The 103,640-nt window shown below is 38.7% G+C and carries 101 protein-coding genes; 51 read left to right on the top strand and 50 right to left on the bottom strand.

Going from position 1 to position 103,640, the window contains the following annotated elements; translation table 11 throughout:
- From V4596_04845 to V4596_04820, 6 genes are all read left to right on the top strand, one after another.
- On the top strand, positions 1 to 303 hold a 303-nt coding region (locus V4596_04845; GenBank protein ID MES2768454.1), incomplete at its 5' end, for a DnaJ C-terminal domain-containing protein.
- A 20-nt stretch (positions 304 to 323) separates the two neighbouring features.
- Entirely contained in the window at positions 324 to 2,324 is a 2,001-nt protein-coding gene (locus V4596_04840) for a penicillin-binding protein activator (GenBank protein ID MES2768453.1), read from the top strand.
- 129 nt (positions 2,325 to 2,453) lie between these two features.
- Positions 2,454 to 2,825 carry a TraR/DksA family transcriptional regulator gene (locus V4596_04835; protein ID MES2768452.1) on the top strand — a complete coding sequence of 124 codons (372 nt, stop codon included), beginning with the start codon at positions 2,454 to 2,456 and terminating at the stop codon, positions 2,823 to 2,825.
- Positions 2,826 to 2,939: 114 nt separating this feature from the next.
- The gene (locus tag V4596_04830; protein MES2768451.1) at positions 2,940 to 3,290 is read left to right on the top strand and encodes a TraR/DksA family transcriptional regulator; all 351 of its coding nucleotides are present in this window, start codon (positions 2,940 to 2,942) and stop codon (positions 3,288 to 3,290) included.
- A gap of 73 nt (positions 3,291 to 3,363) precedes the next feature.
- The gene (gene lon, locus V4596_04825) at positions 3,364 to 5,781 is read left to right on the top strand and encodes an endopeptidase La (GenBank protein ID MES2768450.1); all 2,418 of its coding nucleotides are present in this window, start codon (positions 3,364 to 3,366) and stop codon (positions 5,779 to 5,781) included.
- Between the two features lie 143 nt (positions 5,782 to 5,924).
- Positions 5,925 to 6,566: a hypothetical protein gene (locus tag V4596_04820; GenBank protein MES2768449.1), complete on the top strand. Its 642-nt coding sequence runs from the start codon at positions 5,925 to 5,927 to the stop codon at positions 6,564 to 6,566.
- 180 nt (positions 6,567 to 6,746) lie between these two features.
- Here V4596_04820 and V4596_04815 read toward each other — a convergent pair whose 3' ends face one another.
- The gene (locus tag V4596_04815) at positions 6,747 to 7,187 is read right to left on the bottom strand and encodes a hypothetical protein (protein MES2768448.1); all 441 of its coding nucleotides are present in this window, start codon (positions 7,185 to 7,187) and stop codon (positions 6,747 to 6,749) included.
- 168 nt (positions 7,188 to 7,355) lie between these two features.
- On the opposite strand from V4596_04815, the gene V4596_04810 reads away from it, so the two are divergent.
- The 3 genes from V4596_04810 to V4596_04800 are packed head-to-tail and all read left to right on the top strand — an operon-like array spanning position 7,356 to position 9,407.
- Positions 7,356 to 8,543, top strand: coding sequence for a patatin-like phospholipase family protein (locus V4596_04810; GenBank protein MES2768447.1), 1,188 nt, complete (start codon positions 7,356 to 7,358; stop codon positions 8,541 to 8,543).
- A gap of 55 nt (positions 8,544 to 8,598) precedes the next feature.
- The gene (locus tag V4596_04805; GenBank protein ID MES2768446.1) at positions 8,599 to 8,934 is read left to right on the top strand and encodes a winged helix-turn-helix domain-containing protein; all 336 of its coding nucleotides are present in this window, start codon (positions 8,599 to 8,601) and stop codon (positions 8,932 to 8,934) included.
- A complete protein-coding gene (locus V4596_04800; GenBank protein ID MES2768445.1) occupies positions 8,931 to 9,407 on the top strand; it encodes a hypothetical protein in 477 nt (158 codons plus the stop codon). The genes V4596_04805 and V4596_04800 overlap by 4 nt, the downstream gene beginning before the upstream one ends.
- Here the strand turns inward: V4596_04800 and V4596_04795 are convergent.
- The 3 genes from V4596_04795 to V4596_04785 form a co-directional block, all read right to left on the bottom strand.
- Positions 9,391 to 9,666: a hypothetical protein gene (locus V4596_04795; protein ID MES2768444.1), complete on the bottom strand. Its 276-nt coding sequence runs from the start codon at positions 9,664 to 9,666 to the stop codon at positions 9,391 to 9,393. The genes V4596_04800 and V4596_04795 overlap by 17 nt on opposite strands.
- 169 nt (positions 9,667 to 9,835) lie before the next feature.
- On the bottom strand, positions 9,836 to 10,501 hold the full coding sequence (locus tag V4596_04790) for a helix-turn-helix transcriptional regulator (GenBank protein MES2768443.1): 666 nt from the start codon (positions 10,499 to 10,501) through the stop codon (positions 9,836 to 9,838).
- Positions 10,491 to 11,396, bottom strand: a complete 906-nt coding sequence (locus V4596_04785; protein ID MES2768442.1) for a HipA domain-containing protein — start codon at positions 11,394 to 11,396, stop codon at positions 10,491 to 10,493. The genes V4596_04790 and V4596_04785 overlap by 11 nt, the downstream gene beginning before the upstream one ends.
- Before the next feature lie 425 nt (positions 11,397 to 11,821).
- Here V4596_04785 and V4596_04780 point away from each other — a divergent pair, with 425 nt between their 5' ends.
- Positions 11,822 to 15,223, top strand: coding sequence for a hypothetical protein (locus V4596_04780; protein ID MES2768441.1), 3,402 nt, complete (start codon positions 11,822 to 11,824; stop codon positions 15,221 to 15,223).
- Between the two features lie 3 nt (positions 15,224 to 15,226).
- On the opposite strand, the gene V4596_04775 is transcribed toward V4596_04780, so the two are convergent.
- Genes V4596_04775 through V4596_04745 form a run of 7 tightly spaced genes read right to left on the bottom strand, consistent with a single transcriptional unit; the run spans position 15,227 to position 22,658 of the window.
- Positions 15,227 to 16,681, bottom strand: a complete 1,455-nt coding sequence (locus V4596_04775) for an NADH-quinone oxidoreductase subunit N (protein ID MES2768440.1) — start codon at positions 16,679 to 16,681, stop codon at positions 15,227 to 15,229.
- Positions 16,682 to 16,698: 17 nt separating this feature from the next.
- Entirely contained in the window at positions 16,699 to 18,255 is a 1,557-nt protein-coding gene (locus V4596_04770; GenBank protein MES2768439.1) for an NADH-quinone oxidoreductase subunit M, read from the bottom strand.
- 56 nt (positions 18,256 to 18,311) lie between these two features.
- Positions 18,312 to 20,234, bottom strand: coding sequence for an NADH-quinone oxidoreductase subunit L (gene nuoL, locus V4596_04765; GenBank protein MES2768438.1), 1,923 nt, complete (start codon positions 20,232 to 20,234; stop codon positions 18,312 to 18,314).
- A 28-nt stretch (positions 20,235 to 20,262) separates the two neighbouring features.
- Positions 20,263 to 20,583, bottom strand: coding sequence for an NADH-quinone oxidoreductase subunit NuoK (gene nuoK / locus V4596_04760; protein MES2768437.1), 321 nt, complete (start codon positions 20,581 to 20,583; stop codon positions 20,263 to 20,265).
- Positions 20,567 to 21,097 (bottom strand): NADH-quinone oxidoreductase subunit J, encoded by a 531-nt coding sequence (locus V4596_04755; protein MES2768436.1) that lies wholly within the window; start codon positions 21,095 to 21,097, stop codon positions 20,567 to 20,569. The genes nuoK and V4596_04755 overlap by 17 nt, the downstream gene beginning before the upstream one ends.
- A 9-nt stretch (positions 21,098 to 21,106) precedes the next feature.
- Positions 21,107 to 22,261, bottom strand: a complete 1,155-nt coding sequence (locus V4596_04750; GenBank protein MES2768435.1) for a complex I subunit 1 family protein — start codon at positions 22,259 to 22,261, stop codon at positions 21,107 to 21,109.
- 25 nt (positions 22,262 to 22,286) lie between these two features.
- On the bottom strand, positions 22,287 to 22,658 hold the full coding sequence (locus V4596_04745) for an NADH-quinone oxidoreductase subunit A (protein MES2768434.1): 372 nt from the start codon (positions 22,656 to 22,658) through the stop codon (positions 22,287 to 22,289).
- A 147-nt stretch (positions 22,659 to 22,805) separates the two neighbouring features.
- Here V4596_04745 and mfd point away from each other — a divergent pair, with 147 nt between their 5' ends.
- Positions 22,806 to 26,291, top strand: a complete 3,486-nt coding sequence (mfd, locus tag V4596_04740; GenBank protein ID MES2768433.1) for a transcription-repair coupling factor — start codon at positions 22,806 to 22,808, stop codon at positions 26,289 to 26,291.
- Between the two features lie 9 nt (positions 26,292 to 26,300).
- Here the strand turns inward: mfd and V4596_04735 are convergent, their stop codons facing one another.
- Positions 26,301 to 27,632, bottom strand: a complete 1,332-nt coding sequence (locus tag V4596_04735) for a hypothetical protein (protein ID MES2768432.1) — start codon at positions 27,630 to 27,632, stop codon at positions 26,301 to 26,303.
- Positions 27,633 to 27,774: 142 nt separating this feature from the next.
- On the opposite strand from V4596_04735, the gene V4596_04730 reads away from it, so the two are divergent.
- Positions 27,775 to 29,442 carry a glycoside hydrolase family 3 N-terminal domain-containing protein gene (locus V4596_04730; GenBank protein ID MES2768431.1) on the top strand — a complete coding sequence of 556 codons (1,668 nt, stop codon included), beginning with the start codon at positions 27,775 to 27,777 and terminating at the stop codon, positions 29,440 to 29,442.
- A 30-nt stretch (positions 29,443 to 29,472) separates the two neighbouring features.
- On the opposite strand, the gene V4596_04725 is transcribed toward V4596_04730, so the two are convergent.
- The 12 genes from V4596_04725 to V4596_04670 form a co-directional block, all read right to left on the bottom strand.
- Positions 29,473 to 29,901 carry a hypothetical protein gene (locus tag V4596_04725; protein ID MES2768430.1) on the bottom strand — a complete coding sequence of 143 codons (429 nt, stop codon included), beginning with the start codon at positions 29,899 to 29,901 and terminating at the stop codon, positions 29,473 to 29,475.
- A gap of 126 nt (positions 29,902 to 30,027) precedes the next feature.
- Positions 30,028 to 30,729, bottom strand: coding sequence for a hypothetical protein (locus V4596_04720; protein ID MES2768429.1), 702 nt, complete (start codon positions 30,727 to 30,729; stop codon positions 30,028 to 30,030).
- A gap of 3 nt (positions 30,730 to 30,732) precedes the next feature.
- The gene (atpC, locus tag V4596_04715; GenBank protein ID MES2768428.1) at positions 30,733 to 31,140 is read right to left on the bottom strand and encodes an ATP synthase F1 subunit epsilon; all 408 of its coding nucleotides are present in this window, start codon (positions 31,138 to 31,140) and stop codon (positions 30,733 to 30,735) included.
- Between the two features lie 16 nt (positions 31,141 to 31,156).
- Entirely contained in the window at positions 31,157 to 32,569 is a 1,413-nt protein-coding gene (atpD, locus tag V4596_04710) for a F0F1 ATP synthase subunit beta (GenBank protein MES2768427.1), read from the bottom strand.
- A 4-nt stretch (positions 32,570 to 32,573) separates the two neighbouring features.
- Entirely contained in the window at positions 32,574 to 33,437 is an 864-nt protein-coding gene (gene atpG / locus V4596_04705; GenBank protein MES2768426.1) for an ATP synthase F1 subunit gamma, read from the bottom strand.
- Between the two features lie 40 nt (positions 33,438 to 33,477).
- The gene (gene atpA, locus V4596_04700) at positions 33,478 to 34,986 is read right to left on the bottom strand and encodes a F0F1 ATP synthase subunit alpha (protein MES2768425.1); all 1,509 of its coding nucleotides are present in this window, start codon (positions 34,984 to 34,986) and stop codon (positions 33,478 to 33,480) included.
- Between the two features lie 59 nt (positions 34,987 to 35,045).
- A complete protein-coding gene (atpH, locus tag V4596_04695) occupies positions 35,046 to 35,588 on the bottom strand; it encodes an ATP synthase F1 subunit delta (protein MES2768424.1) in 543 nt (180 codons plus the stop codon).
- Positions 35,588 to 36,142, bottom strand: a complete 555-nt coding sequence (locus V4596_04690; protein ID MES2768423.1) for an ATP synthase F0 subunit B — start codon at positions 36,140 to 36,142, stop codon at positions 35,588 to 35,590. Before V4596_04690 ends, atpH begins: the two co-directional genes overlap by 1 nt.
- A 2-nt stretch (positions 36,143 to 36,144) precedes the next feature.
- A complete protein-coding gene (locus V4596_04685; protein ID MES2768422.1) occupies positions 36,145 to 36,585 on the bottom strand; it encodes an ATP synthase F0 subunit B in 441 nt (146 codons plus the stop codon).
- Between the two features lie 116 nt (positions 36,586 to 36,701).
- Complete coding sequence (locus V4596_04680; GenBank protein MES2768421.1) at positions 36,702 to 37,073, bottom strand: polymer-forming cytoskeletal protein; 372 nt, start codon at positions 37,071 to 37,073, stop codon at positions 36,702 to 36,704.
- A 16-nt stretch (positions 37,074 to 37,089) separates the two neighbouring features.
- Positions 37,090 to 38,070 carry a ParB/RepB/Spo0J family partition protein gene (locus tag V4596_04675; protein MES2768420.1) on the bottom strand — a complete coding sequence of 327 codons (981 nt, stop codon included), beginning with the start codon at positions 38,068 to 38,070 and terminating at the stop codon, positions 37,090 to 37,092.
- On the bottom strand, positions 38,063 to 38,956 hold the full coding sequence (locus tag V4596_04670; GenBank protein ID MES2768419.1) for an AAA family ATPase: 894 nt from the start codon (positions 38,954 to 38,956) through the stop codon (positions 38,063 to 38,065). Before V4596_04670 ends, V4596_04675 begins: the two co-directional genes overlap by 8 nt.
- Positions 38,957 to 39,131: 175 nt before the next feature.
- On the opposite strand from V4596_04670, the gene V4596_04665 reads away from it, so the two are divergent.
- Positions 39,132 to 39,632 carry a hypothetical protein gene (locus V4596_04665; protein ID MES2768418.1) on the top strand — a complete coding sequence of 167 codons (501 nt, stop codon included), beginning with the start codon at positions 39,132 to 39,134 and terminating at the stop codon, positions 39,630 to 39,632.
- On the opposite strand, the gene V4596_04660 is transcribed toward V4596_04665, so the two are convergent.
- The 8 genes from V4596_04660 to rpmH are packed head-to-tail and all read right to left on the bottom strand — an operon-like array spanning position 39,629 to position 46,499.
- Positions 39,629 to 40,267: an RsmG family class I SAM-dependent methyltransferase gene (locus tag V4596_04660; GenBank protein ID MES2768417.1), complete on the bottom strand. Its 639-nt coding sequence runs from the start codon at positions 40,265 to 40,267 to the stop codon at positions 39,629 to 39,631. The two genes, V4596_04665 and V4596_04660, sit on opposite strands and share 4 nt — an antisense overlap.
- A 9-nt stretch (positions 40,268 to 40,276) precedes the next feature.
- A complete protein-coding gene (mnmG, locus tag V4596_04655) occupies positions 40,277 to 42,163 on the bottom strand; it encodes a tRNA uridine-5-carboxymethylaminomethyl(34) synthesis enzyme MnmG (GenBank protein MES2768416.1) in 1,887 nt (628 codons plus the stop codon).
- A gap of 48 nt (positions 42,164 to 42,211) precedes the next feature.
- Positions 42,212 to 43,585, bottom strand: a complete 1,374-nt coding sequence (gene mnmE / locus V4596_04650) for a tRNA uridine-5-carboxymethylaminomethyl(34) synthesis GTPase MnmE (protein MES2768415.1) — start codon at positions 43,583 to 43,585, stop codon at positions 42,212 to 42,214.
- A complete protein-coding gene (locus tag V4596_04645; protein MES2768414.1) occupies positions 43,578 to 44,117 on the bottom strand; it encodes a R3H domain-containing nucleic acid-binding protein in 540 nt (179 codons plus the stop codon). The genes mnmE and V4596_04645 overlap by 8 nt, the downstream gene beginning before the upstream one ends.
- Before the next feature lie 43 nt (positions 44,118 to 44,160).
- Positions 44,161 to 45,765 carry a membrane protein insertase YidC gene (gene yidC, locus V4596_04640; GenBank protein ID MES2768413.1) on the bottom strand — a complete coding sequence of 535 codons (1,605 nt, stop codon included), beginning with the start codon at positions 45,763 to 45,765 and terminating at the stop codon, positions 44,161 to 44,163.
- On the bottom strand, positions 45,766 to 46,008 hold the full coding sequence (gene yidD, locus V4596_04635) for a membrane protein insertion efficiency factor YidD (protein ID MES2768412.1): 243 nt from the start codon (positions 46,006 to 46,008) through the stop codon (positions 45,766 to 45,768).
- A complete protein-coding gene (rnpA, locus tag V4596_04630) occupies positions 46,001 to 46,360 on the bottom strand; it encodes a ribonuclease P protein component (GenBank protein ID MES2768411.1) in 360 nt (119 codons plus the stop codon). The genes yidD and rnpA overlap by 8 nt, the downstream gene beginning before the upstream one ends.
- Positions 46,350 to 46,499: a 50S ribosomal protein L34 gene (gene rpmH / locus V4596_04625; protein ID MES2768410.1), complete on the bottom strand. Its 150-nt coding sequence runs from the start codon at positions 46,497 to 46,499 to the stop codon at positions 46,350 to 46,352. Before rpmH ends, rnpA begins: the two co-directional genes overlap by 11 nt.
- Before the next feature lie 231 nt (positions 46,500 to 46,730).
- On the opposite strand from rpmH, the gene dnaA reads away from it, so the two are divergent.
- The 10 genes from dnaA to V4596_04575 all read left to right on the top strand — a co-directional run bounded on the left by dnaA (position 46,731) and on the right by V4596_04575 (position 58,143).
- Positions 46,731 to 48,134, top strand: a complete 1,404-nt coding sequence (gene dnaA / locus V4596_04620) for a chromosomal replication initiator protein DnaA (protein MES2768409.1) — start codon at positions 46,731 to 46,733, stop codon at positions 48,132 to 48,134.
- Positions 48,135 to 48,394: 260 nt separating this feature from the next.
- Positions 48,395 to 49,537, top strand: a complete 1,143-nt coding sequence (gene dnaN, locus V4596_04615; protein ID MES2768408.1) for a DNA polymerase III subunit beta — start codon at positions 48,395 to 48,397, stop codon at positions 49,535 to 49,537.
- 9 nt (positions 49,538 to 49,546) lie between these two features.
- Complete coding sequence (recF, locus tag V4596_04610) at positions 49,547 to 50,668, top strand: DNA replication and repair protein RecF (GenBank protein ID MES2768407.1); 1,122 nt, start codon at positions 49,547 to 49,549, stop codon at positions 50,666 to 50,668.
- A gap of 40 nt (positions 50,669 to 50,708) precedes the next feature.
- Positions 50,709 to 53,177 carry a DNA topoisomerase (ATP-hydrolyzing) subunit B gene (gyrB, locus tag V4596_04605; protein MES2768406.1) on the top strand — a complete coding sequence of 823 codons (2,469 nt, stop codon included), beginning with the start codon at positions 50,709 to 50,711 and terminating at the stop codon, positions 53,175 to 53,177.
- Between the two features lie 29 nt (positions 53,178 to 53,206).
- Positions 53,207 to 55,684, top strand: coding sequence for a DNA gyrase subunit A (gyrA, locus tag V4596_04600; protein ID MES2768405.1), 2,478 nt, complete (start codon positions 53,207 to 53,209; stop codon positions 55,682 to 55,684).
- Positions 55,656 to 56,480, top strand: a complete 825-nt coding sequence (locus V4596_04595) for a hypothetical protein (GenBank protein ID MES2768404.1) — start codon at positions 55,656 to 55,658, stop codon at positions 56,478 to 56,480. Before gyrA ends, V4596_04595 begins: the two co-directional genes overlap by 29 nt.
- Positions 56,481 to 56,494: 14 nt before the next feature.
- A complete protein-coding gene (locus V4596_04590) occupies positions 56,495 to 56,689 on the top strand; it encodes a hypothetical protein (protein MES2768403.1) in 195 nt (64 codons plus the stop codon).
- Between the two features lie 4 nt (positions 56,690 to 56,693).
- The gene (locus tag V4596_04585) at positions 56,694 to 57,056 is read left to right on the top strand and encodes a hypothetical protein (protein ID MES2768402.1); all 363 of its coding nucleotides are present in this window, start codon (positions 56,694 to 56,696) and stop codon (positions 57,054 to 57,056) included.
- Between the two features lie 42 nt (positions 57,057 to 57,098).
- On the top strand, positions 57,099 to 57,812 hold the full coding sequence (gene atpB / locus V4596_04580) for a F0F1 ATP synthase subunit A (protein ID MES2768401.1): 714 nt from the start codon (positions 57,099 to 57,101) through the stop codon (positions 57,810 to 57,812).
- Between the two features lie 25 nt (positions 57,813 to 57,837).
- Positions 57,838 to 58,143 (top strand): ATP synthase F0 subunit C, encoded by a 306-nt coding sequence (locus V4596_04575; protein MES2768400.1) that lies wholly within the window; start codon positions 57,838 to 57,840, stop codon positions 58,141 to 58,143.
- Positions 58,144 to 58,227: 84 nt separating this feature from the next.
- Here V4596_04575 and V4596_04570 read toward each other — a convergent pair whose 3' ends face one another.
- The 11 genes from V4596_04570 to V4596_04520 all read right to left on the bottom strand — a co-directional run bounded on the left by V4596_04570 (position 58,228) and on the right by V4596_04520 (position 69,643).
- Positions 58,228 to 58,518, bottom strand: coding sequence for a DUF3011 domain-containing protein (locus V4596_04570; GenBank protein MES2768399.1), 291 nt, complete (start codon positions 58,516 to 58,518; stop codon positions 58,228 to 58,230).
- Positions 58,519 to 58,774: 256 nt separating this feature from the next.
- Positions 58,775 to 59,296 (bottom strand): hypothetical protein, encoded by a 522-nt coding sequence (locus V4596_04565; GenBank protein ID MES2768398.1) that lies wholly within the window; start codon positions 59,294 to 59,296, stop codon positions 58,775 to 58,777.
- A gap of 122 nt (positions 59,297 to 59,418) precedes the next feature.
- Positions 59,419 to 61,968 (bottom strand): excinuclease ABC subunit UvrA, encoded by a 2,550-nt coding sequence (uvrA, locus tag V4596_04560; protein MES2768397.1) that lies wholly within the window; start codon positions 61,966 to 61,968, stop codon positions 59,419 to 59,421.
- A gap of 32 nt (positions 61,969 to 62,000) precedes the next feature.
- A complete protein-coding gene (locus V4596_04555) occupies positions 62,001 to 63,368 on the bottom strand; it encodes a phosphomannomutase/phosphoglucomutase (protein MES2768396.1) in 1,368 nt (455 codons plus the stop codon).
- Between the two features lie 63 nt (positions 63,369 to 63,431).
- On the bottom strand, positions 63,432 to 64,379 hold the full coding sequence (locus V4596_04550) for a 4-hydroxythreonine-4-phosphate dehydrogenase PdxA (protein MES2768395.1): 948 nt from the start codon (positions 64,377 to 64,379) through the stop codon (positions 63,432 to 63,434).
- A 6-nt stretch (positions 64,380 to 64,385) separates the two neighbouring features.
- Positions 64,386 to 65,330 (bottom strand): peptidylprolyl isomerase, encoded by a 945-nt coding sequence (locus V4596_04545; protein ID MES2768394.1) that lies wholly within the window; start codon positions 65,328 to 65,330, stop codon positions 64,386 to 64,388.
- Positions 65,331 to 65,332: 2 nt separating this feature from the next.
- Positions 65,333 to 66,319, bottom strand: coding sequence for a peptidyl-prolyl cis-trans isomerase (locus V4596_04540; GenBank protein ID MES2768393.1), 987 nt, complete (start codon positions 66,317 to 66,319; stop codon positions 65,333 to 65,335).
- A 39-nt stretch (positions 66,320 to 66,358) separates the two neighbouring features.
- Complete coding sequence (locus tag V4596_04535) at positions 66,359 to 67,186, bottom strand: peptidylprolyl isomerase (protein ID MES2768392.1); 828 nt, start codon at positions 67,184 to 67,186, stop codon at positions 66,359 to 66,361.
- A 63-nt stretch (positions 67,187 to 67,249) separates the two neighbouring features.
- The gene (locus V4596_04530) at positions 67,250 to 67,909 is read right to left on the bottom strand and encodes a lysophospholipid acyltransferase family protein (GenBank protein MES2768391.1); all 660 of its coding nucleotides are present in this window, start codon (positions 67,907 to 67,909) and stop codon (positions 67,250 to 67,252) included.
- Positions 67,909 to 68,871 (bottom strand): electron transfer flavoprotein subunit alpha/FixB family protein, encoded by a 963-nt coding sequence (locus V4596_04525; GenBank protein ID MES2768390.1) that lies wholly within the window; start codon positions 68,869 to 68,871, stop codon positions 67,909 to 67,911. Before V4596_04525 ends, V4596_04530 begins: the two co-directional genes overlap by 1 nt.
- 1 nt (position 68,872) lies before the next feature.
- The gene (locus V4596_04520; GenBank protein MES2768389.1) at positions 68,873 to 69,643 is read right to left on the bottom strand and encodes an electron transfer flavoprotein subunit beta/FixA family protein; all 771 of its coding nucleotides are present in this window, start codon (positions 69,641 to 69,643) and stop codon (positions 68,873 to 68,875) included.
- A 318-nt stretch (positions 69,644 to 69,961) separates the two neighbouring features.
- Here V4596_04520 and V4596_04515 point away from each other — a divergent pair, with 318 nt between their 5' ends.
- Complete coding sequence (locus V4596_04515) at positions 69,962 to 70,261, top strand: hypothetical protein (GenBank protein ID MES2768388.1); 300 nt, start codon at positions 69,962 to 69,964, stop codon at positions 70,259 to 70,261.
- 1 nt (position 70,262) lies between these two features.
- On the opposite strand, the gene V4596_04510 is transcribed toward V4596_04515, so the two are convergent.
- The 3 genes from V4596_04510 to V4596_04500 form a co-directional block, all read right to left on the bottom strand.
- A complete protein-coding gene (locus V4596_04510) occupies positions 70,263 to 71,855 on the bottom strand; it encodes a hypothetical protein (protein MES2768387.1) in 1,593 nt (530 codons plus the stop codon).
- A 305-nt stretch (positions 71,856 to 72,160) separates the two neighbouring features.
- On the bottom strand, positions 72,161 to 73,036 hold the full coding sequence (locus V4596_04505) for an alpha/beta hydrolase (GenBank protein ID MES2768386.1): 876 nt from the start codon (positions 73,034 to 73,036) through the stop codon (positions 72,161 to 72,163).
- Entirely contained in the window at positions 73,033 to 73,719 is a 687-nt protein-coding gene (locus V4596_04500) for an FHA domain-containing protein (GenBank protein ID MES2768385.1), read from the bottom strand. The genes V4596_04505 and V4596_04500 overlap by 4 nt, the downstream gene beginning before the upstream one ends.
- A 130-nt stretch (positions 73,720 to 73,849) precedes the next feature.
- Here V4596_04500 and rpsF point away from each other — a divergent pair, with 130 nt between their 5' ends.
- From rpsF to V4596_04475, 5 genes are all read left to right on the top strand, one after another.
- On the top strand, positions 73,850 to 74,284 hold the full coding sequence (gene rpsF / locus V4596_04495) for a 30S ribosomal protein S6 (protein ID MES2768384.1): 435 nt from the start codon (positions 73,850 to 73,852) through the stop codon (positions 74,282 to 74,284).
- 9 nt (positions 74,285 to 74,293) lie between these two features.
- Entirely contained in the window at positions 74,294 to 75,151 is an 858-nt protein-coding gene (locus V4596_04490; protein ID MES2768383.1) for a DUF2232 domain-containing protein, read from the top strand.
- A gap of 52 nt (positions 75,152 to 75,203) precedes the next feature.
- Entirely contained in the window at positions 75,204 to 75,647 is a 444-nt protein-coding gene (gene rplI, locus V4596_04485) for a 50S ribosomal protein L9 (protein MES2768382.1), read from the top strand.
- 32 nt (positions 75,648 to 75,679) lie between these two features.
- Positions 75,680 to 77,095 (top strand): replicative DNA helicase, encoded by a 1,416-nt coding sequence (gene dnaB / locus V4596_04480; protein ID MES2768381.1) that lies wholly within the window; start codon positions 75,680 to 75,682, stop codon positions 77,093 to 77,095.
- A 96-nt stretch (positions 77,096 to 77,191) separates the two neighbouring features.
- Entirely contained in the window at positions 77,192 to 77,383 is a 192-nt protein-coding gene (locus V4596_04475; protein ID MES2768380.1) for a hypothetical protein, read from the top strand.
- Positions 77,384 to 77,504: 121 nt separating this feature from the next.
- On the opposite strand, the gene V4596_04470 is transcribed toward V4596_04475, so the two are convergent.
- Together V4596_04470 and V4596_04465 are read right to left on the bottom strand one after the other, a co-directional pair.
- Positions 77,505 to 77,849 (bottom strand): helix-turn-helix domain-containing protein, encoded by a 345-nt coding sequence (locus V4596_04470; protein ID MES2768379.1) that lies wholly within the window; start codon positions 77,847 to 77,849, stop codon positions 77,505 to 77,507.
- A gap of 78 nt (positions 77,850 to 77,927) precedes the next feature.
- The gene (locus V4596_04465; GenBank protein MES2768378.1) at positions 77,928 to 78,563 is read right to left on the bottom strand and encodes a radical SAM protein; all 636 of its coding nucleotides are present in this window, start codon (positions 78,561 to 78,563) and stop codon (positions 77,928 to 77,930) included.
- A 76-nt stretch (positions 78,564 to 78,639) separates the two neighbouring features.
- Here V4596_04465 and V4596_04460 point away from each other — a divergent pair, with 76 nt between their 5' ends.
- The 11 genes from V4596_04460 to V4596_04410 all read left to right on the top strand — a co-directional run bounded on the left by V4596_04460 (position 78,640) and on the right by V4596_04410 (position 89,550).
- Complete coding sequence (locus tag V4596_04460) at positions 78,640 to 81,009, top strand: DNA translocase FtsK 4TM domain-containing protein (GenBank protein ID MES2768377.1); 2,370 nt, start codon at positions 78,640 to 78,642, stop codon at positions 81,007 to 81,009.
- 69 nt (positions 81,010 to 81,078) lie between these two features.
- Positions 81,079 to 81,987, top strand: a complete 909-nt coding sequence (locus tag V4596_04455; protein MES2768376.1) for a tetratricopeptide repeat protein — start codon at positions 81,079 to 81,081, stop codon at positions 81,985 to 81,987.
- Complete coding sequence (locus tag V4596_04450; protein MES2768375.1) at positions 81,987 to 82,217, top strand: hypothetical protein; 231 nt, start codon at positions 81,987 to 81,989, stop codon at positions 82,215 to 82,217. Before V4596_04455 ends, V4596_04450 begins: the two co-directional genes overlap by 1 nt.
- The gene (gene dapF, locus V4596_04445; GenBank protein ID MES2768374.1) at positions 82,204 to 83,016 is read left to right on the top strand and encodes a diaminopimelate epimerase; all 813 of its coding nucleotides are present in this window, start codon (positions 82,204 to 82,206) and stop codon (positions 83,014 to 83,016) included. Before V4596_04450 ends, dapF begins: the two co-directional genes overlap by 14 nt.
- Positions 83,001 to 83,867 carry a 4-hydroxy-tetrahydrodipicolinate synthase gene (gene dapA, locus V4596_04440; protein ID MES2768373.1) on the top strand — a complete coding sequence of 289 codons (867 nt, stop codon included), beginning with the start codon at positions 83,001 to 83,003 and terminating at the stop codon, positions 83,865 to 83,867. The genes dapF and dapA overlap by 16 nt, the downstream gene beginning before the upstream one ends.
- Positions 83,864 to 84,499 carry a dihydrodipicolinate reductase C-terminal domain-containing protein gene (locus V4596_04435; protein ID MES2768372.1) on the top strand — a complete coding sequence of 212 codons (636 nt, stop codon included), beginning with the start codon at positions 83,864 to 83,866 and terminating at the stop codon, positions 84,497 to 84,499. The genes dapA and V4596_04435 overlap by 4 nt, the downstream gene beginning before the upstream one ends.
- Positions 84,496 to 84,987 carry a hypothetical protein gene (locus V4596_04430; protein ID MES2768371.1) on the top strand — a complete coding sequence of 164 codons (492 nt, stop codon included), beginning with the start codon at positions 84,496 to 84,498 and terminating at the stop codon, positions 84,985 to 84,987. Before V4596_04435 ends, V4596_04430 begins: the two co-directional genes overlap by 4 nt.
- A gap of 53 nt (positions 84,988 to 85,040) precedes the next feature.
- Positions 85,041 to 85,685, top strand: coding sequence for a fructose-6-phosphate aldolase (gene fsa, locus V4596_04425; protein MES2768370.1), 645 nt, complete (start codon positions 85,041 to 85,043; stop codon positions 85,683 to 85,685).
- Positions 85,660 to 86,157 (top strand): hypothetical protein, encoded by a 498-nt coding sequence (locus tag V4596_04420; protein MES2768369.1) that lies wholly within the window; start codon positions 85,660 to 85,662, stop codon positions 86,155 to 86,157. The genes fsa and V4596_04420 overlap by 26 nt, the downstream gene beginning before the upstream one ends.
- A 97-nt stretch (positions 86,158 to 86,254) precedes the next feature.
- Positions 86,255 to 88,471, top strand: coding sequence for a carboxypeptidase-like regulatory domain-containing protein (locus tag V4596_04415; protein MES2768368.1), 2,217 nt, complete (start codon positions 86,255 to 86,257; stop codon positions 88,469 to 88,471).
- A gap of 89 nt (positions 88,472 to 88,560) precedes the next feature.
- Positions 88,561 to 89,550: a 2-oxoglutarate and iron-dependent oxygenase domain-containing protein gene (locus tag V4596_04410; protein ID MES2768367.1), complete on the top strand. Its 990-nt coding sequence runs from the start codon at positions 88,561 to 88,563 to the stop codon at positions 89,548 to 89,550.
- Between the two features lie 121 nt (positions 89,551 to 89,671).
- Here the strand turns inward: V4596_04410 and V4596_04405 are convergent, their stop codons facing one another.
- Entirely contained in the window at positions 89,672 to 91,066 is a 1,395-nt protein-coding gene (locus tag V4596_04405; protein ID MES2768366.1) for a lytic transglycosylase domain-containing protein, read from the bottom strand.
- 185 nt (positions 91,067 to 91,251) lie between these two features.
- Here V4596_04405 and V4596_04400 point away from each other — a divergent pair, with 185 nt between their 5' ends.
- The 3 genes from V4596_04400 (at position 91,252) to V4596_04390 (ending at position 93,645) form a co-directional block, all read left to right on the top strand.
- Positions 91,252 to 92,769, top strand: a complete 1,518-nt coding sequence (locus V4596_04400) for a metallophosphoesterase (protein ID MES2768365.1) — start codon at positions 91,252 to 91,254, stop codon at positions 92,767 to 92,769.
- 165 nt (positions 92,770 to 92,934) lie between these two features.
- Positions 92,935 to 93,129 carry a hypothetical protein gene (locus tag V4596_04395; GenBank protein MES2768364.1) on the top strand — a complete coding sequence of 65 codons (195 nt, stop codon included), beginning with the start codon at positions 92,935 to 92,937 and terminating at the stop codon, positions 93,127 to 93,129.
- A 210-nt stretch (positions 93,130 to 93,339) separates the two neighbouring features.
- Entirely contained in the window at positions 93,340 to 93,645 is a 306-nt protein-coding gene (locus tag V4596_04390; GenBank protein ID MES2768363.1) for a hypothetical protein, read from the top strand.
- Positions 93,646 to 93,667: 22 nt separating this feature from the next.
- Here the strand turns inward: V4596_04390 and ligA are convergent, their stop codons facing one another.
- Positions 93,668 to 95,683: an NAD-dependent DNA ligase LigA gene (ligA, locus tag V4596_04385; GenBank protein ID MES2768362.1), complete on the bottom strand. Its 2,016-nt coding sequence runs from the start codon at positions 95,681 to 95,683 to the stop codon at positions 93,668 to 93,670.
- A 156-nt stretch (positions 95,684 to 95,839) separates the two neighbouring features.
- On the opposite strand from ligA, the gene gatC reads away from it, so the two are divergent.
- The 8 genes from gatC (at position 95,840) to V4596_04345 (ending at position 103,518) form a co-directional block, all read left to right on the top strand.
- Positions 95,840 to 96,127 carry an Asp-tRNA(Asn)/Glu-tRNA(Gln) amidotransferase subunit GatC gene (gene gatC, locus V4596_04380; GenBank protein MES2768361.1) on the top strand — a complete coding sequence of 96 codons (288 nt, stop codon included), beginning with the start codon at positions 95,840 to 95,842 and terminating at the stop codon, positions 96,125 to 96,127.
- A gap of 2 nt (positions 96,128 to 96,129) precedes the next feature.
- Positions 96,130 to 97,599, top strand: a complete 1,470-nt coding sequence (gene gatA, locus V4596_04375; protein ID MES2768360.1) for an Asp-tRNA(Asn)/Glu-tRNA(Gln) amidotransferase subunit GatA — start codon at positions 96,130 to 96,132, stop codon at positions 97,597 to 97,599.
- On the top strand, positions 97,589 to 99,022 hold the full coding sequence (gatB, locus tag V4596_04370; protein ID MES2768359.1) for an Asp-tRNA(Asn)/Glu-tRNA(Gln) amidotransferase subunit GatB: 1,434 nt from the start codon (positions 97,589 to 97,591) through the stop codon (positions 99,020 to 99,022). The genes gatA and gatB overlap by 11 nt, the downstream gene beginning before the upstream one ends.
- A gap of 3 nt (positions 99,023 to 99,025) precedes the next feature.
- Positions 99,026 to 100,054, top strand: a complete 1,029-nt coding sequence (locus V4596_04365; protein ID MES2768358.1) for a hypothetical protein — start codon at positions 99,026 to 99,028, stop codon at positions 100,052 to 100,054.
- Positions 100,051 to 100,947, top strand: a complete 897-nt coding sequence (locus V4596_04360) for a Ppx/GppA phosphatase family protein (GenBank protein ID MES2768357.1) — start codon at positions 100,051 to 100,053, stop codon at positions 100,945 to 100,947. The genes V4596_04365 and V4596_04360 overlap by 4 nt, the downstream gene beginning before the upstream one ends.
- A gap of 1 nt (position 100,948) precedes the next feature.
- A complete protein-coding gene (locus V4596_04355; GenBank protein MES2768356.1) occupies positions 100,949 to 101,419 on the top strand; it encodes a DUF192 domain-containing protein in 471 nt (156 codons plus the stop codon).
- Between the two features lie 161 nt (positions 101,420 to 101,580).
- On the top strand, positions 101,581 to 102,891 hold the full coding sequence (locus V4596_04350; GenBank protein MES2768355.1) for a hypothetical protein: 1,311 nt from the start codon (positions 101,581 to 101,583) through the stop codon (positions 102,889 to 102,891).
- A 120-nt stretch (positions 102,892 to 103,011) separates the two neighbouring features.
- Positions 103,012 to 103,518 (top strand): hypothetical protein, encoded by a 507-nt coding sequence (locus tag V4596_04345; GenBank protein MES2768354.1) that lies wholly within the window; start codon positions 103,012 to 103,014, stop codon positions 103,516 to 103,518.
- The last annotated feature ends 122 nt before the right edge of the window (positions 103,519 to 103,640 follow it).

Here is a 103,640-nt window from a genome sequence, read left to right as displayed (position 1 = left end):
AATGATATTTGGGTAGATTTTCCTATCCCACTTCCGGCCGCTATACTTGGCGGAAGTCTAGAGGTTCCCACATTAACTGGACGCGTGATGCTCACAATCCCACCAATGACTCCATCTGGTAAAGTTTTTCGACTCAAAAACAAGGGCTTTCCTAATGACAGCGGTCCCGAAAGTGGGTCACAATATATAAAAGTCCTCGTGGATATCCCGAGCGATCTTAACGAAAAAGAGCGAGAGTTTATCGAATCTCTTTCAGAAAAAGAATATACACTTTCTAAAGAGTTCAAAAGTAAGCTTTCATAATTCCGAAAATAGGTGAACTCATGAAATCTATAACAAGATTATTTTTATTTTTTTCTATCAATGCAATTCTTGTATCTTGTACTTCTCAGCCCGTAAAAAAAGATCCACCACCTCAGGCTGATCAAAGCGTACAAAAAGAGTTTGCTCTGGCAAAAGGAGACTTTGCGAAAAATCCAGCAAGAGCTCTAAAAAGAATTGAACTTCTAATTCAAAAGCATCCAAAAACAGCGACTGCCTCTGAAGCGGCAAAGGTTGCTGGAGATTATTACCAAAAGAATGGACGCTCTGATCAAGCTGTAAATGCATACTCTTTTATTTTAAATAACGAATACCAAGAGCCTTACGAAGGTGAGACTTATACAAAAGTCATTCGTGTTTACCTCTCTCAAAGAAAAAATGACCAGGCTAAAAATCTTTTAAATCAAGCCTTGAGGTCAGGAGCATTGACTCCTAACGAAAGAGCCGAGCTTTTAAATTATAAAATAGAATTTTTAAAACTAGAACAAGATGTGATGGGCCAGCTTGAAACTCTAGCTGAAATGCATAGAGTTTCTGAGGACCCACAAAGTAAAATGACCTATAAGATCAGAGCCACTTCAATTACTGATTCTCTAGTTCGACCACAAGATCTAGATGCTGTTCTTGATAATTCAAAATTGGAATTTGTACATTCGAGTATTCACTTTAGACTTGGAAGCGTCGCTTTCGAACAGTCTGATTTTTCTAAAGCCCGATCACATTTTTCAAGAGTGATTTCTCTAAATCCAGAAAGTGATCTTGCAGAAAACTCAAGAGAATTTCTGAAACAATTAGATGCAAGATCAAGTGTGGATACAAAAACTATTGGTGTTATTCTTCCACTGAGCGGAAAGAATGCTGATATCGGAAGAAGTGTTTTGAATTCGATTCAGCTTGGACTCGGTATATATGATCGCAAAACAAATATTCGCCTAGCTGTGATTGATAGCGAAGGAAAATATCTAGATGCAAGACGCGCAGTAGAAAAACTTGTTGTTGAAGACCAAGTTGTTGCAATCATCGGCAGTCTACAGAGTAAAACCGCAACAAATATTTCTTCCAAGGCGCAAGCGCTTGGTGTTCCTACGATTGTTCTTTCTCAAAAATCAGGTATTACTCAAATTGGCGATTTTATTTTTAGAAATGCTCTAACAAGTGAAATGCAGGTTCAGTACATCGTTAAGACAGCCGTAGAAAAATTAGGATTCACAAAATTTGCAATTCTCTATCCCGAAGATGCCTATGGTGCCGAATATGCAAATCTTTTTTGGGATGCTGTTCAGTCCGCAGGCGGACAAATTAAAGCTGCTCAATCGTATGATCCAAAAGAAACAGATTTCAGGGGTTCAATACAAAAATTAGTGGGTACATACTATACAGATGATCGCGCTCTAGAATATAAAGCGAAGTTTGAAGAATGGAAAAAGAAAGTTCCTCAGGCTACGGCTAGAAATGAAACTCCAAAAGATTTGCTACCTCCCATTGTCGACTTCCAGGCTCTTTTTGTTCCAGACAATACGCGTGCTCTGGGTCAAATCGCCGCTATGCTTTCTTTCCAAGAAGTAAAAGACATTACGCTTTTAGGAACAAATATTTGGAACACTCCTGGAGTAATAGAAAGAGCCGGATCTTTTGCAAAATCGATTGTTTTTGTGGATAGTTTCTTGGGACAAGATCAAACTTTTACTAACTCTGATTTTTATAAGAAATATTTTCAAGCTTTCGGCAAAACTCCTTCTCTATTTGATCTCCAGGCCTATGATACGGCTCTTATTTTAAAAGATGCTGTCTCTGGAGTTAGCTCTAGATCAGAATTACAGATGAGATTGGCGGGTTTACGCTCGGTTAAAGGTGCTTTAAATACCCTTGATAGCCAAACTACTCGCGACTTCTCACGCCCAATTGTGGCTCTTACTGTGAATGACGGTAAGATTTTAACTCTAGATCAAGCTCAAGCATTGCCGGCAGCGAGTACGCCTAATAGTTCCAATAAAAAGAAATAATAGATTTTAATCTAACCGTTATCGACAGATCCCCCGTCTTATTCTCGTGATCTGGACGTCTGGTCCAGGTCGCTTACCAAGGACAGGATGTCCGTAAACATAAAGGAATTTTAACGGGGGAGAAACGTTATGCTAACACCGGAACTGGTGCAGATTTGTAAGAAGAAGTTGATAGAGGCTAAACAAGATATATTAAATCGTTATAAGGATGCTCAGAAAATGTTGTCTCAGCATTCAGACGATAAGGGGGGCGACGAGGGTGATCAGACAATGAGAATCCTTGCCGAAAAAGAAGCCTTGCTAGCACAAAAAAGACTTCGTGAAGCACTTCTGGAAATCGAATCTGCACTTTATAGAATCGAGGCTGGCATGTACGGAGTATGCGAAGAAACCGATGAACCAATCGAGTCCGAGAGATTGTTGGTTATCCCTTGGACTCGATTGAGTATAGAAGGTGCAGAAACTAGAGAGGCACCAAATTATCAAAAGAGAGTTGATTAAAATTTGATCAAATGAATTTTCACTGAGCTTTCTCTAAATTTTTTCTAAAACAGAGTGCGTTAGGCACTCTGTTTTTTTATTGCCTTAAATACAAAGCCAAATTAAATCTCACTCATGTTTTCATCTAAAATTCTTAAAAGTTGCAAAGAACGTTTACTCTCAGAAAAAGAGGAAGTACTTAACACTTTGAAAGTGAATGGCAAACCTCCTGAGAGTGAAGAAACTCTTGGAGACTTTGGAGATCAGAACATTCGCGCCATCAATGAGCATCAATGGTTTCTTTTTCAAAATCGCCTTAGAAAACAATTGCTCGAAATCGAATCCGCACTGCACAGACTTGAGTCTGGAGAATATGGAATTTGCGAAGAAACCGAGCAACTTATTGAGGCCGAAAGAATTTTAACTCTACCTTGGACAAGGTTATCACTCGAAGGTGCTAAACTAAGAGAGAGTTTACAAAGATAGTCTTAAAGGCACACCCAATACCTCCGATAAATCATTTGTGAGACTAATGTTTCACAAATCAGTGGAGGATTGAATGAGCGCCGATGACAACAAGCTGCTAGATGTACCTGAGAAAATACCACTTCTACCTGTAAGAGATATAGTTGTATTTCCTTACATGATTCTTCCGTTATTCGTGGGAAGAGAAAACTCAATTAAAGCAGTTGAAGAAGCTTTAGCAAAAAATAGATTTATCTTCTTAGCTTCTCAAAAAGAACTTACAGAGGAAAACCCTACAGAAAACACAATTTACGAAGTTGGAACAATAGCAATGATCATGAGAATGAGAAAGCTATCGGACGGCAGAGTTAAAATTCTTATCCAAGGTGTGGGAAAAGGTAGAGTTAAAAAATATTCTAAGACAGAACCATACTTTGAAGTTTCAGTAGAGAAAATCGAAGAAACAGCAGTTCAATTGCCAGAATTAGAAGTAGAGGCAATGATCAGAACCGTAAAAGAGCAATTAGAAAAAATTATCGCACATGGAAAACTTTTATCACCAGACATCTTGTTGGTATTGGATGAAGTCACCGACCCAGGAAGACTTGCAGACCTCATCGCTTCTAATCTAGGACTTAAAGTTTCTGATGCACAAAACATCTTAGAAACATTTGATCACAAAGCTAAGCTCAAACTTGTTAGCAACATCTTAACTAATGAATTAGAAGTTCTAGCAATGCAAAATAGAATCAAGAACACTGCCAAAGAAGAAATGTCTAAGTCACAAAAAGAATATTTCTTACGAGAGCAATTGAGAGCTATTAAGAATGAACTTGGTGATACAGATTCTAAATCTGAAGAAGTTGATGAAGTAAGAGAGAAAATCTTATCTGCTGAAATGCCGACAGAAGTTGAGCAAGAAGCTATCAAGCAACTTGGAAGATTAGAAAGAATGCACCCAGATGCTTCTGAGGCTTCAATGATCAGAACATATTTAGATTGGATGACAGATCTTCCATGGAATATCGAAACAGAAGACAACTTAGAGTTAAAACACGCTAAAATTGTTCTCGATGAAGATCACCATGAATTAGAAAAAATTAAAGAAAGAATTTTAGAATTCCTTGCAGTGAGAAAACTCAAGAACTCTATGAAGGGACCAATCCTTTGTTTCAATGGACCTCCTGGAGTTGGTAAAACCTCACTTGGTAAGTCGATCGCAAGAGCAATGGGACGAAAGTACTTCAGAATTTCTCTCGGCGGCGTGAAAGACGAAGCAGAAATTCGTGGTCACAGAAGAACATATGTTGGAGCAATGCCTGGAAAAATCGTTCAAGCATTAAAGCAAGTAAAATCAAAGAACGCCGTGATCGTACTCGATGAGATCGATAAATTGGGTTCAGATTTCCGCGGCGATCCATCGGCAGCAATGCTTGAGGTATTGGATCCGGAACAAAATGCAACTTTCAGAGACAACTACCTGAATGTAGACTTTGATTTGAGCAATATCATGTTCATCGCTACATCTAACGTACTAGAAAATGTTCCAGCTGCTCTTAGAGATAGAATGGAAGTGATTAATCTTTCTGGTTACACAGAACACGATAAGGTGATCATTGCTAAGAAGCACGTTGTTGAAAGACAAATTGAAGCCAACGGTATCACTGCTGAAAATATCGAGTTTACGGATGAGGGCCTTGCTCACTTAATTAGTGCTTACACTAGAGAGGCAGGACTGAGAAATCTAGAAAGAGAAATTGGAAGTGTTTGTAGAAAAGTGGCTAAAGACGTTGTGCTACAAAATGTGAAGAAAAGAGTTATTACTGCAAAAGTTGTCGAAGAATTATTAGGTCCAGCTCGTTATCAAAGAGACGAAGATATGGACCAAAATAGAATCGGTGTAACAAACGGTTTAGCTTGGACATCTGTGGGTGGTGAAGTTCTCTTTATCGAAGCCATCAAGATGAAGGGTACGGGAAAACTAGTTCTTACAGGCCAAATGGGCGATGTGATGAAAGAATCTGCGACAGCAGCTATGTCTTACGCCAAAGCCAATGCGAAAGAATTAGGAATTGATGATAAGATTTTTGACACTTATGATTTCCACGTCCATATCCCAGAAGGCGCGACTCCTAAAGACGGTCCATCTGCAGGCATCACGATGGCAACATCACTGATCAGCTTGTTCACAGACGTGCCCGTAAGAGGCGATGTGGCGATGACGGGTGAAGTGACGATCACAGGTAGAGTATTGCCAATAGGTGGCTTAAGAGAAAAAGCTCTTGCAGCCCTCAGACTTGGAGTAAAAGACGTGATCATTCCATACGCAAACGTGAAAGATCTTAAGGACATCCCTGAAGACTTCAGAAAAGAATTGAATTTCATTCCAGTGAAATACTTAAACGATGTGATTGCGATTGCCCTAGATAAAACGAAGGCTAAGAAAACATCGACTAAGGCAGGCGGTGGCGGTCACAAGAAAGAAAAGATCGCTTCTTCCCCTGCTGCTTAATCCAGAATAATGGTGAGGTTAGATTTGTTTTAACCTCACACTGTTGCTCAATTGTTACCAAAGTGTTGCATTGAAAACTATTTTCCTAAGTAATTTCAATTTTGACTAAGGTCCAGTCTGCTCCATACCGATACATTCTATAGATGAAAAAAAGAGATATATTTTTATTTTTAAGCTTCGCCACACTATTTGTGCTCTTCGCTATCTTTCAAAATTTTTCATTCCCCACAAAACAACTTCAGCAAATTACAAATAAAGATTTTTTCCCAGGAAAGCTTCATAAGTTTATTCCCACTTATGCTTTTAAAAATTACATAGGTAACAGCGAAGATATCGAAGCTCCTTATGGATATAAAGAGGAAATCAATAGAAGAATCGCCAGCCAAGATGCTCCTATTATTTTTGATGATAGAAAATTTGTGAAAGATGAATTAAAAGCTTTGCCTGTTTATAAAAATATAAAAGACATGATCGAAACAAGCTCGAGTGATAATACTGCTCCTTGCATTGATAACCCTATCGAGCCACTAAACAACTGCTTTACAGAATATAATGGTGAACATTCTAAATCCGATTCTGGCTCCTTAAAAATAAAAGCAAATCCTCTTAGAGGAACTGCAAGTATTTCTGTGCCTGGAGATATCGAATCAAAAATGATGTATGATGGTGATCGCAATAGCGTGAATGTTCAGTTCAAAAAATCTTTAAATCCAGATGCAGGTTTAAAAGTAGAATTGGACTCTGAACAACAATCTGGATCCATCAACATCGACGTGCGCTGGTAAAAATTCAAGAGGCAGTATTCTTTCCGGATCCTCCTACGCAATTTATTACGCATCATGACCCGGAAAGGGAAGCTGGTACCTTTACCATGTGCTTCTTGTATGGCGCTGAAATTTTTAAATCAACAGATTTGAGAACAAAGTGTGCCAAAATACTGGCACACCGGCTATCACATGCTCATTTCAAAAATGATTTTTTCTCGATGAAAATCCATTGATATTTTCTAGTTCTTTTTTAAGTCTTTCATTATCGAATTCCAAAACTCGAACCAGTGTTTTCAAATCAGAAACTTCTTCTTTCAGTTGAAAGATTTGTTCTTCTTTGCCTTGCAGTGAGGCAAGATATGCTTTTTTAAGTTCTTCTAGGATCTCATTTTTCTGTACAGTTTTTGGCTGAGGATCAAGAGCCCAGTCTGTACTTGAGGATTGAGCAAATTGGTTTGGCATCACAATTGGTTTGCGGCCTCTGGTTGCTTTTTCAACAGAATCATCGACGATAAAGTATTTTCCATCTTCCAACTTAAATAGAATCGAATTGTCTTTGATGCGTCTTCTTAGCGTAGAAATGCTAATTTGATGTTTGTTTGAGTATTCAATTAACGGAAGCCAGTTTTCTTGTTCCATACTAAAACCCAGATTACTTCAGCCCCCCAATTAAGCAAATAAAAAGGTACCAGCTTCCCTTTCCGGGTCATGCTGCGTAATTTTATCGCGCACAATAAGCCAGATAAAGGTTGGTGCTTCGCGATTGGCCGCGTTGCATCCGTAAGGGGAACCTGATACCTTAGAAGAATGCGTTTCAAAAACAAGAAATCAGTGGCCCTTGTTTTAAGTGGTGGCGGTATTAAAGCTGCCGCTTTTCATATTGGTGTATGCCTAGCTCTTGAGGAAAAAGGTTTTAAATTCCGTGGCGGATTAAAAAAAGACTTTCCAGACAATGACATAAATCCAGAACCTCTATCAATCAATACCTATGTGGGCTCTAGCGCCGGTGCAATGATCAGCACCTTTCTTGCTGCAGGATATACCGTAGAAGATTTAATTATCGCTTTTGAAATGGGGATTAAAAAAATATCTCAAACAAATCCCAAACTAAAGCCTCTCACCTATTGGGATATCTTTGCGCTGAATTCTCCTGGATTTTTAAGAGCAATCCCTACAAAACTCAGAACTAAATCTTTGGTGACGGGCGGATTTGAATCTTTCCTAAAAAATGGATTTAAATTGAACGGATTATTTTCTACGCGTGGTTTAGAAAAATACTTAAGAAATCACGTTCTACCGACAAATGATTTTAAAGAACTCGCAAGCAAGCTATTCATCGTTGCCACAGCTCTCAATAGTTCACGCAAAGGTGTCTTCGGCGCTCATGAAGCTAGTAGTCATGACGATAAAATCATGAATATAAATTCTAGCTCTATCAGCGAAGCGGCAGCAGCGTCGATGTCTCTTCCTCCCGTTTATTGTCCATACGGAATAAAAAACGATAAGAATGAAACTGTCTATTTTTTTGATGGAGAAATTAGAGATACTCTTTCCACTCACGTTGCCTCAGACAATGGCGCGGACCTCGTGATCGCCAGTTATTCTATGCAACCCTATAATTATAATGAAAAGATGGGGAGCCTACATGAATACGGTATTCCTCTAATATTGAACCAAGCGCTCTATCAATTAGTGGAACAAAAAATTCTTAAAAACATGGAATATCAAGATAGCCTCAAGGCAGTCTACAAAGCCATCGATGGTTATTTCAAAGAGGCGAATCTGCCTGATGAACACCGACAAAAGATTTTAGAGATTGTAGAAAAAAGAACGAACGTAAAAAAAGATGTGGATACTCTTTATATTCATCCAAATCCTCAAGACTACGAGATGTTTTTCGTGGATCACTTTTCGCTCAATAAAGAAATTCTAGAAAGAATCGTAAAAATCGGATTCAAAAGCGCCCTAAGAGTCTTAAGGCGCTATGATATTTGATTTTAATCTTGATAATTACCTAATTTAGGTCTATACTTACCTAAAGTAGGTAATTATGCTATTTGAATTATTTGGCAGTCGAACAACGGAAAAATGCCTTATTTATCTCGCAGCACAGGGAGAGGGCTATCCTCTAGAAATATCAAAAACCTTTAATATTAGTAATACACAGGTAAATAGAACTCTTAACAAGCTAGAGCAGGCGGATATCTTGGTTGGAGTTCAAATGGGGCGCGCGCGAATCTATTCATTAAATTCTTTATGGTTTCTCGCTAAAGAGCTGAGGGCGTTGCTTGATAAGGTAATACTTAATATGTCTCTAGAGGATCAGGAAAAATACTTTATGAAAAGGAAACGCCCTAGAAAAAAAATAAGGCTATCTAGCAGATGAAAATCAGTCGTAAAATGAATCGTAAATTATTTGCTGCTGCTGTGGTGAAACAGCTCGGAATTCATGGTATTTCCTGTGTTCTGGTTGGGGGAGCTTGTGTTTCAATTTACACAAACGAAAAATATGAGTCTAAAGATTTAGATTTTATATCTCCATATTCTTTGGAAGTTATTTCTAAAGCTCTAAAAGAAATTGGCTTCACAAAAAACGGTAGATATTTTGTTCATCAAAATTCCGACTTTTATGTCGAATTCCCAAGCGGTCCTTTAGCTATAGGAAATCAAATTTCGATAAAGCCTGAAGGAAAAATGAAGATAAAAGATATTACTATAAAAATGCTTTCTCCTACACAATGTGTGATGGATAGGTTGTCTGCATGGTTTCATTGGAGCGACAGAAGAAGCTTGATTCATGCACTCTGGGTTTGTAAAAAACATCCTGTAAATTTAGATAAAATTAGTAAAAGCCTATAGCTCCCATTGAACACCCTGAAGGAATCAATACTGCTTCGTCATTGCCTAAGTCTGGTGGTGTGTGAATTCCTACACCCTCTGGCAAAAACTTGTGCTTGGTATTTAATTCTGCCATAGCTTTCTTCAAATCTGATTGTAAACTAAAATCAAACTGAAGTTTGCTTAGCGCCACTTCGATTTGATCTGGATGTGATATCTGTAACTCAGGAATTTCTAAATCATCGTTGATTCTTTCCTCATAAATATCTAGCATTTGCACAGCTGGTTGATTACATTACTCCTCGGTGATCACCATTGATCAAGCAGACAGATATAAGGTTAAAGAGATTCTAATTAAAGCAATTGAGGAAATCCGCTCTGTTGTGAAAGATTCTAAGGAAAATTCTATTTTTTCTTACAGTTTGGATTTTTGGGAGCTGTAATTAAATTTACAGTGCTTGCTTCTTCTTCCGTTTTTGAGTTTCAAAATGTTGCCATAGTCTATTGAAGGTATTGGAGTGCAGCTTACCTATAGATAGTGACAATTGCCAGAGTGCCACTTGCGGAAATTGTAAATAAATCTGTAGACGCCTTAAGGTTCCCATCTCCACTTTTTTCCCCGCTTCTAGTCTTTGCAATGTCGGCCAATTCATATCAAAAGCAAGAGCCACATCCTGAATGGAAATATCCAATTGCTCTCTAAATGCTTTTAAATCAGAAGTGGAAAATTCATTCTTAACAATCGGCTCAAATATAAAAGTAGAAGGGCCTTTTCTGCCAATCGACACCAATAATACTATGGGATTTTTTTCTTCCGGCGATATTCCTTGCGCTAAACAATAATCTTCATAGGCAGGATTATCTTGATCTGGAATTCTATCTGCAAATGATGGGAAAAGTTTTTTAGAAATATTTGTCTTCTTAAATAAATCTAATTCCTTACCTACAGGGATTGCCTTTTTCGAACGAGCATATTTGGGATCATATTTAAATTCAAACTGAGACTTAGATTCGTCCCACTTCAAAGTTCCCACAAAAATTCTTCTCTTACGACTTTCCGCAAACACATGAAGATGATTTTTATCAATGTTATTGAAATCAGTTTTATAGGCCATCTGCGAGCTCCTTATGTCTTTTTAAAAGCAAACGTTTCATTGCCGCTTTCATCAGCGGTGTGCAGTAGCTGTTTTCGATGAGCTCTTCAATTTTAGGAACCTTTACTTTATTTGCAAATTCTTCCACTAAACTGCCCTGCCCCAAGCGCTTTAACTCTTTGACGTAATCTTTCATTGAAGGCTCTTTGGTTTCTAAGGTTGCTATGCGACCTGTTGGATGAATATCTGCATTGAGTATGGGTCCTGCAAACAATCCAAGATTAGAGACGTTATCATAAATGGGAGAAAGCACGGTCTTCGATGGAGTAACAATAAATGCTAGATTACCTCCATGGCGGTCATTATTGCCGATCAATGCATCAAAAAGTACGGTGTTGTAAAAGACATCCACATCGTACGGGCGCTTTGTTGTTTCTTCGATTGTCTTTGCTAATGTTTCGCAGTCATGTTTATCGTCAGGGCGATATTTGTGTATAGGATCTAGATTGGCGGTTGCGCTTCCTTTTTTTATAAAAACTTTTGTGACGAACACTAACTCTGAATAAAAATTAATATAAAAATGATCCGCAACAGGTAAGCCCACTAGGCTTCCAATTTGATTACACAAATATTCTACTTCCGGAAGCTCGGGGCCTTCTTTTTCCATGCGCATTTTTAAGATGTAATTATCCGTTCCAAGATCAGCAGAATATTTCTTGAATTTTCCATGATAAAAAGATGTGTTATTGGGAGAATAATTTGGATTTTTTTGAGACGAGCTCTGAGCGGATCGTTGAGTTAAACTTAAGAAATCTGTATCTGCATCCACCTTGAACCACGCCACAAAACATTTAGGGTGCAATCCATATCTATCTGCCTCATTACTAACTTCGAGTTTACATCTCAAACATAACATAAAGATATATTGCATTACATATCATATGATATCAATATATATTTAATATCATATGATATTATTAATTTGTGCATATCATATGATATCAATTTATATGATAGAGATTTCAAAGGGTTACGTTTTGCCTCTTGAATTAGAACCTCTTTTAAATTCTGATGATGAAAATTTTATATGACTAATAACTAGCTCTAACTCACCGACTTTGATCCCTCCCGCCGCCAATTGTTGCACAAATGTAGCTTAGAAAATTCAAAAAAGACTTTTTATGACGCCAAAACCTCCTCTTAAACACATGTTATCGCACGAGTTCCAATAGCTTTATTTTTAGCTGGCACAAAAACTGCTCATTAAGCATCTGAATACGCTCAGGTGTTTGATAACCTTTGGAATAAATCCAACAAACTTCCTGGCCTATTTTTTAAAATATGAAAACACCATTTTTTTTAAGATCTTTAATCATTACCGTTGTTGCCATACAAATTTCTTTTTTCCCTTTGGTTCAAGCGCAACAGCTTTCCAATATCGATGTCTCCGGTCAAAAAGGGGAAGATGGGAAGCATGGAACTTCTTATGATGGGGAAGCCTCTAGACAAACAACGGGGCGAGATGGTGAGAACGCTACAGAGGCTACTGCTGGAAAAAATGCAGGCAGCATTGATATAAAATTAAAACAGTCCGGAAACCCTTTAGAAGGACAGCTTGTCCTTGAGGGCGTGGCCAAAACTACATCGGGTGAAAGCAAAAAATCTGTTCAATTAAATATTGGAGACAATGGTTACATTCACTTGGTGGCTAAAGGTGGAAAGGGTGGAGATGGCGGCAATGGCGGTAACGGTGAAAGAGGAGGCAAAGGAAGAGATGGTTCGGATGCCACTCGCTATAGCTCTGGCGATAACGGAGGTACCGGTAGCACTGGCGGGACCGCCGGAGAAGCCACTGATGGAAAAAAAGGTGGGGATGGCGGGCAAATTCGTTTGAGAGTTCATGCCGATGAAACTCACCTTGCAATGTTGGTAAAATCAGATGTCACTGGAGCATCCGGTGGTAAAGCTGGAACACCGGGCACTCCCGGAAGCGGAGGTCCTGGAGGAGATGGCGGCAGTAGCTATTCTTGGACCGAACAAGAATCCAGAACAAGATCTGTTCCCGATGGAAAAGGCGGAACAACCATTGAAACTTACTACGAAACTACTCATCACTCAAATCCTGGTGGCAGCAGTGGACCCAAGGGTAGCGATGGCCGTAGAGCTTCTAAAACTCCCACCGCCGGCGCCGACGGTAAAGACGGTCGATTCATTATCGAAGTGGATGAAGGCTCAGGTAAAACATCAGAATACAAATCTGTCTTTGATATTGAAATTTTAAACTACGATTTAAAACCCCTTGATCAAAATGATATCTATGAACCCAATAGAAAAGTAGAAGTTCGTGGAATCAGAATTCGCAATCGCGGAGGCATGCCGACGCCCTCAAAAATGGTAGTACTCGTTACGCTCGCACATGCAGACTGGGTCGTTGCCGAACCTATCAAATTGGAACTTCCTTTTTCTCTTCAGCCGGGCCAAGAAATTGTTTTAGATAAACCTTTACGATTTACCGTTAAAGACGTCGTGATAAATAAGTCTGGTGCCAGGTTCACCGAAAGATCTGCCACTCGAGTAGATGCATTTCAAACTGGTGCAAACCGATATTTCACCGGCGCAAAAGAAATGCCCTTCCAAATCACTTTTCCCGTAGAAATCACGCCGATCACCGTTCTTAGATCCGTGGCTCCCGGAGAAGCTTCGCATATCATTTGGGAAGTTAAAAACATATCTAACAGAGACTTCGGAAGTGAAACCGAATTAAAAAGACAAATCATCACAGACCTAAACTTGGCCGGAGGAGATTTGCCCGCAGATCAATTAGAAATTTTAGATGAAAACGGTAATAGATTTGAAAATTCAAATCCTTTCGCCCGCGCGATTTTATCTCTGGGACCTAAAGGTTCTGGCAGAGACACCGCAATAGTAAGAGCTATTGTAAAAGTAAAGCCTGAGGCCGCAGAAAATGTCCACCGCTCGCACAAACTGCAAACCAGACTTGCGCTCTCAGATGAAAATGGAAAATTTAGAGATGTACAGTTTCACGAGCAAGAAATACGAGTTTTGCAATACTTTAACTCTAAGGAACAATTAGACTGGCTGGTGGTTATAAATAACGACACCACGAGAGAAGAAGTGGACGCATGGAAAAAATTAGCCAGATCTAGAGGAAAAAGATTAGATGTTTGGGATCTCTCTAGTTATGGAGTACTTGATTTACAGAGTAGAATTTTGGATAACAAGTCTTTAGCTGATTTATTAGGTGGAAAGCTTGTAATCCTTCTAAATAATTCTTTCGACCCCGGAATTGGTTCTACCAAAGGGCAGTTTTTCTTAGCCCAAAAGGATTTTTTACTTTCTGCTTCAACCAAAGGAATTAACTTTTATATTCCTGGACAATTCAGTGAAGACCGCTCAGAAAATATTTTAGAAAGATTGCTGGTACCTCACGGAGACATCCTTATTAATGAGCATGGCAATCAAAAACAATTTTTTAATTACGTACGAGATAGCTGGGATAGTTTTAGAAAAGGACAGCGTGGTAAAAACGAAGTATCTATGGATGAAACTCATGTGATTACCGAAGAAGATTTTTTATCTATTAAAGGCAGTGATGTTCGTTTTAGACATTTTGTAGAGGGCTTTTCATATTTCTTTGCTACCCGCTTTATGGTTTGGGGAAAACCCAGCGAAAAATACATTAAAAAAATTGCCGAAAAAACAGGTAATCTTTTAAATTTCTATTTTCCCAATAGAAAGTTTGTGGTGACCTATGAATTTGATCCTCAATTGAAACAGGAATCCAATTTTTTATTTTTTAAGAAATGGAATCTAGGCCGCATTGAAGTACGAAGAACAAATGACAAAAATCTTGGGGCAGCCGTTGTTCTCGATGTGAAAGATGACAAGCTACACTCTCAGGATTTTGTTCTCGGCAAAGAGAATTTTGCGGCCCTTGGCTTATCAGAAAACTTTGAATCTTTGACCAGAGAATTTATAGATTATCTGAAAGACAAAACTTGGGTCGATCTACCTGAAACCGAGAAACACGAACGCGCTCTACTCCTCGCAGACGTTCTACTAAGTCACATCGTAGATGATCAAATCATGCTTAGAACTCAAAAAATGAAGGGCGAAGCCCAAGATATAGAATTCGAAATGAAAAAAATGAGATATTTAAAAGAGGCTCTTCATGAATCTTCAGAAGAGTTGGTAAGAAACTCACTCATAACGCCGGCGAAAAAAAATGTTTTCATTCACTTTATGTCAAATATTGAGACCTTTGAGGCAACACAAATGTCATGGTGGCAAAAAGGTGTTTCACTGTTTGTAACAAGCCAAAATGATGCTACCGGAAAAATCAGCAAAAAACTTAGATTAGCGATGATGTCGAGCTTACTTTCAGAAGAAGAAATTTCTTCTAAAAATGGTGAATATAAAAAAACAGTTCTACAGAAAATTCAAAATTTTAAAAAAGATTACAAAACTCAAAAATCTCTAAGCAGACCCGAGCTTGGACAAAAGAGAGCTGCCCTTCAGTCCAATAAATCTATTACAAGCCAAACAGAATTAACAAGGGTAGGGCAAAACTTAGTGATGCCGAGAGCTAGGTACAATGAAATCAGAACCCGCGAACAAGAAGCCGCCCGCGCTCAGCAAAATTTAAGTGCATCCATTCATGCTCAAAGGGATCAGTTAACCGTTAAGCCAGGTGCAAATACTTGCGCCACTCTTTTTAACTAGAAACTAAACTCCGGTATGGATGATTTTAGCTAAAAAGGGTTGAGCTGCAAATCCAAGAAGAATGATCATGACGACAGAAAATACGACTGTCGCTATGGCTCCGGCGCTATGATTTTGCACAAATTCTTCCTGAATTTCTTTTTCTTTCATGTACATATAAACAATCGGTCTTAAGTAGTAGTAAACGCCAATGACAGAACTGATCACTGCCCATACCACCAGCCAGAATTGCTCTGCCTGAATTGCGCTGGAGAACAAGAATAGCTTCGCAAAGAATCCGCCGAAGGGAGGAATTCCCGCAAGGCTCAAGAGAAGTACGCTCAAGGCTGCTGCCAGCCAGGGATTAGATTTCGCTAAACCTTTTAGATGATCAATTGTTAACTCTGAGTCTTCTGATTTTTCATAAAGACAAACGATCGCAAACGCTCCCAATGTCATAAACAAGTAAGTTAGAAGGTAATACATAATTCCATGAACACTTGCATCGTCCACACCTAGAACTGCGGCGATGATACCTAGGAATAAATATCCTGAATGAGAAATACTCGAGTACGCGAGCATTCTTTTGAAATTGTTTTGTTTTAGCGCAATCAAGTTTCCAAAGAACATTGTAAGAATTGCGACCCATTGAAGAACATAAATCACCGCGTGTGATTCTACCAATCTGATTACCGGCACAAATCCTAATAAGAAAACAAAAATAACAATCTTCACCGATGTAGCCATGAATGCTGTAATCGGTGTTGGCGCCCCCTGATAGACATCCGGCAACCACGCATGGAATGGCACCAACGCCACTTTGAAGAATAATCCAATTAAGAAAATCATCACACCCATCGTAAGATAAAGTTGATTTGATTTTTCACCATTCTCTAAGATTGTGGAAATATCTGTACTTTGAGTTGCACCATAAATAAATGCCGTACCAAAAAGTAAGAATGCCGAGGCAAAGCTTCCCAACACAAAATACTTAAACGAAGATTCTTTTGGAATGACAGAATTGCCACCAATGCCGATCAATACGTATAATGGCAAAGATAAAAGCTCGATCCCAACAAAAGTTAAGATCAAATCATGGGAGTAAACTAGAACGAACATTCCAAGTAATGTGTTTAGAAATAAAAACATGTGTTCAGAGTATTGATTCTTAGGAATTGCGGGATGTCTGTATGCTAAAAGCGCAGTAAACAGTGCCGATAAGATTAAGAATACCGTCGTGAGCTTGATGAGCGGACTATAAACAACGGTGTTTTCAAAAGCTAACGTGATTTCGTTTGTCGCTCTTAATGAAACGGCAACGGCTGTTAGCCCAATTGCCGCAATCCCAAATATGAAAGTCATTAGTGGTCGTGGCTCTTCATTTCCACCAATAACTTTTACGGCCACTGGAACCATGCTCAATAAAAACAGCACCACAAGTGGAATTGTTAGACTGATATCTTGTATGTATACACCCATGTTTGCCTACTCCTAACTTATTCGGCTATTGCTGCGACTGCTTGTTCTTCACCCTGGATATGCAGTTTATAGTCAGCTTTGTTTTCAATTAAGAATTCAATACTAGTTTTTGTATATTTTAAAAAATGATTCGGAAAAATTCCCATCCAGAAAATAAGTACAATCAATGGAGCAAGAACGACCACTTCTCTTAAAGACACATCTTTTAATACAGGATTAGAGGTTTCTGATGTGGCGCCCTTAACAAGTTCACCCTTAGGGCCGAAAAATACTTTCTTCACCATCCAAAGCATGTAAGCAGCACCAAGAACAACGCCCAGAACTGCGATAGAACCTAAAGCCTTATTTTTCATAAAGCTACCCATCAAAATAAAAAACTCACCTACAAATCCATTGGTACCTGGAACCGCAATGCTCGACATAGTTACGATCAAGAAAAGGATTGTATAAATTGGCATTACCGAAGCCAAGCCACCGTAATTTTTAATTTCTCTAGAATGCGTTCTTTCGTAAATCATTCCCACCATCAAGAACAGAGCGCCCGTGCTTACCCCGTGGTTTAACATTTGATAAAGAGCGCCTGTCACTCCATATGTATTTAGAGCAAATAATCCAAGAACAACATAACCCATATGCGAAACAGAAGAATACGCTACAAGTTTTTTAATGTCGGGCTGAACCATCGCCACCAAAGCGCCGTAAATAATTCCTATCACTCCGAGCAACATAAATACCCATCCCCAATACTGAGTCGCCTCTGGAAAAAGTGGCATTACAAATCTTAAGAATCCATAAGTTCCCATCTTAAGCATAATTGCTGCTAAAACAACGGATCCTGGTGTTGGAGCTTCAACGTGCGCATCAGGCAACCATGTGTGGACCGGAAACATCGGAACTTTGATTGCAAATGCTAAAGAAAAAGCCAAGAACATCAATGTCTGGCTGTTTAAGAACTCATTTGCTACAAAAGGAATATCCAATTTATAGAAATCAAGAAGTGATGCACTCATTGTTCCTAGCTGTGCTTTTGTCATCAACATCATTGCAATGATCGCTACCAACATAAGCAATGATCCTGCCATTGTGTAGATGAAGAACTTCATAGTTGCATAGATTCTTCTTGTCCCCCCCCAGATACCAATCATTAAGTACATTGGAATAAGTGATGCCTCAAAGAATATATAGAAAAGAACGCTATCAATAGATAAGAACGTCCCAAACATAAACGCTTGAAGTAAGAATAAATTGATATGGAACATCTTAACTCTAGATTCAATCGCATGCCAGCTACCCAAGATCACAACTGGTAAGAAAAATGCCGTCATCATTACAAGCCAAAGAGAGATTCCATCAATACCCACAAAGTAATTGATTCCAAAACTTTCTACCCACAGATACTTTTCAACAAGCTGTAATGCCGGCGTTGATGTATCGAAAACAAAAAGTAAATTCAAACTCACCAAAAATTGTAAGACCGCAAGAAATACGGAGGTCATTCTTGTTTTACCCTCTGGTAAAGCAAAAACTATAAGTGCACATACCACTGGCAGCGCTATCAATAAACTCAAAAACATTTCGTACCTCTTCCTGTAGCACCGAGAGCCCTGGCTCTCAGTAAGTCACATTTGGACTAAAACAATATTACCGAGATCATCGCTATGAACCCAACAACAATATAAAGTGCATATCTTTGTAAGTTTCCTGTTTGTAAGGACTTTAAACCTTCCGCTGAATTCTGTACAAATCCAGAAAGTTTATAAGTCGCTTTATCAATAAACTCGACGTCCATGTAAAGCCACAACGCTCTACTCAATGAAACGATCGGATTTAAAATAAATTTTTGATAAATTTCATCAACGAAATATTTGTTGTAAACCACGTCGTAGAATTTTTTAATTTTAGAAACCACAACCGCGGGTTTTGATGGATCTTTAACATAGAAAATATACGCTAATGTTGCCGAAGCTGCTGCAACCAAAACAGAGATCAACATCAAAAGAATTTCTTCAATCGCGTTGGCTTGAGTAATACCTGGAATTGGAAGAATTTTTCCATGGAACCATTCTTCTAAAATATTAGGAAGATGAAACGGATGTCCCAGAACATGCGGAATTCCAATGTATCCACCTACAACCGACAAAATCGCCAGAATGATCAGTGGAATCGTCATCACCGGAGAAGACTCGTGGGGATGAATGTCTTTTGGAACTCTAGATTTTCCCCAGAAAGTTAAGGCCATCAATCTTGTCATATAGAACGCTGTCATTCCTGCGCCAAGAACTCCCGCCAGCCAATATAAGAAATGGCCTCTTGGAGAATGCCAAGCCATCCACAAAATTTCATCCTTACTGAAAAACCCTGAGAAGAAAGGAGTTCCGATGATCGCAAGCCATCCCACAAAGAAAGTTGCGTGCGTGATCGGTAAATATTTTTTGAGGCCACCCATTTTCCTGATGTCTTGTTCTTCATGCATTGCATGGATCACAGATCCCGAGCCCAAGAACATAAGAGCTTTAAAGAATGCGTGAGTCATAAGATGAAACATGGCTGCTCCGTAAGCACCAACCCCCGCCGCTAAAAACATATAACCCAATTGTGAAACTGTAGAATAGGCTAGAACTTTTTTGATATCCCATTGAGTAAGACCGATGCTTGCCGCAAAAACCGCTGTGATTGCGCCAATTGTAGCGACGACCATCATGGCAGTTTCCGAAGCTAAGAACAGAGGATTCAATCTTACGATCATATAAATCCCGGCTGTTACCATCGTCGCAGCATGGATAAGGGCAGAAACTGGAGTTGGACCCGCCATCGCATCTGGCAACCATACGTAGAGTGGAACTTGCGCAGATTTACCAGCAGCACCCACAAACAAAAGCAAACAAGCTGCGGTGATCAATGAAAGAGGAATCCCTGCAACATCTAACATTCTCGCATTGATCTCTTGAAATTCGAAAGTTCCAAATAACATAAAAATAATAAAAATCCCAAGCAAGAGTCCCGCATCCCCAATTCTATTGGTGATGAAGGCTTTCATTCCGGCATTTGCTTTTTCGACGTCTTTAAACCAGAACCCGATCAACAGATAAGAACAAAGGCCCACGCCTTCCCACCCAACAAACATAACGATCAAGTTTGAACCTAAGATCAATAGCAACATATTGAATAAGAATAAATTTAAGTATGCAAAGTACTTTGATGGTCTTTCATCGTGTGACATGTAGCCAACACTGAATAAATGAATGAGAGTCCCTACGCCTGTTACAATTAGAGCCATCAAAATGCTGATGGTATCAAACATAAATGAAACATTGATCTTGGCACTTTCAATATTCACCCAAGTGAAGAAGTTAACTGAAATCTCTCTTGATTCGTGAGGAAGATCCAAAAGTCTAAAGAATATTACCACTGAACAAACAAAAGAAACAAAAGCCGCAAGTGTCGCGACTCCGCCAGCTACGTATGCTTGCTGATTTCTAAATCTTAAACCATTAAATATAAAACCTATTACTGGTGAAAGAATTAGAATGGCTACAATCAATGAGTTACTCATATTATCCCTTTTCGCGCCTAGCCCTTGGCTAGCCTTTTAAATTCTCAAACAGTTTAATTTCTACGCCGTTGAATTTTCTAAATACTGCAACCGCAATCGCAAGACCAATTGCTGCTTCCGCCGCTGCAATGGCCATCACGAAAAATACAATTACTTGTCCGTTAGCATCACCAAAATATCTTGCAAAGGCGACAAACGAAAGATTCACAGCATTCAACATCAATTCAATGCTCATTAAAATTACAATAACGTTTCTTCTTACCAATACTCCAACCATCCCGATCACAAAAAGAATCATCGAGAGCGCAATAAAGTGATTTATAGAAATTTGATTAATGATGCTTAGCATGTGTTCCACCTTTAGATTTCGCTAGCGTTACGCTTCCAACCAGCACTACAAGCAAAAGTACGCCGATCACTTCAAATGTAAAAACGTGTCGTGCAAATAGAGTCAAAGAAAGATCTTGAGTTGGCAACCCCGCCTGATCTAACCAAGCTGGCTTAGCATCATTAAAGAAAACAAAAACTGGGGTTAAAAGGATAACCAAAGAAACCAATGAAATTAAAGTCTTCGCGACATTCGTTGCCCAATTTCCAGAAAATCCGGCTTTTTCCTTTCTTAAATCAAACATCATGAGAACCATTACAAAAAGTACAACAACCGCTCCGGCATAAACCATCAATTGAATTGCCGCCAAGAAATACGCCTCAAGGACAAAGAATATTGCCGAAAGCAGCAACATGGTAATGGATAAAAAAAGCGCCGAATAAATCGGGCTTGTTACCAAGATTACGCCAAGACCCGAGAGCAGCAGAAGTCCACTCAAAACATAAAATACTATTGGCATCATACTCAATTCCATCAATCTCTCCTAGCTTTTCGCAAAGTACAGAACAATTGCAGTGATAATTGCGTTTCCAAGTGTCCAAGGAAGCAATGTTCTCCAGCCTAAATCCATTAAAGTGTCATATCTAAATCGTGGAAGCGTCCATCTTACCCAAATGAAGATCCAAAGTAAGATGGCGACCTTAGTAACGAAACATCCTAAGAATATTAACGAGGTGAGTACGCTGGCAACAGTTCCGCCTGCAACATTGGCCGTGAAAAATTCGTTTACCATTTGCGGAGTTATTCCAGGAATATGATAACCGCCTAGATAGAATACTGCGACCAATCCTGATGACACCATCATGTGACCATATTCGCCCATGAAGAATAATAACATTTTAAATCCACCATACTCTGTGTGGAATCCGGCAACTAATTCCCCCTCTGATTCAGGTAAGTCGAATGGTAACCGGTTGCTTTCTGCAAAAGCTGCGATGAAAAATAAAAGTGCGCCGATAGGTTGAAAGAATATTCCCCAGTTGGGAACGAATGAAGGGGCGATAAATTCCTTACCCATAAATACGAAAGAAAGTGGACCTGCTTGCATGTCGATCATTTTGTTCAAATCAAATGTTCCATAGATCATTAAAATTCCAACAATTGAAAGCCCAAGTGCAAGCTCATAAGAGATCATCTGCGCACTCGCTCTTAAGGCTCCAAGCAATGAATATTTATTTCCAGATCCCCATCCTGCGATCAGAAGTCCGTAGGCCCCCAAAGAGGAAACCGCCAAGATATAAATAATCCCAACTTCCATCTTCACGGATTGCATGTTGATAACGTAAGGTCCCCATGTTTGACCCATTGCTTGAAAGGCATCGATATTGATCGCCGTGGAGAGCGGAATTGCGGCAAATGCCAGCGCCGCGGGAACAAGTGCAATCACCGGTGCGGCCAAGAATAAAAATTTAACCGCATTTCCCGGAATGAATTGTTCTTTAAAGATAAACTTTACCGCATCTGCCAGAAGTTGCATAAGACCCAGAGGTCCCACTCTATTTGGACCCAGTCTGTTTTGGATAAAAGCAGATCCTCTTCTTTCTAGCCAAACCAAAAGAGGAACCATTTGCACCATCATCAAAAAGATAACGGCAACTTTTACGAGATTGATTGTAATTTCTAAAATATCTTTTCCCATGACTTACTCTGCCTTTATCCTAAGGTTAATCCCATTCCAATGCGCCGGCTTTTAATTCGTAAATTAAACCTACAATAAGAATGCACATGAAGATGCCCATAGCCCCAAGAAGGTAACCACCAAATGCTTTGATGTTCTCCATATAAATCAATGTCCATGGGTAAAGAAAAACAACTTCAATATCAAAAAGAATAAATGAGATGGCCGTGAGATAAAATTTTACCGGAATCTTTGTGGTGCCGGGATCTTGCCCGGGAATTCCACACTCATAGGGCATGTCTTTAACAGAGTTCTTTGGAGCTTTGAATCCTGCAAGTTGCGTGAGCGCAATCATCCCCGCACCAAAAGCGATAACGACGATGAATAAAAATATAATCGGCAATAGCTGATCTAACATGGCTGCTTCCTCTTACCGTTTAGGTTCTTGTGTATACTCTTTAAAATATTCTAATTATTTAGAAAAATGGATCTTTATTTTCAGCACCAAGAAATTTTCAGTTTCAATTGACCCTCCGCATCTTATTCGATTAAGCTAGCCCTCCTCATGAAGTCATTTCCTCATAATATTTTATCTGACCTAGAGACTACTTTTGCAAAGGCGATGGGTTCATCTGTGCATATTGTGGGCTCTCAATCCACTGTGGCTTTGGCCAGTATTCTTGGCTCGCCCGACTACATTGACCTTCACAAAAAACCACAAGTGGTGGTAGTTGCCAGTGACGCTCATGCTCAGGACTTAGAGCAGGCTCTGTTGTTTTTTAATCCACATTTAAAAATTCATACACTCGAAGGTTTCGATGTTTCTCCCTATTCTGGTCTTTATCCAAACTTTCGTAGCATCGCTCAAAGAATTTATTGGCTCTATCGCGCCCAGTATTCGACTGGAGGCGAAGTCTTCATTGCTCCAATTCAATATTTAATTCAAAAAACGCTGCCCAAGGAATTAGTTGATCAATTTACAACCACATTAAAAATAAACGACGAGATTTCTCCTGCATTTTTAAAAAAATTGATCGATCTCGGATATCAAAACTCTCCGCGCGTGGAAGACGTGGGACAGTTTTCTATCAAGGGTGGTTTGGTGGATATATTTTCACCTGCACATGAACATCCAATCCGCATTGAGCTTTTTGGTGATTACATCGAATCCATGAGGTTCTTTAATCAAGAAACACAAAGAACGCTGGATCAGACAACAGAGCTGGTGGTCCTTCCTGTTCGCGAAACTCTATTTCATGACAAAACACAAGAGCTTGTTTTAAAGCAATTGAACGAAAAATATAAATCTGGAAACTTCTCTAAGGAATTCAAAGAGCAAATCTATGAAAGCCTGATGATGAAAAGATTTTTTCATGGAATTGATTTTTTAACTCCTTATTTTTATGAAAATCTTAATTCTCCTCTGGATTATTTTGATTCCGCGATTTCTCTTTACCAACTGGATCCTTTAGAAATCACCAGACAGTACGATAAATTCATTTCGGATATAAAATCAGATTACGAGGCCTCCAAAGAGGAATCTATTTCTCCGTCTCCCGAGATGATCTATGAGAAATTTGAAAAATTAAAGCCTGCCGCCGGCTCTACAAATATTTCCCTTTCTTCTATTGAGCTTTTAGAAGCGGACCAAGAAAAGAGTGACCAAGAGCATACTGTTTATTTCAAATCTTCGATGATCAATATTCGTGGAGTTGAAAATCAAGAAATTTTTGAAGAACTAAAAAAGAAAATTTCAGAGCAACATCAAAATAAAAGAAAAGTTATTATTTCGACACACACCCAATCCCAAGCCGAAAGAGTTAAGATTCTTTTGGATAAGTTTGAGTTTTCACACCATTTGCATGCGGAAGATTTTTTTGATTTTTCAAGCTTGCTCGAGTCCAGATCTGACGTCATCGATATTATTCCAAGGCCACTTCCTGAAAGTGTCATTTTAGAAAACGAGGGTTTGGCTTTTTTGAGAGAAGAAGATTTCTTCGGAAAAAAAGAAATTAGAAAACCACGACCTCAAAAAAATTCTTCTGCCTATTCTAAATCGATCATCCTTTCAGATCTCAAGATCGGCGATTATATTGTTCATTCCGAATTTGGCGTTGGCGTTTATGAGGGGCTAAAACCCATGAATGTCGGCAGTGTAGAAAGTGAATTCATTCAGATCAAATATCAGGGTGATGATAAGCTTTACCTTCCTGTTTACAGAATCAACTTGATTAGAAAATTCTCTGGCGGCGCGGCCATTGACAAACTTGGTGGAAGTGGATGGAAGAAAACGAAAATAAAAGTTCGTAGTCACTTGAAAGATATTGCTTCAGAACTTTTAGCTCTCTATGCAAAGAGAGCTCAAGTTACACGCCCTCCATTTAAAACCGAAGACGTGGACTACAAAACTTTCGAAGGTCATTTTGCCTACGATGAAACTCCTGACCAATTAGAAGCTATCGATTCCATTCTCAATGATATGCATAAAGACACACCAATGGATCGCCTAATATGCGGAGATGTGGGTTTTGGCAAAACGGAAGTTGCAATGCGTGCGGCCTTCAAGTGTGCCCAAGACCAGCGACAAGTGGCCGTTCTAGTTCCGACGACGATCTTGAGCTTTCAGCATTTCGAAACATTTAAGAAAAGATTTAAAAGTTGGCCATTAAAAATTGAAATGCTCTCCCGATTCACACCTACTGCAAAAGCTCGCGAGGTTGTTGAGGGATTAAAATCCGGCAGCGTTGATATTGTTATTGGAACACACCGAGTTTTAAGTAAAGACATTGTTTTTAAAAATCTTGGACTCCTAATCGTCGACGAAGAACATAAGTTCGGCGTCACGCACAAAGAAAAAATCAAGAAGCTTAAAAATGCTGTCGACACAATTGCCATGTCTGCCACTCCAATTCCAAGAACTCTTAATATGAGTTTAATGGGAATTAGAGACCTCAGCTTAATCAATACCGCACCACAAGATCGCCTTCCTGTTAGAACATTCATCTGTAAATTTGAAGACTCTGTTATTAAGAAAGCTATTGAAAATGAAGTTCAGCGCGGAGGTCAGGTTTATTTCTTACATAATAGAGTTCAATCTATTGCAGAGGTTGCTCATAAGCTTCAAGAATTGGTTCCTGATGTTCGATTGCGATATGCGCATGGGCAAATGGATGAAGATGAATTAGAAACAACAATGATCGCTTTCTTCAAACAAGAGTTTGATGTTCTCGTTAGTACAACCATCATTGAATCCGGAATGGACGTGCAGAAGGCCAATACCATCATCATTGATCGTGCGGATACTCTTGGTTTAAGTCAGCTCTACCAATTGCGAGGAAGAGTAGGCAGAAGTAATGAAAGAGCATATTGCTATTTGGTTATTCCGAAATCAGGTGCGCTTGATCCAATTGCACAAGAGCGCTTAAAGGTTCTTCAAGAAAATACTGAACTCGGTTCAGGCTTGAGAATCGCTCATCACGATCTTGAGCTTCGTGGCGCTGGAAATATTTTAGGGGAAGAGCAAGCAGGTCATGCGAACTCTGTTGGCTACGAGCTTTATATTGAGCTACTAGAACAAGCATTAAAAGAGGCTCGAGGCGAAGACACGCAAAAAGACGATTTGGAACCAGAAATCAACCTACGGATTCCAGCTCTTATTCCACACGACTATATTCCTGATATTCGAGTAAGAATGGGCTACTACAATGCGCTCTCACGAATTGAATCTCCTGATGATATGGATCGATTTGAAGCCGATATGAGTGATCAATTCGGAAAAGTTCCAGAGCAAGTTATGAATCTTATGGGAATGATGCTCCTTAAAAAATATTGTAAGGATCTTGCAATTAGAGACTTAAGCGCTGGAGCAAAATCTATTTCTTTAGCCTTCACTGATTTTACACCAATCAAATCTGACGTCATGATTGAGCTTGTTACCGGAAGGCCTAAGAAATATTCAATTACTCCAGACAGTCGATTGATTGTCCAAATGACAGAAATCTCATGGCCACAAATTTATTCTGAGCTCAATAGTTTAAAAACTTACGCATAGATTCTAGATTTAAAATTCCAGTTTTATTCCGCCTGCCACATGGGTTGAGGTCGAGAAGTCAGGGTCCTCTTCGGAGCGCATAAATCCCTGATCTAAATAAGTTCTGCCTTCAACATAAAGAAATGTATTCTCGATTCCCATATCGGTATAGGCAAGGGTGTCTGAGGTTGGATCTAGCCAATCCAGCTGAATCAAAATTCCTAAGCTTGCATAGACATTGTCTGTCTCGCCTTTAAAAGCGATATCCAATGCTTTATTTTTTTCATCATACATCATGTATGTGTAACCAAGAGTTCCATAAGGAACCACATAAGGTTCATCAAATAATGTATCGAGATATACTGTTGCTTCTACTGAGGGCATCGTGAGCGTAAAATCTGAGTCCGTTATAGAGGTGCTGTAGTACGATGCCACAACTCCCATTGCAATTGATGCCCATGAAAAATTCTTTTTTATTTCAAATGAAATTTCCGGCGAAGGAACTGCTGAATCATTATAAAAATCCTCGAAATATTCTGTGGTCCCCATGGCATCGGATTCATAATTTATTGGAACAAACTGATTTGCTCCGACAGAAATTTGATATGTCCATGGCGGACGTCTTTCTTTAAATGATTTTAAGTAATCACCAACTTTTTTTGAGACCGTACCTTCGACATAGGGATCATCTTCAATTTCCACTTTTGTTTTCTCGGATAGGTTTTTAAGTTGCTCATCTGTTAATTTTTTTTCGTTTTGATAAGAAATTGTTGGCCCAGTTTCTTCTGGAGGATAATAAATCGCGGGCCCCGCAGGTTCTTCTGGAGTAATCTCCGTAGGCTTACTCTCTGTAGAAACAGATTCTACTTCCACTTCCTCGATATTTTCTTCTGGAATGTCTGTAATTTCTTGCTCTATTTGTTCTTCAGGATCCACTGGTTCTGCTGGCTGTGGTTCTTGTGGTGATCCAACTACTGGTGGTGGCACTTCTTGAACTGGCGCATCGACTTCGAAGCGCTTTAGATCTTCTGGAGATATTTCGCGTCTTTCAAATCTATTTTTGCGAGCATTTTTCTCTAATTCATTTTCGTAAGATTTTCTATCCTCTTCTTTGATTTCTTTGCGATCCGCCTTTTGCTCTTCAACCTCTTGCTCTTCGATTTCTTCTTTAGGGATAGACTGTTTTTTTCCAAACTCTTCATCAAACTTAGGCTTACTGGGATGATCTTCTTTTTTCTTTAAGCCACTATCGTCTTGAATTTGAATGTCTTCTATCGTTTCTATGATTTCGTCAGAGTTATTGAGTTGAGCCAGACATTGTGTCGGGACGGCGTAGAATGCCAATAACAATACTGTGCTCATTAAAATCTTAGCTGTCAGACCTTGGTGCATTTTTCTATTATAGATAACTTTTTTTATATAAGAATAGAAAATGAACATTAAGATGTAATTATAGATGAAAGTTAGTTATGTCTTTCTCCTATCGCTGGCCATTAACCTGGTGTTGTTCCTTACGACAACGCCCACACCAGCCCTTTCACTAGATACCAAGACCAACGACCAATCTGATGTTACCATAGAAGAAGAATCCATTGAGCCCCGAATTGATGTTGGTGAACTAATCGCAAGAATGACTGCCGAGCAAAAAATTGGTCAATTGATGATGATAGGAATTCTCGAATCACAAATGACTCCAAATTTACAAAAAAGAATTCAAAACATAAAGCCCGGGTTTTTAATTCTATTTAGAAAAAACATCATTACACCACTCCAAACCGCAAGTTTAATTTACAATGTACAAACTCAATCTCGAAAGACATCTTCAATGCAAATGCTCGTGGCCGTGGATCAAGAAGGCGGTGACGTGGTTAGAATTCCCACAAAGCCTTCTCTTCCTACAGCCATGGCTCTGGGCCGGAGCTTTGATCTAGAAAGTACATTCAACATTGGCAAATATATTGGAGAAGTTTTAAGTGTTCTTGGAATTCACATGAATCTTGCTCCCGTTTTGGATTTGTCTGACCCTGAAAAAATATCTTTTATCCAAACAAGATCTTTTGGGGATAATCCTATTGATGTGGCTAAAATTTCTAATGAATTTGCAAGAGGCGTTCAATCTTCCGGAGTTGTTTCAACCGCAAAGCATTTTCCGGGCTTAGGACATATGAAGGAAGATTCTCATAAAAGTGTTGTACACAACAACGTTACCAAACAGGAATTTTTTTCTAAATACATAAAGCCCTACGAAGAACTTTCTAAAGAAAAATCCATCTCTGCAGTTATGATGACCCATTTAGTTTACCCCGAACTTGACCCAAGCCTCAAGCCTGCAACTTTCTCTGCGCCAATAATTAATATTCTTAAAAATAATATTAAGTTCTCTGGTTTGATTATGACAGACGATGTAGAGATGGCCGGAGCAAAATTCTACAGAACTCCTGAGGAGCGTGCCGTGCAAGCATTCCTGGCAGGAAATGATGTGCTTATGGTTGCCTGGAATAAATCTTCGCAGAGAAAAGCTTACGCGGGTTTACTAAGAGCCTACAAGAGCGGGGAAATCTCTGAGGAAAGACTCAATTCTTCACTCAAAAAGATTTTGAATCTTAAACTATCGATGAATTTGAATAAGCCTTTAGTAAAACCAAATCCAAAAGTCATTATCGCCAAACTTAGAGACAATACTCTAAAAGAGCCTGTAGATAATATTTTTGAAAAAATCATGAACCAAGAACTTCATAGGCTTGGAGATAAGAAAGATTCTTTAGATCTCAATCACGTCACCGTAGTTTCAGCGGATTATGAATTTTATAGAAAATTTAAGTCTTCCTACCGTCATAAATCCAATTTTCTACCGCTCACTAAAGACTTCACCATCAAAAACCATGCAGGTTCTCTAAATAAATCCTCGCTCGTGATCGTGAACGTTTCGGGTCCATTCAGCACCTTGGTGGCCAACGCATTGCCTGCCCAGCTAAAAAGACGCTCAATTATTCTTAACTCCAGATATTTGGGCTCAATTAAAAACGAAATAGATTTCTTGGATGTACTCCAATTATCAATGAAGCACGCTGATGTAGGAAGCTACTTAGGATCTTATCTGGATAGCTATTCAACGATGGGGGCGGCTCTTGAGCGCGGACTCTCTTCATCAAAAGTAATTCCTGAGCAATGAGCAATGGCCGCTGAAAGCGGCCATTAGTTTTTAATTTTTCTTATTAAAAATTTCAACTTTGCTTTTTACTTCTTTTAATGTTTTTCCGTCTTCCTGCGGAGCCAATATTGTTTTTGATACTAACAATTGATTTTCATTCAAGACATTTACTACTGTTACAACGCTGGATACAATTTCTCCAGCAGAAGACTCTTCCGTAAGGTGGTGCTGGTATAACCCTCCATATCCTTTGTAAGGACTTGTTAAAGCATCCATTTCTGTATTTACACATTCCTCACCCTCCCAACGAATCACTGCGAAAGGCCCGCCAGCAAACTCTTCGAGCGCAGCAGAGACTGTAAGGTTACAGCCTTGAGTCGAAGAAGTGTACACCGTACCCTCTACAAGTAGACCACTTTTTTGCGACGCAAATACCGATGTAGAAATACCAAATACAAACAATAAAACTAAATTTTTCATTATATCCCCTTTAAACACTTTTTGTGTTTTGTGATAGCTTTTCTAACTCTCTAAAAAAATAGTGTAAACGATATGACGCTCCTCGGAGCTAAAAACTGAGCACATATTTATGTCTCTTGTTGAATTTTAGTTTTCTTTTCTGAATTCAGTGATTTTTGATGCGATAGATTGTTCATTCACTGACTTCTCTTCTGAAAACTTCATCTTCAGCTTTCCAATTTGAATTGGCGAAGGGACCTCTGTTTCCTGAATGATATTCTCATCACTCAAGATGATCTGGGAGCCAGAAAGAATCTTCATCCATGTCGGATTTAGACCCTCAAGTGTTTCAATTTTAAGTTCATTGCCTTGTTTTTGTGTTTTCAACTGAAGGATTCTTTGCTTACCAAAAATATTTACGTCGCGATTTGGATTCTCAATAAGTGCTACCGTCGCAGCGCTGATCGGATCAAAAATCGTAGAAATATTTTCTGGAGTATTAAAATACTGAACTTCTCTCTCTAGAACTAAGCCTTTTTTGTTTTCAATGTAGTTCAAACCGTCCGCAAGCATTTCCCATTTTTTATGAATGTTCTTTGAGAAATCTTTTTCTTCATAAGTCAGAAAATCAAATCCTTCGTCTGTTTTTTCCCAAACAGATAAGCCTTCAAAATGAAACGAGGCCAAGATAGAAACTTTTGCGGTGCACTTGACGTGAACAGAATATTGATCAGCGATTACGCCAAACGTAAGACTTAGCTCACCAGAACCGCCGAGACCCGAGAGTTTGTAATTGAACTCTTTGTTTTCAGGCCACGCAATTTTGGTTAACTTCGATTTTAATTTCACGGATTAATGATTGATTCGAGCAACCGAGATACGAACCAGTGCTCTTTCTCTTTTCAGCCTATACTTCTCAAGCTCATCGCCGCCGACGTCACCAGATAGTGCTTTCTCTGAGTTTTTGAAAGAGTTTTCTGCTCTTGAAAGATCGATTTCGATCGGAGTTTCTGCTGTTTCGGCAAGGATGTTCACCACATCGTTTGCAACTTCACAGTAACCCCAGCTGACCGCGATTCTTTCGACCACATTCGAACCTTTTCTTTTGAACTGAACAACGCCTGTTGAAAGCGTTGTCATCAAAGGAGCATGACCCGTTAAAATGTTAAGCTCTCCACGATTTCCTGGAACGAGAAGGTCGTCGACCTCCACGTCTGTAACTAATTTTTTTTCTGGAGTAACTACTGTCAGTTTCAACATAATACCGAACCTTTTCTTACGCCTTTAATTTTTTAGCTTTTTCGATTGCGTTCTCAATAGTTCCAACAAGGTAGAAAGCTTGTTCTGGAAGATCGTCATGACGTCCTTCCATAATTTCTTTAAAGCCTTTTACTGTATCTTTGATATCAACGTATGCACCAGTCAAACCTGTGAACTGTTCGGCAACGAAGAATGGTTGTGACAAGAATCTTTGTGCTTTTCTTGCTCTAGCAACAACCAATTTATCGTCTTCTGATAATTCATCCATACCTAAGATCGCGATGATGTCTTGTAATTCTTTGTATCTTTGTAGAAGAGCTTGAAGGTTACGAGCCGTCTCGTAATGTTCAGTTCCAACTACTTCTGGGCTTAAAATTCTAGATGTTGAATCGAGAGGATCAACCGCAGGGTAAATACCAAGAGCAGCAATTTGACGAGACAAGTTTGTTGTCGCATCCAAATGCGTGAACGTAGTTGCTGGAGCTGGATCCGTATAGTCATCGGCAGGTACATATACCGCTTGAACAGATGTGATTGAACCTTTCTTAGTCGAAGTAATTCTTTCTTGAAGGTTACCCATCTCAGTAGCAAGAGTTGGTTGGTAACCCACCGCTGAAGGAATACGGCCAAGTAGGGCAGACACTTCGGCACCCGCTTGAGTAAATCTGAAAATGTTATCGATAAAGAAAAGAACGTCTTGGTTTTCTCTGTCACGGAAGTATTCAGCAATTGTTAATCCAGTTAAGGCAACTCTTGCTCTCGCTCCAGGTGGTTCGTTCATTTGACCGAAACAAAGAGCTGTCTTTGCGATAACTCCTGATTCTTTCATTTCCGCCCAAAGATCGTTTCCTTCTCTTGTTCTCTCACCAACGCCTGCGAATACAGAGTATCCACCGTGCTCAGTAGCGATGTTACGAATTAATTCTTGAATCAATACAGTTTTACCAACGCCGGCACCACCGAAGAGACCAATCTTTCCACCTTTTGCGTAAGGGCAAAGTAAGTCTACAACTTTGATTCCAGTCATTAGCATTTCTGCTGATGTTGATTGATCTTCAAATTTTGGAGCAGCTCTGTGGATTGACCATCTTTCTTTAGATTCTAATGGACCTGCGTCGTCAATGGCGTCGCCTGTCACGTTAATGATTCTTCCAAGAACTCCGCTTCCTACTGGAGCCGTGATCGTTGCGCCCGTATCTTTTACTTTTTCACCGCGAACCAAGCCTTCAGTTGCATCCATCGCAATGGCTCTAACAGTGTTATCGCCTAAGTGCTGAGAAACTTCCAAAGTTAGATTCCACTGTTCTTCAGAGATACCTTTGTTTGTTACTTTCAAAGCTTGGTAGATCGGAGGAAGTTTTCCGCCTGGAAATTCTACGTCTACAACCGCGCCTAGTACTTGTTTAATGTGTCCGTTTTCGATGCTCATTGCTTTACCCTTTCAATGCTTCTGCGCCACTTGTAATCTCGATCAATTCTGTCGTGATCGCGGCCTGTCTAATTTTATTATATTTTAAAGTCATTTGTTTAATCATTTCGCCAGCGTTTCTAGTCGCGTTTTCCATCGCTGACATACGTGACCCGTGCTCTGAAGCTACGCTTTCTTGTAAGCTCTTAAAAACTTGCACCGCAAAGTGTTTCGTTAATAAAAGATCCAAAATTTCTACTGCTGGTGGTTCAAAGATGAAATCTAGATTATCGTTCTCTGGAGTTTCTTCGTGTCTGATAGGCACAAGAACTTCGTCTGTCACAACTTGGCTAATTGCCGATTGGAATTGGTTGTAGATCAAACGAATTTCTGTGTATTCACCTTGCATATAATACTGAAGAAGTTTTTCAGAAACTTCCGCCGCCATTTTATAGCTGATGTCGTTTGCAAGATTCAAAATCACTTCAACTGAGTTCACGTTGTATTTCTTAAAGTAATCAAAACCTTTTTTACCAATGAACAAGAAATCAATTTTTGAATGATTTGCTAATTCTCTTTCGTAAAATTGTCTAGCGTACTTATTGATGCTTCCGTTGAAAGCTCCGCAAAGCCCTCTATCCGAAGTGATAACTACTAATAAAACTTTCCCGTGCTCTTCAGGGTGTCCTAAAAGCGGGTGTTCTAGAGTGTTTGATTTTGAAAGCTTGTTGATCACATCGCGAATGCGATAAGCGTAAGGCCTAGCATTCACAATGCGCTCTTGAGCTCTACGAAGCTTTGCTGCAGACACCATTTTCACGGCCTTTGTCGTCTGCTGAGTCTTCTTCGTGCTGTTAATTTTGGACCTAATGTCCTGTAAGTTTGCCATTTAAAGTTTCCTTAACCTTTAGAAAATCCCGCGAAAAATCCTACGCCTTAAACATTGATTTAAATTCTTTTAGTGATGCTACCAATGTTTCTTTTGTTTTATCAGAAAGCATTTTTTCATCTCTAACAGTTTTGATCACTTCATAATATTTCTGGTTTAAGAATAGGAAATATTCTTTTTCAAATCTTTTCACTTCTTTCACTGGAATATCGTCAAGGTGACCGCCTGTTCCTGCGAAAATAATGATAGTTTGGTTTTCAACTTCAACCGGTGTGTATTGATTTTGTTTTAAAATTTCAACCAATCTTTGTCCTCTAGTTAACTGAGCTTGAGTGGTTTTATCCAAGTCAGAACCGAACATCGCGAAAGCTTCCAATTCTCTGAACTGAGCAAGCTCAACTCTCAAAGTACCAGCAACTTGTTTCATTGCTTTAATTTGAGCGTTACCGCCAACTCTAGATACTGAAATACCCACATTGATCGCCGGCTTCACACCTTTATGGAATAAAGAACCTTCTAAGAAGATTTGTCCGTCAGTAATAGAAATTACGTTTGTAGGAATATAAGCAGATACGTCACCCGCTTGAGTTTCAATAATTGGAAGAGCTGTAAGTGATCCGCCACCTTCTTCTTTAGAAAGCTTAGCTGCTCTTTCTAGCAAACGGCTGTGTAGATAGAATACGTCTCCAGGATAAGCTTCACGACCTGGAGGTCTTCTTAATAATAGAGACAACTGTCTGTAAGCTTGAGCTTGTTTAGTTAAATCGTCATAAATAATCAGAGCGTGTTGTCCGTTGTCTCTGAAGTATTCAGCCATCGCACACCCTGAGTATGCAGATAAGTACTGAAGCGGGGCAGGGTTAGAAGCTGAAGCTACAATAATTGTTGTGTAGTCTAATGCGCCCGCAGCTTTTAATTTTTCAACAACCAGAGAAACTGTAGATTGTTTTTGTCCAATCGCAACGTAGAAACATTTTACGTCTTTACCTTTTTGATTGATGATCGTGTCGATCGCGATTGTTGTTTTGCCCGTTTGTCGGTCGCCAATGATCAATTCACGTTGGCCTCTTCCGATTGGAATCATTGAATCGATAGCTTTGATTCCCGTTTGAAGCGGTTCGTTCACTGGAGATCTTTTTACGATACCTGGAGCTTTTACGTCCACAACTCTAGATTCAGTAGATTTGATTGGACCTTTTCCATCAATTGGATTTCCAAGGGCGTCAACTACTCTTCCAAGTAATCCTTCACCAACTGGAACTTCCACGATTCTTTTTGTTCTCTTAACTACGTCGCCTTCTTTGATGTTGTAATCATCGCCAAAAATTACGGCACCAACAGAGTTGTTTTCTAAGTTTAGAGCCATACCGAAAATGTCGCCTGGGAACTCAACGAGCTCGCCTGACATTACGTTATCTAAACCGTAAATTCTCGCCACACCGTCACCCACAGAAAGAACGCTTCCTGTTTCATTAACGTCGAGGGTTTTGTTATAATTTTTAATCTGGTCTTTTAAGACTCTTGTGATTTCGTCTGCGCGAATTTCCATTTAGATCTACTCCTGTTGCACCAAGAACCTTGTTCTTGGTAACCATTTTTAATTCTTAATTAATTTGCTCTGTTTACTTGTTCTTTTAATTTCGTTAACTGTGTTTCTAGTGTTCCATCAAAAGTGTAGCTGCCTACTTGTGCTAAAACTCCGCCCACTAATCCTGGGTCTTCTTTGTATTCCAAAAGGAGCTGGCTTCCTGTGAACTTAGAAATTGCGCTTTCTATTTCCTCTTTATCTTCTTTTGATAGCTTATCAGATGAAGAAACCACGCCTCTTAAAACATTATTTTTTTCATCGCTGATAGTTTCAAAACTTGAAACCACTGAGTCCAAGGCTTCAATTCTATCTTTTGTAGCCAAAAGCTTTAGAAGATTTTGAACTTCGTTACCTAAATTCATTGAGACAATAGATTGCTCAACTACCAATACTTTTTCTTTTCTAGATAATACTGGTGAAGACAAAAGATCGTTGAGTTTTGGCTCACTCAAAATACTTTGTGCCTGTCTTAAATCTTTAAGAGCCTGTTCGGTCTTTGTTCCACCGATGGCCTCAAACAAAGCCTTTGCATATCTCTTTGCTACTTCAGAGTTTGCTTTCATTATTGTACCGTCCCGATGTTGTCCACGAATTGTCTTTGAAGATTTTTTTGATCTTTTTCGTTCAGATTTTTTTCGATGTCCGCTCTAGCAAGTTTCAGGGCTAAATCAAAAGCTTCTTTGCGAAGATCTTGTTTTGCTTTTTCGAACTCATAGCTTGCTGTTTTCTTTGCATCTGTGACAATATTTGTCGCTAGAGACTCTGCTTCTTGAATTAATTTTGATTTTAAAAGCATCGCTTCTGCTTGTGCTTTTTCCATAGTGGATTTTTCGTCAGCGTGTAGGCTTTGAAGTTTTTTTGTAACCTCTGCGTGTCTTTCCTGAGCATCTGCAAAAGCTTTTTGTGCAGATTTTTTAGCTTGTTCGTGAGTTTCCAATCTTGATGTAAAATAAACTCTTACTTTTTTACGAGTCAAACCATAGAGCAGAGCCACTAACAAAGTTACGTTTATAGCCTGATAAACTACTACAAATGGAATTTCACCATGATCTCCGCCTGATGCCGCTTGTGCCACTGCTGAACTTAGAACGATGAATACTGATAGGATTAACTTCATTTCTAAACTTCCCTGCTTAATACTTTTCTTTGAATGTCTTGGCTGAGCTCAGGAACTAATTTTTTTATTTCTGTTCTTGCTCTGTCTGCCTCTGCTTGCGTTTCCAATCTTGTTTTCTGAACAAGAGCTTCGGCTTCTTTTCTTGCTTTTTCAATTGTTGTTGCCTGAACAGCCTGTGCTTCTTTGTGAGCCTGTTCGTAATACGATTGAACTTTCGAATTCACTTCTTTAGCTTTGTTTTCGTATTGGATATGAAGCTCTTGAGATTGGGCGTTTAGTTTTTCTGCAACCTCTTGGTTGCCGAAAGTAACCTCTAATCTCTTGTGATAAGCCTTCATGTAAGGTTTAAATAAAAGACGCGTGAGTGCGATGTACGCAATACAGAAAATGACGAGTTGGTAGTAAAAAGTATGATCAATACCTAGTTTTGTTAGCATTTCCATGAAAATTCCTTAAGGCAAATCCTTAATATACTATATATAGAGAGGGGGTCGTCAGACTAAGTAACATCCTAGAAAATAGATGGCAAGGATTTGGAGTTATATGGGCAGGGTTTCAGTTAGGATTTGGGCATATGCGTTGCGCCTTCAAACACAACGCCTTCTTCGATTTTTAAACTCGGCGTTGTCACTGTGCCTTTGAAAATTGCAGGGGGAAACATCTGTACTCTACGTCTGGCAAAGATATTCCCTTTTACTGTTCCACTGATAATTACAAGATCGGCTTCAATTTGGGCTTCAACTTCTGCGCCTGCATCAATAATGAGTGTATCTTTAGTAAAGATTTCGCCCTTGAATCTGCCGCCAATTCTTACAGTTCCCTCAAAAGTCAGCTGACCTTCAAATGAAGCTCCCTGATCAATGAGGGCCGTCACGTGTTCGAACGCTTTCGGCTCTAAAGAATTATTTGCTCGTTCTAAAGACGTTTCCACAAGTACCTACCGGATTTTATCCGCGCTTTAGTTTATCAGTAATTTGGTTAAATTCTGCATCTGAATAGAAAAAGATAGAGATTTTACCAGCACCATCAGTGTAGTCGATTTTAACCTTTGTACCTAGGATTTTTTGAATGTCCTCGGCCATCAGGGAAATTAGGCTCTCGGTTGTTTCATCCTTAGATTGAGCTTCTTTTGTTTTGTTTGCCGATCTGATTAGTTTTTCCGCAGCTCTAACTGTTAACTTTTCAGAAGCAATCTTTTTAGCAACTGCTTTTTGCGCCGCTGGATCTGTAATCGCAAGAAGAGCCTTGGCGTGACCAGCCGTGATTTCACCTGTGATAATCATGTTTCTCACTTCTGGAACCAAAGTTAAAAGTCTTAAAGAGTTCGCAACCGTTGCTCTTTCTTTTCCAACTTTTTCAGAGATTTGTTGTTGAGTAAGGCTAAATTCACGAGCCAATTGTTCGTAAGCTTCCGCTTCTTCGATCGCGTTTAAATTTTCTCTTTGAATGTTTTCAATCAATGCGAGTTCTAATGATTTTTGGTCATCAATGTCTTTTAGTATAACTGGGACTTCTAAAAGCCCTGCTGCCTGAGCAGCTCTCCATCTTCTTTCCCCTGCGATAATTTCAAAGTCACCTTTGATAGATCTGCGGGCTACGATGGGTTGCAAAATACCTTGTTCTTTAATTGATAAAGAAAGTTCAGTAATTTTTTCTTTGTCGAAATGCTTTCTCGGTTGGAAATTATTAATTTTCAATTTCTCGACTGGAATTTGCCAAATTCTATCTTCATCAGAAATTTGCGCTGCTGGAGCCACAACTACCGGAGCGTGCGCGGGAGCTTCAACAACAAAGGTCTCTGCCTTTTTCTCCTCTGATAGATTTGACAAAACACTTTTTGCATCGTCTTGAGAAAGCTCTGATCCAAATAAACTTCCAAGTCCTCTTCCTAGGCCTTTTGATTGATTGTTTTTTTCTAGATTAGACATTTGCTTCCCCCGAATCATTTCTAGTTATGTCATTTGTAATAGGATTGTTTAGCTGAGCTTCGTGTAATTGTTCTTCGGTAATTTGTGGCGCTGGAGCATCTGCTTTTAATTCTGATCTTCCGTACACTTGGCTATCTAGTTCCTGAGCAAGCTCTATATATTTAAGAGCGCCGACTGATTTGTTGTCGTAATGAATAATTGATCTTCCGTGTGAAGGGGCTTCGCTTAATCTTACATTTCTAGGAATAATAGATTTAAAAACTTTATCGCCGAAGTGAGTTTGAATTTCAGACACAACCTGATGACTCAAATTATTTCTTGTATCAAACATTGTTAAAACAATTCCTTCGATTTTTAAATTAGGATTAATTCTCTTTTTTACTAAGCCCGCTGTATTTAATAATTGGCTGAGGCCTTCGAGAGCGTAGTACTCGCATTGAAGTGGAACCAAGAAACTATTACTTGCTGCGAGCGCGTTCAGCGTTAAAAGGCCAAGAGAAGGTGGGCAATCTATCAATATATAGTCGTACTCTTCTTGGACTAGACTTAGGGCTTGCTTTAATCTGAATTCACGACCCTCTGCGTCAACAAGTTCAATCTCTGCTCCTACCAAATCATTGTTTGCTACGATGATATCCAAATTTTGAACACTCGTCTTTTGTCTAACATCCACTACTTTTTTTTCGCCAATTAGCACGTGATAGACGTTTCTGTCAGCGTTCTCATGCCTTTTAACACCTAAGCCACTAGAAGCGTTCCCTTGAGGGTCTAAATCCACTAACAAAACTCTTCTTCCGATTTCTGCTAGGGCTGCTGAGAGGTTGACTGATGTAGTGGTTTTACCAACTCCACCTTTTTGGTTTGCTATGCATATGACTTTTGCCATTTTGAGTCCTTTCTCGGGCGTAACAACATTTTTGTTGTATACATCTATGATGTCTTTCTTGCTGTATGCTCTCTATGGATATTCATCGCGTCTTATGATGATACTCATATTGAGTATTCAAAATGTTCCACGTGGAACATTTTAGTTCTCCCATAGTTTTACCGAAGAATAGCCTATGAGAACAAGAAATTTTTACTCGACGTTGATTATATTTTTATTTTTAGCGGGTTGCGATAAACCTGAGGGCGCTCCTGAATTAAAAGATCCTGTTTATCAAGACATGAAAAGCGAAGAGGCAAAGGTAAAAAAAGAAATAGATGCAAAAGTAAAAGAGCTAGAAGGTCTTCAAGAAACATATTTAGAGCTTCCAGATAGTGACTATCAAAAAAAAATGACAAGAGAAGATATCTATAGAACTAAGAGTGAAATATCAAAACTCGAGCAAATGATGTCATACCACAGTATTTCTGCGGAAAGTCGCCAGATCTACGCACGAAAACAATATTTGGAATATTATAAAGCAGGAAAAGGCAAAGAGTGGCCTCCCGCTGGCGTAAAAGAGAAATACGAAGCGCAGAAAAAAGTTTCATTCGCACCAAAACAATGGTCACGAGGTATCGCAAGTAAGAAAATTCCTAAAAAAGAAGAGAAAAAAGAGGGTGGCGGAAAACACTAAGCTATTTTTACTGATTTTATAACTACTCTAGGTCCCAAAGCCTCAGGAAGTTCATATTCAAAAGCCATCTCATTGTTCCACGTGGAACTTATTTGCGACGGCAGCGCTGTTAATTCCTTGAACCAATCTGCGCCTTTCAAAGAATAAATCATGCTTCCGGCGGCAAGAATCTTGTTCCCTAAAAGCAGTGTTCTAGCAAGATTAGAGAAATCTCTCGTAATATTGACTGACGGTCCTGCAATTGAAAGATTATCTGGCTTAAGATTCAAAATATGAACATTCGCTAGCTGGGCCCTCGCAATAATATGTTTCACAAATTCTAATTTTCTCTGATCTTCAACCACTATGTTTATCTTTATTTGAGGGTTAAGAATTCCAAAGATAATACCCGTGAGTCCATTTCCTGAACTATAGTTATAAACTTCTTTTATAGTAGGATTATCTTTTATAATAAACTCGCTAGCCTTGATGATGTCATAAAAATGAAGAAGGTCTGCGTTCTTTTCAGTAAATGTAGAAATTAAACTTAATGTTTGGTTAAATCTCATGAGCTCTACATGAAAAAGTCTAAGAGTACTTAACAAATCATCTGTTAAGTTTGGAAAGTGATCTCTGATTCTCCATTGTGTGTCCATGGTGCCCTCCTAATTGTGCGTCTCTAGTTGATGAATTTTTTTACGACCTTTGATATGAATTAAAATTGCCTGAATAGCAGATGGATTAACCCCGCTGATTCTTTGTGCCTGCCCAATAGTTAGAGGCTTTACTTTTAGAAGCTTTTCCATTTCCTCGGCCGAAAGTCCTCTGACCTTAGAGTAATCCATGCTCTCATCTAATTTATAAGTTTCCAAACGAGATGACTGCTCAATAAGCTCTTTTTGTCTTTTGATATAACCTTCATATTTAATTTCAATTTCAACAGGTTCTAAAATTTCAGGATCCATATTTAAATTATGGCCCATCGTTCCAATTTTCTCTGTTGATATTTCTGCTCTGCGTAATAATGTATCGAGAGTTGTTGGTTTTAAGATTTCTTGAGTTCCCATAGCAACCAATTTTTCATTGGTCTCCTTGTTTGGATAAATCGTAGTAGAGCGAAGATAGTTTTTTTGAGCATTTCTTTTTTCACGGATTAAAGATACGCGATCAAAATCTTCTGAGGTGATCAAGCCAATGTCTCTACCAAGGTCGAGGAGGCGATCAAGTGTGTTGTCCTCGCGAAGCACCAGCCTGTGTTCAGCTCTTGATGTGAACATGCGGTAAGGTTCTTTTGTACCTTTTGTAACTAGATCATCAATCAGCACGCCAATGTAAGCTTGGTCACGTCTTAAAATAACTGGATCTTTGTCTTGGAGACTTTGGGCTGCATTTACTCCGGCCATAAAACCTTGAGCAGCTGCTTCTTCGTATCCACTAGTACCGTTAATTTGTCCAGCAAGATAAAGATTTTCGATTGCGCGAGTTTCTAAAGTTGCACGAATTTGTGTAGGCTCGATGAAATCATATTCTACCGCATAACCGTAGCGAGCAAATTTCACGTTTTCGAGTCCCTTGATAGTTCTAATAAATTGGTCCTGAATATCCGCCGGTAAACTTGTAGAAATTCCCTGAAGATAAATATGATCTGTCGAAAGACCTTCTGGCTCTAAGAAGGTTTGATGACGAATTTTTTCTGCAAATCGTGTAACCTTGTCTTCAATGCTTGGACAGTACCTAGGTCCAGTGCCCTCAATCATTCCACAATATATGGGAGATTTGTCGAGATTTTTTCGAATGATTTCGTGAGTAAGCTCTGTTGTGTGCGAAAGATGGCAATCCACTTGCGGAAGTTTGTAGTTTTTTCCGCTTTTAAAGCTGAATGGATAGAATTTTTGATCCCCTGGTTGCGGAGTCATTACTGAAAAATCAATTGAATCGCGAAGAAGCCTCGGGGGGGTTCCTGTTTTTAATCTGAAAACATTGAATCCAAAACTTTTGAGCTGATCAGAGAGTCCAACGGTTGCATTGTCGCCCACTCTTCCGCCGGCTTGTTGTTCCAATCCCACATGCATAACGGCATTCATAAATGTGCCCGTCGTGATGATTACTTTTTTCGCGAAGATTTCTGATCCATCTTGAATTTTAATTCCCAAACATTTTGATCCTGAAAGAATTAAGGATTTTGCTTCGCCTTGAAGTAGAGAAAGATTTTTTTGATTTTTGAAGGTTTCGATCATGTGTGAAACATAAAGATCTTTGTCACACTGAGCTCTGGATCCCCGAACAGCGGGTCCTTTTGTAGCATTTAATCTCTTAAATTGGATGCATGATTCGTCTGTAGCAACACCCATCTCGCCGCCGAGAGCATCAATTTCTCGCACCATGTGCCCTTTTGCAAGTCCACCAATAGCCGGGTTACAGCTCATAAAACCAATACGCTCCAGGTTTGTAGTCACCACCAGAGTATTTGCACCCAATCTAGCCGAAGATAAAGCTGCCTCGATACCTGCGTGGCCTGCACCTACTACTATAATGTCGAACTGGTTTTTCATTTTCTTACCTTATGTGCATAGTGGTTATGCGTGTATCGCTTTAGTAAATTACTTTCCGATACAAAATTCTTGGAAAACTTTATTCATAACTTGATCGTCTAGGCGTTCACCTAAAAGATCAAAGCAACATTCTAAAGCGTCTCTCAATTCAAAGGCTGTAAATTCACTCGATGCATTCTCTGATGATAAATTTTTTGCTCTTTCCAAACATTGATTCATTTTTTCTAGTAGTTCAAATTGTCTGGTTTTCAGAACTACGGCTGAGCTTTCATGAAAAGCTTGCTTGATCTTATTTTCTAAATAAAGGACTACCTCATCTAAAGTCTCAGGAATTTTAGCGCTAACCAAGAAAACTTGATTATCCACTTTTTTCCCGATCACATGTGTGAAGTTTTCTTTAAATTTTGGAAGATCTTTTTTATTTAATAGGAAAATAATTTTCTCTGAGTATTTTTCTAGAATTTCTGTATCTAATATTGGTTTATCTTGGGTAGCGTCTACTACGTAAAATATATGATCCACTACCTTTAGCTGATCTCTGGTTTTTTGAATACCGATAATTTCTACTGTATCTTTCGTATCGTGAAGGCCGGCTGTATCAATAAATTTAACCTTAACTCCACCAATGATGACATATCCTTCTAGGATATCTCTTGTTGTTCCAGCAATCTCTGTAACGATAGCTTTATCGTTTTTGATTAGTTGGTTGAATAAGCTAGACTTTCCCGCATTAGGTTCCCCGACCAGAGCTACGTTCATGCTGTCTGTAATCACTTTACCTTTTTTGTAAGTATCCAAAAGTTTTTTATTTAATGCATAGATCTCTTCAACTTTTGTTTTGATGGTTTCATAATCCACGGTTTGAAGATCTTCGAGTGAAAAGTCAATGCTCGCCTCAAGGTGTGCAAGGAGCCAAGTCATTTTGTCTTGCATTTCTTTTACTTTATCGCTGAGCTCGCCTTTAAGCTGTCTTAAAGAAATTTCTGCTGCTTTCTTTGTATCGCTCTGAATGAGCGTTAAAATACTTTCTGCTTGAAGAAGATCAATTCTTCCAGACATGAATGCTCTGAAAGTAAATTCACCTTTCTGAGCAAGTCTACAGCCTGCAAGAATCAAATTCTGAATGATTTCTTCGGCAATGACGGGGCTGCCATGACAAGAGATTTCTAAGGTCTCATCGTTAGTATATGATTTGCCTTGGCCAAAATAAGTTACCAAAGCTTCATCGATTTGTTTTGTTTGATCCGCAGAATTTACGATTGTGAGATAGGCCCTGTGAGACTCGATATCTACGGGCAAGTTCATTAGCTTTCGAGAAACCTCAAGGGTTCGAGGACCACATATTCGCACCACGCTTATCCCACCATGACCAGAGGGTGTTGCGATGGCGCAAATTGTGTCCGCAACTTTGTAACTAAGCATCTGCTCTTTTTGAACCTTCAGGCTTATCCGCCTTAGCTGGATAAATCTTGATTTTTTTGAAATGCCCTTCGCCTACAGATCTGCTTTTCACTCTTCCGTCTTCAGCAAGATACTGATGAATGACTTTTCTATCTTTTGGAGGCAGAGCTCTGAAATAAACAGATTTATTTTTGTCGAGGGCGATTTTTTTTAGTTTGTCTGCAAGTCTGATAAGCTCTTCGCTGGCTTCTTTTCTAAAACCGTTTGAATCACAATTAACATTTAACTTTAGATCTGGCAGTTGGTGCTGAAGCACTCTTTTTAAATAGAGTTGAAAAGCGTCTAAAAGCTGACCTTCTTTGTCGATCAAATTTTCTTGATCATTCCCAAAAATTTCTACTTCGATATTTCCTTCTTCATCAGAATTTAAATCGTAAGATAAATCGAAGTTTGCTCTTCCGAAGATTCCATCTAGTGTATCTTCAACAATTTGGATTGCGCCATCATTTGCGCTACTTTTCTTAGATCCAAAAATTTTATTAAGTATTCCCATTCTGCTCCTCCTCTGGAGTTTTCTAATCTATTTCGCCTGTGGCTTAGTTTAATTTCGTTACAGCGCCCACTTCGCCGTCCGTCTTTTTTTCTTTCATAATCATATACTGTTGGATAATACCGAATAGCGTGCTCACAAATATATATAATGTCAGTCCGCTGGGTAGTGAAATCATCATTAAAGAAAAAATCACAGGCATGATCTGCATAGCTTTTGCTTGGGCAGGATCCATGGTCGTTGGTGTGATTTTTTGTTGAATAAACATAGTGATCCCCATAAGCACAGGAAGCACATAATAAGGGTCTTTTAAGCTTAAATCATGTATCCAAAGCATAAACGGCGCTTGATAGAGCTCAATACTCTGTGCAAGGACGTTATAGAGTGCAATGAAGACCGGAAGCTGTAGCAACATCGGAAGGCACCCGCCGATCGGATTAACCTTTTCTCTCTTCATAAGATTCATCGTCTCTACCTGAAGCTGTCTTGGATCTTTTTTGTATCTTTCTTTAAGAGCTTTAAGTTGAGGCTGAATGACCTGCATCTTCTTCATAGATTTATAAGAAGAAACGTTGAGCGGAAGTAGCAACATTCTAATAAAAAGAGTTACAATGATGATCGCTACACCGTAGTTACCAAACCAAGAATACAAAAGCTTTAGTAGCATTAAGATTGGCTTTGCTACGATAGAGAAAATTCCAAAATTGATAGTCTCTGTGAGCCTTGGGTCCACCTGCTCTAGTAACTTTAATTCCTTGGGTCCTATAAATGTTGTTGTTTCAAATTTATTTACTGTTCCGTTTTCTTGAACGTATTTTAATGTTCCAAGTGCTATCGATTTTTGTAAATCAACTTTTGCTGAGAACGTTGGGGCAATTGCTGTATTATCGATGATTGCCGACGTGAAGTAATGTTTTCCTACAGACGCTATAGATACATTCTTAAAGTCTTCATCAAATATCTTCGATTCGTCAGCCTTAATGTCCGCTCTTTCTGTTTTTGTGTCGTAGGCAACAAACACCGATTCAAAATCAAAAGATGGCATTAGGAAAGAGCTAGATTTGTTTTGGACAACCTCTTCAACCAATAAAGTTTCTAAAACTTTTGGCGCCGAGCTTGTTTCTATCGTTGTTTTTACTGAATATTTTGCTGGGTTTACTTCGATTGTTTTTGTAACTACTATTTCGCCTGCTTTTCCTGTTCCCTTATAGACTGTCTCTGAAACTTTGCTTAGATTAAAATAAACAGGCGCCCCATCTATTCTTGTTTCACCCAGATAAGCTTCTGTTCCGCCTTTTGCGATAATTACACCGCTTAGATCTCTTTCTTTAAATTGGTTTAATTGGATGTTTTTTAATCCCATTCCACGAGAAGAAATCTCAAAGTTAAATGGCTCGCTTTTAAACACAACAATGTTTTCATTGTTAGGCGCAACTTCGATATCTGATTTTGGCACCACTGCTACTGTATCTTTATCTTTTGTCGGAATTGTATCGAGTGCTTTTTCAACTTTTTGCTCTACTTGAGCTTCTGTTTGAGGATATTTTTTTGTTAGATAATACTGCCATCCAAGAATACATCCAAAGACGATCACGATTGCGAGAAGTGTTTTTTGGTCGAAGAAGCTATTGTTGCTGTTCTGTGGGTTCATCTATTGCGCCTCATTTAGTTTGTCGGGCACAGGATCAAATCCTGAGGGGCCGAGGGGTCTGCACTTCAATACTCTTTTTAATGTAAGGATAAATGCTGTTTTAGAATCATGGTTTTTAAAGGCCTCCGAGCCATAACAAGAACATGTGGGATAAAACCTGCATGCTCCACCCAGCATCGGAGAAAGTACGAGTTGGTAAGAGCGAATCAAAAAAAGCGCTAGAAAACGCGGAAAGCTATCGATGCTTTTTGAAAGCAAAGCCTGTGGCTTTATCGAGCTCTTCTTTGAAGTCTTGAAATTTAATTTTTCGGAAGTAATTAGCATCACTGCTCGCTCTAATAATTACATTCACATCGTAGTGTTTTTCTGGATGAAGAGTTTGAGATTTAAAATATTCTCTACACCATCTTTTAATTCTGTTTCTAAGCACAGAGCCACCCACTTTATTCGGAATGGTCCATCCGAATCTGTCGTTGTTCTCTGTATTTTCGAGGTAATTTAGAATTAACCAAGGGTTTGGATATATTCTTTTGCCTTTTTTCTTTAGAAGCTCGAAGTCGCTACTACGACGTAATGTGTGAATCTTATTTACCACTACCTGAAACCGTAAGTTTCTTTCTACCTTTAGCTCTTCTTTTTTTAATCACTGTGGCTCCACTTTTAGTAGCCATACGCGCTCTAAATCCATGGGTTGCTTTTCTGCGCTTTTTACTTGGTTGATACGTTCTTTTCATTTTCATTCCTCCGCCGGATTTTGAACCGGCTAATTAACAGTCGAAAGTATATACAATACATATTCGAGGTTGGGTATTTAAAGCTAAGTTGTTTTAAGGTTTTAACTCAAAATGAGCGCAGATAAAACCATGACGCGATACTGCCTGTCAAGTTGTTGAACTTTTATGCATAAATTGCGTTGTATAACAGAGCAAAAATTGCTAAATCCACCTATCGCTAAGAGGCAAACATTGGAATCGCAGATCTGGGAATCGGTAAAAAAGAATATCAAGGTGAAAAACCCTAATAATGCGTACTTAGAAACGTGGTTTTCTCCTATTGAACTGATTGATACGGAGGAAAGCCATAAGGGCACGGTGTTTAAACTTGGTGTGCCTACGGATTTCCATAAGAATTGGATATCAGACAACTTTTTAGATCGCATCTGCCAAGAAATTTCATCCATTGTACAAAAACCATTCCAGGTTCAACTAATAGTTGTCCCCGAGTTGGAAAAGTCTGAGTCAGAAAAAGCAGAACAATTACCTAAAGATTTAGGTCCGGCATCGCCTATTCAGGTGGAACAGGATACTGGTTATTCAGCTTTGGGTAACAAATCTTTAAGACAAGTTTTGAATACAGAATACACATTTTCAACCTTTGTTGTGGGAAGAAATAACGAGTTTGCCCATGCTGCTTGTTACAATGTCGCAAAAAATCCTGGTGGTGGTTATAACCCTCTATTTATATGCGGACCCACAGGTATGGGTAAAACGCATTTATTAAATGCCGTTGGAAATCACATTCAAGAAAGCTTCCCTCAATTAAAAATTAGATACGTTTCTACGGAGGCTTTTTTAAATGAGTTTGTCTCTGGAATCAGACGTAACGAAATGGCCAAGCTAAGAAAAAAATATCGTGATGATTGTGATGTTCTTCTTTTGGATGACATTCAAGTTCTCGGTCGTGGTGAAGCTTTTCAAGAAGAGTTTTTCCATACAATGAATGCGTTTTTTGATCGCGGTAGACAGGTTGTTGTTGCGAGTGATCGCATGCCTAGAGATATCACCGGTCTTGAAGACAGAATTAGAACTCGTTTGGAATGGGGTTTAATTGCTGATATTCAAATGCCGGATGTGGAAACTAGAGTTGCTATCCTAAGATATAAAGCTGAAAAAAAAGGGCTTTCGGTTCCTGATGATGTGGTTAACTTTATTGCAAGAATATCCAAAAGATCTATTAGAGAGCTTGAGGGTAACCTTAATAAAGTGAAAATGTTTACTGAATTAAGGGCTTTACCTATCAGTTTAGATTTGGCTAAGCATATTTTGGCTAGTCACTCTTCTGAGTCTCAACAACTTACGGTTGAGGATATCCAAAAGCTTGTGAGTGATCACTTTCAAATTAAGATCTCAGATCTTAAATCAGCAAATAGATCCAAGCCTATTGTAGTAGCAAGACAAGTTGCTATGTACTTAGTTAAAACTTATTTAGAGAAATCATTAATAGATATCGGTAGAGCCTTCGGTGGGCGTGATCACACAACGGTCATCAGTGCTTTAAGAAGAATCGATGAACTACAGGAAAGAGATTCTGATTTACATAAGGATATCGAAGATTTAAGAAGGAAGATCCACAATACCACAGGGGTGTGAATGTGGATTGTGGACATTCGGTGTGGATAACACGTTGAATGGTTGGGGATGAGTAGTTACCCACAAAAAGTGGAAAGTTTGAGTGTTTGTTATTGTGGATTTTATCCACGTCGAATATTGAATCTTTCTAGTAGTTTAAGTTCGATTCGCAGTTATCAACGGACCTACTACTACTACTATATTTATATATAGATATTAAAATAGTATATAAGAGAAAAATATGTGAGCTTTAAGCTCAATAAATATTAGGCGGAATTAAAATGGAATTAAAAATCAAGAAGTCAGATCTCTTAGAGATTATTGGCAAGACACAAAACATCGTGGAGAAAAGAAACACGATGCCAATACTGGTGAACGTACTTATCGAAGCTAGTAACAAATCTCCTAAAGGTGATACGCTTAAAGTTTACGCAACAGATTTAGAAGTGAGTTTAACTGACGAAGCACCTTGTAAAGTTTCAGAACCTGGAAAAGTAGCCGTCGATGCAAAGCAACTTTTCCAAATCGTTAAAGAATTAAACGATGATGGAATCATTCAATTAAAAAGCAAAGACAACAACTGGTTATTTGTTCAACAAGGAAAAGCAGTTTTCAATTTGGTTGGCAAGAACCCAGAAGAATATCCAATGTTCCCAACATACACTTCAGATAGTTTTGTAAAAATTAAATCTTCAACATTAAAAGAAATGATTGAGAAAACTATTTACAGCGTATCTACCGATGAAACTCGTTACCATTTGAATGGAGTTTTCTTTGAACAAATTAAAAATGGAAATTCTTACCAATACAGAATGGTAGCAACAGACGGACATAGACTTTCACTTGTAGACAGAGAAACTGGCTTTGAAGCTGATGGAAAAGTAAAGTTTGAAAAAGGAGTAATCATTCCGAGAAAAGGTCTTTCAGAAATTTCTAAAATCTTAGAAACTTCAATGGAAGATGTTGAGTTCACAGTGGAAGGACCACAGTTGATATTGAAAAACAATTCTGCTGTGCTGATGATTCGTCTGATTGAAGGGAAATATCCAAACTTCCTACAACTCATTCCTAAATCTCTATCTAGAAACATCGTTGCTTCAAGACATGAATTGATCCAAAGCTTAAAGAGAGTTTCATTACTTTCGAATAAAAAATCAAAAGGCATCACAGTAACTCTTTCTCATGGAGTCATGTCGATCACGACAAATAACCCTGAGCTAGGAGACGCAAAAGAAGAAATTCAAGTGAGCTATGATGGCGAAGAAATCAAAATCGGATTCAATGCTAGATATCTTTTAGATATTTTAAACAGCTTCAACGAAGATGAAGTTGAAATTGAATTGAACGATCAATTATCACCTGGATTATTCAGACCAAAACAAGATAACAAGTACACTTGTATTGTTATGCCAATGAGAATTTAATCATTTCTTGTGAAGTTAAAAAATTTAAATCTTTATAATTTCCGCAATGTGCGAGAGCAAAACTTAAATTTTGACTCTCACGTTGTGGTATTCAAAGGTTTAAATGGCCAAGGCAAAACCAATCTCGTTGAATCCATTTATTTTTTATCAAAAGGTAAAAGCTTTAGAACTTCAAATCTTGAACATCTTGTTAAAAATGATTCTCGTGAAGGAACTAGAATTTATGGCAAAGCCTTTGCCGACAAAACCGAAGTTGATCTTGAAGCCAGAATAATAAACGATTCAAAAATCCAAACTCTCAATGGAAAAAAGACAAACGCCCTAAAAATCTTCAAATCATTTCCAGTAATTTTATTTTCTCCAGAAAGTCTTTCTGCGATTAAAGATGGGCCAGAATCCAGAAGAAATCTTATAGACGAAACACTAATTTTAGAGAGCGAATCCAACGTAAAAGTAATTCAAAATTTCAAAAAAATACTTAAAACCAAGAACCATGTTCTTCGGCAATTCAAGCAAGGCCGAATGACGGCAGGCCAAACAAAAGATCTTTTGATGGGAATAAATCCAGTATTTATAGAACACGCAGCAGAACTCACAAATCTACGAATTTCCCTCTTAAAAAATATCCACAACCTCAATCAACAATCGTTGATGGAGATAACAGGCAAGAATGTGGATATAGCTGTGAACTATGTGATTAAGTCGGAAGAGCGTGAGAATTCTAGAGACTTCGTATCTAATACATTGCGTAAAGATCTAGAGGAGAAGCTCGCTATAGAAATGAGCGCCGGAAATTCGTTATACGGTCCTCATAAGCACGATGTTGTTTTTGAGTACTCCGGGTCAGACAGTCGATTTTATTGTTCGCAGGGTCAGCAGAGAGCGCTTATTTTGGCATTTAAATTCACCCAAATCTTGTATCACAAGGCCATTTATGGTTATTATCCTATATTAATTCTCGATGATGTTTTATCGGAATTTGATAGGGAAAAAAGATCGTTCCTCATTCAGTTTTTAAACAAGAACGAAGCGCAGACTTTCCTAACAACAACCGACCTTGATGATAACTTAGAGTTATCAAATTCAAGTGTCAGTGTGTTGAATGTGAAAGATGGAAGCGTAAGTTTATAATTTCCAAGAGAAAGAATTTTCTTTTACGAAATAAAAATAAATGTTTAAAAAATTGAGGATCGACATAGATGGATTTTATGGAGAACAAGTGACTTCAAATGTAACAGATACTTCTTATGATGCTGGCTCGATTAAAGTTCTTGAAGGTTTAGAAGCGGTTAGAAAAAGACCAGGTATGTATATCGGCGATACTGGTAACCGCGGGTTTCATCATCTGGTTTATGAAATTGTCGATAACTCGGTGGATGAACATCTTGCCGGACACTGTAAACATATTAATATTACTATTCATGCAGACGATTCCATTACTGTGGAAGATGACGGAAGAGGTATTCCGGTATCGGCCCATCAAAAAGGTAAATCTGCTCTAGAAGTTGTAATGACGGTTCTTCATGCTGGTGGAAAATTCGACGGTGCTTCATACAAAGTTTCTGGTGGCTTACATGGTGTTGGAGCATCCGTAGTGAATGCACTTTCTGAAAAATGTTCCGTAGAAGTTAAAAGAGATGGAAAAATTTGGAAACAAACTTACGAAAAAGGAATTCCTCAAGGTTCAATCGAAGAAATTGGTAAGACAGATAAAAACGGAACAAAAACTACATTCCGCGCAGATAGAACAATTTTTCACGATGAAACTTTAACGTATAGCTTTGATATTCTAGCAAACAGAATTCGTGAGATTGCATTTTTGAATGCGGGCTTATACTTCATGTTAAATGACGAAAGAACAGGAAAGAAACAAGAATTCCAATACGCTAGAGGGATCGTAGAATTCGTAGAATATATGAATGCTTCAAAAAAAGCCGTCAATTCCGAGGTGGTATATTTCAAAGGCGAAAGAGAAACTGTAGAAATAGAAATTGCTCTTCAGTGGAACGAATCTTATACGGAATCTGTTTACTCGTACTGCAATAACATCAACACGATTGAGGGTGGAACGCATCTGATCGGACTGAAAGCTGCGCTCACGAGAACGGCCAACGCTTACGCAACAGGAAAAAATCTTTTAAAAAATATTGATACCACTCTTGAGGGTGAAGACATCCGTGAAGGCCTTGCTGGCGTAGTGAGTGTGAAAGTTCGTGAACCACAATTCGAAGGCCAAACAAAAACTAAACTTGGAAATACAGAAGTCAAAGGTTACGTAGAAACTTTAGTTAACGATAAGCTTATGGATTGGCTCGAAAGAAATCCAGCACAAGCAAAAGTAATTATAAATAAATGCGTAGAAGCAGCTAGAGCAAGAATCGCGGCAAGAAAAGCCAAAGAACTTGCGAGAAGAAAAACAGCACTTGATGGCGGAGCACTTCCAGGAAAAATGGCAGATTGCCAAGAACGAGATCCTGCTCTTTGCGAATTATATCTGGTTGAGGGTGACTCTGCAGGCGGATCAGCAAAACAAGGAAGAGATAGAAAAACACAAGCCGTTCTACCGCTTAAAGGTAAAATCTTAAACGTTGAAAAAGCACGCTTCGACAAAATGCTCGTGAACGACGAGATCAAGATGTTGATCTCTGCAACCGGCGTTGGCGTTGGTGCTGACAACATGTTGAATATCGACAAACTCAGATATCACAAAATCGTAATCATGACCGATGCCGATGTGGATGGATCTCACATTAGAACTTTATTATTAACGTTCTTCTATCGCCAGATGCCACTCGTTTTAGAAAAAGGCCATATATTTATTGCCCAGCCACCACTCTACAAAGTGAAGAAGGGTCAAAAAGAAAGCTACATCAAAGATGAAAAAGCTCTGATGAATTACTTACTGCAAGAAAACGTTGGAACTTTAAATTTCAAAAATTCAAAACTAACGGACGAAGAAATCAAAGCGTTTGTTTTGAGAATTGAAAAATTCCAAAAACTAATTACGAACGTTTCTCAAAAATATGATCAAAGCGTTCTTCTGTGGCTACTTGCAAACAAAGTTGATCTCAAAGAAGTATTTAAATCTGAAGATCAAATCAAAAAAACTTTTGATCAAATGACTAAGGATTTAAAAGCCAACCCACTTTACGGAATATCTGATGTGAAGTTTAAGCCTGTGAAAAACGAAGAGCACAACAACTTTAAAGTTGAAGTTGAAATTATTCGTTTTGCTGAAAAACTTGGATTCACCCTTGCCTCTGATCTTTCTGAATCACTTCAATTCGAAGAATTGAAAAAGGATTGGAAAGAAATGGATTCTAAGCACAAGCTTCCAATCGCTGTGAATTTCGAAAACACAGAACACAACTTTGAATCTTACAAAGATTTCTTAGATGGCTTTATGGAAAGTTCGAAAAAAGGACTCTACGTTCAGCGCTATAAGGGTTTAGGAGAGATGAACCCTGTTCAATTATGGGAAACGACTTTGAATCCAGACAATAGAATTTTATTAAGAGTTACAATTGACGACGCAATCGCGGCGGATGAGACATTCAGTATTTTGATGGGCGAATTGGTTGAGCCAAGAAGAAAGTTCATCGAAGACAACGCATTGTTAGCTAAAGAATTATTTGTTTAAAGAAAGTTTAGTAAGAAAATTAGGAAAACATGGAACCAGAAAATAAAAATATAATTAACGTCGATATCAACAAGGAAATGAAAGAGGCTTACCTTCAGTACTCTATGAGTGTGATCGTTGGTAGAGCTCTCCCTGATGTGAGAGATGGTTTGAAGCCGGTTCACAGAAGAATTCTCTTTGCCATGAAAGAAATGGGAAACTATCACAATAAGCCTTACAAAAAATCTGCAAGAGTTGTTGGTGATGTGATCGGTAAATACCATCCCCATGGTGATACAGCAGTTTATGATACAGCAGTGAGAATGGCGCAGGATTTCTCTTTGAGATATCCATTGATCGATGGTCAAGGTAACTTCGGTTCTATCGATGGCGATAGCCCTGCGGCGATGAGATATACGGAAATCCGCATGACAAAGCTTGCTGAAGAATTACTAAACGATATAGATAAAGAAACAGTAGCCTTCGGCCCTAACTACGATGACTCATTAGAAATTCCATTAGTACTTCCAGCAAAATTTCCAAATCTTCTTGTCAACGGAAGCTCTGGTATCGCGGTTGGTATGGCTACAAATATTCCGCCCCACAACTTGGGCGAAGTGATTGATGGCTGTATTGAAATCATTAAAAACCCTAATTGTGGGTTAGCAGATCTTCTTCAACACATTAAGGGTCCAGACTTCCCGACTGCTGGTGTGATTGCGGGTAAATCTGGAATTCTCGATGCATACAAAACTGGTCGCGGCGGTATTACATTAAAAGCCGTTTCAGAAATTGAAACATACGGATCAGATAGAGAAAGAATTGTTGTTACAGAAATTCCTTACCAAGTGAACAAATCAAAATTGATCGAATCGATTGCTGACCTTGTGAGAGATAAAAAAATCGAAGGTGTTTCGGACATCAGAGATGAATCATCACGCGAAGGCATGAGAATCGTAATCGATGTGAAGCGCGGAGAAACTGCAAGCGTAGTTATGAACCGCCTTTACAAGTTCACACAAATGGAAACAAGATTTGGCATTATCCTTTTAGCTCTTGATAAAGGGTCTCGTCCAAAAATCTTTAACTTAAAAGAAGCTCTTGAAGCCTTTGTTCATCACAGACGTGAAGTTGTAACAAAAAGGTGTATCTTTGATCTCAAGAAAGCTGAAGCAAGAATTCATATTTTAATGGGTTTAAAAATGGCTCTCGACAATATCGATGATGTTGTTGCGACAATCAGAAAGAGCCCTGATGCGCAAGGCGCGAAAATTGGTTTGATCACGAAATTCTCATTCTCTGAAATTCAAGCGCAAGCTATTTTGGACATGAGACTTCAAAGGCTAACTGGCTTAGAGAGACAAAAAATCATTGATGAAGTTGCAGAAATCGAAAAAGAAATCACGTGGCTCAAGATGGTTCTTGGTGATGTGAAAGAAATCTATAAGATCATCGTGCAAGAATTAGAAGAAATTAAAAAATCGTACAGCAATCCAAGAAAAACCCAAATCGTTCAAGAAGAATCAGAAGACATGGAAGATGAGGATCTGATTCAACAAGAAAACGTAATGGTGACAATCACGAACAGTGGTTACATCAAGCGTATCCCAGTTGAAACTTACAGAGCACAAAGACGTGGCGGCAAGGGATTGAAAGGCGTTGAAACTCGCGAGGAAGATTTTGTTACAAACATTTTCACCGCAAGCACGCACACCACTCTTCTTGTATTCACAGACAAAGGAAAAGTTTACTGGTGTAAGGTTCATAGACTTCCAGCTGGAAACAGACAATCAAAAGGTAAAGCCATCGCAAATGTTGTGCAGCTTGCAGCGAATGAAAAAGTTCAAGCGATTTTGCCAATCGAGGAATTCACCGCAGATAAATTTGTTGTGCTTGTAACCAAAAATGGAATTATTAAAAAGACATCTCTTGATAACTTCTCAAACCCAAGACCATCAGGGATTATCGCATTGACGACAGATCTTGATGACTCATTGATTTGTGCCCAAGTGACTTCTGGAAAAGATGATATCTTTGTAGCAACACGCGAAGGTATGTCGATCCGATTTAGCGAAGAGGAAACGCGCCCGATGGGCAGAACAGCAAGAGGCGTTAAAGCCGTTACTCTTGGCAAAGGCGACCATGTGATCGGTTGTGAAATCATCACCCCAGATTGCAAAAAACATATTTTGATGGTGACAGGAAAGGGTTACGGTAAACGTAGCGAAACTTCTGAATACAGAACTCAAGGCCGTGGTGGAGTTGGAATTATCACTCAAAAAACAAGTGATAAGGTCGGTGAAGTGATATCGACTATTCTTGTGAGTGAAAATGAAGATGTGATGTTGATGACTGACAAAGGTCAAGTGATCCGCATTAAGTGCAACAATATTTCGTTATTGGGAAGAAATACTCAAGGAGTTAAACTCATTAACGTCAACGAAAGCGAAATCGTTTCGAGCGTCGCGAAGGTTGCAGAAGAAGATGAGGCAGAAACAGGTGAACCTTCATCTGCAACAATTCAATAAAATAATTATAAGCCCCCTAGTTTTCGTTGGGTGCGTCGGGCTCCTTACTTCTTGCGAAGGACGCAAAGGAGAGGGAGAGCTAAAAGACGCAAGATCTGCAAGCACAGCAACGGAATCTTTAGATCTTTATAAAAAAGTTATTCAAGTGTACAAGCAAGATTCTATTGCTATGAAAGCAGCACTCGAAGCCTCTAGCATGTGCCTGAAAGAAAAAACCTGCGCAGATCGAGAGGAATTTTTCTTAAAATATATAATTGAAAAGTCAGACAAAGAAGCAGATCAAATTGCTGCACAAAAACGCTTGTCTGAAATTTATTACGACAAAGGGTTTTATCCGCAAGCTATTGATGAAATGAATAGACTCCTATCAAAAGCAAACTTCAAAGACGGAAGAGCAGAAATAAAAATTAAACTAGCAAAGAGCAATTTTTATATTAAAAATTTTTACCAAGCAGAGGTAGAACTCAATTCCTACATCAAAGAAGTAAAAGATAATCATGAAAAATTTGAAGGATATCTTTTAAAAGCGGATATTCAGTCGGCAAACAAAAAATATACGGATGCGATGAATACATATAAAGAAATCAAAGAAAGCTTTAAAGATTTGTACTTTAGAAATCAGGTTTTTATGAATGAAGTACTTTTGCTTGAAGAACAAAAACTTTTGGATCAAGCGGTATCAATTTTAGAATCTGTTCGTTCGGAAATAGAAAACCCCGAAGCCCTGGACGCAAAGATCGAAAGACTCAAAGAAAGAAAAGCTCTCATGCCGGGCGCATCGGGATTGAAGAGGTAATATGGGAACGAATAATGGGTAAGCGCGAATACCTTATATTCTTAGGATTGGTGTTTGAACTTGTGGCACTTGTAGTGTCGTTAGTTTACGCAGGGTATTATGTTGATCAACAGATGGGTTGGTCAGGGATTGGTGTGGCTTGCGGCGCCGTGCTTGCATTGGTCATCTGGGTTATTCATCTCATGCAAGCCTTCAAAAACCTACGGTAGGAACATGTTAAAAGCTCTTTTTACACTTCAAATTTCATTGAGCTTACTTTTTACGATCATTATTCATATGGTTGCAGGGAGAACCGAAGGAATTTCGTTCTTTGCGGGAGCTGCATTTGCCACGATAAACACCATGTTTTTGGTCTTCATAGTATCAAGACTTTTTAGGAAAAAATCTGTTGCCCTAAGCTTCATCCTCATTATATTTAAATACACTATTTTTGGACTCGGACTTTACTTCCTTGTGACCTCAAAGTATTTGATGGTTTCTTGGTTTGTGGTGGGCCTGAGCATACTTCTTCCATCGATTGCAGGACTAATGTTCTTGTATTGGAAGCAGCTAAAAAAAGAAGAACCCGGACAATAAAAATCCAGAGCAATGGCTCAGGAAAACGAAAGAGATTTGAAAATGACACATTTTAATTGGATGCAATTAATTCCTGGGGTAGGACACCACTACAGTCACGTCGCAACGGCAGCTTTTGTAACTCTCCTTTTAACTCTTTTCAGTTTGATAGCTTATATCGCTTACAAAAAAAATCCTACATTTGATCCTGCTGATAAATTTTCAGTGAAGGCCCTTGCAGAAGTATTAACAGAATTTATCAATGGACTTGTAGATACAGTTGTTGGCCCTCACGGGAAAAAATATGTTCCTATGTTCGGCGCAATTTTCTTATATATTCTTGTGAATAATCTTATGGGCTTGGTTCCAGGAATGACTCCGGCTACAGATAATTTTAACACCACACTTGCGGTGGGTCTTTTTACATTTGTGGCCTACACGGCACTTGGGATCAAAGAGCATGGCGGAGCTTACATCAAGCAATTCACCGGGCATTTACCTTTAAATCTTTCTCCATTATTATTGTTGTTACCTCTTATGTTTGTGATCGAGTTGATCTCGCACGCCGTACGCCCGATGAGCTTAGGGTTACGTTTAAGAGGAAACATGGTTGGTGACCATACCGTTCTTGGTATTTTCACAGATCTAGTTCCAGTCGGAATCCCAGTGATATTTTATCTCCTTGGGCTTTTCGTTTGTTTTGTTCAGGCATTTGTTTTTACGTTGTTATCCATGGTGTACGTATCCATGGCGACAGCACACGACGACCATCATTAATCATTTTCTAAAAGGAGAAAATAAAATGAAAAGAATTTTTACAGTTATCGCTCTTTCTATGTTTGCACTTCCAGCGTTTGCTCAAGAAGCTGCAGCTAACTCTTCAAGCGCAGGAATGCTAGGTCTTGCTTCTGCTCTTGCAATCGGTATTGCTGCTTTCGGTGGTGCTCTTGGGCAAGGTAAAGCAGCTCAAGCGGCTCTAGACGGTATTGCTAGAAATCCAGCGGCTCAAGGTAAATTGTTTGTACCAATGATCATTGGTCTTGCTCTTATCGAGTCACTAGTGATCTATGCGTTCGTTATCGCTTTCATGTTGATCGGCAAATTCTAAGACTATCAATAATAGAAGAAAAATGTAAAAACCCAAAGTGCTCAGTACACTTTGGGTTTTTATTTTAGAATTATCTACTTAATGTTAAAGAGATACTCCTGAAACTTCAAAGGTCCCTCTGCAACCCTTATCTACCCAAATTCCTTGTCGACCATAGCCCCAAGTGCTACCTTTTCGGCATGAAGTTTTAGAATGTTGTTGAGATAGTCTTGCCTCTACAACCATTCTAACTGAAGAAGCACTGCACTCTCTATATTTATAATTTTCGCTTCCACATTGAATGAATTCCGTTCGATATTTTGGACCAGCAACAGAAACTTCATATAAGCCAACAATTGAAAACATTGTGGCTATCACTAAAAATACTTTTTTCATCATTTCCTCCAAAAAATGTTTTTGTTATAGTAAGGAATAGGAGAAAATTTTTTAAAAAAATATGTATTTTATATTAATTAACAAGGACATTAATTATTTATAAATACAATAGTGTTCTTAAATACTAATTATATCTACAGAAAAATAAATTCTACGCTTTTTAAGCAAGTGGCCTCAGTTGAAATGAGATAAAGTATTTACAATAAGCTTTAATTTTTTTGCTGTAGTTCTTACGATATAAAAGATTAAAATTTAATTATAAGCACTTGGTGCGCACTAAGATGTCAGGAGTCCAGGGATTCCAATCCCAATCTCTTCTCATTGGACAAACAATAGTTCGCAGAGAGACGGCATTAGAATTGGAATTTTTCTTTAGTACTATATCTTCTGCGTCTATTTTTAATATTGATAAATAAGTTGTTGAATCAAATTCGAGATCATCCTGAGTAACATTAATTTGAAACCCGTGGTTATTATATAAATATTCTCCAAATTTTTGAGGAACAGTATTTCTACTGTCTGCTTTATTAAATATTACCATCAAGGCATCGTATCTATCTCCCTTCGTGGAAACGAGCGCAACCTTACCTGGTTTTGTTTCGTCATAAGCAATATCTTGAATTCTTAAAATTGTATTCTGAGAATCTGGAATAATTTTTCCAGTAGCAGTATGGTATTTTACAGGCTGAGTATTTTTAATCCTTACGATCCCCAGAGTTTTTTCGTTTGCCATAGCAAAGGATCCGAGAAGAAATATAATAAACAGTATGTAATTCATGATTGCCTCCAGAAGGGTTAAATAAAATTTTTAGATTGGTACCATAAGAAATTAGAAGAAGGCTAATTTAGATTTATTCAAACCACGTGGAGGAAAGTTGACAATCTCAATAGAAAAATATTTTAAGACCTTAAATGCTTTTTAAGAAATATGCCTGTGTATGATTTTTTATTTTTCATCACAAAGTTGGGATGTCCCTCAGATACAACTTCTCCGCCTTTTTCGCCACTGTCCGGCCCAAGATCAATGAGATGATCGCTAGAGGCGATCACATCCATGTTGTGTTCGATTACAAGTACTGTGTGTCCTTGCTCAACAAGTCTATGCAGAAGTTCAATTAATTTTTTTGTATCTTCAAAATGTAACCCAGTAGAAGGTTCATCAAGAATATATAAAATTTGCCCAGCTCTTTTTTTGGAAAGTTCTTTTGAAAGTTTTATTCTTTGTGCCTCGCCACCAGAAAGAGTGATAGAACTTTGGCCCAATGTTAAGTAATCAAGCCCTACGACGTTTAAGATTTCTAATTTTTGTTTAATATAAGGCTGCTTATCAAAAAACTCCAAAGCTTCCCCAATGCTCATAGCCAAAACATCGGCGATGGATTTTTCTTTAAATTTTACATTGAGAGTTTCTGGATTGTACCTCGCCCCACTACAAACATCGCACTGAACGTAAACGTCTGCCATGAAATGCATTTCGACTTTGACTTGTCCGCCACCCTGACAAGCCTCACATCTTCCACCTTTCACGTTAAAACTAAATCGACCCGGCTTGTATCCGCGCAAACGAGATTCTGGTAACTGTGCAAATAAATCTCTAACGAGAGAGAATAGTCCTGTATAAGTAGAGGGGTTTGATCTTGGCGTCCTACCGATCGGTTTTTGATTGATTTCGATGACACCAGAGAGCTTTTCGAAACCAGATATTTTATCAAACGGCGCCGGCCTATAATCTCTCACATAAAATTTATTCGATAGATACTTAAACAAAGTATCTATAATAAGAGTGGACTTTCCACTACCCGAAACCCCGGTGATTGTTGTCATGGCATTCATAGGAATTTTTACGGAAACATCTTTTAAATTATTTCCGGTTGCATGCTCAATACTCAAGAATTCAGAGAATTTTTTTTCTACTCGTAATGTATAAGCAACAGATTTTCTAGAAAGATATCTTCCAGTAAGGCTTCCACTCGCTCGTTCAATTTCTTGGGGAGTTCCATGAGCCATTATATCTCCCCCGAACTTTCCAGCACGCGGGCCAATGTCTACAACATAATCTGCGGCCATAATGGTTTCTTCATCGTGCTCAACAACAATGATGGTGTTACCCTTGTCCTTTAATTCGTTGAGCGCAGTCAGGAGCTCATGATGATCCCTAGCATGCAAACCGATACTTGGTTCGTCCAAAACATAGAGGACGCCGACGAGCGGAGAACCTAGCTGATTTGCAAGACGGATCCTTTGTGCCTCCCCGCCGGAGAGAGATCTAGTTGATCTTGATAAGCTCAAATGGGAAAGACCAAGTCGCAACAAGAAATTTACTTTGTAATTAATTTTAAAAATCAATTTATGAAGAATCTTTTTCTCTCGCTCAGAAAGCGAAAGTTCATTAATCCAACTTAAAAGGTTATCAAAAGATAAAATACTTGTTTGATGAATATTTTTTTCATTCACCAAAACATACATAGCTTCTTTTCTTAATCGAGAGCCTTTGCAGTCAGGGCAAGTATCGCCCTCTTCAAAGAGGGCTTCTGCGTCCTCAGAGTCCTCAGAGTCCTCGTCGTACTCTTCGGCTTCTTCGTCCTCTACGGTTCCGAGGCCATGGCACGTCTGGCAATAGCCACGAGGGTCATTAAAGCTAAATAATCTTGGTTCGATCTCTGGAGGAGAATACTGACAAATAGGACACGAAGAATCCTTGGAGTAAATATGGTATTTGTTGTCTGAGATATTTTCTATGGCAACAGTTCCTTTTGCCATCTTAAGCGCAATATTTAAACTTTCCACAAGCCGTGGTCTTAAGTCTTTTTTTATGATTAAACGATCAATAACCAGCTCAATATTGTGAGTTTTCGTTTTTAAAAGTTTCGGTGGGTTTTCAAGTTCATAATATTCGCCATCAATTTTTGCTCTGACAAAGCCTTTTTTTAGCCAGCTCTCGATTTCTTTTTGAAACTCACCTTTTTTGTTTCTAAAAACCGGAGCAAGAATGTGAATCTTTGTTCCTTCTTTAAGAGCTAGAGTCTCATCGATCAATCTTTCTAGATCTAATTTTTTAAGCTCAACCCCATGATCTGGACATACTGGTTTTCCAATTCTACTGAAAAGAAGCCTGAAATAATCATAAATTTCGGTGATCGTACCCACGGTAGATCTTGGAGAAGCGACGGTAGTTTTTTGTTCAATCGAAATGGTCGGAGATAAGCCAGTGATAGAATCTAAATCCGGTTTCTTGAGTTGTTCTAAGAATTGTCTAGCATAAGTCGAAAGACCCTCGACATAGCGACGCTGTCCCTCAGCATAGATAGTATCAAATGCAATAGTCGACTTCCCACTACCACTGATTCCAGTGATAACGGTTAGTTTGTTTCTTGGGATAAAGAGATCAATATTTTTAAGATTATGCTCTCTCGCTCCCTTAATAAGGATGCCGTCTTTACCTTCGTCCATAATATCAAATTCAATTTTAGTGATCTTATTTTTTATAATAATGGATTCACTATTTTTTCGATTTCATCTTTTAAAACCTCAAGCTTTTCTTTTGAGGTCGCTTCAAATCTCAAAACCACTACGGGTTGTGTATTGGAAGCTCTTGCTAAAAACCAAGAATCACTAAACTGTACACGAATACCATCAATAGTAAGTACCGTTGCGTTTTTTGTATCTAAATATTTCTTTTTAATAGCCTCAACGATCTGATATTTTTTTTCTTCAGTCGTATCAATACGGATTTCTGGAGTGAAGAAAGCATTAGGAAGATCGCTTAAAAGATGAGAGAAAGGTTTTCCCGCCTTCTTTAAGATTTCAACTACTCGAAGACCTGCGTATGGAGCGTCATCATATCCATAGTTTCTATCATTAAAGAAAATATGCCCGCTGAGTTCACCGCCAAAAGGAGCCTTTTCCTCTTTGATTTTTTGCTTAATAAGGCTGTGTCCTGTTTTCCACATGATGGCTTTACCACCATGTTTTTCTACATCTTCATAAAGTCTATGCGAACACTTCACATCACCTACGATCTTGGCGCCAGGATTGTCTTTGATGACTGCGCGACTGATAAGGACCATAAGCTCATCGCCTAAAATCATTTTTCCATTTTCATCAACGACACCAATTCTATCGGCATCACCGTCAAAACCAATTCCAACATCAGCTTTTTGTTTTAAAACTTCTTTTTTAAGATCCACTAAATTTTTCTCTACGGTTGGATCCGGGTGATGATTTGGGAAAGTACCATCAGGATTTTCGAATAGAATTGTCGCGGTTGCTCCGCAAGCTTCATAAAGCTTTCTCACTATAACGCCTGCGGCGCCATTGCCACAGTCCAAAACAATTTTTAAACCAGAGAGATCGCCAAATTCTTTTTTGTAACGATCTATGTAATCTGGAAAAATATCTAAAGTTTCAATTTTTCCAGCGCCTTTGATGTATTTTTCACTTTTAATGATTTCTAAAAGTTTTAAAATATCAGCACCATAAAGTGTATTTTTACCGATAGAAATTTTAAAACCATTGTACTCCGGAGGATTATGACTTCCGGTGACCATGATTCCGCCATCGATATCTTTATAAAAGAATGTGGCAAAGTAAGTCATAGGTGAAGTAACGAGACCCAATAGTTTTACATTGAATCCAGAGTCTTGAAGACCTTTCGCCAAAGCCTCAACGAGCTTGGGGCAAGAGAGTCTTGCGTCTTGTCCAATGGCAATTGTTGGAGATTTTTTTTGAAGAACAGAAAAATGTAAAGAGGCATAAGCTCTTCCGAGAGTGTAAGCAAAGTCCGCATCGAAGTGCTCGCCAACAACGCCGCGAACATCGTACTCTCTGAAAATAACAGGATTCATAATCATATAAGTTCCCTTCAGAATGCATCCGGAGGAAGATCCGGAAAATATAGATAAGATGACTAAATACTATACTAACTTTAGCGCGGTTTGGATAGCTTTAATCATGGATCCGGCGTCAGCTTTTCCTTTGCCAAAAATATCCTTCGCCGTTCCGTGATCTACGCTGGTTCTAACAAATGGTGTATTCAATGAAACTTGTACACCATGTTGTTTTTTGTGAAGTATTTTAAAAGGTATAAGGCCTTGATCATGATACATGGCAATAAAAACACCGTACTTTTGATAATGCGAATCTTGAAAAGCCACATCTGGAACGAGAGGGCCAAAAACTGGAAACTTGTTTTTTTGTGCAGATAGAATTGCGGGGGCTATAATTTCACGATCCTCAAAGCCGAGATTTTTTATTTCACCTGCATGTGGATTTAAGCCCAACACACCTATACGCTGTTTGTTCTTGGGTAATTTTAAGTTTTTCAAAAAAGCATCGGCGCTAGAAAAAATATCCAATAAATGATCTTTAGAAATTTTCGAGGGCACATCTCGAATAGAGAGATGATCGCTCACCAAGATTAGAGAAAAAAGATTTCCAATAAAAGCCATATAGATATTTTTTTCCTGGTTTAAAATTCTTCTCATAATATCTGTATGACCACGGTCCGAAAGCCCAGCCTCTTGAATCAATTCTTTTGAGAGCGGAGCAGTAACGATAGCATTGAAGAATTTATTTTTAGCATATTTAACGCCTTCTTCAAAACAAAGCGCAGGATTGCTAGAACTTTCTATTTCGAATATAGTTTTGTCTTGAGGACTTTCACCTAAAGCATCTTCTATGCTAGAAAATTTTTTAATTTTAAATTTCTTTTTTATGATAGAAAGATATTTTTTTTCAGTTAAAGGATTTTTGTAATAATAAAATTGAACATTTTTTTTTGGGCCGATTTTGTTCAGGGCCTTGGCAGTTACTTCAAATCCAATTCCGTCTGCGTCACCCGTTGTAATTAAAATTCTTTTCACTTTCTACTACTTATTGATCTTAATAAAGGATCCTAGCTTTCTCTCTTCAATCCAAAATTTAAATTGCTGAGCGAAAGCCTTTTCATAAAGAATATTTTGAATTTCTTTTTTCTTAGATTCAAAAACAGAGTCTTTTACGATTTTTTTAGAAATAAGCTTTACGATATGGTAACCAAATTTTGTCGGAACAACCCCAGTATTTGCACCGACAGATAAATTTTGAACTGAGGTTTCAAGTTCTTTCAAGAATTCTCCACTTTTAAAATTGCCAAGAAATCCCCCGCTAGAAAAATTAGGGTCCTCGCTGAATTGAGAAGCTAAGCTATCAAAAGATTCTCCGGCACTCAGCTTCTTTAGCACACTTTCGGCACGAGATTTGGCTGCTTCTTTGTCTCCACCTTTAGGGAGGAAGAGAATATGGGCCAAAGAGTACTCATAGCTTGTAACACTGTTTCCCTTATAGTTATTCATGTAATAGTTTTGAATTTCATCATCTGTAATTTTAATTTTTGAAGAAATGGTTTTTTGAATTAATGCCTGTCTTTCTAGTCGCTGTTTTATAAAGTTTTGGTAATCAGAAAAAGAAATACCTTCAGCCTTGAGCGCCGCGATCAATTGAGCACGAGTCATTTTGTTGCCGTCAGAAACTTTTTTTATTTCTTGATCTACCTTTTCAACGGTAACAGAGAGATCTTGTCTTTTGACTTCAGAGTCAATAAGTCTTTCGTTGATCATATGATCAATTAGAGCGTTACGATCTTTTAAGATTTTTTCTTTATCAGAAATAAGTAAATCATCAACAAACTTACCCTTTTGAAGTTGCCTTTTGTAATTTTCAATATCTTTTAGAGTTAAGATCTCATCATTCACAATGGCCACGATTTTATCCACAGTTTCTGCTTGGACGTTAGCGCCAATAAAAGAAATTAAAATCAAAATAAAAAACTTCATGTCTATTCTCCTAAGGGTTTTACCTGAATAGATTTTATTGCCTCAGTATTTTTTAGCACTTTTGAGACCTTCAATTGTTCTTCGAGCCAAGCTGTATAGATAGCCTGTTCTTTGTTTCCTTTGAGCGTTCTTGAAATGCGCTCTTTCACTTCTTCAAAAGACAATGTTTGCTCTGCCTTTTTTCCAGTGACCTCAAAGATATGAAATCCATAGGGACTTTTTAATACACCGCTGCGTTGACCTACTCTCATATTGAAAGCTTTGTCGAAAATATCTAACGTTCCTTGTTCAATCCAGCCGACGTCACCACCATTTTTAGCTTCAGGGGCGACGGAGTATTTTTTTGCAAGATCTGCAAGCTGAGTTGACGGCGTGATACTGTGATAGAGCCTATTAGCTGCATCTTCATTATCAAAAACTATTTGTCTAATGCGAACCTGAGGTCTTTCTTTAAAGGTTTCACGGTTTGTATTGTAGAAAGATTTAATTTCTTCATCTGTAGGAACTTGTGTTTTTAGCGCAAGACTCTGAAAAACCTTTTTCTGCAGAAGCTTGCTCTTGATTTGATTCTCCCAGTCTTTAAGAGAGGTTTGTGAGGAGTTGAGAGCCTCTTTAAAGGAAGCCTCATCTGGGTAGTTGGCTCGAATTTTTGAAACTTCAGCATCCACTTCGGAGTTTAAAACCTCAATGGAATTTCTCTCAGCCCAGCTAGTAATGAGAGAAGAGTGAACAAAATCCTCAACAATTTTATTTTTAGCAAAATCTACAACATGGGTATCTTTGGCGAGAAGAGTATCGTAGCTCTCGAGGTTGCTCGCGAGTTTTTCCGAAAACTCTCTTGCCGTCAGCCTGTCGTTATTAACTTGAACCAAAACAGTATCTGCAAGCGTATTTCTTTTGTGAAGATCAAAGTAAAGAATGATCCCTACAAAGAGAAGAGCTAAAACTCCTCCCCAGAATAGAATGACGAGATACTTTTGTTTTTTCATTTTACCTAAGTAGCCTTAGCTACGCACTAAGTGAAGCCCTTACAGTTTTTGGGTGTATGTCTTCACATTGTATTTTGATTTTAATTTCCCAAAAAATTCGTCAAACAATAAGCGCTTTTTTGATTCTTTAACCGCACCGTTCAAGCGAACTTTGTCTGCATCCTTATAAGATTTTTTCCCAGTGAGCTTGATGATATGAAAACCAAACTTTGTTTCCACCAAAGGAGAAAGCTGCCCCTCAGAGAGCTTAAGCGCGGCCACGTAAAACTCTGGGAGTAGAGTTGTAGAAGAGTGCCAACCAATATCTCCACCATTTTTCTTAGAGATAACATCATCACTATAAAGCTTCACAAGTTGCTCGAAAGGTTTCTTGCTAGTAGAAACTTCTTTATATATTTCAGCAGCTCTTTTCTTAGCTGCATCTCTTTCTGACTTTCTTGCATTTTCTTTTACTTCCACAAGGATGTGACTTGTGCGGATTTCAGGATTCTTTGCATAGTAAGCTTGCATTTCTTTTTCGCTTACAGTGATGGCATCAGCTTTTTTGCCGATTTCTTTCTCAACCAGATCAATGTACATAACCTGTCTGATTCTTTCTTGAACGATAGGATCATCACCAAGATTTCTCTTCTGAGCTTCCATTACGCCCACTTCGTATCTCACCAAGTCTTCAAGGAATAAGTCTTTAGTTGGAGGATTGAAAGCTTTAGAAACAACTTCTTTGTACTTGTCGTTGAATTCTTTTTTAGTAATTTGTTTGTTGCCAACGACAGCAACAACATCGTCGTTTTGAGCCAACAAAGTCATTGTAAAAGTGAGAACCAAAATGGAACTCGCAACAACAGCTAATTTATTGAAAAAAGACATAAATCCTCCACAGAAAAAACATCGGAAATCCGTTACAAAAGATACGAAAAAAGTATCCTCTATCTAGGAGTTCTGTGCAATTTCTTTGAGCGCGGATTGACCAGCGGCATTAATGGCATCTTTGAGTCTTTTTATAAGTTCAGGATCTCTCGGATCAAGATCTTTGGTGACAGGTGCGAGTGGTTTTCCCCAATGAAGAGAAACTTTAGCAAAAGGATGAGGCAAGAAAGTTTTGTTCCAGCTTTTTTTAAAAAGTATACTAGATGAAGCTGCCGCTCCTCCCGGATAAATCTTCGCATTCAAAAGTCTTGAGAGTTCAAAAACACCGGGCTTTGGTTCATAGATTGGTCCACGTGGTCCGTCGACAGGAACCACAGGAATACATCCTGATTTTGCAAGACGGATAAGACCCTTTAAGCCTTGAACAGCATTTCTAGAGGAAGAACCTTTAGAGGTCTTTGCGCCCATCCAATTCAAAACCTTTCCCATGAGTTGTCCATCGGAGCTGACGGAGGTCATCGTCGCAAATCTATAATGTTTTGAATAACCAATCATGGCAAGTTCATGACCATGCCAAAAAGCAAAAACAATAGGGACACCATTTTTGATGTCCGATTCAAGCTCTTCGTTTTTGTGGAGATGTAATCTCCAAGTGAAAGACCAAACCCGATAAACTACAAAAACTAAAATAGCAATCAGAGTAGGTTTGATCTTATTCCACATTAGTGACTCAATAATTTGGAAAACTCTTCTTTTAGTTTCGGAAGAATTTCGAAAGCGTCGCCGACGATACCGTAAGTTGCCTTTTTGAAGATCGGCGCCTCAGGATCTTTGTTGATGGCCACGATCACTTTGCTTGAACCCATTCCAGCCATATGTTGAATCGCACCAGAAATTCCAGCTGCGATATAAAGATTTGGTGCTACAGTTTTACCTGTTTGCCCAACCTGCATTGCATGTGGAACCCATCCAGCATCAACAACGGCTCTTGATGCACCAACGGTTGCGCCAATCGTTTCAGCTAAATCTTCTAAAAGTTTAAAGTGCTCGGGACCCTTCATGCCGCGTCCCCCGGAAACAATAACTCCCGCCTCTGTAAGATCTGGTTTTGCAGACGAACTCTTAACAACTTCTTTCACTCTTACTTTTGTCGCAGGGGCAGTGAAGGTCTCCTCAGTGATTTCGCAATTTGAAGCACCTTCTGCTGGTTGAGGAAGTTGATTTGGTCTCATAAGAACAACTTTAATTTTAGAGGCATCTGTAAACTCAGCAGTTGCGAGAACTTTTCCAGAGTATAGTGGGCGTCTGGCCTCAACTTTTGTTCCGCTGATTTTTAAACCGACGCAATCACCCGCGATGCCGCCGTCAAATTTTGCAGCTACTCGGGGGAGTAAATCTTTAGCCGCCATTGAGCCTGAAGCTAAAACCAAATCTGGAGAGAATTTTTTGATCGCTTGTTCAAAGCATGAAAAATAATATGAAGAATTGTAATCTTTCAAAGCCGCGTTGTTAAAAACAAACGCTTTTTGCACGGGATAGTTTTTCAATCCTTGAGCTACAGTTGAAACATTATCTCCAATGAGAATTGCCGCAACTTCGTTTCCAGTTGTTGCGCTTAATAATTCTAAAGAACTCTTTTTGATCTTATTGTTAGCCGATTCAATAAAAACTAAAATTTTTGCCATACTAAATCACCTTCGCTTCTTGTCTTAGAAGTTGTACGAGTTTTTGTGCTTGTTCTTGTGGTTCGCCCGAGATCATTTGTACTGGCGGTCTATCGGAAGGAAGTTCAAAATTTGTGTATTTCACTTTTATGTTTGCAACATCAACACCACAATCTGTCAGAGCTAATTCTTTGATCACCTTTTTCTTTGCCTTCATGATTCCCGGGAGAGATGCGTATCTTGGAGTGTTTAATCCTTTGTTTGCTGTGATCATCGCAGGGAATTCTACTTCGATAATTTCTTTTGCACCGCCCTCAATTTCTCTTTCAAGCAAAGCACCTTTTTCAGTGTAATCTGCTTTTGAAACTGAAGTTACATGTGGAATGTCCAAAAAGGCTGCGACCATTTGACCCACAGAAAAGTTATTGTCATCAATGGCAGATTTTCCGCTGAGTAAAATTCCAAATTCGCCAAGAGTTTTTGAAGCCGCCGCGATTGCTTTTGCGATATTGTAATTATCCAAAGTTTCTGGAGCATCAATAACCGCTCCTTCATCAGCGCCCATTGCAAGAGCAGTTCTTAGAGCTTCTACGGCGCGAGCCTTTGGTCCAACAGTTAACACGTGAACTTGTGTTTCGGGTTTTGCAGCTTTTAATTTCAAAGCTTCCTCAACTGCAAATTCGTCATAAGGATTCATGATCCACTTGATACCGGCTGTGTCGATACCTGTTCCGCCCAATTTAATTTTTGTTTCTGTATCAGGAACTTGTTTGATACAAACTAAAATATTCATTCAGTCCTCCGCGAAATTTTGTAATTTTAACGGAGCCCAGACTATGTCAAAACAATTGTGGGGTCAAAAAGCAAAACTATCCACATGACTCACATACTTATCCACATATCTAGGTGTCATCTCAGCACTGAAATACTATATCTAGTGTTTTCGAGGGCTAGTTTTTTCATAACATCGCGTGTTACATGATTATTTAACCCAAGTTTCACATCACTCTGTCTAAAATGGGAGAAGAACGCATCAATGACTACATCTAGTTAAAACACATCTTAAGTAAACAATCCATAGCCCTAACCGATAAGAACACAAGAGGTTTTTATGAAAAAGATCGGGGATATCATGGAAGAGATGGGTTTCAACGCAAACTCCACTCCAAGCAGTAAAGCCGCGTTCATTAAGTATTTAGCAAAACAAGCTTATAACGTGGACCTACAAATTCCAGAAATTTATCAAACAGAAGAGGAATGTGGCGACGCCACATTGGATTCTTTCTTGAACAGAGAGTCACCAGCAGAACAAAAAGCTGCGGGATCCAACGTTGAATCGATCTTCAAGAAGAAATCTTCTGAAGAACTAAAACAACTCGAATTTAAACTGGAAGAACCTGAAGCGGGATAATCTATGGTAGAAACAGCTGTTGTCGCGCCTTTTTGACGTGCTCAGGAATATCCGCTGTAGGGATTTGCTTAGCTAGAGTATTAATCTCTTGAATAATTTCCATATCCTCTCTACTTAGCGCAAGGATTTTGGCCCAAGGAGCAGAGCTGTTCTCATAATAGTTTAGCACAATGTCTTTGCCATTTTGGAGATTCAAGTTTGTTAAATAATTCTCTAAAACAGAATTGATCTTGGCATCAGTATCAGCTCCTTGAATCTTTTCAAGAAACCGCCCGGTCAAATTGTCAAAGTCTTGGGCCCAAGTTTGGATGGCCTTCTGAGCGAAGTCTTGCAAAGATTTATTTTTCTGTAAAAGCGGATGTTCAGTTATTTGAATCCAAAAATCTAAATGAGACCGATTAGCTAAAACTATTTCCCTTGAGATGGCTAGATATGCTGTAAGATGTAATGAAACATCATGAAAATGACCAGTACCTTGTTCGGCAATATAACTCTTCCCTTCTCTAGCCCAACTTTTTGCAAAGGTCATTAAAGGGATCGATTCAAACTCACTGGTTGATATTAATCTTACCGGCGTGGCTCTATGCAGAGGAAGTGCATTCAGTGTTTCATTAATTAATGCTACATCTGGATACTGAATGATAATACGATTATTTTTTTGAAAAGTCTTGATACCAAATGTCCTCGCAAAATTTGGAAACCTCGATGTAACTGTCGTTAAAACTGGGAGCCCGTTATAGTAAACACCATTCGAAAACTCTCGGATTTCATGCTGATCAATTTCAAACATTTTATTAGGGTAGGGATTTACAGGAACATCATTTTTTAATTCTGCTATGTAAATATAGCCGTTTTTTCCTGTCCTTTTTTTACCAATACTTCTGAACCATTCAGATTCTGGCAACACATCAAAGTTATATCCAAGCTTATCCCGCTCTTCTCTGCTCATTCGCTCATAAAATATTGCACCAGGAATCCGCTCTTGCTTTTTTGAAACTAAATATTCAATTAAAACATATCCTGACTTTGGATCTAATTGCAGAAATCGAACAGTCTGTGAATTTCCATTTGAGTTAATAATAATTGGCTTATCCTTTAGTAGATGTTCTGAAAAGAACATCAATAGCTCTGCGCCACCAGAATTCAGACGAGCCAAATACTGCTGTAAACTTGAAATTTGCGTTGCTTCTGAACGATTTAGTAATGTTCTAAAAAAACGGTATAAATCTCTTTCCCCTTGTCCAATTCTAAATGGCCCGCCCCGAGCAAAAAATGTATCCGTATAGCGAATATTTACTCGCGGGTGTGAAGCAATCTCACCTAATAGCAAGATGACATTGGGATTATTCACTACGATTTTTCTTTGGCCACTTCTGACTTGATAGCCGTTGAGCTTATCTACAACGGTATGCCCCTTAGCCCTAATCCTTGTGATTTCAGCATTATTAAGTACGTTTATTGGTAGAGACGGTGCTTGCTTTTCAGCGAACAACGGAGAGCACAGCTCATTTGCAGCTAACGTGTGTATAGAAGATATACACACTTGTAACACTATAATTAAATAGCCAAGAGCTAATAGCTTTCTACTTATCATACAATTAATAAGTGCAAAAACAAACCCACATTTAATTTCTGAAATCCGTTTACAATTAGCGAATATTTATCAACAATGGACAGTTGATTGATATATTAGATTTATTATATAACCCCTATAGGTATTTTAAAAAATAACAATAAAATCAAGCACTTATAGTACCAATACGAGTACTTTGGAGACTCTGCCAAGCTCAGTCAGCTGACCGCGATTCAAGAGGCTTTGAGAACTGAAAAAAAGCAATTCCACCTGTGGTGGTGTGCATATACTTGTAAAAGATCAAATCGGCGAGCAGAAAAATAATTTTAGTATTTATTTTCTTTAAAAAATTTTTCGATTTTAAGATTTACAAAATCAGGCATATCAAGTTGAGTGCAATGAGTTCCGTGGGGAACAATGATGTGCTCGCTGCCTTTGATTTTCTTGTGTAGATCTTCTTGGAATTGCACGGGAGTTACCGCATCCTTTTGTCCGCTGATGATTAAAGTAGGACACTCGATACGATCTAGAGTACCGCTACCATCATACTTAATCATTTGCTCAAAAAGAGTTAAGAAAATATCTGCTTCGACGTTGGCAACGCCTTTCGCGTAAATTTCAATGTCTTGAAAGCCTGTGAGATTGAGATTGAATCCCCCGGCAAGAGCAGAAATTCTCATAGCGACGGGATTCTTTACGGCTTTTTTCCATATGTATGAAACAGTCTCTGGCAAAAGATCGTAACCTTGCTTTGCAATCGAGAAAGCTTGGTGAACAGCCTCTACGCCAAATGTTTTTGTGAGTGGATTTTTGGCAAAACCATTGATCAAAATTAAATTTTCAAACATTTTTGGATTCATGTCATAAGCGCGAATTAAAAGTTGGCAACCAAAGCTGTGTCCCCAGAAGCTCGCTTTTTCAATTCCTAAATGTTCGAGTAAAAGAGGAATGTCTCGAGCGATAGCATCCATAGATAAGTTTTCGCGATCAAGTGGGATCGGCGTATTGTGATGTCCTCGCAAATCAAAAAGAATAGTCTGATAATTTTCGCTAAAATGTTTCACTTGGTGATGCCAATGATTCATGAGGCAAACAATGCCGTAAGTAAGAACTAAAGGTTTGCCTTGGCCGCGAACTTCGTAATAGATTTCGGTGCCATCAAAGCTTTTAAATGTTCCTACTTTTTTTTCGAATTGCTTCATTCTAAAAATCCAACTTCCAGTATTGTGTTTCCGACCTGTATCTTTAATCTATTTTTTAAAATTTCGGTAATTCTTTTTTTACCATCAATGATAAAGGGGTTCTCCCCAACAGATTCAATAATCACATGACCCTCTTCGCTCTGCGAGATTTCTAAACAGAATTCCTCAAGAGTATCGTCTAAAATGCACAAATCAGAAGATCCCGGTCCAAGCTTTCTTGGACCATAACCCAAAATCCATCCCGTTCCCGCTTGAACGCCAGACTTTACATCTACGGTGATACACCTTTCAAAAGGTGTCACCTCAACGAGAGACTGATCTGTTTTTAATTTTTGCGTGAAATTGAAAAGTGCCTCGCGCCATTCGCTCAAATTCACTTCGGAAGTTTTTTTAATATCAAATTCGCTTACGATTTCTAAATTGGTAGCCCCGATCGTTATGACGAGACCAGGAATCAATTTTACTTTTTTAATTCCCCGGCCTGCAACCATAGTTCCATTTGTAGAATTCATATCTAGGTAAAAAAGAGCATCATCTTCTTCGACAATTTTTGCGTGAACCAAAGAGGCTTTCGAGTCTTTCAAATGGATATCAGCCTTAGATCTTCCCAGAGTAACTCCTGGTTGAAGCTTAAAGACATCTCCTACGCGTGTTCCAGATGTGATTTTTATGTATAAATCCATATACTTAAGTATATATCAATTATCCATCATTTCTATTGCCTTAAAGACCAGTTTCGTGGCATAAAAGTCATTCTTTAAAAACCTTGCTCCACCCGTAGAGATGGGGCTTTAACCAAAAGGAACTGTTAAAATGGCTAAAACTGTCACAACTATTCGTCCATACGAATCAGTAATTATCTTGAAATCTGATACAACTGAAGAAAAGCAAAAAGGCCTACTTCAAAAAAACAAACAAATTATCGAATCTTTCAAGGGTGAGATGGCCCACATCGATACTTGGGGCAAAAGACGCCTTGGAAATCCAATCCAAAAAGAAAAAACGGGCATTTACTTCCATACAACTTTCACAGCAAACACTCAGGTTGTTGCTGAGTTAGAGCGTACAATGAGAATTAACGATGATGTGTTAAGATTCGTTCACGTTAAGCTAGAAGATGGAACTGATCTTACGAAGCACGTTCAAGAATTCAAAGATTCTTTAAGCGCAGCTCAAGCTCGTGAAAAAGAAAGAGAAAAGAATTTCGAAAAAGCACGCGCTCAAAGACAAATGAGACCGTCTGTATAATCGACATCAATGATCTCTAAGGAAAAAATATTTTCCGCATTATTCTTACAACTCTCGTGCGTGATTTTAACTCTCAGCACGGGAATTTTCGGAGGGGCCCCGCTGCTTCTCCTGAGAAGAACCGCGGATACACTCAACTTTATTTTCCTCCAGCTCTTAACGATAACGATTGCGCTTTACTTCAAAGCTCAAATGTTAGCGTTGATGATTCTGTGTACATCTATTTTGATTCTAGTCTTCGTAGCAATGGAGAAAAAAAACATTTTGCTAAAAAGCGTAGTGGCAGTTCTATCAAGTACGGCGGCCTTTTTCTTTATCCTTTTCCTTTGGGTGCACTTTAAAGAAGGTGCGCAATTCTGGGGCTGGATTTCAACTCAGGTAGAATTTTATTTCATTCAAGCGAAAACAGTTATAGGCGAGATGAGTATCACTCTTGAGACTCTCACGCATCAGGTTCCCTCTCTCATTGTTACGCTTTTAGCTTTAAATCTTTGGATCGCAGTTCTATTCGATTCTAGAGCGCAAAGAAGAATGGGAACATTGAGAGCCCAAATTGAGATAAAAAATTTTAGAACTCCCGATGTATTCATTTGGGTGATTATCGTTTCGCTTCTTTTTTCATTCTTAAAGACGCCAGTTCCGGGATTACAGGAAGCCGCATTAAATGTTCTGAATGTCTCACTTTTGCTGTATTTTTTTCAAGGACTTTCGGTTCTGTCGTTCTTAATGGAAAATTTGAATTTTGGTTCGTTGCTTAAAATGATCGTGTACTTTATATTCATTGCTCAATTGCTATTGCCTATTTGCCTCGGCATATTGGATTTTTGGTTGAATTTTAGGAATAAAATCTCTAAAAAAGCATTATGAAAATAGATTAAAAGAATTAGGGCTAATAAAAAAATTAAACAAGGATAAATCCATGAAAGTTATTTTAAAATCAGATGTAAAAAACGTAGGAAAAATTGGTCAACTAGTTAATGTTGCAACAGGTTTCGCAAGAAATTTTTTATTTCCAAAGAAATTAGCAAGTGAAGCAACCGAAAGAAGAGTTAAAGAATTTGAACACATCAAAAAGATGGCAGATTCTAAAAAGAAAAAAGCAGTAGGCGAGAAAAAAGAAATTTTACAAAAAATGTCAGGCAAAACTGTAACATTCAAAATGAACGCTTCTGAGACAGACAAATTGTTCGGTTCTATTGGCGCAAGCGATATCGCTCGCGAACTTGAGAAGCAAGGATTCCAAGTTGATAGAAGAGACGTTATCCTTGAGGACAGCATCAAAATTCTTGGTCAACATAAAGCAACTGTAAGCTTCGGTGAAGGCCTAGAGGCGGAAGTTCTAGTTTCTGTAGAACGCGCTTAAGTTCTAAAGAAACGGTTTCTCGAGGGGGTTTTTTGCAATTAAGAGTTCAACCACATAACATTGAAGCAGAACAATCGGTTTTAGGCAGCATCATGCTAGAGCCTGAAAAGTGGGATGAAGTCAATGACACCATTTCGGAAGAACACTTCTATAAAAATGCACACCGGACTATCTATTCCACATTCAGAGAATTGAATATCAAGGGTCAGCCCATTGATATTTTAACGGTATCGGAACTTCTAAAGAAAAAAGATGAATTGGATCAAGTTGGGGGATCAGCTTATTTGGCTGAGATTCTCAACCAAACTCCAACGACGGCAAACTTAAAAAGTTACGTCGAAATCGTGGCGGAAAAAGCAATTTTAAGAAAACTCATCACTGAGTGCCAAGGATTAGTTGGTAAAGCTTACGACGGCGATTACGAGGATATCGGTACCTTTCTAGATAACGCCGAATCAAAAATCTTCTCCATTGCCGAAAAGAAAAAAGTGGATGGATTGATTCCAGCCAATGAAATTCTAAAACTCAATATGCAAAGAATCGACGAGCTCTATAACTCCGGGGGCGCGGCCATTACGGGTGTGAGCTCTGGATTTACCGAGCTTGATAAAATGACAGCAGGATTTCAGCCGGGCGAATTAACGATTATTGCGGCTCGTCCTTCTATGGGTAAGACAGCATTCAGCTTAAACATTGCCACTCATGCGGCGATCAGAGAGGGCAAAAAAGTGGCCTATTTCTCTCTGGAGATGGGTCAAGAGCAGTTGATGTTGAGAATGCTGGCTTCTGAATCAAAAATCGATATGTCACTCATGAGAGTGGGTAAAATTCCAGATTCAAGTTGGCCAAAACTTATCAATACGGTGAGCATCATCAGTAAATCAGGAATGTTCATTGATGAAACCTCAGGTATTAGCCCCTTTGAGATCCGTGCGAAGTGTAGAAGACTGAAGGCCACGCATGGGTTAGATCTCATCATGGTGGATTATCTTCAGTTGATGGATTTAAAGCAAAAAGTAGAAAGCCGAGAAAGAGCAGTATCGGAAATCTCAAAAACATTAAAAGCAATTGCCAAGGAATTAAAAGTTCCAGTGATTGCCCTCGCACAGCTCAATCGTGGAGTTGAGGGCAGATCAGATAGAAGACCAATGCTCTCAGATTTGAGAGAATCGGGCTCTATCGAGCAAGATGCAGACGTTATCATGATGATTTATCGTGATGATTACTACGAAAGAGAAAACTCAGACGCGAAGGGTATTGCGGAAATTATTATTGGTAAACAAAGAAACGGACCAACAGGAGTAGCAAAGCTTGCGTGGTTATCTCAATACGGTCAATTTGCTAACCTTGCGGCAGAGAGCCTTGCGCAATTTTCTCAACCACCCAAGGAAGATAAGTATCCCGCTAAACCCAAGGGACCGCTTCAAAATTTTGCACCAGAGTCTTAGTAGACCGAAGTCCAGTTCTTAAAAATTCCTTCAAAATATATTAAACAATCAACCGGTTGTTGGTTTGATAATGTCATCCATAGAGAGGGGTTTTTCATGGATGATAATCTTTTCGAAAAAATAGTTAAAAGCACAGGATTGCCAGAAGAATTGGTCACTCAGGATTTTTTAAAGAAAATTTCTGACAAAGGTTTTGAGAAAAGCACATTGACGCTAGATCAAATCAGGGATGTGTTGGCCGATTACCTGCAAGATGTGATCTTGCAAGTTCGTGAAGAATATAAATAGTCATTGGTTTAAATAAATTGTGGGCCTTTTGCCTGCTGTCGGATACAAATGACCCACTGATGTGTTGGACTCTAGTGGATGAACCTTTAAGATTCGATAAGTCGATTTAATTAAGCTGATCTTATGTTAATGAGCGAACTTTGATTTTATATCCGTCCATTTTCTTCTTGAGCGTGTTTCTGTTGATACCTAACATTTTTGCTGTCTTAACTTGGTTACCACGGTGAACCTTCAATGCAAGTTCAATAAGAGGCTTCTCTACTTGTTCTAATACAACGTCGTACAATCCATTTAGCTCTACAGATGTTTCTTGTTGTTCATCAAAAAGAACTTCAAGTTTAGATCTAACTAATTTTTCTAAGCTTACTGATTTTAAATTAGCTACGAATAAGTGGTTAGGTTGAAAAGCTTCTGGAGAGATTGGTGGCGTTGTAGAGTTTGTAGTAGAATTTGCAGTAGTGTTCATGGTTGTCACGACCCCTATAGTTTTACCTAATTTTAGGTTTTGAGTTTCAGTTTTTTTCACTTCAGTTTTGAGTGAGTGTTATACACCTTTTGTATCAGGAGGCCAGATATATTTATGCATTTGCATCTGCATTCTTGCTTGACTTCCTTTTTCGAGAATCCAGCGAGCCAATTGCAATTCACTCACGACACCGAAAGAAGGACTAAACAATATACTCTGTCCACTTGAGAGGTGTGTTTGTACAAAACTTTCTGACCAATGGAAATCTTTTTCTGAACAAATCACGAATTTAAATTCATCAAGAGCGGTTGCGTGATCTAAATTTTTCATTATAAACGTATCTGCTGCGCCGCTATCGGGTGTTTTTATATCTATAATCTTCTTGACTCGTTTATCGACGAATTCACAAGAGACGGCACCACTCGTTTCTATAGAAACTTTATAATCCATTTCACATAACCTTGACATAAGCTCATTGGAATTGGTCTGTGATAAAGGCTCTCCGCCAGTAACACATACATATTTTGTAGGAAAAGATTTAATTTTTTCGATGATGGCATCAATTGATATTTTTTCACCATCATAATATGCGTACTGGGTATCACAATAAGTACAGCGGAGCGGGCACCCTGAGGTGCGCACAAAAACTGTCGGAATTCCCGTGTAACTGGACTCCCCTTGAATGCTAAAGAAGATCTCATTGATTTTTATCATTATTTTCTCGATTAAAGTCCTAATGATTTAAAAGCCCCGACTACCAAAGTCAATACAACTTCCGTATCATGTAGATATGTCGAAAATGATTGAAAAATTTCAAAGAGATATTGTTGTTATTGGATGGCTTGCAGGAAGCCTCTTCTTGTCGCTCGCTCTGTGGAGCTATAACCCTGCTGATCCTTCATTTAATTCCACAGGAATAAATAGCTCCGTTCAAAACCTCTGTGGGTATTTTGGAAGCTTTTTGTCTGATATATTTTATCAGGCATTTGGTTTAACGGCGTGGTTATTTGTATTTGCAGGAATAAGACAATCCTATATGCATTTTAAGTATGGTAACAATCCAAAGAAAATCAGTGGCGCTGCAAGTTGGACGCTGGCGGGCTTATTTTTATTGGCATGTTCTTCTTTAATTTCACTATATCTGCCACTGGAAAAATTTTTCAATGGTGCCATTTATGCAAGTGGGCTTTTAGGATTATTTGCAACAAAAGGCTTGGTAGCTGTTTTTAATAAAACTGGAGTGGCAGTTATTCTTTGGAGCGCTCTTCTAGTTCTCACTATATTTTATACCGAAAAATCACTTAAGGAATTTGCAGAACTTCTACTTCCCAACGCTGCAATTAAAAAACTAAAAGACATTAGAGATGGTGTGATTACTTTCTTTAAAGATCTATTTAAGAAGAAAGCGAAAATCGAAAAGCGAGTTTCTCCGGTTATAGAATCAAAAATTCTAAATGTTTTAAAGGCTCCAATTAAAGAAAATCCTATGATGTTGGGCACAGATGATGAAGAAATGGATACGGATCTCGACAATGCCATCAGCATTGATGAACAAAGAAGAGCAAACTTTGTAATCCAAAAAATGACAGACAAAAAAGAAAAAATCACACAGGAAGCCCATAAAAAATTAAAACGAATCGAACACTGGGAGCTTCCAAAGCTTTCCATTTTAGAAGCTGCACCAAATAGCGGAATTAAAGTAGATGAAAAAATCATCAAGAGAAATACGTTCCTATTAGAAGACAAACTTGCGCAGTTTTCTGTGAATGGTTCTGTTGTTGCGGTGAGACCAGGACCCGCGGTAACAATGTATGAATTTAAACCAAATGCAGACGTTAAAATTTCTAAAATCACAGAACTAGCAGATGATCTATCGTTGGCACTGAGCTCAGAGTCCATTCGTATCATTGCTCCACTCCCAGGAAGAGACGTGGTGGGTATTGAAACAGCAAATCCAAAAAGAGATTCGGTTTATTTAAGAGAAATCGTGGAAGATACAGCTTTCTGGGATGAAAAAATAAAACTTCCAATTGCTCTTGGAAAAGAAGCAAATGGAGACCCTAAAACTGTGGATCTAAGAAAGATGCCTCACTTATTAGTAGCGGGGACAACAGGATCTGGTAAATCGGTATTCATCAACTCACTCCTTACGGGTTTACTATTTAAACATTCTCCGAAAACATTAAAAGTAATTTTAGTAGATCCAAAACAAGTGGATCTCGCGGCTTTCCATAATATTCCTCACCTGATAATGCCCCCGATCAAAGACCCTAAAAAAGCTGTGGTGAGTTTGCGCTGGGCTGTTCGCGAAATGGAAAAACGTTATCGCTCAATGTCGAAATTCAATACTCGCGGACTTGAAGCATTCAACGAAAAGATGGCGGATTTTTCTAAGCAGCAAGCTTCAGAGCACCAAGCTTACAATGATGAGCTGGATGCGCAAAACAGAGGGAATGTTGAAGGATATTATTTCCAGGAACTTCCCTATATCGTTATCATTGTAGAAGAATTTGGCGATTTGATGTCGGTGGATAAGGTGAATACAGAGCAGTTGATTGTGCGCCTAGCACAAATGGCAAGGGCTTGCGGTATGCATTTGGTTCTAGCAATGCAGTCTCCAAGAAGAGACGTGGTAACAGGATTAATCAAAACAAATATTCCAGGGAGGATTAGCTTTAAAGTTGCTAGTAAAATGGACTCAAGAATCATTCTCGATGAATCCGGAGCAGAAAGACTTTTGGCTCAAGGGGATATGTTGTTCCTAGCTCCTGGTGTTTCTAAGCCACAAAGGCATCATGGGGCTTGGGTTTCGGAAAAAGAAATCGCAGAGCTCACATCATTCTGGTCAAAACAATCAGAGCCTGAGTTTGACCCGTCAGCTATGAAAACGTTAGATGGCTCTGGCGGGGGATTTGAATTTTCAAATGGCGCCAGCGGAGCCTCTTTTGATGGCGGGGAAGAAGAGGGATCCGATGAAAGATATGATGAATTATTAGCATATGTTTCAGGTCTCAAAGAAGTAAGCGCGTCACTTTTACAAAGAAAGTTCCGCCTGGGTTATCCAAGAGCCGCCAGAATCATTGAAATTTTTGAAAAAGAAGGCGTTGTGGGTCCAGCAAACGGAAGCAAGCCGCGTTTAGTGCTACTGAATAAACTTTAGAGACAACTAATGATTATGGTCTTGCCTCCGGACTTGTCTTAGTGGGCCAAATCATAGTAATCATGATACATGAAGTTTTTCTTAAATCTTTTTATTTTATTATTCATTTCAAAAGTGTCTATGGCGCAAACTGATTTAATACCCAGCCCAATTCCAGATATTAAAAGCAAAACACCATCGAAAAGTAAAGAAAGCTATAAGGATATAATTCAAAAAGCTCAGAGCTTAACCCTTCAACAAGATCGACTTCAGGCTTCTCAAGTTTTAGTTCGAGTGATCAAATCGGAAACGTATAACAGAAAAGCCCAGGAAGAATTAAAGAAAACCCTCAATAATATTTCGACTTTATTCTATACCGAAAAAACACAAAAATTTTATGAATACGCAAAATCGCTACTAAGAGAATCTCCAGCAGAAGCCGCTGAAAAATTTAAAGAAGCAATCAAAGTTGAGCCAGACAATATTTTAATTTTGCTCTGGATGGCGCGCTTGGCAATGGTTACCGGTAAGTGTGAAGAAGCCAATACCTCTATAACAAAGGCTCTTGAGATCAACCCGTTCTATCCACAACTTCAGCTTACTGACTTACAGATCAAAGCCTGTCTGCAAGTGATCGAGCCTCTTAATAAGTCTGCAAGCGAATATAAATACCTCGAAACCCTTTATCCTCTTTACTTTAACATGGTGCTAGTACAAAAATTCTTTACGCAAAAACAATACCCAGAGGCAACTTATCATATAGAGAAAGCCAAACAAATTGATAAAGAATTTCCAGAGATTTATTTTTGGGAAAGCCAAATTCTCGAAAAGCAGGAGCTTTCTTTTAAGGACGCAGCCTCAAGATATATTCGCGGATGCAAGACAATCACCAAGGCAGATTATTTAAAATACGAACTAGAACCAAGACTTTGCCATGAATTCAAAACATTTGAAGTGGAATACAAAGGAATTTTGGATCAAGAAAAAAAGGATAACTAATGAAGACGGCTAAAAGAATAATAATCATCTTTCTAATTGCGATGATTGGGCACGTTGGTTGCGGTGTTCGCGGAGATCCTGTTCCACCCAAAATTCCGGCAGAACTTGGCAGAGGACAGCCTACCTATAAGGGCGCAACTGAAAATCTAGCGTTTCCTACAGTGCCGCCAGTTTATGCACCTACAACAGAAGAAACAAAAAAGAAAAAAGAAGCCGATGAAAAAAAATAGCCTACGATTTACCAAGCTCTCTGGAGCGGGAAATGATTTTATCGTTGTTGATTTGAGATCTTTAAAAAAATCTTTTTCTCAAAAGAAGAGAAAAGAAATTGTTAAAGCAGCTTGTGATCGTCACTACGGCGTAGGTGCCGATGGACTTTTGTTTTTAGAAAAAGCAAAAAATATAAAAAATGATTTTCGCTGGGATTTTTATAATCGCGACGGCTCTCGCGCGGAGATGTGTTTGAATGCTTCTCGCTGCGTGGTGAGGTATGAACTACAAAAAAAGAAAAATGTAAAATTTGAATCCATCGTTGGGCTCGTAACCGGAAAAGCCTCCGGCAAAGACATCCAAGTTGAGCTCCCGATTAGAAAGCAAAAAATTAAACTGTTGAACGTACGCACGTTTGATGGGAAACACCATGAAACCGATGGGTATGCGGTGAATTCCGGAGTGCCTCATTTTGTAGTTCATAAAAAGTTCACAAATTTAGAATCCTTAAGACATATTTCCTCTCAATTGAGATTTCATAAAATCTTCAATAAACCTGGAAGCAATGTGACCTATTGGGAGGGAAAAAGCTCAACAGTGAAAGCAATTACTTTTGAAAGAGGAGTTGAGGATTTTACTTTGGCCTGCGGAACAGGAGCCGTCGCCGTTGGAATGGTTTTCGAAGCAGTCTACGAAAAAACCCCAATCACAGTACAAATGCCTGGCGGAAAAATTAAAGTGGATTTAAAAGGAAAATCAGCGATTGTTACCGGATCCGCAGAAATTATTTGTGAAGGAGAGTTATGTTTGAAGGTATAATTACAGCCCTTGTTACGCCTTTTAAAAATGGAGAAGTAGATTATCCTTCTTTAAAAAACCTTTTAAAGAGTCAGCTTGATCAGGGTATTGATGGATTCGTTGTTCACGGAACGACAGCGGAAAGTCCGACCACAACAGATGCAGAGAAAGAAAAAATATTTCAATTTGTAAAATCAGAAGTGGCAGGACAAGTTCCTCTTATTGTGGGAACAGGGACAAACTCTACTCAAGACACAATTCAGAGATCCCAAAAAGCAGAAAAGTGGGGAGCAAAAGCTCTTCTGGTCGTTGTTCCTTATTATAATAAACCTCCACAGCGAGGGCTTTTTGAACATTTCAATAAAGTAGCAAACTCTGTTGAGATTCCGACGATACTTTATAATGTTCCTGGGAGAACCATCACTTCACTGGAGCTGGATACAATTTTATCTTTGAGCGAGAATAAAAAAATTGTAGGGATCAAAGAAGCTACTGGCGATGTTGAATTTGGTGCTAAAATTATTTCTAAAGTAAGAAGAGATTTCAATGTTCTCAGTGGTGATGATAAAACCTGCATGGCACTTGCGGCAAAAGGCGGAAAAGGTGTCATTGCTGTAGTTTCACATCTTATCTCTGGAAAAATGCAAGACACTTATAAAAGAATCAAAGCCGGAGACGCCAAAGCTCTTATAGAATACGAAAAATATTTTCCTCTCATCGATAGCATGTATGTAGAAGCTAATCCCATTCCGGTGAAGTACGCATTGAAAAAAATTGGAATTTTATCTTCGGACGAAATGAGATTGCCACTCGTTTCTATCTCAGAAGAAATGAAACCAAAGGTGGATGTACAAGTGAAGGGTTTTGTATGAGCAATGTTTTTTTATTTGGCGCTTCGGGAAAAATGGGGAAAGAAATTTCTAAGCTTATTGAAAGTGATAAAAAACTAAAGCGAACTGAAAAAATAGAGAGCGCCGATGTGATTATTGATTTCTCTAACGCAGAGGCATTCCTAAAAAACCTGCAAGCTGCTTTAAAAAACAAAACTCCATTTGTATGTGGGACAACGGGATTATCTGCAAAGCAATTTAAAGCTTTAAGGATGGCATCTAAAAAAATACCAACTCTCTGGGCCTCGAATATGAGCATGGGCGTGACAGTCATTAACGAAATGTTAAAGAACTTAAGGGCGATAAAAGATTACGACTTTTCTATCGAAGAAACACATCACATTCATAAAAAAGACGCTCCCAGTGGAACGGCATTAACAATTCAAAGTCACTTGGAAAAAGCGATTAAGAAAAAAATAAAAGACATAACCTCGCATCGAGAAGGAGAGGTTTTTGGTCAGCATAAAGTGATTATTAAAGGACCAGAAGAAACCATTCTTATCCAGCATGATGCTTTGAATAGAACGGTATTTGCGCGCGGAGCAGTGACTTGTGCAAAATGGATTTTAAAGAAAAAAGCAGCAAATTATTCTATCGAGGATGTCCTTAAATGATGCCGCTTCACAGAGCTCTTATCGGAGTTCAAACAGATTTAGATCCAAGTCTTTCTCTTCATCGGAGAGTAGCAAAAGCGCTTTATCGCACCGCGGATGTGCATGGAGTATCTGGCGTCTATCAATATTCTGATAACGAAGAAGAAGGACTTACAGTTGTTTATTCTCTTCGAACTCAATCAGAACCAAAAGCTCTAAAGAGGAAAATTGATGAAATCACAAAAAGCATCAAGAGCACTCGGTACATGATTGAGGTATTGATCTTTGATGACGTCATACTTAGGAGTCCTGATCTTGTTCTGCCATGCATGGAGCTTCATAAGCTCAAAAGATGGTGCTTGCCGGCCGCAGATCTTTGGGGGGACTATGTGCATCCCGTCGTAGGAAAAGATCTCAAAATACTCTCAGAGACCACGGGATCGCTGGAGAAAATTGAGTTTTACGCCCAAAGTAAAACGCTTCTTGATTTTTTATCCAGAGAGAAATAGCCTTTGCCCTCATACTAATTACCCAGGTGATTAGTACTACCAGAGGAGCTTTTATGAAGTTTTTTATTGATTCTGCAGACATTAACGAAATCAAAGAAGTTCAGTCACTCGGCCTTGTTGACGGGGTAACAACAAACCCAAGTTTAATCGCAAAAACAGGAAGGCCTATCAAGGATGTGATCAAAGACATCTGTGAAATCGTAAAAGGTCCAATTTCTGCGGAAGTTATCGCGCTCGATGCAGAAGGTATGTACAAAGAAGGAATGGAGCTTGCAAAAATTCATGACAACGTAGTGATCAAGGTTCCAATGACAGAAGCGGGTCTTCAAGCTGTAAGAAAATTCTCAGCTGAAAAAATCAAAACAAATGTTACACTTGTCTTCACTCCCCTGCAGGCGCTTCTAGTGGCAAAAGCAGGCGGAACAATGGTTTCACCTTTTATTGGAAGACTGGATGACATTGGCTCTGATGGAATGACGGCTGTTCGCCAAATGGTCCAAATTTTTCAAAACTATAATTTCAGCACTCAAATCTTGGCGGCGAGTATTCGTAATCCAATTCACCTACTAGACGCAGCATTGGCTGGCGCACATATTGCGACAATTCCACACAAAGTTATTAAGCAACTGACTCACCATCCATTAACCGACAAGGGTATTGAAATCTTTCTCAATGATTATAAAAAATCTCATCAATAAATCCTTTTATAAAGCTTTGGCTACTCTATTATTGAGTAGCTTAAGCGTAGTATGTTTGAATGCCTGTTCAACCGCTTCTTACGCGACCTATGACTATGATTATTCAATTATGGATATTCAGAGCGCCATTGTTGAAAACCTTCCTCAGGGCTTGGGAGCAACTAATGAGAATAGGCGTGTATTCTATTCAAAAAAATTTACAGTCACCCAAGAGAAAACGGAGCAAGAGAAGAAAGGCAAAATCCCTCTAGTTATGAGAGTGCTAATCGATGGAGATAGACGACCCTATGGTCTTGCTGTGGATGTAAGAAAAGTAGCTCCAAATATTTCAAAAGTGGATGAAGCATTCAACTACGGAACTGAATTTCAGGGTCAAGTTTCCCTAGCCAAAAGAGTAGTCAGTCGTATTGAAGATCAGCTTGCCCAACGTCGCAAAAACAAAAACATATTTGACGATTTTAGACCATTCTAAATACAATAATAGGGTGGTGCCTATTCTCTAAAATGAGTAGTCATAAACATTTGAACAGATGTAACAGTTAATAAAGTAACTAACGAAGTAACCATGGATGGACAACTTTAGATTAGAAAATGTTTTCAACATTATTTCTCGTGCAATTTTTGGAAGTGTAATCGCATTACCTCTTTCGTTGTCGAACTATAGCTTGAGTCATCAAGAAGGTTTGAGTTTAAAATATTCAAAAACAGCTCCACCGCTTGCAATATTTGACGATGAAAGAATCACTCCCCACATAGATGAGGAGTTTGTAAGCAATAATACAAAGCAGGTTCTTGAAACCAACCGCCTGCAAACAAGAAAGATAGTTTTAAAAATTTCTAGAAAATTTGCCGCTCTTCAAAAAGCAGCTGTTGAAGAAGCAAAACCAAAAGTTCAAGCCAGAATGCTTGCGGGCCTATCTTTACAGAAAAGTTCATCAAGCATTGCCATCATCAATAAGCCGAGCAATCCAGAAAAACAGATGTTTGCGGCAACCCTGCCAACAAATTTACGTGATCGCGTTGAAGAGATTGAAAACTTTGATGAGATCTTAGAGCAAGATTATGGAACTGAGTCTTTTGAAGCAAGAGCAAAGACTGCTCTTGCAAGCGCAGGAGTAGATCCAGAGGCGCCAACTGAAAGAGAAATTGCAAACACTTACGGTACAAACACAGGCGCTAGAAAATCTTATTCACAAAGAAGGCAGCAAGCCGCAGAAAGAGCAACAAGACAGGCGAGCAATTTTTCTCGCAGTGGATATACAAAAGGAAGCGGAAAAAGAAGCCCGCCACTCCCTACGGCTCCTTCGGATGAGATAATCGATGAGAAAGGTAACAAAGAGAGTAACGAAGGAATCACAGTTGCTAGTCGTGGAAATCAGAGACAAGCTCTGATCGCAGGAAATCTGGAAGTGACAAAAGGATTAGCCCTTACGGGAACTCAGAAAATTGTAGTTTACAGACAAATCGGAGGAACGAAGTACGAATATGGCCAAGTGTTCTTGGATAAAGGTCGTTACGAGATTTATGTCAACGAACCTAATACGGGAGTGGTCATCGCAGAACTTTTAGAAAACGACACGATGGTAGGAAGAGCAGAAATTCTTATGCCGGAAGTGATGTTAAATATAAAATCGGATGCGGACCTAAAAAATGTTCCAATTAAGATCGCTCCAATTTTAGATCAAGTTGTTGCCCAAAATATTTCGGCGTACTCTTATTACAAAAAAGAAAAACTCAACAACTCTCAAATCAGAATCAGCGATGCTCTCAATGCTAACATCAAAGTTTTTAACTCTTCAGTGATCGTAAAAGCCACAAAAGAAAATCATTGGGGGAATATCATTTTGGGCTCTTCAAAACAGCTCTTCACTCATGTATTAAATCCCGATGCGACCATTCAAGCTCTCAAAGATATTTTAGGAATTAGAACTCCAAAGGAACAAATGGGTATCATCAAGGGTGAAGTGCTAATCTCTGGAAAACATGTTGCTGGAGCAGAAGTAGAAATCATCGGCCAAGAGTCTATTAAGCCCGTTTATTTCAATTCATTTATTCCAGATGCATCGCTCACCTCGACAACAGCCAATGGAGAGTATGCCTTTCCTGATATCCCCGAGGGAAACTATTTAGTCAGAGCAAAGTACAAAGGAAAATATCTTTCTCCACAAGTTGCGCCGGTTGAACCGGGCTTTATTACGCAAGTGCAATTTGATGTGCAAAAGCCTGCTTTAGCGGAAGCGTTTATATTTGATATTCAATCGAGCGAAATGATGAGTGCGAATATCAGCTTCTTGGGCTCAGAAACCAAAGTTCCCGTGCAAGCAAGAAAATTGATTTCATTTTCTGGTACAGATGGAGTGCAATTCTTAGAAGTGCAGTCTCCTGATCAAAATTACTATTCAACACGAGTTACTGTAGACAAATCAGAAAAAGAAATTCTTATCCCGATGATTTCTCAAAGCTGGTTGAATGCTCTAATGTCTCGTTTAAAAGTTACGGTAATTCCTGAGACAGGGTTAGTGATTGGGACAGCTTTGGAATTATCTTATTCCGTAGAACTTGATCCAGGCGCGTATAATGAAGATACAAAGATCATTTATTTTGATAATCAAGGCCGATTGGTTCCGGGAGCAATGATTACTCCCGTAGGCGGCGGTTTTGTTGCAGTGAACGTAAATCCAGGAATACGCAGTCTTTTCAATAAGTACCATGGTACGCAAAACCTAAAGATTACTACGATGGCCGTGGATTCTAGTGCCATAAACGTTTTCAGCACAAAATTCTAGAAAAGAGCTATAGATATATTGAAATCCCTTATGAAATTGAGTAGATTGCTCAAAAAATAAGCCTAAATTCTTTAGGGAGGGTTAAACTTATGGAAACAACTCAAAATACAAACTCAACGACATCCAAATATGTGCCTGATCGTCAGGTTCCAGAATTATCACTTAAAGACTTTACTCAAGGCACCTCACAACAAAGAAAACAGTTTATCGACGACTTATTCCTGGGTATGAAAGAGTTTGGTTTCATCAACCTCAGGGATCATGGAATTGATTCGGATCTTTTAAAGAAAGCCTACGAGCTTAGCGAAAAACTTTTCAGCTTACCTCTTGATACAAAAAAACAATACATTCTAAAAGGTAGCGGCGGAGCAAGGGGCTACACAGCGTTTGGCCAAGAGCACGCCAAAGACTCTCCAGTGATGGATTTAAAAGAATTCTGGCATGTCGGTCGCGATCCTATTAATGGAGATCCAAGCGCTCAGTATTTTGCACCAAACATTTGGCCAAAAGAAGTTCCTGAGTTTAAAGAACTTTACATGCACCTTTACAACGAATTAGACAATTGCGCTTTTCAACTTTTAAAAGCATTAACTTATTCATTAGAGCTTCCAGAAAATTATTTTGATAAATTAGCCGGTGGTGGAAACTCTATTCTTAGAATGCTTCACTACCCGCCAATTCCAGAAGGTGTCGACCCAAGATGTGTGAGAGCAGCAGCTCACGAGGATATCAATCTCATTACACTATTGGTTTGTGCATCAGCCTCAGGTCTTCAATTAAAAGATCGCGACGGAAAATGGTTGGACGTAGAAACTGCGCCTCACCTTATCACGGTGGATGCGGGAGATATGTTAGCTAGAATTACAAACGACGTGATTCCTTCTACAACTCACAGAGTGATCAACCCAGCAAATACGGAAAATAAAAGCAGATACTCGATGCCTTACTTTATGCATGCGCATCCAGAATCTGTATTGGAGTGTATTCCGTCTTGCAGGGGTGAGGGTGAAAAGTATCCGCCGATTAGAGAGCATGACTTCTTAATGCAGAGATTAAGAGAGATTGGGTTGATTAAGTAAGAGGTATGCTCACGCGGTCGATGTTGTTTTTTCTTATTTAAAGAGGTCTTCGTCGACCTTGTGATTTTCCGTTTGTATAAAAACGGAAAACCTTCTAGCAGGCCATTGAAAAAGGAATGTTTTAATTTATGCGTGACTCAATAGTTGACGAATCTTCTATGAGTTTTCCGAATTTTTGTTTCTTTGATAAGAATTCTGTGACGATTGTGTCTGGAATGTGAACTATGTATCCTCTTGGGATAGACATGTTTCTTTTGAAAGCGTCGTCTTTAATATCAAGATTATATTTTTGGAATCCATCTTTGCTCATGCCTGTGAATTTTAAAAGCTCTTTTAACTTCACGGCTTTTGTGAGTTTCAATTCTCTGAATTTCAATGGAGAAAGAGGAATTACTGTATCATAGATTTGAGCTCTATATTTTTCTGCATGAAGTACTGCTAAGAATGAAGAGAAGAAATTTTGTGAAGCAAAACCAAAAGACTTTGCCTTGTAGTTTTTGATTAAGAATGTGAGTTCTCTGGATCCTGTTTTCTTAACTGCCGTATTCAAGCTTCCCACGCCGTGGTTGTATGCTGTTAAAGCGAGTGGCCAGTTTTTCAAGATTTGTTTATTTTGTTTTAAGATAAATGCGGCTGAGCTTGCAGCTTTTACGGGAGAATTTCTTTCGTCCACGGCGTTATTCATGATGAGTAATTTTCTGCCGATATAAGGCATCACTTGCCAGATACCACTTGCACCAACTTTACTTACAGCATCTACATTGAAACTGCTTTCAACGAAAGGAAGTCTTGTTAACTCTAAGGGAAGATTTTTTTCTGCGAATACTTTTTCTAATTCAGGAATATAAAGAGAGCTTGATTCTAAACCTTTAAGAATAAAATCTTTTTGCCCGACTTGGGTTCTCAGATTTCTCAGAGCATTGAGAGCAATTTTTTGTCTGTTTTTGCCAGGAATTTGTAAGAGTGCTTGATGAATGTCTTGTTCATCTGGAGATAATTTTGTGAAACTTTTCTTTTTAGAGAGTCTTGTTAATATATTGCTAACATCTTGTCTTTGAATTTTTGAGAATTTTTTAGATTTATGGTACTTTACCCATTTATTTCCGTCAGATTCCAGTATAGGTCTTAAATCTACAATTCTGAAAACAATCCAGGGATAATTCGCATGATGAATCACTTCCTCTTGAGCAGAATACTTTGTATAAATATCAAACCAGAAAGACACTCTTTCTCTTAAATCAGGAGGGATCTTAAAATCATCAGAGATCTTATTGTCTAGATCATTCAATACATAATTCTTATCAAAAGTTTGATTGATCGTAGAGACAATATGGTTGTTTGTTGAAGGAGCAAATGTATTTGGATTACGATCAAAACTCTCTGTGCTGGCGTCAAATACGGGAACGGATGCCCAGGCCTTGTTCGACAAATTCAACGTAGGCTGATAGATAACTTCAGTACTAAAGAAGGTACCTAAACCCAATCCCATTACGATATTTAAGCAGATAGTTTTCATAGTACTTTCATATAAAGCAAACTCGGTGCCATTTCTATAATAAAAAAACGTGTATTTCTAAGCACTTAAGAGCGCCCCAGACTGAGATACTGTCTATATGTTCGCCAATTCATGACAAAATTTGCGGTATAAATATACTGCTCGTTGTGCCGTCAAATTGTATAACCAAATTGTACTGTTCTACTTTGAGACATACAGATACAATTAATAGAAACAACATGGACAACAACAATCCTTTCCAACACGCAAAATATACCGCGATTATAAGCGATATTCATTTAACGGAAGCAGAGCCCGAGCATCCGTCTGGTGATCTTTGGAAAAAATTTAAGAGCAAGGAATTCTTTTTTGACGACACGCTCAGTGATTTTTTCGAATACATTCAAGAGCAGACAGGCAGTGAAAAAGCCGAGTTGATTTTAAATGGAGACATTTTTGATTTCGATGCGGTGATGTCTTATCCTGAAGATGCTCATTACAGAATTACATGGCTAGAAAAAATCAGGGGACTATATCCCGAAGAAGAAAAAGCCTCTTATAAAATACAAAAAATATTGAGCGAGCATCCATTATTCATTGAGGCTTTAAGAAAATTCATCAAAAGAGGAAACCAAGTTGTCATCATCATTGGGAATCACGATTTAGAGCTTCACTACCACCAGGTCCAGAGAGATATTATTTATTCTTTGAATTTAACAAAAGAAGAAGAAAAAAGAGTACGTTTTTGCGAATGGTTTTACATCAGCAATGAAGACACTCTTATTGAGCACGGAAACCAATACGATCCCTACTGTCTTTGCCAAAATCCAATTCACCCACTTGTGCAAAAATTTAACCGCGTGGAATTAAGACTTCCATTCGGGGATTTGGCGGGAAGATACATGACAAACGGCATGGGCTTTTTTAATCCTCACGTGGATTCGAATTTCATTATGAGTTTTGGGGATTATATTAAGTTTTTCACGAAATATTTAATCAGAACTCAGCCGCTCATCATGTGGACATGGTTTTGGTCTTCTATTTTAGTTTTATTTCAATCATTACTCGATAGACTTTTGCCCGAGCTAAAAGACCCACTCACTACAGAGGATCGAGTTAATGACATCGCCGAAAAAGCAAACGCAACACCAAGAATGGTTCGCGAACTCAAAGAGTTGGCGGCGAATCCTGCTGCGAGTAATCCGATTCGACTAGCGAGAGAGTTGTGGCTTGATCGTGCGTTCATCGTGCTTATTGGATTTATTTTTATCTTCCAAATTTTTACTATTATTAAACTCGCCTATGACTTTTCATTTTTCTGGATGTTCATTCCGTTGTTTATTTTGGTTCCGTTTTTTGTCTTCTACGCTAAATCAATTCACTCCGATGTGAGTTCGGTAAAAGAACCCAATGAATGGGTTTTGAGTGTGTCTTCAAGAATCACAAAAGTAAAACGTGTGATCTATGGTCACACACATGTCGCTCGTCATGAGTTCATTGGCGAGGTAGAACATTTGAATTCAGGATGTTGGACTCCCGCGTTTCTAGATGTGGAGTGCACGAAACCTTTTGGCAAGAAGACATACATTTGGATTGAGCCAGGCGAGAACGGCAAAAGAACGGCTCAGCTCAGAGAATTTATCCGTGGCGATTCATATCAAATTAAAAGCGGAAAACCTCCCCAAGATGCTGATGCTCCAACCGTTATTCAGGTTAGTTCCTAAAAGGTGCCCGTCAACTTTTGGAAACCCACCGCAGCAATTGCTGCGCGGATTGCGTCAAAGACACAAATCTTAACGTTTCGTTAAAATTAGCTTCAAAACGAATATATTCGAGTATATTTTAATTTCTGAAATAAGAGCTCTTATGAGCGTTTTGGAGGAAATATTATGGCGGACGTTTTAGTAGTAACTAGCAAAGTTAAAAAGTACATCAAAGAAAAAGCAACTTACAACACTTCATCAGAAACCGTTGATGTATTGAGCAAAGCTGTTCAGGCACTTTGTGATCGTGGAATCGAGAGCGCAAAAAACGACGGCAGAAAAACCGTTATGGCTCGCGATATCAACATCGACCATTTATAGAATTATAAATTAAAAAATTGAATTCACAAAGGCGAGCAACAACTCGCCTTTTTTCTTTTATAGATATGATGATGATTTTACACAATTCTGGAAGTGTTTTCGATATAGAAAAATTATAAGTAACCTAAAAAAGCATGAATTTTAATCAGCCTCATACTTTATCTCTATATGTCTAAACAACGTTCCAAATGATAACAAAAGGATTCTGATATGAGTAAAATATTTATCGCTTTGATTGCTTTTTTAATTTCTTATGAATCACAGGCTTCAGGCATTTCACCCAATGAAGCTTGTAATAAAGCCTACGATCTCGTAGAGGAGACTTTTGATTTCTGGAATACGCTCATAGGCGAGTGTAAAGATAAAGCGTTAATAAGTGATGTTGAGTCACTATTGTATGAAACCTTTTTGAACTGTAATAATATGTGTATTAATCACAGACATGTTAGAATTTTATGTGAACAGCGTAAAAAACAAATGATTCGAATTAAAAATCAAAATTCAAGCTGCCTTTAAAGTATATTAGATCTGGGAAGAATTATTCTGCAAGCAAGCTTTGAAACTCTTCCCAAGATAGAACTTTAACTCCGAGTTCTTGCGCTTTATCGAGTTTTGTTCCTGCAGCCTCACCAGCTAAGACATAGCTAGTTTTCTTACTCACGGATCCGCTGGTTTTTCCCAGGTGGCTTTCGATTATTTTTTTAACTTCATCGCGATCCATCGGTAGAGTGCCCGTAATTACAAACGTGAGGCCTTTAAATCTTTCAGAAGAAATTTTTTTTTCCTCACCTTGGATGTCTACGCCATTTTTAATTATCTTTTGAATTTCTTTTTTGAAGGAATCTTGTGAAATTGCGTCGATGATGGATTGAGCAACCTTTGGTCCGACACCATCAATCTCGACGAGTTCTTCTAAATTTGTTTTTAGAAATTTATCTAAGAGTCCAAAGTGATGGGCGAGAATTTTAGCTGTTTGCTCGCCGACGAAACGGATTCCTAGAGCGTATATGAATCTTGATAGACTGGGTTTTCTGCTGCTATCGATGCTTTCGATAATGTTTTGAGCAGATTTTTCGCCTTGTCTTTCTAAAACTAAAACCTGATCGATTTTAATTTTATAAAGATCCGAGTAGGAACCAATCAATTTGTTGTCTACAAAACTGTCAATGAGTTTGTCTCCGACCTTTTCTATATTCATTGCACGCTTTGAAACAAAATGTTTTAGAGATTCTTTTAGTTTGGCATCACAAAGTGGGTTGGGACATCTTAAGACCACTTCGCCTTCGACTTTAGTGGCTTCAGATCCACACACCGGACATTCTTTTGGAATATAATAAGCTTTACTTTTTTTCTCGCGCTTATCTTTTAATACTTCAACGATTTCAGGAATCACATCGCCCGCTCGATGTACGATAACAAAATCTTGCTCTCTGACGTCTTTGCGATCAATTTCATCTTGATTATGAAGAGTGGCGTTGGTTATCGTTACTCCGCCAACAACAACAGGCTTCATTATTGCAACCGGAGTGAGGGCGCCGGTCCTTCCGACTTGAACAACGATTTTTTCAATTTGTGTTTCAGCTTGGTCGGGTTCGAACTTTGCAGCATTGGCCCATCTCGGAGATCTTGAGATAAAACCCAATTCATCTTGGAGTTTGTAATCATTTACTTTTACAACAATGCCATCGATTTCGAAGGGTAAAGCTTTTCTAAGTTTTTTAATTTTATTATAGTAATCCACAGCTCCATCAGCCTTATCCACAAGTGAGATAATCTCTTCTGCAACGGTCGGAACTCCCCAATCTCTGAATTGTTTTTGAGTAGAGTCTTGAGATTTGAATTGGATTCCTTCAAAGGCCCCAAGAGAATAACCATAAAATCTCAAAGGTCTTGCGGCTGCGATTTTTGGATCAAGTTGTCGGATTGTTCCTGCGGCCGCGTTTCGAGGATTGGCAAAGGGAACCTCGCCTTCTTCTTGCTGCTCTTCATTCAGCTTTAAGAAATCTTTTTTCTGCATTAGAACTTCACCGCGAATTTCTACGAGCTTGGGAGGGGTTGATGTTTTTAATTTCATAGGAATAGATTTGATGGTTTTGATATTTGAAAAAACATCTTCGCCAGTTGTTCCATCGCCTCGTGTGAGTGCGCCAACCAATGTTCCGTTTTCATAAATTAATTCAATTGCAAGGCCATCCAGTTTGGGTTCGCAAAAATACTCAATGTCTTTTTCCGAAGCTAAAACCTTTTTCACTCTTTTATCAAAAGCCAGAATGTCTTCTTCGGAGTAACTATTCTGAAGCGAAAGCATGGGTTTTCTATGGGCTACTTTTTTGAACTTATCAAGAGCCTGAGCACCGACCCTCTGGGTTGGAGACAATTCTGAAATGATTTCGGGATGAGCCTCTTCGATGTTTTTTAATTCTGCGTAGAGCTTATCATATTCGCGGTCTGGAATCGTAGGACGGTCTAGAACATGATAGTTTGTATCATGAACCTGAATCTCTTCGATGAGCTCGGCGTATCTTTTTGTAAGATTAGGCTGTACCTTTTTCATATGTTTCCCGTCGGGGACCATAAGACTCCAATCCCCTTTAGAAATAAACGAAAAATAAACAAGCAACGCAATGCGCACTGAGATGAATTCCTATTCGGAAAAGGTTACTCTGTCGTCTTGTAATTTGGCTAAAATTTTAGCCAAAAAAGGATTAGCATGGACAAAAAAGAAGTAGAAAAAATCGGGCGCTTATCTCGCCTCAAGCTCACTTCCGAAGAAGTTGATTTTTACACAAACCATTTATCAATGATTCTTGGTCACTTTGAAGAGTTGAGTTCAATCAAAACGGAAGGCATCGAACCCCTGGTCACCCCAACAACTCATACTCCCCACACTGCAAAAGATGAAGTGAAGAGAGTTGTGACGACAGAAGAGATTCTAAAAAATGCTCCAGAGAGAAGCGGAAACTTATTTAAAGTTCCACCTGTAGTGGGAGGAGATTAAAAATGAAATTTTTAAATCAAACCCTTCTAGATATTCGTGATCAAATTCAGGGCGGAAAAACAAGATCAGTAGATGTTGTTACAGAATCTTTAGAAAGAATTAAGAAATATGACAAAGACATCAACGCATTCATCACAATGAATGACGTTGCCATGAAAAGAGCAGAAGAAATCGATACGCGTATTAAAAAAGGCGAAAAAGTTGGAAGACTCGCGGGAGTTCCAATTGCCGTAAAAGACATGTACTGTACAAAAGGTCTCAAGACTACAGCAGCATCAAAGATTTTAAATAATTTTATTCCTCAGTATTCAGCAACCGTGGTTCAAAAACTTGAAAAAGAAGGCGCTGTCATCGTTGGAAAAACAAACTGCGATGAATTTGCCATGGGCTCAAGTAACGAAAACTCTGCCTATGGAGTTGTACAAAATCCATGGAGAAAGGGCCACGTTGCTGGAGGCTCGAGCGGTGGTGCAGCAGCAGCTCAGGCAGCGAGATATGTTTTTGGCTCCATGGGAACTGACACAGGTGGATCTATCAGGCAGCCAGCAAGTCTTTGCGGACTTTATGGAATCAAGCCCACTTATGGAAGAGTAAGCCGTTATGGAATCATTGCTTACGCTTCATCTCTAGATCAAGCGGGACCGCTTGCAAGCTCAACAAAAGATGCAGCAGAAATTTTAACTTCGATTGCAGGCTTTGATGAAATGGATTCAACATCTTCAGCAGAAGCGGTTCCAGATTTTGCAAAAGACATCAATCCAGATATGACAAAGGTAACCATCGGCATCCCAAAAGAATATTTTGGTGAAGATTTAAATCCAGAAATTAAATCTGTAGTTTTAAACGCCATTGAAATCTTAAAATCCCAGGGTGCAAAATTTAAAGAAATATCTTTACCTCACACAAAGTTTGCAGTTCCGGTTTACTATCTTGTGGCGACAAGCGAGGCTTCGAGCAACTTATCTCGTTACGATGGTATTCGTTACGGATTAAGAGTTCCTTCTCAGGATTTAAATGAGCTTTATAGCCAAACAAGATCAGATGGTTTTGGAACAGAGGTAAAAAAGAGAATCATGCTTGGTACATTTGCGCTCTCAAGCGGCTACTACGATGCTTACTACAAAAAGGCATCGCAAGTGAGAAGAATCATTTTAAATGATTTTTTAAAAGCATTCACAGGTTGTGATGCCATCATTTGCCCAGTGACAACATCAACCGCGTTCAAAGTGGGCGAAAAAATCAAAGATACTCTTTCAATGTACTATAACGATATCTTTACAACGTCGACAAACCTTGCGGGTCTTCCGGGAATGAGCATTCCAGGCGGATTATCTAAAGACGGCCTACCTATTGGAATACAAATTATGGCCCCGCACTTTAAAGAACAAACAATCTTTAATATTTCTCAGGCTCTTGAAAATAATCTGAAAGTAGATATGAAAATGAAAGGCGGGATGGTCGATGGCATATAGTGATTACGAAACAGTCATAGGTTTAGAAATCCACGCGCAGTTTTTGGTGAATTCAAAATTATTTTGTAGATGTTCTGCGAGATACGGCGGTGGTGATAATGAAAATACTTGTCCGGTTTGTACAGGGATGCCTGGCGCTCTGCCTGTTTTGAATGAAAAAGTTGTAGAGTTTGCTGTGAAAACAGGACTTGCGCTCAATTGTAAAGTGAATCAAAAGTCAGTTTTCTCAAGAAAAAACTATTTCTATCCAGATTTACCTAAAGGATATCAAATTTCTCAATTCGATGAGCCCGTTTGTGGAAATGGACATATTGAAATTCTATTGGATGGTGAGAAGAAGAAAATCGGAATCACAAGAGCGCACATCGAAGAAGATGCGGGAAAGTCTACGCACCACGGAGAATTCACACTCGTAAACTTAAACAGAAGTTCGGTTCCACTTTTAGAAATCGTGTCTGAACCAGATATGAGATCTCCACAAGAGGCTGCGGAATATGCAAGAACAGTTCGCTCAGTCCTAAGATATCTCGGCGTTTGCGACGGAAATCTAGAAGAAGGCTCGATGAGATGCGATTGCAATGTGAGTGTTCGCAAAAAAGGCGAAACAAAGCTAGGGACCAGAACAGAATTAAAAAATATCAACTCATTTAGATTTATTGAAAAAGCCATTCAATATGAAATCGAAAGACAAATTGATTCCATTGAAGCAGGACAAGCTATTGTTCAAGAAACAAGATTGTACGACTCGACAAAAAATAAAACTTTCTCAATGAGATCTAAAGAAGAGGCTCACGATTATAGATATTTTCCGGAACCAGATTTGATTCCATTGAAATTTGATGAAGCGTACATTGCAAAAATCAAAACAAGTCTGCCGGAGCTCCCGAACCAAAGATCAGCGAGGTTCCAAAAAGACTACTCTCTCCCGGAATATGATGCCTTGATCTTAACAATCGAAAAAGAAATGGCAGATTACTATGAAACAGTTGTTAAAACTTGCGGGAATGCAAAATTGGCATCGAACTGGATTATGTCTGAGCTTTTAAGAGAACTGAACAACTCTAAAAAAGAAATTTCAGATTGCCCTATTAAACCAGAAGCACTTGGTGAAATGATTATGATGATCGATAAAGGAACAATTTCTGGAAAAATTGCTAAAACAGTTTTTGCCGAAATGTTTACTTCGGGAAAATCTCCAAAAGACATCGTAGCTAGCCAGGGCTTAACGCAGATCACAGACACCTCGGCGATTGAAAAAATCATTGATGAAGTGATGACGGCAAATCCAAATCAACTGAATGACTATAGATCTGGAAAAGATAAGCTCTTTGGCTTCTTTGTGGGTCAGGCCATGAAGGCGTCAAAAGGCCAAGCAAGCCCCGAGATGTTGAACGATCTCCTTAAGAAAAAACTGAAAGGATAATTAATGAAATTTGGAGGAATGAGTTCGGTGAAAAAAGTATTTATCGCATTTGTAGTTTTAATGATACTGGCGATATCTGCTCTGGCTATTGCCCCCTTATTCATTGATATCAACAAAAAAATAAAACCTATTTTGGTAGATGCGCTAGAAAAAAATCTAGCTGCAAAAGTCACTATGGGTGATATTTCTCTCAGTTTATTTGGTAAAGTGAGTCTTGAGATTGATACTCTTAAAATCATTAAGGACAAAATTACAGTCGATCTAACAGATCTCAGTCTTGTAATGCCATATTCTGTCTTAAGAAAAAATCCAACAGAGTGGGCCAAAAAAATAAAAATAGCAATTCTGGCAGACGAAATATCTGTTAATAACAGACAGCTAGTAATAAACAAATTCAAGTCGGATTTTCTAAAAGAAGAATCTATAGTAAAACTAAAAAATACGGAGTTCAATATTTTTGAAGGCAAGGGAGCAAGTTTCTTGGAGATGGACTTCTCACAAAGTCTTAAAGCCATTTTTGAGTTTGAAGTGAAAAATGGAGTTTGGCCGGTTGAAAAAATCAAAGGTGAACTCGAAAAGAAAACAGCAAGTATTCCGCAAGCAAAAAAAATGATCGAAGATATTGATATAGATGAAAAATTTGAAACGCTAAAAGGCAAAATTCTTTTGCAAAACGGAATTACGAATATCCAAGAACTATTTATGGATATTCCAGAGAGTAAGGTCGAAGTTCGAGCGTCAGGCATCATTAACACAAAGAATGCATTGAAAATCGATGGAAACTTTATACTACCCTTAGACAACGTTCCTGGCGAACTAAGGTCTTCAGACGGACGTGGAAAAATTCCTTTCGATGTGATTGGGACAATAGATAATCCAAAAATCAACTGGGAAAAAATGATTGAGCTTGTTGTTCATGCCTACACCAAAGACGAAGGTAAAAAAATCATTAAAAAAGAAGTGAACAAATTAAAAGAAAAATTGATGAAAGATGAAAAGATCAAAGAGTTAATAAAAGGAATCAAGTTTTGAGAGTTGCAGCGATTGATCTTGGATCAAATTCATTTTTATGCTTGATTGCCGAAAAAGATAAAAACGGAAACATTAAAGAAGTTTATGACACCATAGAATTTGTAAAGCTTGGTGAAGGCGTTCATAAGAACAAAGCATTCTCAGAGGGAGCCCTAGAAAGAGCAGAGTTTGCGTTTCAAAAATTTCAAAAGCAAATTGAAAAACATAAAGTAGAAAAAATTGCTTCTGTAGCGACAAGCGCTGCAAGAGATGTCAGTAACAAAGATAAATTCTTTGACCTTGGTAAGAAATACGGAATTCCAATAGAAATTATTAGCGGAGAAAACGAGGGTGACTATACATATTTAGGAGTTCTCTCTAGCAGACCAAAGAAGCCGAACTTCTCTGTTCTCGACATTGGCGGAGGGTCTACAGAAATTGCGTATCGGTCAAATGATTCGCTGAAAGCCAAAAGCTTTAACGTTGGCTGTGTAAGGCTGACAGAACTTTTTTTGAAATCAAATCCTGAAAGGGACTTTGAAATAGTAGAATTTAGAAACTATTTAAAAGAAAAAATGCCATTCATGGATTTTGGAAATCTTGAAATGGTAGCCGTTGCGGGAACCCCCACTACCCTAGCAAGTTTGCATTTAAAAAGAGAGTTTGATCCAAGTGTGATTGATAATTTTCAATTAACAAAAACACATATAAAAGATTTAATCAAAAAACTTCATGAATTAACTATTGAGGAAAGAAAAAAACTCACGGGAATTGATGCTCCAAGAGCAGATGTCATAATGGCAGGCGCATTGATTCTTGAACATGTATTAGAAATATGTAAACTAGATTCAGTAACTGTTTCATGTCGTGGAGTTAGGTACGGTTTGGCCTATAAAATGTTAGGATGTCATTAGTATGAAATTTTTTTTAGCCTCAATATTTATGTTTTTATTATTTCCTAGCTTGTCAAAAGCCCAGTTCATGGAGGAACCAAAATGCGAAATGATATTAAAAGCCCAGTTTAAAAAGGCAAAATTAAAAATTTGCAATCAAACACTAGACGTTGATATAGCAGACAATGATGTGTTGAGAGCTTTTGGACTAATGTGCAGAGAGAGCCTTGGTGAGAATAACGGGATGATCTTTGTCTTTGAAAACGAAAGAACTTTGTCATTTTGGATGAAGAACACAAAGCTTCCACTTAGCATTGGGTATTTAGACAAAAATAAAACACTTATAGACACTTACGATCTAGAGCCGTTCAGTGAAAAACCTGTTTTAAGTTCAAAACCCGCGGTCTATGCACTTGAAACCAATAGAGGTTGGTTCAAGAAAAACAAAATCAAAGCAGGTTGTAAATTTGATTTTGTGACTAAAGGGCAGTAGCAAAACTTCACCTCGGACCTTGACGTCAGGCTAACTAGACCCATCTGAAAAAAAATCTTTTGAGAATTATGTAAATAGTGCTTAAATAAAATATAGCAGGGTGACGATATATATTCGTAAGAATTGCGCAAAACATAAAAAGCAACAAGGAAGATTTACCCATGAAACTAAAATTATTATCTCTACTACTAATCCTCGGGTTAATGGTTAACACCACTGGATGTACTTCATCTAACGATGAGTCCACAGATGTTGAAGCAGCAGATGCAGACTCTCAATTAGAGGGCGAAGAAACTGGGGACACTAGCGCAGAAGAAGGCTCTGAAGAAGTCAGCGAAGAGTCGGCTGAAGGTGAAGAAGTAGTTGAAGAGGGTGATGACTTTGCTGCCGATGAAGAAGTTGTTGCTGATACAGGTGAAGAAGAAGTTGTAGAAGAAGGTGCTGCTGAAGAAAGCGCTCCATCTACAGATGTTGCGACAGAAGAACTTCCGGCAGACACAATGGAAGACAGCTCAGCTATCGTTGCTGAAGATGGAACTGCGACAGAAGGTACAGAATTGGCTGATGGGTCAGTGAGCGATTCTGCTCCAACCGAAGAAGCTTCATTTGATAACTCAGCTTCAGAAACCCCAACAGACACTGCTGCTGAAACTTCATCTTATGAAGAAACTCCAAAATTCATTCCAGTAAAAAAGATCGCAGATGCTCCATTCAACAAAAATGGATTACTTTTAAATACAGTATATATCGCAAGACCAGGTGATGACTTGTCTGGAATCAGTCAAAAGATTTTTGGTAATGATCAAACTGCGGTACTAACGCAAGCTAATCCCAATCTTTCTAACGGCGTAAAAGTTGGTGACAAAGTTTATTACAATTCACCAAAAAGACCTCAGGATGCTGAGAGAATGATGACTTATTATGAAGATAACGGATTGGCGCCAACATCATACGTAGCTAAATCTGGCGATAATATCAGAGTGATTTCTAAAAATTTATTGGGCGACCAAGGTTCTTGGAAAGAAGTTTGGGCGACAAACATGGCAGTAGACTCAAAAGACGAACTTGCAGAGGGTACAGAGTTAAGATACTGGCCAGAGGGTTCAGCGGGAGTGCCAGCAATGGCAGAAACTGCCTCGCCGCCAGCTCCAGAGGCTCCGCAAATGCCTGAGCCGACTCCTGAAGCTCCGATTGCAGCTAACGATCCAGCGGCCCCACAAGACGATTTTGCATTACCAGACGATATGGCAAATTCAGGTGCAGCAGCAGGAACTGTTGCAGTAGAGCCACCACCTCCGCCGCCTCCAGCAGCACCGGCTCCACAAAAATCTGTGGCTTCTAATGACGAAAAAGATTTAACGTTCATGTTATCCGCAGGCGGATTGTTGCTTGTGGGCGTAGGAGTTCTCCTTGGAATTATAAGAAAAGGTAGATCTCGCAAAATGAGCATGAACACTCACACACAAATTTAATTTAAACTAAGTTTAAATATAGCTGAAGAAACCCAAGTTAAAAGCTTGGGTTTTTTATTTACAAAAAAGACAATATCAATCGCTCGGTCCATCGTTTTTGATATGTGAAAAAAAACTATATTGAAAATTTTAATACTGGTGTCCCCCTCTTCTTTTGCGGGAGAAAATTTTTTGGTCTGCGGAGTTCCAGAAATCAGTGCGATAGAAGCTTTACTGATCGATGGAGCGTTATCAGTCACTCGAAAAAGACAAAAGAATTTACCATTGTATGCTCGGGAGATGAATTCAAAAATCCTTGTTCCAGTATATGTACATGTTATAGCTAAAGATGAAAAACCAGAAGGCGGATATATCTCCAGAGAAAAAATCAATGAACAAATGGACGTTTTAAACTCGAGCTATAAGACAGCAAATGTAAGATTCGAGCTTATGGATGTAGATTACACAATCAGTCCTGAATGGCACAAAATTCCGAAAAAATCCGAACTAGAAGCAGAGATTATAAAAAAATTAAACAAAGGAGACAAAAGAATATTAAATCTATATTTCGCTACTCCAGGAGTAAAAGTAGTCGATATTAGTGGGAGGGAGATTTTTATAGAGACGGGTGGCTATGGTTATATCTAAAGCAGACTTTTCTAAGCAGGAAACTATTTTCTTATTTTATAATTAAACAGCTTTCTTGAAAATAGTCTCAAGAATAGATCTTCTGTTCTCTCGAGAAGATTCTACGAAATACATCAAGTCAT

The organism is Bdellovibrionota bacterium, from assembly GCA_040386775.1.
Taxonomy (GTDB): Bacteria; Bdellovibrionota; Bdellovibrionia; order Bdellovibrionales; family JAEYZS01; genus JAEYZS01.
The sequence above is the reverse complement of the archived record's forward strand: the minus strand, read 5'-3'. Positions and strand labels throughout refer to the sequence as shown.

Bases quoted from the DNA above. Each gene is read 5' to 3' on its own strand.
- rplI (MES2768382.1), top strand. From the start codon at position 75,204: ATGAAAGTTATTTTAAAATCAGATGTAAAAAACGTAGGAAAAATTGGT.
- V4596_04505 (MES2768386.1), bottom strand. From the start codon at position 73,036: ATGAAGCAATTCGAAAAAAAAGTAGGAACATTTAAAAGCTTTGATGGC.
- nuoL (MES2768438.1), bottom strand. From the start codon at position 20,234: ATGAGTAACTCATTGATTGTAGCCATTCTAATTCTTTCACCAGTAATA.
- atpG (MES2768426.1), bottom strand. From the start codon at position 33,437: ATGGCAAACTTACAGGACATTAGGTCCAAAATTAACAGCACGAAGAAG.
- V4596_04780 (MES2768441.1), top strand. From the start codon at position 11,822: ATGAAAACACCATTTTTTTTAAGATCTTTAATCATTACCGTTGTTGCC.
- V4596_04405 (MES2768366.1), bottom strand. From the start codon at position 91,066: ATGAAAACTATCTGCTTAAATATCGTAATGGGATTGGGTTTAGGTACC.
- mnmG (MES2768416.1), bottom strand. From the start codon at position 42,163: ATGAAAAACCAGTTCGACATTATAGTAGTAGGTGCAGGCCACGCAGGT.
- V4596_04365 (MES2768358.1), top strand. From the start codon at position 99,026: ATGAAATTTGGAGGAATGAGTTCGGTGAAAAAAGTATTTATCGCATTT.
- V4596_04455 (MES2768376.1), top strand. From the start codon at position 81,079: ATGAAGTTTTTCTTAAATCTTTTTATTTTATTATTCATTTCAAAAGTG.
- V4596_04395 (MES2768364.1), top strand. From the start codon at position 92,935: ATGGCGGACGTTTTAGTAGTAACTAGCAAAGTTAAAAAGTACATCAAA.
- mnmE (MES2768415.1), bottom strand. From the start codon at position 43,585: ATGCTTAGTTACAAAGTTGCGGACACAATTTGCGCCATCGCAACACCC.
- atpC (MES2768428.1), bottom strand. From the start codon at position 31,140: ATGTTGAAACTGACAGTAGTTACTCCAGAAAAAAAATTAGTTACAGAC.
- gyrB (MES2768406.1), top strand. From the start codon at position 50,709: ATGTTTAAAAAATTGAGGATCGACATAGATGGATTTTATGGAGAACAA.
- V4596_04755 (MES2768436.1), bottom strand. From the start codon at position 21,097: ATGGAATTGAGTATGATGCCAATAGTATTTTATGTTTTGAGTGGACTT.
- V4596_04785 (MES2768442.1), bottom strand. From the start codon at position 11,396: ATGTTATGTTTGAGATGTAAACTCGAAGTTAGTAATGAGGCAGATAGA.
- V4596_04535 (MES2768392.1), bottom strand. From the start codon at position 67,186: ATGTCTTTTTTCAATAAATTAGCTGTTGTTGCGAGTTCCATTTTGGTT.
- V4596_04585 (MES2768402.1), top strand. From the start codon at position 56,694: ATGTTAAAAGCTCTTTTTACACTTCAAATTTCATTGAGCTTACTTTTT.
- V4596_04750 (MES2768435.1), bottom strand. From the start codon at position 22,261: ATGGGAAAAGATATTTTAGAAATTACAATCAATCTCGTAAAAGTTGCC.
- V4596_04350 (MES2768355.1), top strand. From the start codon at position 101,581: ATGAAACTAAAATTATTATCTCTACTACTAATCCTCGGGTTAATGGTT.
- V4596_04570 (MES2768399.1), bottom strand. From the start codon at position 58,518: ATGAAAAAAGTATTTTTAGTGATAGCCACAATGTTTTCAATTGTTGGC.
- mfd (MES2768433.1), top strand. From the start codon at position 22,806: ATGAAGTCATTTCCTCATAATATTTTATCTGACCTAGAGACTACTTTT.
- gatB (MES2768359.1), top strand. From the start codon at position 97,589: ATGGCATATAGTGATTACGAAACAGTCATAGGTTTAGAAATCCACGCG.
- V4596_04465 (MES2768378.1), bottom strand. From the start codon at position 78,563: ATGATAAAAATCAATGAGATCTTCTTTAGCATTCAAGGGGAGTCCAGT.
- V4596_04725 (MES2768430.1), bottom strand. From the start codon at position 29,901: ATGAAAAATTTAGTTTTATTGTTTGTATTTGGTATTTCTACATCGGTA.
- V4596_04565 (MES2768398.1), bottom strand. From the start codon at position 59,296: ATGAATTACATACTGTTTATTATATTTCTTCTCGGATCCTTTGCTATG.
- V4596_04470 (MES2768379.1), bottom strand. From the start codon at position 77,849: ATGAACACTACTGCAAATTCTACTACAAACTCTACAACGCCACCAATC.
- atpH (MES2768424.1), bottom strand. From the start codon at position 35,588: ATGAAAGCAAACTCTGAAGTAGCAAAGAGATATGCAAAGGCTTTGTTT.
- dapF (MES2768374.1), top strand. From the start codon at position 82,204: ATGAAAAAAAATAGCCTACGATTTACCAAGCTCTCTGGAGCGGGAAAT.
- gyrA (MES2768405.1), top strand. From the start codon at position 53,207: ATGGAACCAGAAAATAAAAATATAATTAACGTCGATATCAACAAGGAA.
- V4596_04790 (MES2768443.1), bottom strand. From the start codon at position 10,501: ATGGCCTATAAAACTGATTTCAATAACATTGATAAAAATCATCTTCAT.
- gatA (MES2768360.1), top strand. From the start codon at position 96,130: ATGAAATTTTTAAATCAAACCCTTCTAGATATTCGTGATCAAATTCAG.
- V4596_04810 (MES2768447.1), top strand. From the start codon at position 7,356: ATGCGTTTCAAAAACAAGAAATCAGTGGCCCTTGTTTTAAGTGGTGGC.
- V4596_04815 (MES2768448.1), bottom strand. From the start codon at position 7,187: ATGGAACAAGAAAACTGGCTTCCGTTAATTGAATACTCAAACAAACAT.
- dnaN (MES2768408.1), top strand. From the start codon at position 48,395: ATGGAATTAAAAATCAAGAAGTCAGATCTCTTAGAGATTATTGGCAAG.
- V4596_04435 (MES2768372.1), top strand. From the start codon at position 83,864: ATGAGCAATGTTTTTTTATTTGGCGCTTCGGGAAAAATGGGGAAAGAA.
- atpD (MES2768427.1), bottom strand. From the start codon at position 32,569: ATGAGCATCGAAAACGGACACATTAAACAAGTACTAGGCGCGGTTGTA.
- lon (MES2768450.1), top strand. From the start codon at position 3,364: ATGAGCGCCGATGACAACAAGCTGCTAGATGTACCTGAGAAAATACCA.
- V4596_04410 (MES2768367.1), top strand. From the start codon at position 88,561: ATGGAAACAACTCAAAATACAAACTCAACGACATCCAAATATGTGCCT.
- gatC (MES2768361.1), top strand. From the start codon at position 95,840: ATGGACAAAAAAGAAGTAGAAAAAATCGGGCGCTTATCTCGCCTCAAG.
- atpB (MES2768401.1), top strand. From the start codon at position 57,099: ATGACACATTTTAATTGGATGCAATTAATTCCTGGGGTAGGACACCAC.
- V4596_04555 (MES2768396.1), bottom strand. From the start codon at position 63,368: ATGATTATGAATCCTGTTATTTTCAGAGAGTACGATGTTCGCGGCGTT.
- V4596_04800 (MES2768445.1), top strand. From the start codon at position 8,931: ATGAAAATCAGTCGTAAAATGAATCGTAAATTATTTGCTGCTGCTGTG.
- V4596_04840 (MES2768453.1), top strand. From the start codon at position 324: ATGAAATCTATAACAAGATTATTTTTATTTTTTTCTATCAATGCAATT.
- V4596_04775 (MES2768440.1), bottom strand. From the start codon at position 16,681: ATGGGTGTATACATACAAGATATCAGTCTAACAATTCCACTTGTGGTG.
- V4596_04515 (MES2768388.1), top strand. From the start codon at position 69,962: ATGAAAAAGATCGGGGATATCATGGAAGAGATGGGTTTCAACGCAAAC.
- V4596_04475 (MES2768380.1), top strand. From the start codon at position 77,192: ATGGATGATAATCTTTTCGAAAAAATAGTTAAAAGCACAGGATTGCCA.
- rpsF (MES2768384.1), top strand. From the start codon at position 73,850: ATGGCTAAAACTGTCACAACTATTCGTCCATACGAATCAGTAATTATC.
- V4596_04390 (MES2768363.1), top strand. From the start codon at position 93,340: ATGAGTAAAATATTTATCGCTTTGATTGCTTTTTTAATTTCTTATGAA.
- nuoK (MES2768437.1), bottom strand. From the start codon at position 20,583: ATGCTAAGCATCATTAATCAAATTTCTATAAATCACTTTATTGCGCTC.
- V4596_04660 (MES2768417.1), bottom strand. From the start codon at position 40,267: ATGGACACACAATGGAGAATCAGAGATCACTTTCCAAACTTAACAGAT.
- V4596_04540 (MES2768393.1), bottom strand. From the start codon at position 66,319: ATGAAAAAACAAAAGTATCTCGTCATTCTATTCTGGGGAGGAGTTTTA.
- V4596_04530 (MES2768391.1), bottom strand. From the start codon at position 67,909: ATGTGGAATAAGATCAAACCTACTCTGATTGCTATTTTAGTTTTTGTA.
- atpA (MES2768425.1), bottom strand. From the start codon at position 34,986: ATGGAAATTCGCGCAGACGAAATCACAAGAGTCTTAAAAGACCAGATT.
- V4596_04745 (MES2768434.1), bottom strand. From the start codon at position 22,658: ATGTTAGATCAGCTATTGCCGATTATATTTTTATTCATCGTCGTTATC.
- fsa (MES2768370.1), top strand. From the start codon at position 85,041: ATGAAGTTTTTTATTGATTCTGCAGACATTAACGAAATCAAAGAAGTT.
- V4596_04460 (MES2768377.1), top strand. From the start codon at position 78,640: ATGTCGAAAATGATTGAAAAATTTCAAAGAGATATTGTTGTTATTGGA.
- V4596_04670 (MES2768419.1), bottom strand. From the start codon at position 38,956: ATGGCAAAAGTCATATGCATAGCAAACCAAAAAGGTGGAGTTGGTAAA.
- V4596_04490 (MES2768383.1), top strand. From the start codon at position 74,294: ATGATCTCTAAGGAAAAAATATTTTCCGCATTATTCTTACAACTCTCG.
- V4596_04830 (MES2768451.1), top strand. From the start codon at position 2,940: ATGTTTTCATCTAAAATTCTTAAAAGTTGCAAAGAACGTTTACTCTCA.
- V4596_04430 (MES2768371.1), top strand. From the start codon at position 84,496: ATGATGCCGCTTCACAGAGCTCTTATCGGAGTTCAAACAGATTTAGAT.
- V4596_04545 (MES2768394.1), bottom strand. From the start codon at position 65,330: ATGAAGTTTTTTATTTTGATTTTAATTTCTTTTATTGGCGCTAACGTC.
- rpmH (MES2768410.1), bottom strand. From the start codon at position 46,499: ATGAAAAGAACGTATCAACCAAGTAAAAAGCGCAGAAAAGCAACCCAT.
- ligA (MES2768362.1), bottom strand. From the start codon at position 95,683: ATGAAAAAGGTACAGCCTAATCTTACAAAAAGATACGCCGAGCTCATC.
- V4596_04685 (MES2768422.1), bottom strand. From the start codon at position 36,585: ATGGAAATGCTAACAAAACTAGGTATTGATCATACTTTTTACTACCAA.
- V4596_04820 (MES2768449.1), top strand. From the start codon at position 5,925: ATGAAAAAAAGAGATATATTTTTATTTTTAAGCTTCGCCACACTATTT.
- V4596_04645 (MES2768414.1), bottom strand. From the start codon at position 44,117: ATGGGAATACTTAATAAAATTTTTGGATCTAAGAAAAGTAGCGCAAAT.
- V4596_04510 (MES2768387.1), bottom strand. From the start codon at position 71,855: ATGATAAGTAGAAAGCTATTAGCTCTTGGCTATTTAATTATAGTGTTA.
- V4596_04735 (MES2768432.1), bottom strand. From the start codon at position 27,632: ATGAGCACAGTATTGTTATTGGCATTCTACGCCGTCCCGACACAATGT.
- V4596_04520 (MES2768389.1), bottom strand. From the start codon at position 69,643: ATGAATATTTTAGTTTGTATCAAACAAGTTCCTGATACAGAAACAAAA.
- dapA (MES2768373.1), top strand. From the start codon at position 83,001: ATGTTTGAAGGTATAATTACAGCCCTTGTTACGCCTTTTAAAAATGGA.
- V4596_04355 (MES2768356.1), top strand. From the start codon at position 100,949: ATGAAATTTTTTTTAGCCTCAATATTTATGTTTTTATTATTTCCTAGC.
- uvrA (MES2768397.1), bottom strand. From the start codon at position 61,968: ATGGACGAAGGTAAAGACGGCATCCTTATTAAGGGAGCGAGAGAGCAT.
- V4596_04690 (MES2768423.1), bottom strand. From the start codon at position 36,142: ATGAAGTTAATCCTATCAGTATTCATCGTTCTAAGTTCAGCAGTGGCA.
- V4596_04835 (MES2768452.1), top strand. From the start codon at position 2,454: ATGCTAACACCGGAACTGGTGCAGATTTGTAAGAAGAAGTTGATAGAG.
- V4596_04420 (MES2768369.1), top strand. From the start codon at position 85,660: ATGATTATAAAAAATCTCATCAATAAATCCTTTTATAAAGCTTTGGCT.
- V4596_04500 (MES2768385.1), bottom strand. From the start codon at position 73,719: ATGGATTTATACATAAAAATCACATCTGGAACACGCGTAGGAGATGTC.
- V4596_04450 (MES2768375.1), top strand. From the start codon at position 81,987: ATGAAGACGGCTAAAAGAATAATAATCATCTTTCTAATTGCGATGATT.
- V4596_04665 (MES2768418.1), top strand. From the start codon at position 39,132: ATGAGAACAAGAAATTTTTACTCGACGTTGATTATATTTTTATTTTTA.
- V4596_04770 (MES2768439.1), bottom strand. From the start codon at position 18,255: ATGTTTTTGAGTTTATTGATAGCGCTGCCAGTGGTATGTGCACTTATA.
- V4596_04575 (MES2768400.1), top strand. From the start codon at position 57,838: ATGAAAAGAATTTTTACAGTTATCGCTCTTTCTATGTTTGCACTTCCA.
- V4596_04525 (MES2768390.1), bottom strand. From the start codon at position 68,871: ATGGCAAAAATTTTAGTTTTTATTGAATCGGCTAACAATAAGATCAAA.
- yidC (MES2768413.1), bottom strand. From the start codon at position 45,765: ATGAACCCACAGAACAGCAACAATAGCTTCTTCGACCAAAAAACACTT.
- V4596_04415 (MES2768368.1), top strand. From the start codon at position 86,255: ATGGACAACTTTAGATTAGAAAATGTTTTCAACATTATTTCTCGTGCA.
- V4596_04805 (MES2768446.1), top strand. From the start codon at position 8,599: ATGCTATTTGAATTATTTGGCAGTCGAACAACGGAAAAATGCCTTATT.
- V4596_04590 (MES2768403.1), top strand. From the start codon at position 56,495: ATGGGTAAGCGCGAATACCTTATATTCTTAGGATTGGTGTTTGAACTT.
- V4596_04675 (MES2768420.1), bottom strand. From the start codon at position 38,070: ATGTCTAATCTAGAAAAAAACAATCAATCAAAAGGCCTAGGAAGAGGA.